Consider the following 115,343-nt stretch of genomic DNA (forward strand, 5'->3'; position numbering starts at 1 on the left):
TTCCTCTATTTCCGCATGCCCAGCCCACCACCTCAACCGGCATCAACTGCGTTGCTTCCTGAGATGGACTCGATCCAAGGTGACGAAATCCTGCGAATGAGTGAGTATATGTGAGATAAACCCTTAAAACCGAGGGACGGTGAACGTTAGTTCAACCATCATGGAGCAGTATGACGCAACGGCAGCTGCTCCTATTTTATTAAGCTAAAGGGCAGATTAATGCAAATTTTACTATGTAAATTCGTCTGATTTATACAAGCTTATTTTTGGGAGGGATTGGATGAAGAAACTGAAAATCGGTAGTGGTTTTCTTTTGTTTATTATTGGACTATATGTAGCCTTTCAAGGGTATTCAACTTACACATTTAGTGTACGGAGTTATGACGGCAGTATGGGAGTATATAAGTTTGGCTTTTTTATCCCTGCAACCGATTATCACCTACACACAACTGGAGTTATTTTTACCTGTGTTGGTCTAGTTTTAATTATCTCTACATCTTACTGGATGTATTTATTATTGAAGAAGCAAAAGGAATCATTGAACTAACTGAGAACGATAGTTGAAGACTAAAAGGGCTGCCACTTGGCAGCCCTTCGTCGTTACGCTAACGGGCAGTATACAACAATAGGAAATTAGTGGTATCCTTTGGGATTGAGGGCTCCATTTGTTATTTCAATTTATTGGTGATGGGTAGAATAGTTAAATTAAAATAATACAGCAGTTTAAATGAATTTATAATCGTGTTCACTATAAGCAAGTCGTTTTTCAGGTGTGGGATTGGTCGAATGATGACAGAACCTACATGGTAAATCATTTCATCTTGATTGAATGTGACGGGAAATGGAATACAAGTGTTCAACGAACAACTTACAGGGCTCTGCTCAGAGACGAATTCAGTCAGATATTAAGTGCCACTGGTTTTGACAACATTGAATGGCACATGCCAGCAGATTCGGGATATTATCAACCGATTGTTACCGCCAAAAAAAGGAAGCCGAAGCGGTTCGTTGAATGGGCACGATAGTGAAGGAGCTTACCTTGCGGCAGCTCCTAGATTTGTTAATCCAGCTTAAAAATTGCTGCTCGTCCTTTTCAACCATCGCTTCCGATTTGGGTTGGCGTGGGCGTAACACCTGAGAGTTCCGCAAGAGCAGGGAGACTTTGGCTTGACATGGCACTTGGATTTCTTGGGGGCGACCCACTCTGAGTTAAACCGTTGGTAGATCGTCAAGCTAATCAAGATGCCAGACAAGGTTGCAAGTGCTATTGAACTTTTAGCAACGCAAGTGGCACCGGTGGTTCGTCGAGAACTCAGGAAACATAATTATAGAAGCCATTTCAGGTTTTAAGAGATCAAGAGTCACTTGATATAGTGGCTCTTTTTTCTTGCATTGGCATTGCGCTAACGGGGAACGTTAACGGGCGGGTAGTTGAACAAGTCTAGAGAATAAATGCTGATAATGAGATTCCCGTCTGAGACCAAAGTACGTCAGTCTTTTCCTTGATCACATTTGCTCAAGTGTTTACTTGATGGTGCTTAAGATTCGTTATAGGATAATTAAAAGAAACATTCAGGAAAGGTAGATCCGTCTCAATGCAAACAAAGAGTAAATTATTCATTCTTGGTACGGTAGTTGCAACTGTAATAATTATGATGGGGCAATTGCGTGCCACCTCTACTTCAGCAGCCACTCCCACCTATTATGTAGACTCCAGAGGCAACGATGATAACGCGGGCACCAAAAAATCTCCTTGGAGAACTCTCCAGCATGCAGCAGACGTCGTAAAACCGGGCAGTACCGTGTATGTTAGAGGGGGCGTCTATAAGCAAAAGCTAAAAATTACCCGCTCTGGCTCAGCCCGGGGTGGTTCGATCACGTTCGTAAACTTTCCGAAGGAAAGGGCAGTCATTGATGGAAGCGGACTTTCTGTCACAGGACAACAAGGCATTATTGAGATTGAAGACGCCAGCCATATCACGATAAAGGGGTTTGAAATCCGTAATTTTATCACAACGAAAAAAGATCAATTGCCTATAGGTATATATGTCCACGGCTCAGGAAGCTATATTAAGATTCTGAATAACAAAGTGCATGATATCAAAAATACCGCTGCACCAACCGGCAGTGACCTGCTTGGCCGGGATGCTCACGGTATCGCTGTGTATGGTACTGATGCACCCGCCTCCATTCATCATGTAGCGATAGAAGGTAATGAGCTTTACAAGCTGGTACTGGGTTCAAGCGAGTCCCTTGTTTTAAACGGAAATGTCGATACTTTTTCCGTGACGAACAATCTCATTCATGATAATGACAATATCGGAATCGATCTCATCGGCTTCGAAGGAGTAGCGCCGCATCCGTCCTACGATCAAGTGAGAAATGGATTAGTCAGTGGCAATAGAGTATATAACATCTCATCCAACTTTAACCCTTCTTACGGTAAATCACTTCCTAACAATAGCAACGCGGCCGGTGGTATTTATATTGATGGGGGGAAAGACAGTGTTATTGAACGAAATTACAGTTACAAGAACGATATTGGCATTGAAATTGCCAGTGAACATGCAGGGAAATCCACAAGCGATATTACCGTGCGAAGCAACATTGTCTACAGTAATCGGTATACGGGAATAGCGATGGGCGGCTACGATAGTGAACGAGGCGCAACTGTGAATTGCAAGATCATCAACAATACCCTATATCAAAATAATTCGCTGAATGATGGCAGTGGTCAAATTCTGCTACAGTATGATACCAAGAATAATATCATCACAAATAATATCATCTTTGCGGAATCATCGAATGTCTTCATCTATAACGAACACACGAAAAACTCTGGAAATGTGGTAGACTACAATCTTTATTACGCCCCCGGAGACGTTTCGAAAGCAACTTGGATTTGGAAAAACGAGGAATATGTCGGTTTTTCGGCTTATAAGACCAGTACTAGAAATGATGTACACTCTATATTTGCCGATCCCCGGTTTGTGAATCAAGGCCAAAATAATTTCCACCTTAAAGCTGCTTCCGCAGCAATCGATGCGGGTAGATCTTACAGTTCGATCATCAAAACCTTGGACATTGACGGTCAAGCAAGACTACGGGGAGCATCAGTTAACATAGGGGCAGATGAGTAAAGGAAACGTTAGTTCAATAGTACACATCGATGAGCAGGCGCTGCGGTGTCCTGCTCATTTTATTAAGCTAACGGGCAGCTTTCCTATTATGAAGAAATAGTGGTTTTGAATGCTGTTGAAAGCGGCACGATTGGCATCAGGCACGGTAAGAAAGTACGTTACTCTAAAAGCTACAGGTTCAGGACAGGACTCTCCACTCCTATCCAAATCCTATAGTGCTCATCATGAGTACGGACCACCCTTCGGGGTGGTTTTTTTTTAGAAAAATAGAACCTCATTATTTTTTGTAAGATGATTTTGTGTAGTTAATCTCTTGTATTTCACCCCATCTAAAGTGAATTTGTGTGGTTCTGTTTGGAATTATTTTTTCTATAATAAGTTCTGTCATGATACGTTTATCACGTGAATCTAGTCCGAGTTCAAATGCGATTACAAGTTCACTAAGAAGGTCATCAATATTCCTATATTTATTATTGGTTTTTGGTATAGGCATTTTTTCAAGTTTTTTATTAATTTCTTTTTGCCTGTTTTCGTACCGCTTCATTAAATCATTATAATGTTGCTCACTGAGTTTTTTATGGATATAGAAATCATCAAAAACATCCTGAATTGCCTTTTCTAAACTGTTATATTCATATTGTAATTGTTGAAGAACATTTGTTGTCTCATCTATATCGTCAACTAATTTGCTCGATATTTGTTCTTTACTGTACCTACCATTACTGATATCAACAATTCTTTTTAGAACTGCATCATTGAGTGAAGGGAGGTCAATCACTGGACTATTACAATTTCCATGTTCATTTTTATTACTACATACATATCTTCGTGTTTTCTTGCTTCCTGTTTGTCTTAAATACATTTTGCCACTACACATTGGACACTGTAGGATTGAAGATAATAATTGTCGCTCTCTACCTCTCCAAAAGTTTTCTCGACCAAACAACGTACTCTGAACATATGTATAATCATCCAAGCTTACTAAAGCATCATAGCCTATTAGTGGATATAAAACTCCCTTCCAATTTTGCATAGCAGCATAGGTTGGATTAGTTAACATATAACGTACTCTTCGTGGTGTCCATTCGACATTTGTTTTTGTGGTTACTGAAGCACTTTTTAGCCATTTTGAGATAATGTAAGGTCCTTTTCCCTCTTTTTCCATTTTAAATGAGTGTATGACTGCTTCTGCACCTAATCCATCAGCTTTAAAAACACCTTCTTTCTTTATTAAACCAAATGGGCAGGTCCACCATTCCAACGTCCTTTTTCTGCATTTGTTTTTTTGTTATCACTAGTAACATCACTAAGATTATCACTATAATATTCATTGAAATTAACAAGTATATTAGCAACTAATCTTCCTGTTGGTGTATGATATTCACATTTTCGAATGTTTTATCCCAATCTTTAATGCCATGCCACATTTTCGGGTTGGATCGATGAAGAGCTTAACCAAATCCAAATATATCTACTTTAACTTGCTTTTGAAATTTGTGAAGCGAGTGGATCAGTAAATCCTTCGGTAAATTTAGGAAAGAAAATACAATAATAAATATTGACAAGGACAATAGGCAATTATTAATCAGTCTATTAATGAAAAACAGTACCGAATATATTGTTTGCTTTGAGAATGAAACATTATTTGATTCAAGATGTAATATTATAAATGTTAATTTTTTCAATCAGTGATGGTGTCTCATGATTATTAAAAAGTACGGAAATTGATGCTATGGAATAAATATTGCATTATGGTGTGCAGTTCACCAAATTGCTAAGTCATTAATGCGAATAGTTGTTAAAACCTTGCGTTTGTTGATTGTTCATATTTAATAAAGATATGCAAGCTTACTTATTTCTTGCAGTCTCGTACGAAAGGCTTAGCGGAGGCGTTTCATACACTTTTAATTTTGTGTATCGATCGTATTAATTTCATGTCTCGGTATCCAAAGCATTTATGCGTATAGTATATACTCCGGTTTAGTGGACAATCTAAAACTGTTACCTAAAAATTTTAAAACAAGGAGTTATTTGCATGGATCATCTCTTTATTTTGATCAGAAGTTTTTCTGCATTCGTTATCCTCATGTTAATTGCAAGAATATTGGGAAAGCAAACCCTTTCCAATATGAACTTTCACGAATTCGTGACGGCTGTCATATTGGGTGCTATGGCTGCCAACTTTGCATTTAACGAAAAAATACAAGTTGTCCACTTATTAATAGCCCTGTCCGTTTTTACAATTACTTCTTTTGCTTTATCTAAGCTTTTTTTGAAATTCAGAAACTTTAAGATGTGGACAGAAGGAACACCCACCGTTCTAATAGAAGGAGGGTTCATTCTCGAAGATAACTTAAAGAAAAATAATATGACACTGGATTCTTTAAACCAACAGCTTCGCCAGAAAGAGATTTTTAATATAGAAGAAGTGGAATATGCCCTCCTTGAGATTAACGGAAAACTATCTGTTCTAAAGAAAAAGGAACTACAAACCGTGACATTAAAGGATCTGCAGTTGAATGCCGGTAAGGCCGTTCAATTTCCAATAGAGCTTATAATTGACGGACAACTTTTGCGTGGTAACTTAAACTCCAACCATATCCCGGAAACATGGTTACTGTCCCAACTGAAGTCACGCGGCAAAAAGTTAGAGGACGTATTCTATGCTGTTAAAAGCAGCAACGGCCAACTTTATGTGGATGAATATAAGGATAAAATCCAGCATCCAATTGATGTAGAATAATATTGATACTTTGACTTTTGGTCAATAACTACCTGTGATTTAGCGTAATCAAATAATTGTATTTGGCAGCGTGCTTAAGCTCATCCAATATGATACCGTACACTGTATCCTTATAGATGCCTACGGGCATCCCAAACCAGATTTTGCGGTATCGTTCCACCGCACCCAGTTCTCCCTGCAAGGCGCGTTGAAGACCCTCTGTATAGGATTGCACTCTCTCATATTGCTCACTACTGATACCTGTAATCTCATGGCCTGTCAACGCCCGATACATCTCCCTGAACATTTTATTGTGGCCGCGCTCATCGTTACGGATGCTTTCTATTATAGCCACCTGCTCCTGTGAGGGAGCCAAATTGATCAATTCATCGTAGAACAGCTCGTCGTTCCGCTCCCCTTGTACAGCTTCCTTTATCATTTGTACAGCTTCCGGAAATCCTGTGCTCCAGATAGGTATAAAATCGAACCGGATGTAGTATGAGTTTTCCCAGTAAGAAGGTCTTTGATACAAGATTGTCTCCTCCAGACGTTAGTTTGCTAAAAAGTATATGCTAAAAAGTATATGTGCGTCTGCCTATTTCGGTTCCTAACAATAGGATAAATGACTGCCTACTGCACGCTTCCAGTCTCCTTTCAAAATTTATGTCACGTAACGGCTCACTCAACTCTCTGCTTTACCAGTGTGCGCAATACACAACTCCGTATTGGATATACAAATAATGTCGTTACGATAGGCGATGCTTATGGACCAGTTCTATGTGAGTATTGCGAGTAAGGCATTCAGTATGAATGTATTTGTTAAAAAATGATGTTGACATTATACCCGTATGGGTATATTGTGAGTGTGTAAGAAGGATAGCGATAAAAAAAAAGAAGGGAGTGTGTGTGTATGACATACGATAGCAAAGTCATAAATCGTGTCAAACGTATGGAAGGTCAATTAAGAGGCATTTTACGTATGATGGATGAAGGGAAAAATTGCAAAGAAGTCATTACACAACTTTCAGCTGTAAGATCTGGATTAGATCATACAATTGGTGTCATTGTAAGTGAAAATCTAGTAGAATGCGTGCAAAATGCGAAAGGCGTTCAATCCAAATTGAATGAGTCTATCCAAGAAGCAGTCAATTTACTCGTAAAAAGCCGATAATTCTCGGCTTTATATTTTTAATATATTAATACCTATACTGGTATAGGTAAAGGAGAGCGAAATGGAAAAGAAAAGAACGACAATTGTGTTATTCAGTGGGGACTATGATAAAGCGATGGCTGCCTATATTATTGCAAATGGTGCTGCGGCTTATGATCATGAGGTAACAATTTTCCATACTTTTTGGGGAATTAATGCATTGCGTAAACAAGCACCCATTGAAGTGAAAAAAGGATTCTTAGAAAAAATGTTTGGTAAGATGATGCCACGTGGTGCTGAAAAGCTAGGTCTTTCCAAAATGCAAATGCTTGGTATGGGTCCGAAGATGATCAAGCATGTTATGAAAAAGCATAATGCGTTGTCATTAACACAACTTATTGAAATGGCTCAGGAGCAAGATATCAAGCTAATAACCTGTACGATGACGATGGATTTATTAGGCTTACAAAAAGAAGAACTATTAGATAGTGTGCATTATGCGGGGGTAGCAGCTTATCTTGCTGATGCAGAAAATGGTAATGTCAATCTATTTATCGGCTAAGGAGGAGAACTATGGAGGCAGCCATTGTTATTGGTTTACTCATCTTGTTTATTATTTGGCGTAAGTTACCAACCAAAGGTGTAATTGGGATTAAAACAGAGCAGTTGAAGACGATGTTAACGGACAAAGATAAAGTATTCATCGATGTTCGAACTCCAGGTGAATACAGTGGTCGTCATATTGTTCAGTTCAAAAACTTTCCACTAGGTTCTGACTTGTCAAAGTTACCTACAGGGAAGGAAATCGTCGTCATTTGCCAAAGTGGAATGCGTAGCAATCGAGCTTGCAAACAATTAAAAAAATTAGGGTATGATAAGGTTACTAACGTCCGTGGTGGTATGAATGCATGGAGAGGGTGAGAGGTATGAAAGAGATTACCGTTCAAGAAGTGCAACAAAGCATAGAAAACGGGAACAAGCTGAATCTAATTGATGTTCGTGAGGTGGCTGAAATACAAGAAGGTCACATTCCTGGAATTATCAATATTCCTTTAGGTTTACTTGAGTTTCGTTTACATGAGCTTAACAAAAATACACCCTATATTATGATATGTCGTTCGGGTGGACGTAGTGGGCAAGCTACAGAATTTCTGTCTTATCACGGCTATGACGCTACAAATATGGTCGGTGGAATGTTGGCTTGGGAAGATAAATCAAAATAAAATTTTTTTTGGATTAAAAAATACGCCACAGGGTATTAGGAGGGTTAAGAATGGCAGTTAAAGCAGATTTTATGTTAGATGCAAAAGGGCTAGCTTGTCCAATGCCTATTGTCAAAACGAAAAAGGCAATGAACGATCTAGAAGAAGGTCAGATCTTAGAGGTGCAAGCAACAGATAAAGGATCTAAAGCTGATCTTGCAGCCTGGTCAGAAACAGTTGGTCACCAATATATTGGCACAACAGAAGATGGGGATGTGTTATATCATTACATTCGTAAATGTTCAAATGATGCCATGGTAGAAAACACACATGAACATACCATTGCTAATGAAGAGATCGTTTCCCGTGTAGCAACTGGTGGATCTATTCTAGATGTACGTGAAGAGGCGGAATATGCATTTGGTCATATTGAAGGGGCAAAATCAATTCCTATGGGTGAACTTGATTCACGTATGAATGAGCTAGATAAGAATCAAGAAATTTATGTGATTTGTCGTACTGGCAAACGCAGTGATCTCGCAGCACAAAAGCTTGCAAACCATGGATTTGAAAAAGTGTATAACGTCTTACCAGGTATGACAGGTTGGACTGGCAACTTAACAACATCAATATAACTTATGGAGGGTTCACTATGTCAAACAAAGTAGCAATTATCGCGAGTAATGGTGGTCTATTCGACGCTTATAAAGTATTTAACATCGCAACAGCAGCAGCAGCTTCTGAAAAAGAAGTCGCTATTTTTTTCACATTTGAAGGGTTGAATTTAATTCATAAGCAAGGTATGCATGGGCTTTCCTTGCCAGCTGGTAAAGAATTTATGGCGGAAGGATTTACTAAAGCAAATGTTCCAGCGATTCCTCAATTGGTTGAAATGGCACAAGAGTTAGGTGTGACATTCATCGCTTGCCAGATGACGATGGATGTTATGAATCTAACTAAGGAAAACTTTGTAGATGGTATTGAAGTAGGTGGAGCCGTTACATTCCTTGAATTTGCCAAAGATGCCGCTCCATCATTAACTTTTTAGAGTAATAGGATAAATTAGTGAGGGGATTCTTCTCTCACTAAAAAAATAACAAAAATATACCTATGGGGGTAATTTGAAATGTCAGTAATAAAATGGACAGCATCAGATGTTGCTCGTAAAGTCATTGAAAATCAATCATTATTTATTTTGGATGTACGTAATGCAGATGCATATGAAGATTGGAAAATTGAAGGACATCAATTCGACTATCTAAATATTCCGTATTTCGAATTATTAGATGGTGTTGAGAGCATAATTCCTCAAATTCCAACGGACAAAGATATATTAGTTGTCTGTGCTAAAGAAGGATCCTCGATCATGGTGGCTGACATGTTGAGTGAAGCCGATGCTACTCTATCTGTTAGTTATTTAGAAGGTGGCATGAAATCTTGGAGTAGTTATTTAGAGCCAATAAAAGTTGCTGATCTTTCTGGCAACGGTGAATTATATCAATTCGTTCGTTTAGGGAAAGGTTGTCTTTCTTATATGGTAATCTCAGAGGGGGAGGCAGCACTTATCGATGCTGTAAGATTTACAGAAGTATTCACCAGCTTCGCTGAAGAGAAAAATGTGAAAATAAAACACGTATTTGATACGCATCTACATGCTGATCATATTTCAGGAGGACGTTCTATTGCAGAGGCTACTGGTGCAACGTACTACTTGCCTTCGAAGGATGCAGAAGAAGTTGTGTTTGATTATAAACCTCTTGAGGACGGATTGATGGTTCAAATCGGTACTTCTAACATTGAAGTAGGTGCACTTTACTCACCGGGTCATACGATTGGATCAACTTCATTTGTAGTAGACGATAAGTATCTATTAACAGGTGATATTCTATTCATCGATTCAATTGGTCGTCCTGACTTAGCAGGTCTTGCGGATAATTGGGTAGGAGATCTTCGTGAGACATTATATCGTCGTTATAGAGAACTTGCAGAGGACTTAATTGTACTACCCGCACATTTTATGATCATCGATGAATTGAATGAAAACGGTACTGTTGCGAAACGATTAGGTGATTTACTCGTTGAAAATCACGGTTTGAATATTGAGGATGAAGGTGAATTCCGCAGTATTGTAACCGATCATTTACCACCACAACCGAATGCATATCAGCAAATTCGCCAGGTTAATATGGGGAAAATCAATCCTAATTATGAGGAACAAACCGAAATGGAAATTGGTCCAAACCGTTGTTCAGTACGTTAATTGGTCCAAATAGATTAAAAAACGAAATGGGGTTATTTAATTATGAAAGTAGTCAAAATAATAGACGCAAAAGGACTAGCATGTCCTATGCCAATCGTTCGAACAAAAAAAGCAATGGATTCCGTTGCTTCAGGTGAAGTAGTAGAGATTCATGTGACGGACAAAGGTGCGCTTGCAGATTTTCCAGCTTGGGCAAATGCAGGCGGACATACCATTTTAGAACAATCAGAAGACGCTGACGTATTTAAATTTTATATAAAAAAAGCGTAATGTAGTTCTTTTAGGCGGGTTTCGATCATCGAAGCCCGCCATGTTATTAGAAAGAAGGGAAAAGTATGGATATCACATTTATTGTTGTCATATTTTTAATAGGTTTTATCGGTTCTTTTGTATCAGGAATGCTTGGTGTTGGTGGCTCTATTATTAAGTACCCAATGCTTTTATATATACCACCAATATTTGGGATAGTATCTTTTACAGCACATCAGGTTTCAGGTATTAGCGCGGTACAAGTATTTTTTGCATCGATCGCGGGAGTTTGGGCTTATCGTAAAGGTGGTTTTCTCAATAAATCACTGATTATCTACATGGGTGGCTCTATATTACTCGGAAGTTTTATCGGTAGCTTTGGCTCGTCGCATCTATCTGAGCAGTCTGTAAATGTTGTGTATGGGATACTAGCTACATTAGCGGCAATCATGATGTTTGTACCGAAAAAACATATCGATGATATTCCATTAGATAAAGTAACATTTAATAAAACAATAGCAGTAGTTCTAGCGTTAATTGTTGGTGTAGGGTCTGGCATTGTTGGAGCCGCCGGTGGATTTTTACTTGTCCCCATTATGTTAGTCGTGCTTAAAATTCCAACGCGAATGACGATTGCTACGAGTTTAGCCATTACATTTATCTCCTCTATAGGAGGAAGTATTGGTAAATTAATGACAGGGCAAGTCGATTACTTGCCAGCAATTATCATGATTGTTGCTAGTCTTATTGCGGCACCACTTGGAGCAAAAGTGGGCAAAACATTGAATACGAAGGCATTACAAGCCATTTTAGCTGTATTAATTTTAGCAACTGCTGTTAAAATATGGATTGATTTATTGTAAAGTGAGTCTAATATTTAGTACTTGTCAGGGGTTCTATCCCCCTATTTTTCACAAACACATTAAACACAAACGGCAGAGATGCCGTTTTTTGCTGTTATAGCGCACAAGACTTGTGGTGTGCTTAATATTGATGGTACTGAAAAATTCATTAGATATGACAGTATTGCTCAAATAAATTGGTTTATGAAAGTCTATGCTACGGATATTAAATTCAACGATATGATAATCATAAATCTGATAAATTTCAAAATTCCCCCTCTCGTGGTAAGTTGACCACGAGAGGGGGGATATTCTAATTATAAAACTAAATTGAATTGTTGTAGCGAAAGCATGGAAACTATTGAATCCTACCTTAGAGGGAGGTGAAAGTAGTCAAGAAATATAAAATCAGCTTATCGAACTCAATCGTTTCATCGCTAGTCTGATCAAGCTCGCGTATGATCCGCTGATGCCAGTAGGAGGCCCAGCCTTCGTTCATAATCTTGGTCTCGATTTGAGGCCAGAAGTAGAGCATCTCATCGCGAAGCATAGATAGAATGTCGCGCTGCCAATCCTCAAGAGTAGGGGAGTACTCCTCAATGAACCAGATGAGATCTTTTTCTGGCCGTGGCGAAAATCGCTTGGCGTCAGCAGCCTGCGATTGAGCGGCTGATGCGGCGGCAGCCGTCCGATCCGGGTCCAGATTCCACAAGTCATCGTAAGAGGAGGAAGGGATATTCCACTCCGAGCGCTCACTGTCCTTTTGCACCATTTCGATATAACGTTTCTTATCTAATTGATAAGGCTTAATAAGCGTCGGATCGACATGCTCTTGAATAGCAAGGATCGCATTGATAAACTTTTCGACCGCCTCCGTGCCATGATCCATTTCATATTGATGAATGCGATCAGTTGTAGCAGACATGCTCTTGATCATATTGCGATTGGTTACACCAAAGCGAGCGTTTTTTTTGAAAAAATCACAGTGAGCGAGCACATGAGCGACGATGAGTTTATTCTGAATTAAAGAATTTCCTTCAAGAAGAAATGCGTAGCAGGGGTTGGAGTTAATTACAAGCACGTAAATCTTACTCAAGCCGAAGTCGTGTTGGAGCTCCATTTTGTGGAAAGTTTTTACAAATCTTCAATGATTAAATCTTGTAGGCATACCATAAGCACCGAATGTATAAATGATCTATGCAGGACAAATCTCATAGCGCATTTGATAGAAATCTAATCCAAATCCTTTTGCAATTTCTGTTATCTCATCAATTGAACGCTCTAATGATCGAATTTCTTCGGGGATCATCTGGATACCTCCAAGTTTTCATATTTATTGGTGTTTGTCAAGAACGAGCTGTCTATCTTGAAATTGTAGACGAAGAAAAACATTGTTTATATCTAGTTAAAGCGATGCTAGTAAAATTACTACACTTTGGTCACCTTTATTTTTATAGTACTCTTAGTAATATATGCATAAGTTAACTGTCACGCGAGATGCTTATGGTGAGTCAGGAATATATAATATATCCTGTGATATAGTCAATTATGTTATTTGGGAGGCTTTGAAGTTAAGGGAAAAGTTGAAATTAATAGTAGAAATTATTATGTCAAAGATGCTGAGCTATGGTTTTCAACGGGTCAGGTTTATGAGTTTTTCGTTCAGTTACATAAATGTTATTTTGATTTAAAAGGGGGGGTAACCTTTTTAGAATCAGAAAATAACTTTAAATTTGACCTTAGTTTTAATGGGTTAGGTCAGATTAATATTCGAGGGTATTTTCAAGAATCAGCGAGTGAAGAGAATATATTGCAATTTGAGTTTGACAGTGAACAAAGTTATTTGGCAACAACATTACATCAGTTAAAGGGTATTGTTTACTATTATGGTGACCTAAAAGGCATGGAGAGAAAGTGATTTCTTCTTATGCTACCTATGAACGTGGAATGCTCCAGATTCGAATGCAGCTTTAAAATTTCCAGATAGTAATTAGGGAAACGGTTGGACTGCACAAATCAAAGTTGGAAATAAACTTCTTGGACAAGATAGTAAATTCTATAAAAATCCAAGTAATATTACTCATATTTCTGTTGATTTTGGGAGGTAATAAAATTTGTTGGAATATTATAAATCTTTACCCGATTATATCTCTACATCTCGGTTGAAGGAGCTATTTGAAGAATTAGTCACCAAAATAAAATTACAAGCTTTTAGCGTAGAAGAGGCTCTAGAGGCTTTGTTAGAATTATCAGACAGACAGTGGCATGCATATGAGTTACTGGACAATAACTTGAAAAATGAAATTGAAAATTGGATCTTAAGTAATTGGAATAAGGAGTCAATAAATGATGTTGAATTTATATCATCAATTATCGGTCGATTAGGGTTAACAAAAGCATATAAGTACATGAAAAGTTTATTAAATGAAAATCTGAGAAACGAAATAAGAAGTGTTATAGAAGAAGCAATTGCTGATCTAGATGGGCATGTTGAAGATCCATACTTTGGGATGAAGTAAGTAATATAGTAAAAAACCTTGATTGATTTTATGTCTATCAAGGTTTTTTGGAGGTGTATCACAAGTTGCGAGGTGGTAATAAGGCAGCAATTATTTAAATAGGAGATCAGAATTAAATAGATTATCAAGATATTTTTGTTTAACGGAAACGTATTTAGACATTAGTAAGCGTGTTGTCAGTTCAGGGGTTAACAATGGTAATGGTCAGATAATTTAATTGTTTGAATGGAGAGTTGTCATGCGGTATATGCACATTGAATTAACAACAGCTGAGGAAAGAGTACCTCAGATTATTTACTCGGAGATAGATGACGTAGGATATGAAGTTAGGAAAGTTGAAATATATTTTGATGGTAGTGTGGGCTATGCTTCTAGCGAAAATGAAGTTGGTAAAACATTGTTGGCAGATCAGGTGATACCTACCTTAGAAGAGATTGATAGTGACAATGAGATAATAGCCACTCAGTTAAGCAGAGAAGATTTTGAGATCATATGGGCTTCATATACTAAACAATAAGACAGTAACATTACTAACCACATGCAAGTGAAAAATACTTGCATGTGGTTTTTTTTCTCCAAAACCCTAATTGTTATTATAAGTATGTTCCTGTCCCGAATAGGTGGACAAAATGAAATCCTTTATGAGAGTATCAGTCCAAAGCTACAGATTCAGGACAGGACTCTCCACTCCAATCCAAATCCTATTGTGCTCATCATGAGTACGGAACACTCTTCGGGGTGTTTTTTTTGTTAATAATTTGTGTTAACTCCAAAAGAATAAATTTTATATACTGGGAGTCTATTCAAATGGGCAAACGTCTATTAGCCCCCATCTTTTTAAAAGTTGGAGGCTATATTAATACTAGAACGTTGAAGAAACATATATGGGAAGGCTTTTTGAAATAGTTTTTCTTCACGAAATGGCACTTGCCTCAGTTGTGATGCCCACCTTTACCGAATTAGGATCCCCGTTTAGGCGTTATGATTTGAAAACAAAGAGCTGACAATTAAAGACAACGTTTGCCTGTATACTGAATGGGCCGATTGTACATCTCCCAAGTGTCCTCCAATGTAAAGATGAATAACGCCGTGGAGTGAAGCCCAGAATATAAGTATAAAGGTTTCCGTGTCATACTGACTGTGAATCAGACCTTGCTCTTGTGCATTGCTGATCACTGTCAATAATTGCCTCATGGCTGTTATGGTGCCATGCATGCTTTCCTCGTCCGGTTTGAAATCTGCGAAGGCTCCTCCAAACATCAGCTTATAATAGCTGGAGTAGCACTGCCCAAATTGCCAATAGGTTTCGCCTAAATTCAGCAACTGCTGCGCCGGATTAGTAGACTGTGGCGTCCCCTCGAATTCGTTAGCAAGAAGCTTACAGCCGTCCAGATACAATTGCTGAACTAAACCCTCTTTATTAACAAACAAGTTATAGATGATTTTTGTCGAGCAATCCATTTTCTGTGCTATCTTACGCACCGTAACGGCTTCCGGCCCTTCTTCTTGCAAGAGCGTAGCCGCAGCATCAACCACGAGTTTACGGAGATTATCAATATTTTGCAAGCGAGCTTCTTGGTAGGTTTTTAACTTTTGTGTATTCGTAATGGAAGATATCTCTTGGTCGCTCATAATCATCACCTTCAGTTATCGTGTTTTCATCAGGAAACAAAGTGTCTGACTCTCTTACCAGTAACTTTATTTAGTTGTTGGACGATTGTCAATGCGACGTTGGATATCTAAATCTCATATTGACTTTCTAAAAAAGGGCAGTTACAATGAAACCAATAAGAAACACTGTTACCAAACATAACACAACGATTCCTTACTCCCTCGGGAAGTGGGGATAACTTTTGGGGTTTTGGTAACATTGTTTCTATAATAAAACATTGTATTTAAAAGGAGAGTTGACACTTGACAATTCAAGGAAAATGGTCACTTATTACGGGAGCTTCTTCCGGTATTGGAGAGCAATTCGCGAGACAACTGGCAAAACAAGGCAGTAATTTGGTTCTCGTGGCAAGGTCTAAGAGCAAGCTTGAGAGCCTGGCATCAGAGCTCAGAAAGAAGTATGGCATCAAAGCAGAGGTTATCACAATGGATCTTGCGAAGGAGGGTGCACCTAGCGAAATATTTCAGCAATGTCGAATTTTGAAAGTGGATATTGAACTGCTGATCAACAATGCTGGCTTTGCTACACATGGTTTGTTTGAAGAAGTGTCAGGTGAGCGTCAACATGAAGAAGTTATGCTCAATGTCGCCGCTGTTGTAGATATGACCCACTTGTTCTTGCCGGACATGTTGCGCAGAAGCTCAGGTACAGTTATCAATGTTGCTTCAACCGCCGGATTTCAGCCGCTTCCCTATATGGCCGTATATGGGGCGACGAAAGCTTTTGTCTTGTCGTTTACTCAAGCGTTATATTGGGAAAACCGCGATCGCGGCATAAAATTCTTCGCACTTTGTCCCGGTTCGACGGATACCAGTTTCTTTAATGTCGTAGGAGCGGAAGAAGCCTCCGTCGGAAAGAAAGACACTCCGGAAAGAGTCGTAGAGGTTGCACTTCGTGCATTGAAGGAAGGGAAAATGTATGTCGTTCCTGGTATGCAGAACTATATCGGGGCGCAGTTAGGGCGTTTCATTACACGAAAGCAAGGTCTTCGGCTTGTTGGAAGCATGCTTCGTCCGCGCAATGGATCCAGTAATAATAGGAATTCGGGTAAACAATCTGATCTTTCAGGGAGGACAATACGATGAAAGCTATACAACTGAAAAACGGATTTGGATTTGAGGAATTAACCCTGGTGGAACTTGAAATACCAACGCCGGGTCCCCAGGAGGTGCTGATCCGCATGAGGGCAGCTTCTCTCAATTACCGGGATCTAGTGATTCTGAGCGGATTAATGCCGATCGACATCAAATTTCCTTTCATTCCAATATCAGACGGAGCGGGAGAAGTTGTAGCCGTTGGCCAAGGAGTAACAAAGTTTCAGGTTGGAGACCGAGTAGCTGGTAATTTACAACAGCAATTCATTGCCGGCAGCCCAAGAGCAAAGGTGTTAAGAGACAGTCTGGGAGGTCCGTTGAACGGAGTGGCGGCCGAGTATGTCGTTCTGAATGAAAACGGAGTCGTTCCTATTCCCGATCACCTCACGTGGGAGGAGGCTTCCACCTTGCCGATCGCAGCTTTAACCGCATGGAGCATGCTAATGGAATACGGTGGTTTGAAAGCGGGTGATACCGTGCTGCTGCAAGGAACAGGGGGTGTTTCCATCTTCGGGCTTCAGTTCTCTCTTATGGCTGGAGCGCGGGCCATCATCACATCGAGCAGCAATGCCAAGCTGGAACGAGCAAAAGCTCTTGGCGCATGGGAAACGATCAATTATTCGGAAGTTCCCGATTGGGATAAGGCGGTGTTAGAGGTGACTGGCTGCGGCGTCGATCATGTTCTGGATGTTGGCGGAGCGGCAACAATGGTAAAATCCATCAATGCGCTACGTGTTGGAGGGACCTTGAGTATGGTCGGGTTCTTAACGGGCTTGACCATTCCGGAATACGATGTCACTGGCATCTTGCAGAAAGCCGTAACTATTCGCGGCAGTCAAGTCGGCAACCGTGATCACTTTGAAAAGATGAATCGAGCGATTGCCCATCATCATTTACATCCTGTCATCGACCACGTATTCCCTCTGGATCGAATTGGAGAAGCATTCGCGCTCTTGGCTGAAGGAAAGCAATATTTCGGTAAAATCGTAGTCCAAATTTAAATCTCACTGACATGACATAGGAGGCGCTATAATGCCCAATAATCCAGTTCGTTCCGTTAAATCTAATGAAGGCTTGAATAGTCCTAAACGCCCGAGTCGTAAAGCTCGAAGAGTGGTATTATCATTGCTTGCGGTGATGCTTCTTGGAATAATCATTTTTTCACTTGTACCTTCACCTATCACACCAGCAAAATGGATCGCGCCGACGGGTCCCTCTTTTAAGGAACCTGGTCCGTGGCAACAGAACAATAAACTCAGCTCAGCTGAGCTTGTTACGGATGCCCCTAAATCTCCGGAATTCATTACGTTTGATAAAGAGGGTACGCTATATACAGGAGATTCTGACGGGAAAATTTACAAGGTTGGTTTCGATGCAGATGGCAATCCGCAAGAAGCCCAAGTATTTGCAGACACTAAAGGAACGCCTAATGGGCTTAAATTCGATGCCAATGGCGATTTGATCGTTACTGATATCCAGAAGGGACTGCTGTCTATAAACCCTTCCGGGAGCATAGAGGTATTGGCTGATCAAGTGGACGGCAAGCCGATCTATTTAGCTAACGAGCTTGATATTGCCCAGGACGGCTCAATTTATTTTTCCGATACCTCGAACTATGGCAAGGTGACATTTAAAGAAATTGCCGAGAATAAGCCGCATGGACGTTTGCTGAAGTACGATCCAATGACCAAACAGACGACCGTCCTGTTGGAAGGCCTCTATTTTGCAAACGGGGTTGCCTTGTCTGCGGATGAAGATTTTGTGCTTGTTGCGGAATCATATCATTACCAGTTGACTAGATACTGGCTCAAGGGCACAAAGAAGGGGACATCTGATATTTTTGTGGAAAATCTCGCAGGCTTCCCAGACAATATTACACGTGATGAGCATGGTCAATTCTGGGTGGGCATCTTCACGAATCGCATCTCTTTTGTAGATCAGATGCATCGCAGCCCTTGGTTGGCCGGTACCATGGCCAAATTGCCAGAATCGCTGCTTAGCGGTGCAAGCGCACCGGCGAAGCATGGGCTTGCTGCTGTGTTCAGTCCGCAGGGAGAGCTTATCGAAAGCTGGCATGATCCAGAAGGCTCACTATATGGTGTAACTACGGCTGTAAGTCATAACGGATATTTATATATAGGAACGGCACCTGGAGGCAGCCAGGGTTTACATCGCGTGCTTTTAACAAAATAATGTTGGATCCGGGAGGATGCGAAATGAAACTGGATGATTTGGAGCTATCTTGGAATGCTAAGGAGAGTCTAGCAGGAAAAGTAGCCTTGGTGACTGGCGCCAGCAGTGGCATCGGGGTATCGATTTCCAGGAAACTGGCAAAGCGTGGCGCATATGTAGCCTTAGTGGCACGCCGTCGGGAACGATTGGATGAGCTGGTTCAAGACTTGCATAAAGAAAAATTGTACGAGGTTTTGGCGGTACCTGCCGATATACAACTGGCTGAAGTTCGTGCGTTTACTTCGAAAGTTTTGCCGTTACACCCCGATGATGTTGCAGAAGCAGCACTCTATGCACTGGAGCAGCCTGAGCATGTCAACATTCCGGAACTGACTATTATGCCTTCAAGGCAATCCCAGCGGTTCAAATAAAGCGGCGTCCACTGAGATTGGTATGTACCGTGTCAAGGTACATGCCTTAAGTTTGACAATTCTGGTCATGGCAACGAACCACCACGGGAGCATGGAGGGATTTGTTACGCTAACCCAAAGAATTGAAGTTCAGTATCAGGATTTATCATAGCTCTGATGGAGAGCTCTTCGCTGGACCAAAATTGGTCAGGGGTTCAGTGAAGCGTAGACGTAGCCGAAGGTGGAGGAGCACAGCGTTTGAATCTACCGCTGAAAGCTTCATCCGGATACGCGTCGTCAGCTACAAAAATCAAGATTCATGCATCCCCCCCCCCTAAATTCCACGATAATAAAACATCGCAACCGTAAAGGAAAGCCGCTGCAAGCTGTTCGGTTGGCATCAGGCACGGTACGAAGTTAGCCAAAAAAGAGCATCTGCTTACACAATACGATTTGCTTCAACGAAAATCAGAGGTGCTCGGCGTAAAGGCATAGGGGGTCGTGGAGATCCAAAGTTGCGACCAACAAACCTTGATTGGACTCATCGTCTTTACAGGTTTCGTTTTTTTTGGAGGGTAACCTAGTGTCGAATACATCCTTCATTAATCGGTTATTGAAGTTGAAAGACATGAATGTGTTTAACACTAAAAAGCTAAAGGTTCAGGACAGGACTCTCCACTCCAATCCAAATCCGATAGTGCTCATCATGAGTACGGACCACCCTTCGGGGTGGTTTTTTTTGCTTATTAAGTGACCTATCTGACAATGGCTGCGGCATAAGGATCTATCTAGTTGAATCATAATATGAACGGGCAGAATAGCACAACAAGATAAGATTATGTTCTAATTCAATTTTACGCCTTATTATATTAAAATTACAGACTATTCCATTAGCCGTATAGTTGCTACAATCTATATTGTAACTTCCAAAGATGAAAAAAACATTCACAGTATGAACGAAATCTTTGTATGGAGGGAAACGCATGTCACAAGAAGATAAACTCGGACAAATAGTCATTCTGAACGGCAATCCGCGGGCTGGGAAGTCAAGCATTGCCACCGCGATCCAGAATATGTTTGAGGGTGTATGGATGAACGTTGGGGGCAGTCAGTTCAAGAAAATGACCCCCGAACGCTACCAGCCTGGGATCTCGCTTCGGCCAGGTGGGGAACGTCCTGAACTTGAGCCTCTAATTGTGATCCTGTATCAAGCCATGTATGAAGCCATTGCTGCACACAGCCGTCTGGGACTGAATGTCGTGGTGGATGTCTGGCATCATGATGCTTATTCGATTCCGCGGGGGATTCTTCCGAGCTGTGCCCGGATCCTGAGTGGATTGCCTGTTTTGTTTGTGGGTGTACGATGCCCATTAGAGGTTGTCATGCAGCGGCGGATCGCTACCTGGAATTCCGGTTACGAAGAGGACGGATCTGTGCCAAAGCCAGTGAGATTATGGCAGCAGGCTGTCCATATGCCTGGTAACTATGACCTGGAGGTTGACACCTCGGTGCTCAGTTCTGAAGAGTGTGCCGCTCTGATCCGCCAGCGCCTCCAAGAGTGGCCGGAGTTCCAACGTCTTGAGGTTGAGAGCAGGAACTTTTATTCATTACAATCAAGGGGGAAGCAAATGTTACAGGTAGATGTGCCCGGACAGATTATTATTTTAAACGGGACTCCGCGGTCAGGGAAGTCCAGTATTGCCACTGTGATTCAGAATACGTTCGAGGGTGTGTGGATGAACATGGGAGTCGACCGGTTCATGCAGATGACCCCAGAACGCTACCGGCCAGGGATTGGGCTTAGGCCAGGTGGGGAACGCCCCGACCTTGAGCCACTCATAGTGACCCTTTATCAAGCCATGTATGAGTCTATTGCTGCGCACAGCCGCTTGGGACTGAATGTTGTAGTTGATGTCGGTCACCACGATGCTTATTCGATCCCGCGGGGGATTCTTCCCAGCTGTGCCCGGACTCTAAGTGGACTGCCGGTTTTGTTTGTTGGTGTGCGATGCCCATTAGAGGTTGTTATGCAGCGGAGGATCGTTACTTGGAATTCCGGCTACGAAGAGGACGGATCTGTGCCAAAGCCGGTGAGATTGTGGCAGCAGGCTGTCCATATGCTTGGAATCTATGATCTGGAGGTTGACACCTCGGTGCTTAGTTCCGAAGAGTGTGCCGCCTTGATCCGCCAGCGCCTCGAAGAAGAGTCGCTGCCTTCAGCTTTCCAGCATCTTGAGGCCATGACGTAGGTGGTGGAGTACACACTCTGAAACGACTCTGAAAGAGCAACATTCGCATTATCTACCTGGTATGGCTGGGGTCAGATTACGTATGATATTAAGCCTGAACCCACGTTTCTATTCAATTATCGGGTAACGATAGTTGAAAAACACACATGTATGAGCAGTCACTACATTGGCATGCTCATTTTATTAAGCTAACGGGTACGATAGTGGAGGAACATGCTTCGCCCTTCGGGGCGTTTTTTTTGAAAAAAACCTCATTATTCCTATACAAGGACGTAATAAAATAAATCACCGCTATTTCCCCCCATTCGAGATCTATTTCTGTAACTTTTTTGAGAATTAGTTTTTTCGATTATGAGTTCTGTCATTATTCTTTTGTCCAGAGGTTATAATCCAATTTCAAATGCGATTGCCAGTTCGTTAAGAAAATCGTCAAAACTGCCATATTTATTATTGGTTTTCGGTATCGGTATCTTTTATCAGAGCCGGGGGCCATATCGCCGTCATTAACATGATCCGGTGTAATCGATAGCGTCATAGGTAGCGCTCTTGTGGTATCAACGGCAAGATGAAGCTTGTAGCCGAACCACTCGGCTTTGTTGCGGAAGGAGTCGAACTTCGCACCCCAGTTGGCATTTCCAGTCAGTTCTAATTTGCGTTTCGGTTGCTTCTTCTCATAGCTATGAATCGCTGCACTATCGACAGCCATGTGACTCCCATCGATGACTGCTTCTTGCATACAGCGTGTGACAAGATCATTAAATAGGCGCTTAGCAAGTTCTTGATTTGTCTTCTCGGCGAAGATGCGGATTAACGTCGCTACCGAAGGAGCTTCCCGATCAAGCCGAAGCCTGCAATGGTAACGGGAGCCAAGATCCACGTCCAAACGGCGATGCAGACAGGTAAATGTATCGATGTTCTCAAGCGGTGCTTGCAGTTTGTTAAAGAATACTAGGATTTCTTGGAGAATATACAAGTGACTTCACTTGCTTGGCTCGTTTTCGGGTTGGTTACTTGAAAACTTCTCCAAGTCAGGGTGAAGTCTCTTTATTATGCTCAGAAAACCTTTATAGTTCGGGGGCTTTGATTATTGCAAAATGCACCTTCATAAAAAAAGAGAAAGAGTAGAAGATAATCTATTTTTTTAATATGAACTATTGTAAGCGCTGTTATAGTTTGAGTAATATAGAGTTCAGCAAACTAATGTTGAATATAAAGGAGGAACGACCATGCGTTTCCGTCATTTTCATTCCATTGTAGCCCAACTCTTTTGGTTCTGCTTTATTGGCATGACGCTTCCCGTTCTGGTCATGGGTTTTTTGTCTTACCATAAATCGTCCTCTATCGTAGAGGAACAAGTCAGTAAGGTAGCCTCGCTTACTATTACACAGGTGAGTGACAAGCTGAACCTTTATTTCAAAAAGCTTGATGATTCGTCTATGATGCTGTTAAACAGTAAGGTCATCCACAATATTTTGAAGGAACAATCGAAAGAGAAGTTGTATGAAACCACGCTCAAGATTCAAGATGGACAAGACATTCTAACATCCATCATGATCAATTCGTCAGAAATCCTCGATATCTATATATTTGATGTGAACCGCAACAATTCGGTATTAAGTTCGGACTCCTTGGTGTCTCTGGATCAATGGGATTCCGACTGGTATAAAGCGATATTGGAAGCAAATGGTAATAGCGTTTGGTTCGGACTCTCTCAAAACTCTTATTTAAAGAAAACGGAAATGGGGTTTCCTGTATTCGGCCTTGGCCGCGCCATACGAAGCTGGGAAACCGGCGATATTATCGGCGTGATGTTCTTTGAAATTATGGGCGAGGTTCTGATCGATGAGCTTGACCGCGTTCAATTTGGGGATACGGGTTACATCTATGTCACCAATAGCGAGAACCGTTATTTCTATCATCCGGATTCCAAGCAGTATGGAAAAGAGTCCAAGCTCATCCTTCCTTCGCAAGCGACAGAATATAACAAAGACAACAAAAGCACGCTGGTGATTCCTGAACGCCTATATAACGGCTGGGATGTGGTTGGGGTTGTACCTCTCGAGGAACTAACAGCCGATTCGGCCAGTATTCGGAAATTCACGATGTGGATTGCACTTTGCTGCATCCTTTCTGCAATGGGCATGGGGTATTTCGTAACTCGTAAAATCGGTAATCCGTTAGTTAATCTGAGCCGATTGATGCGTAAAGGGGAGAACGGCGACCTGAGCGTCCGGAGCAAGAGCGTCGGCCGGAACGAAATTGGGCAGCTGGGCCGCAGTTTTAATAAAATGATCAAACAGATCGATTTGTTAATCGCCCGAATCGCCAAGGAGGAATCGGAGAAAAAAAAGGCGGAGGTACGAGCGCTCCGCTATCAAATTAACCCTCACTTTCTTTATAATACGCTGAACTCAATTAGGTGGATGGCTAAATTGAACCGAACAAATGATGTAGATAACGCCGTCACTACGCTGGTTCAAATATTAGAAGGCAGTCTTGAACGGAATGGCGTTTTTATTCCGCTCGGGGAGGAGCTTGAACTGCTCCAGAAATATATGATCATTCAGGAATACCGCTATGATAACAAAATCAGCTTAAATATCCATTGCCGAGAGGAGCTCAAAAAAATACAAATTCCCCGAATGCTGCTTCAGCCCATCGTCGAGAACGCCATTTTCCATGGGATCGCTCCAAAGGATGCAGATGGATCAATTGATATCGAAGTCGAACAAAACGGAAAAAATATCGTGGTCAAAATAACCGACGACGGTATCGGAATAGATGAGGGAAGGCTTCATCAACTGCAGATGAACGATAAAGAGCGCAGCAATAAAGGGATGACCAATATCGGGCTGAATCATGTTCATCAGACCATCCAGTTATATTACGGAAGTACATACGGTCTCAGCATCTCAAGCATCAAAAACGAAGGGACCCGGGTGCTTATTACGATTGCTGATTCAAAGGAGGAAACTTATGTACAGAGTGCTATTGGTTGATGACGAGAAGATAGCGCGAATCGGGCTTCGTACCACTTTTGATTGGGAGAGACACGGATTTACATTGGTTGGTGAAGCGTCAAACGGGCAAAACGCAATGAAATGGATTCAGAATCAAGAGATTGATATATTGATCACCGACATTGCTATGCCTGTGATGGATGGACTCGAGCTCACGCGCAAGACTAAAGAATTATGTCCTTGGGTCAAGGTGTTGCTGCTCAGCTGTCATAATGATTTCGAATATGTACGGGAAGGAATCCGGTTAGGGGCCAGCGATTACATCTTGAAGCCGACACTTAATTCGGATTCACTCATAACGGTTCTGAATCAAATGAAAAAAAAGCTTCAGGAAGAAAGCGAGAACAGACAAATCGTTCAGCAGTTTGAAGACCAACAGCTCGCTAATAAACTGAAAAAACTGGAGAAGACATTCTGCAAGGCGCTATGCGGTGACCTGGCTGCTATCGAACGAATAAAGACAGAATGCCCGGAAGAAAGCTACCGTATTGCCGCTTTGGAGATCAACGTATTTGGCAAAACGGATGCTGAAAGGAATGATCTCCTAACGGAGCTGGGAGAAGTGCTCAAACAGGTACTCTATCAAACATTTGGTTCCTTTGTGTCGGTCATGCTTCGTCCGGACTTGCTTGTGGCTGCTCTTCCTGTACACCCAAACCTGCATGTCAGGTGTTATGAGCTTATCGAGCAGTTTTCGCAGCATACCGAGTCGCACCTATTGCAAGTATCCATAGGACTCAGCGTCGTTTATGAGAATTATCTTGACCTTCAGAATGCCTCCATGGAGGCGAAGAAAATGCTCGCGGTCGGTTTCTTCCTCGGACCGTGTCGCTTGCTTGCTGCTGAGGAGCAAACGGATTCCATTTCGGCATGGCCCTATCCTTTTGCGGAAGCCTTACACGATCTCAAAGAGTCGTTAACGATGGGATTTCATTCCAGATCAGAACAAATGATAAATGAAATCATGAAGCATTGGTTACCGCAATATCGATCGAAAGAGGAAGTGCTGCAGGAGGCAGAGGAATTGCTTAGCCTGTTTGCCGTATTCAAAGACGCAGATTCTTCCATCATACGGAAAATCCGGGAGCTCGGCAGGCTGTGTTATGTCACTGAGGTCATTCAACATGTAAAAGATGGCTACCAAACAATCATGGGCGGTGAAGACTCTCCGCGGCCGGATAAAACATTGCACCAAAGGATCGTAATGGAGGCCGCTGACTATATCAAGTGCCATTATAGGGAATCGATCTCCTTGCAGGAAGTGGCTGATGCGGTAAATGTAAGCAGGAATTATTTCAGCGAAATGTTCAAACGTGTGACAGGAGAGAACTTCATCGACCACCTGATCGCCTTGCGTGTAAAGAAAGCGAAGGAGTTGCTGCAGGGATCATCGCTCAAGGTGTATGAGGTAGCCGAGCAGTCTGGTTTTAACGACGTAAAATATTTTAGCAAGCAGTTTAAAAAGATCGTAGGTGTATCTCCAGCCGAATTTCAAGGTTTGTTGCGAAAATAAAATAATGCTATTTGCGGAAAACAAGACACTCTTTCGGAATATAAACCGTTCAAACCTACTTTGACAATAAACTATAATTAAAGCGCTTACAAAATATTGTTGAATAAAAATTAGATATCTTGAGGGAAGCTCAAATGGTCTCTACTCATCATGATTATTGCTGTATCTGCTTTGATTCAAGCCTGTGGAACGGGCGGTGGTGGCAACAACGGGGTGTCTAATGGAGAAGAAGCCGGAACAAACAGTCCAAAAGAGGGGAAAGTAAAAATCAAATGGGCTACATGGGGAAATCCGGGAGAATTAACAAGGTTTCAAGATTTCACAAATGATTTTAATAAGAAGCATCCTGAAATTGAAGCGGAGTTAATCCCGATCCCGGGGGAGTACGATCAAAAAATCTTAACGCAATTGAGTGGCGGAACGGCCCCTGACATTTTTTATGCCGGTGACGCATTTATTGTTAAACTGATTGAAAACGGCAGCATTGAGGAACTCACACCGTTAATGGATGATGCAAGAAGCGCGGTTAAGAAAGAGGATTTCTTCCCGGGCCTATGGGGAGCCGCTGAGCGCGACGGCAAAATATACGGGGCCACGGTAGACAATAACCCGATGGTGCTTTGGTATAACAAGAAGGTTTTAAAGGACGCAGGCATTACTGAAATGCCCGCCGATTTGCAGATAAATGGTCAGTGGAACTGGGACGCTTTTAAGGAAATGACCGACAAAATCCGCGAAAGCGGCAAATATGGTTACGTACTTGATAATGCATGGAACAGCACACACAGTTGGGTAACCTCTAACGGCGGAAAGGTTTATGACGACAATGGCAAATATATCGGCTACACGGATCCGAAAGCGGTCGAAGCTTTCCGATTCTTATATGATAACGTCAAGAGTAAAAACATTACATTTGCCGGTACGCTTCCAAAAGGACAAGGCGGCGATGCGATGTTTATGTCCAATCAGGTTGGCTTTGTCGGCGCAGGACGCTGGTACCTTCCACTGTTCAAGAAAAACGATAGCCTCGAGTACGATATCGTCACCTGGCCGACAAATACCGGCAATAAAATCGAGCCCGCAGGTATTCCTACAGCCTATATGGTACTGAACAAGACTACCAAGCATAAAGAGGCGGCGTACACCTTCTTGTCGGAATTCGTCAATAAGGAAGGTCAAACCTATCGTCTTCAAGGAGGCGGCAATGCCGTTCCTTCGGTATCGGGAGCAGACGAAGTGGTGCTTGAAGGGAACCTTCCCGAGCATGCGCAGTTTTTCCTGGATGCTCGGGAAATCGGTTATGCATTAACTCCGTTTGAAGCGGGTATTCCCGGTCTAAGTAATGATATTAATTCCCGTTTTGAGGCGCTATGGCTGAAAAATGAGGATTTGGATACAGCAATGAAGGAAATCGAGGAATTGGCGAACAAGAAGATTGAGGAATACAAAGGAAAAAAATAAGCAGCCAGCAGTCCTTTCACAAGGAAATGGAAGGGGCCTTTCGAACATTCGGAAATCCCTTCCTTCTTACTATAATAGAAGAAAGGTGGCTTACATCGATATGAAAACGGCCGTTAATAATGGGCCCTCTCCGTCAATAGACCAAACAGATTCGAAACGTCACTTCATGAGGACGAAGACGGTGGACAGTCTTTGGGGATATTTTTTCATCTTTCCGCAAATGGTCGGTTTGGTTATCTTTTCGTTGATTCCGCTTATATTAGCTTTCGCCATCAGTCTAATGAGCTGGGACGGCTTCGGTGAACGGACCTTTGTCGGACTAGACAATTTCGTGGGGCAGTTTAAAGATCCCGATTTCAGAATCGCGCTTGTTAACACGCTATATTATACCGTTCTCACCGTACCGACCGGCATCATTCTGGCTATGCTTGTTGCTATTGGCTTAAATAAAGTAAAAGGAAAGATCCTTTACCGGCTTATTTATTTCATGCCTAACATTACGATGTCCGTAGCGGTAGCAGTCGTTTTCATGTGGCTCTTTAACGCGGATTTCGGGCTGATTAATTTATACTTAAAAGATTGGTTCGGCATTGAAGGTCCCCGTTGGCTGACAGACACGCGGTTCGTAATGCCTTCCATTGCGCTGCTTAGCATATGGATGGGACTTGGAGGCAGTATGGTGCTTTTCCTTGCCGGATTACAAGGAATATCCGCGACATATTACGAGGCTGCACAAATTGACGGCGCCAGCAAATGGCAGCAGCTGCGGCATATTACGGTTCCTTTGTTATCATCGACTACATTTTTTGTCACCATCATGTCCGTGATCGGATCTTTTCAGGTGTTTGATCAATCCTTTGTCATGACCTCGGGTGGACCGGCAAAAGCCAGTTATACACTTGTATACCATATATATGACTCGGCATTTGTTGATTTTACCTTCGGTACAAGCACATCGGCCGCTGTCACGCTGTTTGCGATGATTTTGACGCTGACCTTGCTGCAGATGAAAATATCCAAACGTTGGGTTCATTACGAAGAATAAGGATGACCGGGAAGGAGAAAACTCATGAATTCGAAAAAGCTTCAACCCTCTACGATGGTGCTTCATGTCGTGCTGATCATTGGGGCCTGCGTCATGGGGCTGCCTTTCCTATGGATGATACTCAGTGCGCTAAAAGATTTGTCCCAAGTATTCGTCGTTCCGCCTAAATGGATTCCTGAACCGTTCGTATGGTCCAATTTCAAAACTTCGTTGACGGCCTTGCCTTTCGGGCGAGCTTACTTTAACAGCTTCTATATTAATGTCATCGTCGTATTCGCGCAGCTGATAACATGCTCAATGGCTGCATACGCTTTCGCCAAAATCCGGTTCCCATTCCGGGAACCGCTGTTCATATTGTTTCTGGCAACGATGATGGTGCCCGGACAAGTGACAATCATCCCGCTGTACTTGATGATGAAAAATTTCGGCTGGCTCGATACGCATCAGTCGATCATCGTGCCTGCTGCTTTATTAAATGCCTTTGGCGTTTTTCTGCTCCGCCAATTTTTTAGAGGCATCCCGAAGGAAATGGAAGAGGCAGCCATTGTGGATGGTGCCAATCGCTTTACGATCTATACGCGCATCATGCTTCCGCTAGTCAAGCCTGCGCTTTCAGCACTCGGCATATTCACTTTTCTGGGCATGTGGAACAATTTCTTTTATCCGCTTATCTTTCTCAACAGCCCGGAGCAATTTACGGTACCTATGATGCTGAATCTATACCGCGGCATGTATGCGACGGACTGGACGCTGATGATGGCTGGTGCTTCAATCGCTCTGCTCCCGGTATTGGTCGTTTACATGATCGGACAACGTTATATTATTGAAGGGGTAACACTGTCCGGCATAAAAGGATAAAACGATCATAAAAAACGGGTTGAGACCTAAGAGACCTCCATCCGTTTCCTTATCATACAGCGATGTCCGTGAACCCTGTATTATAGAATTATTTGTTATTAGCAGCTTTTACTTTTTTCAGCTCTTCGTCATAACGCATCGTAATGTACTTTCGGCTGATATCTTCAACTTCTTTTACAAATTGCCAAACCTCTTGTCCGCTTTTTATGCTTCACATAAGCATTATAAGTTGCTTCAGCTTCATCGTGGCCATACAGGTTGTGGTATTCCGTATGCAGTTTCTTCTCTCCGTTATCTATTACGTTGACGAACCTATAATTCTTAGTATTTTTATATATTGTTACACAACATATGTGGGCATCCGTTTCTTAGGAACGAAGATGTCCATTTTTTTTGTGAAGATAAAGTTGAGTGGAGGGAAAGATATGGCTTCGTTTTTCCATACATACTGTCCGGAGGGGATCAGCAGCGAGTATCGACTGAATGTATACTAGTAGGTATTTTTCTTTTTTAGCATTAGACTATTTATATGATATCTTCAAGCGAAGGGACTAATAAAATAATTCCTTTGACTGTACATATTAGATAGAGAGGGAGTTGATGAATATGAGTGAACAAGAGCAAGAGGCCTTTCAATTGCCGTTAGTCCATAACGCAGGAGACTTTGTCATCCAAGCTGGGTTTGTGCTCGGGCCCAGGCAAATTGACGATTTTGAATTAGTCTACTTTCCCGATGGTACCCAAACGGAATATGAGATAGGCGGAAGCCTATTTGTTCTTAATGAGCCATGCTTCATATTCACACGCCCAGGTGACTGGCATACCTACCGGTTCGCGCCGGAAAAAAACGTACGGCATTTGTTTGTGCATTTTGATTATGCCTCACTGCGGAATGCGGACGAACGATTCGTGGCCTTGCTCCGAGAAGGGCATATGTTCCTGGCAGGGCGCCATATGCTCGTAACTGGCTTAATGGAGAAAATACTTTGGATTGCGAATCACCAGCCTGCGTATTGGCGGAGAAGGCTTGCCGTTTTGATTTCCGCCTCTCTAGAAGAACTATCGTCCTTTTCCTCACAAGTTGCGGAAGGGGAAGCCATTCCCTTGCCTATTCCTGTTCAACACGCGATTACCTATATGGAAGAGCATTTGACCGATCCTGTAAAGATTGAAGAAATCGCAGCGATATCGGGCTGGTCACATGAATACTTCACACGAATGTTTGTCGCTACCACGGGCATGTCCCCCAAACGGATGCTGCTCGAATTACGGTTTCGCCGTGCTGAGATATTGATGATGAGGGGCACCGGCACAGTAAAACAGATTGCCTATTCGGTAGGCTTCGGTGATGAACACCATTTCTCAAAAATGTATAAAAAAGTTCGTGGAATAACGGCATCGGATTACATAAAAAGGTGCCAGGATCCCTTATTTCGCCACACGGTATCCGTATTGGACCCATACACGCCTTATCCTTTAAATCGAAATATTTTGGTGAATTCCTTGGTCAAATAAACACATCATTTGCCTGTTTTAGACTATGGAGAGTGCTGCCTTATCACGCTAAAATTAGGGGGTAGGCATATAAATCGAGGGAGTGAACTGGTTATGGGGAAGTTTTATATACCTAAATCACGTGCGAGGGATAACCGCTATTTAGTAAGCGTGAAGGATTATTCCCACTATCACAGAGAAGGCTACTTAATTGTCAGAAACTTATTGTCAAAAGAAGACATCGACGAGTTATATGAATTAGCAGAGCAATCAAGGCTTAATAGCCTTCAGCTGGATAATCAGGCAGATCGTGATAGTAAGGACCCTCTCAAGGAGGAATTTGCAAAGGCGACACGAATTCACATGATGTCTCGTTTCAGCGGAGCAGCGGAGAGGGGCATGCTTAACCCTCGAATAGTCGATGTTACAGAGGCATTGGTCGGGCCGGATGTATACGCCCTTCAGTCCATGCTTTTCTTAAATCCTCCTGGAAAAGGCGGTCAAGGCTGGCATCAGGATGCATGCTATATTAAGACGCATCCGGATACGTTAATCGGAGCGTGGATCGCCTTAGAGGAAGCAGATGAAGAAAATGGCTGCTTATGGGTTGTCCCCGGTTCGAACCACGAGCCCATATATCCTCCTGATGGTGTTGGAGGAGGAAATGTGCACGCGGTGGATGCATTCGAGGATTTGAATGGTGTGCAGAATGTGAGCCATCTAGACGATAATGTGAATACGCTATCTAAGGTTGTCGCAAACTATCCTCCTGCCATACCCGTTCGGCTAAGTCCTGGAGATGTTTTATTTTTCCATTCGCATCTACTTCATCGCTCTTATCCGAATCGTACCCAGGATCGCTACCGTCGCTCATTCGTTTGCCATTATTGCAATGCACGTTCTTGGGTTCCATGGGACCATGATGGATTCGAAGGTCATTCAGGGAATTACCGTCAAATTCTCGTCCGCGGAAACACAAACCTCCCTTATGCTGAGCCAGCATTTGGAACTGAGGTTTATTTGGCAGACGGAGAAGAAGAATCGAGCAGCATTACAATGATGGGGATGGATAATGGTATGATGATGCCAATTGGAACGGAAAAAGACGAATAAGCAGTTTTGATATATGAATTGTATACTGCTATAGAGTTCGCTGCTTCCTTTGATTCAAAGATTCTACACAATTATTCTACACAGTGAAAGTGTTTGTTCTGGATCAGATTGACCGTGAATTGACCGATTTTGTTAGCTTGGCGGTTCCAACCCTAATCAAATAAATAAAATCCAGTCGCCTCAAGCGGGTTCATAGCTTGGGCGACTGCTTTGTGTAAACATCTATACATATCAATCTTTTCTGCCTATTGGGCATGAAAGAAGCATATCGCTATCATTTTATAAATTCCAACAGCCCAATTCGACTGTTCGTAACAGCAGCTTACGCAATAATGGAGATGATGGCATCGCTGTGTAGACGAGTAAAGTCAATGGCGCGTCAGCGGTTGTCATACCACATCATTGAGAACAACTGGGGTGCAGCAGCCGTTTTATTCTTTGGAGGAGGAGGACGCAAGTCAACAAATAATGTAATCAGCGACACTTTAGAAGGTACCGGAATCAGAATGAATACCGTGTTCCCTGATTACCCACTTTCAGAACAATGCCGGCATTCTCTTACCGGATACGATTAATAGTAGTGACATAAGTAACATCAATGGTACTGGGCTTGACGGAATTTTAACCTTACGATTCACATTGCCGCATAAAGGAGCAGCTATTTACACATATACCGGCAATGGGTATGCAACGTTTAAATCTGACAACGAGAATATCGCTAATCCTAACGTGAATTACATTCAACAAGGCTTTGGATTGATCATTCAATAAAATAGCATTTGAAGGGACAACAAGAAACAGGTATATTACCAATTGCACTCTTTTTGAGTCCACCTTTCGAGGTGGCTTTTTTATGCTGCACTAGACTTCTAGCATGACTAGATACTGAAATTTTACTGCGGGGTGTGTAGAGACTACAACTACTAGCAGTAGAACCCTAAGGTATATCAACCCTACGGGTTAACCCAGATACTTCTTTGGAGACAAAATATAGATCGATATAGTCATCGTAAGACTATAAAAGTAAGGGTGATCCATTATCCACTGCAAATGATTATGATAACATTTTTAATGTAAGCGGTATCATTTTGGAATTTAAAATCCATGATACCCTATAACATAATTTGAAGGGGCGAGAACAGGATGAGAAGTAAGCTTACAGCATCATTTTTTTATTATGTAATGGGTTTTAGTTTCATCGTAATGCTAGTTGTGGTGTTCAGCACACCTACGTCTGCGTATGCGGCTAATTATTACGTAAGTAATAATGCCTGCAGCAATGAGAACACGGGGAACTCCGGAACGCTCACGGCTGGGAATGAAGGTCCTTGGTGTGATTTTACGAATGTGAATGCCAAGACTTTTGCAGCAGGTGACGCAATTTTTCTTGAGCGGGGAGGCAGTTGGACGCAAGAGTTCAAGCCTGCGGGAGGTACAGGAACGCCAAGCAGTTGGATAGTTGTCGATGCCTACGGCACAGGTGATCGTCCTGTCATTCGTGGCAACAACAACGCGACGGATAAGACGCTTACGTTATTGAATGCTGATTACTGGGAAGTTCGCAATTTGGAGTTCAGTCATGCAGGCATAGGACCGCAGTTTCTGTACTCGACAACCGGCCATCAAGGCATTGTTTTCCGAAACAATTATATCCATAGCATGGTAGGAGGTCCTAATGCGATCGCGGTGCAAGTCCGAAGTGCTGATATCGCGGCTACTCCGGCTTCAGGGCAGTGGCTAGTGAAGGATGTAGAGATTTCGCATAACGAGATCGGCCCAACGACCTCTTATGGAATTGTTGTCATGCACAATAACTCTGCAGCACCGACGAGCACATTCCAAAACGTACTAGTTAAAAACAACGATCTGCATGATATTTCTGCCAAAGCTCTCGTATTTATGAGTACAAAAAATTCGTATTGGATTGACAATCGGATAGACAAAGCTGCCAATGCCAATCAGAGTGGTGGAACGACGGCAAGCTTTCTATTCGGGACTCAGAATATGACAATTGCCAATAATCTTTTCTTAAATACACCAAATACGGGATCGACAGATCAGTCGGCTATCGACAATGAAGGGAAAAATGACTCCAATAAATTCCGAGGCAATTATTTTGCCAATAACTTCGGTGGAGCTTTGGAGTGGCTTCTATGTAATTGTGTCGTTCCGGACAGGTTCGGTACGGATTTTAATAGCAACAACGAGGTGTTAGGCAACACGTTTGTTCGTAACGGTGCAGGGGCCATTTGGGCAACGAGCGATACGGGGCAATCCACAGGAACAATAAAAGACAGCCTATTCTTCGAGAATGAATTTATTATGGATGAAAGTAAATTTATCGAATGGTCGGAAATATCGAATAATGTTTTCATTCCGGCCGCTAGCAAGATCAATAATGCTGCGAACGAGTTTGGAGCGACAGGAGCCACAGGAAACTGGTCATACCAATTATTTGACGGAAATAGCTACGCGAGCTTGATGTATGACCTGTCGGAGAACTGGTACGGGACTGCTGGCGGTCATATTTCACAGTTTAATCTAAGCGCTTCCGATTCAGCGGACCATTGGATCTCTAACGTGTGGACAGCTCCATATAATGGCGTGATTAGTATCCGAGGGCAAGTATTTAAGAATGAAATCGGTGGTGACGGTGCACTAGCCCGCGTGACCAAAAACGGTCAAGTCATTTGGCCAACCGGTAATGCTGCGCAGTTAATCGCATCCGACGATTTGGCAGGATACGCGACGAATTTGGATGCGATCTCTGTTACTCAGAACGATGTTATACGGTTTGAAGTTAATAATGGCGGGACAAGCGCAATCCATGATGTGATCAGTTGGGCACCTACAGTAGCTTTTACGAATGGCGGACATGATTCTGCAAGTGATTCCGTGGTGCCTGGTGCCATTACAGATCTTGTGATAAGTTCCATCGATCATAATAAAGCGGTATTAGCTTGGACGGCATCAGGAAGGGATGGGGTAACAGGTACGGCGAATCGTTATGATATCCGCTACTCGACCTCGCCGATTACCGATGTGAATTGGTCAAGTGCTACGAGACTGGGGAATAGACCATTCCCTGAATCGTCGGGAACTTCACAGTCCGTTACCGTGCCTTTTTTAACGGCTGACAGCCTTTATTATTTTGCGATGAAAACAGTGAACGATATTCCTAATGAATCTCTCCTATCCAACGTGGCAAGCGCTTCAACACTAGCCGATATTACTGAACTCGTTAATCCCGGGTTTGAATATGGGATAGCGCCATGGGCGGCGCAAGGGGCGTCCATTGATGTGAGCAATGTTTATGCACATTCGGGAAATTATTCACTTTGGGCCTTTAATCGTACGGATACATGGGCTGGAGCCAATCAAGACATTACAAGCTTACTTAATGTGAATGGACAAGGATCGTATTCCTTTGGGACATGGGCGAAGTTCGCTGACAGCTCTGCTGGGGGATTCGTAACGCTTAATATTACAGATAGCGCAGGGTCACGATGGTATACGGCACCTATCACGATGATAAGCAATGATCATTTTACTGAAATTTTAGGCGTGGAAAATATTACATGGACAGGCACGGTTAGCAGCGCAATCATGTACTTTCAGTCAGATGGTTCGCTGGATGATGTCTATTTAGATGATTTCTTTATTAACAAGGTTACGCAAACCAGCAATGAATCAACACTTGTAGGTGACGATCAGGTATACAGCGGGGCAGAATTTGGGCTGACGTATGGGCTGAAAGATTTTAACGTGAATGGGTTTGAAAACATCTACGCGCAGGATCTGATTATTACATTCGATCCTGCCAAGCTGGATTTTATCGATGCCATTTCTTTGAAGTCAGGATTTGCTGTGCTTAGCCGTCAGGTAGTTGAACCTGGGAAAGTAAGATTGATTGCAGCAGCACAAGGGACTGGTTTTGCACCTAACGGAGATTGGTTGAAATTCACGTTCAAAGCTAAGCCCTCGACTCAGATCACTGAGTCAGTCACTGCCTTGAGCGGTATTGTGGTTGCAAACAGCCAAGGAGACGAGTTTGAAGTGGATGGCGTTTCTCATAAGGTCCATATTCAAAAACGAGGCGATTTAAATGCCGATAGCAGGATTAGTATAGGTGACCTTGCTATAGTTGGCTCCTATTATGGGAAAACGTCTGCAGATGCGAACTGGAAAAGTACCTACATGAAGGCGGATTACAATCAAGATCATGTGATTGATATAGCGGATATGTCTGCTATATCACAGCTAATATTAAACTGAAATGATGAGAGAGACAGCCATGATGCTGTCTCTCTCGATTTCCATAAAAGGATGGGGTCCATTCATGAAAAATAGGTGGCTGTTATTAAGCTTAGTGATTTCTCTAGCCATAGCGGTTTTTGTACCAAATCAAGCAGGAGCATCGCCGTTGCCTTCTTATTCTTTAATCCCTTCGACACTATCGATTCAAGCTGGCAGTGAGTTCACGGTTAGAGTCGAAGGCAGTAAAATCGTGGATCTTTACGGCTATGAAGTAAACCTAACATACGATTCAACCCGCCTGCAGCTACAGGGAACCATAGATCGGGTTGGCGGTTTTGCTATCGATCCTATCGTTCATCCGGATCGAATCCAATTTGCGGGCACGAAGATTGGTCCTGTACAGGGTGAAAATGGAACATTCACGTTGTGTGAATTTAAATTTAAGGCGATTGCAACCGGTACAGCTGCCATTTCCTTAGCGTCTGTCAAAGAGATTAATAGTCAATTGTTATCTGCCGTACAATCCCCCACAACTGGATTAAGCATTCAGATAAGCTCTAATTCTGATGCTAGCGGCAGTGAAGGCGTTCAGGGGAATACGAACATCAATGGTTCAACTCCAGTGAAAATAATCGATCATATTGCTGTAGTGAACGTCGATTCCAATCAAAATTCCGTTTCTGTTCTAAATAGTAAAATTGGGAGCCTGCCGCTTAAGGTACAATCGCCACTTCTGACGATCAATATTAAGCCGGAAGTTATTCAAGCTTTGAGGGACCAATTGGGGAATGTGAAGGATTCCTTGTTGAAGGTTAAATTCATTCCAATTGTAGATGAGACAAGAATTGCGGAATCGATGCTGCAGCGTCACCATGCTAACGTGAAAATCGTCGGACAGATTTATGATATTAGCATTGTACTTGTTTCCCCTGATGGGCGCAAAGTAGTAGCGGATCAAGTGGGGTCTGGCGTAGAGCTTGTTTTCTCTTACTTGGACAAAGAAATTGATAGAGAGCTTCTAGGTGTGTATTATTTCAACGAGGCAGCTAGTAGTTGGGATTATGTGGGCGGTACCCTCGACGCTCTAACAGGCAGGGTAGCTGTATCGCTTGATCATTTGAGCAAATATGTTTTGCTGGAGTATAACAAAACCTTCAAGGACATTCCTGCTGCTCACTGGGCATCCCGAACGATACAGATCATGGCGGCAAGGCATATCGTTAACGGTGTAACGAATGCTGAATTCAAGCCAAACGCATTCACGACAAGAGCCGAATTCACTTCATTATTAGTTCGAGCACTTGGAATGAAATCACAAGGCGCAGCTGTTGCTTCTTCAGCATTTACCGACGTTGCAGCTGGGGCCTGGTATGCGGGCGACGTGGAAATGGCTTACGAAGCGGGATTAATTAACGGAATTTCTAAAGAGAAATTCGTCCCCAATGCAAAGATTACACGCGAACAGATGGCCGCCCTTATCCTAAGAGCATTCGAATGGAAAACCAAGCAAGCTATTCAATCAGTGAATGAGCTGGAAGGCTATCATGATGCTGAGGAAGTTTCTGAATGGGCAGCCAAAGAAGTCGAAATGGCAATAGCCGCGGGTTTGATGAGAGGTAAACCAGGAGATGTGTTTGATCCAAAGGCGAATTCGCTTCGAGTGGAAACGGCCCAGGCAATGATGAATCTCTTGAACCAAATATCCATACTTGAAGGACTATAAATGTAATGTCAGACCATTAAGATCGAAAATCGGATTCGATATAATAAACTTGTTCATCTTTACGATCAGGAGGAGATACGGTGAAGCTAAGTTTTCAGGAATATAAAAGTAAGTTGGAAGGCTGTTGGTTAGGGAAAAATATTGGGGGGACGCTGGGAGCTCCTTTTGAATGTAAACGCGGTGTTTTCGATGTTTCGTTTTATACTCAGGAGCTGTATGGGGAGCCTTTGCCAAATGATGATTTGGATTTGCAGCTAATCTGGTTGAATGCCGCAGAAAAATATGGAAGCGCTTTGAATGCCCAAATATTAGGTGAGTATTGGATTTCTTATATCTCTCCTAATATGGGGGAGTATGGAGCAGGCAAAAACAACTTGCGTGCAGGAATCGTGCCTCCATTATCGGGTTACAATCATAATCTATACCGCGACAGCAACGGTGCGTTCATACGTTCCGAGATTTGGGCCTGCCTGGCACCCGGGCATCCGGAAATTGCCGTTAAATACGCCTATGAGGATGCCATCGTAGATCACAGCCATGAAGGGGTCTATGCGGAGGTATTCTGCGCAGCAATTGAAAGTGCAGCTTTTGTAGAAAGGGATACTTACCGATTAATAGACATCGGGCTATCCTATATCCCAGAGGATTCCGGAATTGCGAAGGCCGTTCATACAGCTATTCATTCTTATCAAACGGGAGCTACGTGGCAAGAAGCAAGGATAAATGTCTTAACGGCGGTACCTGGAAGCTTTGGACTGCTGAGTACTTCCGCGATACAGCCTCAAGTTGAAGGTGATATTCCAGTAGGGCCCATCGGTTATGATGCTCCTAGCAATGTTGGGATTATGATCATCGGTTGGTTATACGGGGAAGGTGATTTTGAGAAGAGTATTTGCATCGCCACGAATTGTGGAGAAGACGCAGACTGTACAGCTGCCACGATCGGGTCCATTATGGGCATTATTCTTGGCAAAGAAGGGCTTCCTGCGAAATGGCTCGATCCGATTGGCGACTCTATCAAGACCATAACGCTCAATGTATGTGATCAAGGGACACGAATTCCTTCCACGGTAGGAGAGCTGACTGAACGAGTGATGCGCCTTGCTCCTGAATTTCTAGGCACCGAGTTTTGCGATCTGCTTCATGCAGGGGAAGGTTATCTAATCGAAATGAATGAAGGCGATAAGCTGTTAGACCATCCTGTTCATATTAATGCATGGAAAGACAAAAGCTTCAAGGACACGTTAACGCTTAGTCCATTTACGGTGAAATATGATTTTTCTATTTTCAACGCATTCCTGTATTATGGGCAGGAACCAGTGGTGAGTGAAGGGAAGCCTCGTACCTTTAAACTAATGATTGAAAATAATTTGTACATGCAGCAGTTTATTCAGGTGAAATGGCATGTTCCAGCTGATTGGGAAGTAACACCGGGGTCGCATCTGGGCTTTCCTCTAGAGCACTATCATTGCAACATCGGCACAACTGAAATCGAGTTCACCGTAACCGGGCATCACCTCACACAACCGAGATATGACCTCTTAATAGAAGTGACATCTGTCGGCCGCCCTACCAAAGGGATAATCCCTATCGTACTAATGAATAACGGCTATTGATACATGATAGATCATATTGAAAAAAGTAAGCGTTCTCGCTTGCTTTTTTCATGTTTTCGGACACAATATATGTTTTAATGAGCTTAGCAGTTAACCGATAGAAACGAGGTGCAGGATGCACAATATCAGATTCAAATTTTTGAGTATCGGCATGTCCAGGAAGCTTGTCATTATCTTTGTTTTCATGCTGATAATTCCGATTACCATCTCCGCGATCGTTTCTTATAACTATTACAGGAAATCAATTGAACAAAATACGGCTGATTACGTTTCACAAACGTCCTTGGAGGTTCTAAATCGAATAGAGGATTATATTGAAGATATGCGTATGATTACGAAGATTCCGATGTACTCCAGCGAGCTTCAGAGCTATATCGCCTCTCCTGAGAATGGATTAGAGAAGGACAGCCGCATCGATTTTTTTATTCGCTTGATGTCCGATATGAAGAAGGGGACGAATGCGGTCTACATTTTTGATAACTATGGCAATACCTTTTACCGCAATAGTCTGGATGGAAACAATAAGGAGATTGCTACGCACTATGACCGCTTAAAGCAAATTGCAAGGGACCATAGCGGCTCTGCCGTATTAATTAACACGCAAGCAGCCACAACAGCTTCTGGAAAAACGAAATATGTGCTGACGATGGTTCGTGACATTATTGATTTAACGACGTATAAGCCTGTTGGTTTCGTCGCGGTTGAGACGGATTTAAGCGCGGTAGAAGCTTATTTCAAACACCTGGATCAGATTACGGGCGGTAAAACAACGATTGTCGATAATGAAAATAACGTTATTTTTGATAGCGCTTACGAGAATATATCGAGTTCATGGACAGATCTGGAAAGTATAGAAAAATCACAACAGGATTCGGGTAATTTCCATATTAATCAGAAAGGCGAGCAATATTATGCTATTTATCTAACCTCTCAGAAGCTGGGTTGGAAAGTATATGTGTACGTGAAAACAAAGGAATTGTTCAGCAAAGCGACGAAGGTTCGTAATTCCACGCTAATTATTACCTCCGCGATTTTACTCGTTACCTTGATCAGCTCCGTATTCATTTCCTTGGCGGTTACCAAACCGCTGCGGGCATTAACTCGGTTGATGAAAAAGGTGCAGGAAGGGGATTTTACTGTCAGCTTCCCTGTCCGATTCTCGGACGAGGTTGGTATATTGGGACTTCATTTTAATCGGATGATCAAACGGATCGATGAATTAATTAAAGATGTACAAGCAGCCTCTTATCGCAAGCAGGAGGCGGAGATGGAAGCGCTGCAAGCGCAGATCAACCCTCATTTTATCTATAATACCTTAGAGACTTTAAGGATGAAGGCACTGCTTAATGAGGATAGAGAGGTGTCTCAAATGTCCTTATTCCTCGGGAAGCTGCTGAGGTACAGCATTATTCAAGGACGAGAAATTGTCACTGTAAAACAGGAAATCGAGCATCTGACGAACTATATCAAGCTTCAAAACTACCGTTTTGAAAATCGTTTTCACTTGCAGAATCATATTGATAGCAAGCTTGAAAACTATTCGATGATCAAGCTTGTCTTTCAGCCTATCGTTGAGAATGCTATATTCCATGGCCTGGAGAGTAGATCGGGACAAGGAACCATTATCATTTCATCCAAGGTGGAAGGTGATGTTTGTTACTTCACCTTTGAAGACGATGGTATTGGCATGTCGCCCGAGTTGGTAAGCCAATTGAACAACCGTATTCAGTTAGGCAATGCGAATGAGAGCGGAAATAGGGTTACGGGTAGTGGAATCGGACTAAAAAATGTGAATGAACGTATAAAGCTTCACTTCGGGGCCAAGTACGGCTTGTTTGTTTACAGTGAGCTAGGGAAAGGTGCAATGGTACAATTGAAGCTTCCTTTTATCGAGAGTTGAATCTATTGGAGTAATGTTTTCATCTAGAAAGGGGAGAGCAGTATGCTGAATATTGCAATTGTGGATGATGAGGCAGCCATTTTAAAAGGAATGACCAAGCTTATAGGTGAAATGAATGCAAACTATCATGTAGAAGCTGCCTACAACAACGGCCAAGAAGCAATAAATGCGATAAATGCTATGCATCCGGGAAAGATCGATCTGCTTATTACTGATATCAAAATGCCATTTATGGATGGTTTGGAGCTCATTCAGGAAATTAAGATCCATCATCCGGATTTGTCATGTCTTATTATTAGCGGCTTCTCGGATTTCGATTATGCAAGGACAGCCATGCGCTACGGTGTAATTGATTATCTCCTAAAGCCGGTTGATCCTGATGAGCTCGATGAGAAGCTGTCTGCTGTTCTTCAGGCCAAGCAGCCGCCAATTAAAGCGGCAGCAGTAAATGGTGATGAGAAGAAGGCGATTAGGGTCGTTAAAAGCTGGATAACGGATCATTATCATTTGGATTTGGACATGGTCGCTATCGCAGAACTCGTACATTTGAACCCGAATTATTTATCTCGCTTATTTAAGCTGGAGACGGGGGAAAGCCTTACTGGATATTTAATTGATGTCCGGATGCTGAAAGCGAAACAGCTTCTTATGGAGCAGACTGAACTAAAGGTATATGAAGTAGCTGAACAAATTGGATATCAGGATTCAACGTATTTTACTAAGCTATTCAAAAAAATGAACGGCTATACGCCGTTGGAATATCGGAATAAGTGCTGAGCTGTAAAAGCGTAATCGTAACTATGGAAATGTAATTACAGACCATTAAGGTCGTGGAAGTGCTATGATACAATTTCATTTGTAAGCGATATCATCCGGCCGAATGGTTCAGCTGCAATAAGACAAATAGGGGGATTTTTATGAAAAAAAAATCTATGAGCAGTTTATTAGCAGTCGTTCTTTCTATGTCGTTGTTATCCGCTTGTGGTGGAAATAATACAAGCAATAACAAAGGGCAATCAGAGGAGAGCACACCTCCAGCCGAGTCTGCAGCAGCATCGGAAACGCCGTCAACTAGTGAGATTAAAGGAAAGATTACTTTTGCAATCAACCGCACGGATGTAGATGAGAAGCTCAAAGAATATGCGGACAAATTCCATGAGAAATATCCAGAAGCAGAAGTAGTGATCGAACCTATCAAGGATTATGAAGGTACTCTCAAAATCAGGCTAGCTTCCAATGAGGCACCGGATGTCATGTACATGAATGCGATTATTACGCCAACGACTGACTTATGGCCGGAGTTTTATGCCCCTATTGACGACCTTGGTTACGAAGGGAAAACATACCTGCCGTTATCTGAATATGAAGGAAAAGCGTATGCAGTAAGTGAGGGGGTATACGTGACAGGGGTTTTATACAATAAGAAAACATTTGCTGCAGCCGGTATTGACGCCGCTCCTAAAACCTATGACGAGCTGCTAGCTGCATTGGAAAAACTAAAAGCCAAAGGGATTCTTCCGATGGGAAGCATGCTGAAAAGCAATTGGCCGCTTGGCACATGGGAGACAGTAGCCTTTGCAAATACAGCGGATTCCAATGCGATGTTTGAGCAAATGGTTAACGAGGATGCCCCGTATAATCAAGAAAGTCCATTAGTAAAAGGATTTAATTTTGTAAGGGATTTAGTCGATAAAGGGTACTTTGAGAAAGATCTACTTTCCAGCGATTGGGATATTCTGAGAAAGCAGATGGCTTCTGGTAAAGTGGGAATGCTTTATTTGGCTAACTACGGATTGGCAGCTCTAGAGGGTACTCCAGCAGAAGATATTGGGTTTTTCCCGTTGCCTATTGATAATTCTGGAGCGCCCGTCACTATGATGACTCCAGGCTGGAATGTAGTCATTAATAAGAAAAGCAAAAATATGGAGACAGCCAAAGCTTTCTACAAATTTTGGATAGAGGAGTCGGGTTATCAGGACTATACAGGCATGATTCCTGCGCTTAAAGATATGAAATCGAATAATGGCCCGCTTGCCGAATTCCTTGCTAACGGGCCGCGCATCGTTACTGTATTGCCTCCGCCGGATCGTTACAACCAAATTTTGAACAAATCACAAATTACGAATCCAACGATTCTACAAGAAGTGATGTTGAACAAGGACAGCAATATTCAGCCTATATTGGATAAATACAATAAAAAATGGGCAGATGCAAGAAAATAATAATGGGATTATTGGAGAGCAGGGGCTTTGCAATACGCAATCAACTGTTCTCCAAATAAGCCAGAAAGGCTGCTGAATATGGCTATTCTATCGTTACGAATGCAGAAGATTATTATTCTGTGGTCGTTTCTGATTATTCCATTGCTGCTGCTAGGTGTATTCACATATTACCCTGCATTCAGTTTAATTACGATAAGTTTTACGAATTGGAATGGTATTTCATCAATAAAAACAGGAGTAGGTTTAGATAACTATATTCGAGTGTTTAGTGATCCCAAGTATTTCGAAATCTTTAGCCATAACCTAATCTACTTTTTTGTAGGCTTTGTGCAAATCGGGTTATCTCTTTACTTCGCTGTCATTCTAAACAGTAAGCTTCGTGGAAGAAATATCTTTCGTGCGATCCTGTTCTCGCCATATATCATTAATAGCGTGGCCATCGCTTTCATGTTTACCTTTCTGTTGAACAATGAAGTCGGTGCCCTAAACGTCGTGTTGAAGGAGATCGGTCTTGGGTCTTTATCGATGAACTGGCTGAGTGATCCGAAGATTATCAACTATTCGCTGGCTTTTATGTCAACGTGGAAGTACATGGGTTTTATGATGGTTATCATTATAGGAGCGCTTCAATCGATTCCGAATGATATTTATGAAGCCGCGAGCATAGACGGAGCAAACGGATTTCAGGCGTTCCGGTTCATTACATTGCCTAGCTTAAGAAGAATTTTGGAATTATGCTTTTTTCTTAACCTGAATGGAGCTTTAGCTGCCTTTGAATTTCCGTTTGTCATTTTCCCATCTGGTTCGCCGCTTGGTATGAGTGATACTTTTGTAACGAATACGCTTCTGACCTCTTTCCGTTACAGTGATTTCGGTCTAGCTTCGGCAATGGGCGTTCTGTTAATGATTATTACCATCATTTTAGTTCTTGCTCAAAGATGGTTGCTCTTCGGGAGGGATGAGAAATGATTCGTACGCTTAAATATATCAGTCTTTTTATTGCTGCATTGTGCATCCTGTTTCCGCCCTATATCGTGCTTGTTGCGGCGTTCAAGACTCCGACAGAGTTCGCCTTATCAGCCGGGTATGCACTTCCAGGCAGCTTCTTTAATTTTGATAATTTTGCAAATGTTTTGCAAAAGGGTAACTTCCTGCGCTCGTACTTTAATATTTCGTATATTATCATTCTTTCTTTAGCTGGAAATATCTTATTAGGCACGATGGTAGCTTATGCACTGGGTAGATTTCAGTTCAAATTAAGGTCATTAATTCTTGGGGCATATGCTGGTGCGCTTGTCATACCCGGAATCACAACTCAGGTAGCGACCTTCGGAATTATTAAAAATTTGGGTTTGTTTAATACTCACTATTCCATGGTGCTTCTATCACTCGGCGCAGATGTTGTGCAAATCTATATTTATTTGCAATTTATTAAAAATATCCCTTATGAACTGGATGAGAGCGCTTATTTAGAAGGAGCATCCTTGTTCCGAATTTATCGTTCAATTATATTTCCACTCCTGACGCCAGCAACAGCGACCATTATGATTTTGCGCACGATCAGTATTTATAATGATCTATATTCACCGTATTTGTATATGCCTTCGCAGAGTCTAGGTGTTGTTACCACGGAACTGATGAGGTTCTCGAATAGCTATGGCTCGTCTTGGACGATGCAGTCGGCGGCTATTATTCTCGTAGCGATTCCGATGGTTGTGTTTTATTTAGTTCTTCAGAAATATATTTTTTCAGGTGTAGTAAACGGAGCCGTGAAATAAGAAAGGGAAATGATTATGAAAACTAGAATGCTAACCAAATATGCGAATAATCCAATTATGTCACCCGCACAAATGCCGCAAGAAGTGTTGTACACGTTTAATCCGGGGGCAATTAAATTTAAAGATGAATACATCATGATGATGGACGTGACGACTTTGGATGACATTCATCGCATTTGGATTGCCAGAAGCCATGATGGGTATAAGTTTACTCCAGACCCTGAGCCAGTCAATTGGCCTGTTCCCGATCCGGACCATCCAGAAACCTGTACGTATGATCCGAGGATTACACAAATAAGCGAGAACGAATTTATTATTTTATATGCCAGTGATTTATCGCAAAATGATGTGAGAATCGGTATATTGCGAACTTCCGACTTTGCCCGTTTTGAACGTGTTTGTACGGGAAGCGAGCTTGGTAATCGGAACGGCGTGTTATTTCCCGAGAAGCGGGATAATCTTTACGTACGTTTCGATCGTCCTTTCGGAAATGAATTGAACCCCTCTTATATGTGGGTCAGCTATTCTCCCGATCTTGTATTTTGGGGAAAAAGCAAACCACTTGTCTATGAAGGCAAGCCATTCCGGGACGGATACAAGATGGGAGCAGGCGCTGTTCCAATCAAGACTGACAAGGGCTGGCTTGAGATTTACCATACCGTATCGCAAACTTGTAATGGATTTATTTACCGGCTAAAAGCTTGTTTGCTCGATCTTGAAGATCCTTCCTGCGTCATTGGCTATACGAGGGACTATATATTATGGCCTGAGCATGACTATGAAATGAAAGGTAGGGTGGCGAACGTCGTATTTACTTGCAATGCGATCGTTGAGGAAGATGGTATGGTCAAGATTTACTACGGCGCAGCGGATACGAATATTGGACTCGCAGAGGGGCGACTCGATGAAATTATCTCAGCCTGCGTTTAATTTGGAGGCTCAATTGCATCCCTATATAGCAGCCGCCAATCATCCAATAGGAGCCATCATCATTTGCCCTGGCGGTGCTTATGAGGGATTAGCAGAATACGAGGGTGAGCCAATAGCCCATTGGCTCAATACACTAGGTATTTCCGCTTTTGTTCTGGAATACCGCGTGTCACCACATAAGCATCCGGCTTCATTATATGATGTGCAGCAAGCCATCCGACATGTTCGCGAACAAGCCGGGAGTTGGAATATAGATCCTAATCGTGTAGGTGTGCTCGGTTTCTCGGCAGGTGGACATCTAGCATCAATGGCAGCCACTCAGTTTGATTTGCGATTACCTTGCGATGACGAAGCTGTTGCACAGACAAGTTGTCGTCCGGATTTGATTATTGCTTGCTATCCCGTAATCAGCTTTGGCGAATATCGTAATGATCCTTCAATGATTAATCTTCTCGGAGCTAGTCCCGATGAAGCGTTGAAGAGGCATTTATCCTCTGAATTGCAGGTCACAAGCCAGACTCCGCCAGCATTTCTATGGCATACAGCTGACGACCAGGCTGTTCCCGTAGAGAATAGCTTGTTGTTTGCGCTCGCGCTCAGTAAACATAAGATTCCATTTGATTTGCATATTTACGAGAGTGGCCCGCACGGAATGGGATTAGCGACTAAGAATGACCATGTTGGAGCATGGAAATCTTCATGCGTTGAGTGGTTGAAGATTAGGAAGTTCATTCCATCAGCTTAAATGAAAACATAATAATAATAATAATAATAGCTGCCAAAGTCAGGAGACGAATTCGTATGTTTAAGAGAGTGAACAAAATTCCTTACGATCAGGTGTCTATCAATGATGCTTTCTGGTCTGAGAGAATGACCAGTATGCGTGAGCATACACTGCCGCATTTATGGGACAAATTTAGGGAAGACGGTTTTTTTCGAAACTTTGACAGAGCTTCTGGCAGCTTGAAGAGTGCTTATGAAGGGGCGATCTTCAACGATGGCATATTTTATACGATGCTGGAAGGTGCGTGCTGGATCTATAAGGAGTGTCAGTCTCCTGATGTTCTAGCTCTGATAGACGAAGTTGTTGACAAAATTATCGCCATGCAGCAACCGGACGGTTATTTGAATTCTTATATCATAACGGTTGCTCCGGAACAGCGATGGAGCGATCTGCTATTCGGACATGAGCTTTACACGGCGGGCACTTTTTTCGAAGCGTCCGTTGCACACTTTGAAGCAACCGGCAGTAAAAAATTGTTAACAGCGGCTTGTCGGTTTGCGGATTTAATTGATGCGATCTTTGGCGTAGATAAACGTCTTGTTTATGAAGGGCACGAAGAGATAGAGCTTGGCCTAATCAAATTATTCGAGCTTACAGGCGAACGAAGATATAAGCAGCTGGCGGAGTTCTTTATTGAGATGAGAGGCAATCCTGAAGCTGAAGAGCAAATGTATAACGGTTGGTCGGCACTTGAAGGCGTTCCTCGTGAAAGAGGAGCCCTTCCCTTCAGAGAGTACGGAATAGCCAAGTATATGCAGGCACATTTGCCTGTTAAAGAACAAGATACGATTGAAGGTCATGCGGTGAGAGCAGCCTATTTGTATGCTGCGGTAACGGATATTGCCGGAATGAACAATGACGCGGAGTATGCGGAAGCTTTGCATCGCTTGTGGTCGAATATGGTGAATAAGAGAATGTACATTACAGGCGGTATTGGGGATAACGTATGGCGGTGGGAAGGGTTCTCGACAGATTATAACTTGCCGAATGACGAAGCTTACTGTGAAACTTGCGCTTCTATCGGCTTGGTGTTCTGGAGCAGCCGAATGAATTTCCTGTTTGCGGATGCGCAGTATGCGGATGTATTGGAGAGGGTTCTTTATAATGCGCTTTTGGCAGGAATATCTTTGGATGGAAAAGCATTTTTTTATACGAATCCACTCGAGAACGAAGGAAGTCATCGACGCCAGCCTACATTTAGCTGTGCATGCTGTCCGCCTAATTTGACAAGGTTTATTCCTAAGATCGGTGAGTACATTTACGGAATTAAAGATAACGATTGTTATGTGAATTTGTATATCGGCAGTGAGATGAAACTAAACATCGAAGGAAATACTGTAAAACTGAAGCAGGAGACACAATATCCTTGGAATGGAATGACAAAGCTTACTATAAATCCTGAGGCCCCAACGTCATTTACTTTAAAGCTACGGATACCGAGCTGGTGTGATCAAGCGGCAATTCGGGTGAATGGCTATTCGATTCCTCTATGTACTAATAAAGGCTACGCAAAAATTGATCGGCAATGGCAAGAAGGGGACATCATCGAACTTATGCTTGAGATGAAGGTCAAACAGGTGGAATCACACCCCAATGTGGAGAGCAACCGTGAGAAAACGGCATTGGTGCGAGGGCCGCTTGTGTATTGCTTAGAGGGGGCTGACCATGGTCATGATGTAAGAGATCTGGCTTTGACTCGAAATTCTGAGTTTAGCGTGGAACATGTTTCCGATTTTCTCGGCGGGGTGACTGTCATAAAAGGATCTGGAAGTGTTATAAGAAAAGCAGAATCCACGCATAGGGAGCAATTCTGGCAGACGCGGTTGTATGCAGACATTCAGAGCTGCGAATGGCAGGAGGAAGCGGTGGACATTAAAGCCATACCTTACTATGCATGGGCTAATCGTGAGCCGGGAAGCATGGCAGTTTGGATTAATGATACGCTGAAATGGACGAAAGTCGGTAGAACGGAGTCAAAACAATGACTTCATTAGAGTCAATTAACCTGCTGTTGTCTATAACCACTAGCTTAAATTAAAGTGCTTTATGAATGATCCACATTAAACCTTGGAATCAGCCGAGATTTAATGTGGATTTTTACTATGAAATGGTGTAGTAGGAACGGAGATAGATATTTCTTTAGTTATGGATAGTGAACAAGGTTTTTCCATATGCGAAATAAAATGCAGCTAACCTCATAGGGAGGAAAGCTGCATTTTTCTGTTTAACTATGAGTGGTGTTTGTATCTTGTGGAGTTGCGATACGTAACTGATCATAAAAGCGTAGTGCTGTAGGCTAGTGATCGTGACGAGCCTCTCCATGACGGTAGGTTTTCCAGCCCATATACTTGCCAAACGCTTCCTCCATAGAATCAGCAACGCTTGACATACTGGATGATACATGGTGTTCAAAGCCATTTTCGCAAATATAACGAAGCAGCTTCTGGAATTTCGGTACTTGGACAACGCCGTATCCTCCGAACGTCAGCAGTGGATCACGCGTAAATTTCCCTTCGCCCGTATAGGCTGCAATACCGCCGTTTAAGTCATCGGTTGCAATGCCGCAGTACGTGAAGGTACTTGCTTTAATTCGCCCTTGGATCGTACCAAGCGTATTTTCCCTGCCGACCGTGCCTGATAGAATCTCGTGGTAATCCATATGAATTTCCTCGAAGACTTCCTTAGGCAAATTACTGCAGTGGAATACAACGCCTTTGTTTGGATCTTCCCCATAATTGTTGTTCCAGTCCAGCAGTGCGCTAGGTCTGCCTGATGCTTGCTGAAGCGCATACATACCGACAAGACCTGTAATGTCTACTTCGCAAGCACTTGGAATCAGGCTGCTGCTCAGCATGCTCATGATGGTACAAGGCACGACACCGAAATATTCTTCCATGGAAGTCCAGCATTGCAGAGCTGCTCCCGATAGGTCGTTATCGTCAATCCATTCCTCAACGACAACACCGAGAGTCGCCATACGAACCAAATTAGACTGTGGAAATCCCTTCACATCGACATAAGCTGCGATTTCTTCTAGTTTACGTTTCACTGCGGGATCATTTTCTTTGCGTTTGCCTGCTCGTCCGAATACTTCAGATAGATCCAATGTCTCAATTGTAATACCAGAACGTTCTAGCAGCTTCTCGCTATAACGGACGGTATTGAAAGAGGCTGGCCGGGCACCAATAGAACCAAGGCGAGCATTGCGAAGCGATTGGACTACACGGCAGGTAGCTGCGAAGCGGCGCAAATCGATTCGAAAGCTATCGCTACCCGGAGCTACGGTATGTAGAGTTGTCAATGTGAACGGAATGCCGTACTGCTTCAGGTTATTGCAGACCGACATTTTACCACAGAAACTGTCGCGTCGATCTTGGATGCCCATTAAAGTAATATTGTCACTGAAGGCATGGACGAGGATGGGTACGTTCAGACCCGAGTAACGGATCGTGTTCGCAACAGCCTTCTCATCACCAAAGTTAGGTAATGTGATGAGAATACCATCGATTTGGTCGCGGTTAGCTTTAAATAAATTCCCGCAAACTTTGGCATCCTCCAAGGTCATAACCGCACCGTTCTTGGTTTCATTAATGTCCAAAATGACGACATCGATGCCTTCTTCTTCCAGCACGCGCAGTATCTCCACACGTCCTGTGTCACAGAGGTGACCAGGGAAAAATCCGCGATTGCCTACAATAACCCCAAGCTTCGTTCGTTTTATTTCTTTCCGTGCCATCGCTTGTATCCTCCTATAGGGGTAGCCCCAATATTATTGGTTATTCGTTGTTTGTTTGTTTGTTTGTTTGTCTGCCGGCCCTTCCCATATGCCTTCTTGTTCTCTCCAATACCAACCTTTTAAAGGTCTACCGATAGGAAGCCGCTCCCAGCCCGAACTGATTCTGTTTTGAATTGTTTCCCATGGCTGGATGCCGCCTGTCGCACCAAGGTGTTCTACGCTGTAGGCTCCGACTGCAACGGATCCGATCATCGTAGCTATGGGTCCAAGCTGAAGGAGAAGACCTTGTATAAAACCGGCAATTGTACAGTCTCCGGCACCTGTCGTGCCTATGACATTTGTACGAAAGCAAGGTGCCCATAGCTCACGATTTCTCCATTGCTCGCGGATGTCCTGGCCCAATTGGCTTGTAAAATGCAACAGGAGCTTTTGGGAACTGCGCAAATATAATCCCGATGCGCCGAGCTTGAGTATGACCATTCCGCAGCCCATTTGGAGAAGTCCCTCTGCAAGTTCCTGAATTGTCTCCTCAGGCACTACCTCGCATAAATCTCCACCTAGCTGAAGGTATTTTTCATACTGGTCACGATTAATCATCATTAACATTTCTTCCAGACTAGGCATGAAAACATCGACATAAGGAAGGCATTTATTCAATATACCAATCCAATCTGCTGATAAAGCATCCGCCCCTTTACCTGGCATCGCCATATCTAGAGAAACAATCATTCCTTTCGCCTTGGCCGTTCGTAGAATGCTGGACAATTGATCGCCACCATCGGCGTACATGCTTTTCATTAATGGGGGATAACCGAAATGAAAATGGCGAGCACCGCTTACTTGGTCCCAATCGATATCATGCTCGGAGAACGTATCGTTTGTTCCAGGGCAGTGCAGGAAGATACGGTCTATTCCTGGTGGGTTGATGACTATCGTATAAGAGCTAGTTTCTCCTGCTACCTGAGTAATGTTGTCAGCAAGTGAGGCATCAATGTCTTTGAGCAGATTAAGGGTCAAGCTTCCGAAAAAATCGTCACTGACTTTTCCGATGAGACGCGCGTTTGTCCCAAGCTGATGTAAGGCAATACCTGTATTCGACACAGCCCCGCCTGTGCAATATTCTGCTTCTCCGACCTCTACGAGAGTGCCTGGTGTCAGATGGCTGTTGCTGGGCATTGCAGAGAGGAACCTAGGTATAATATCTACCGAAATATGTCCGCACACGATGACGTCTACCTTCTCGGTAAACTCCTTATTGCGTGACATATTTCCGCCAGTAAGCAACTGATTCTTGATGGTCAGGAATAATGTCGAATTCAGATGACCATGCTTCGCGATGATAAATTTCAAAAATCAGTTCCGCTTCAGTGGCACCGGATGCTTCCAGGGCTTCAATGACTTTATTCGCGTGAATAATACCTATTTCGTTGTATGCTTTCGTGAATGGCCAATGACGACTGTGTCCAGCCTCTGTTTGCTGGAGGTGAATAATGGGGGATTCGCTTCCCAGTTCTCGGATCCAACGATACGGATCGCGATCGTTCGGATGCGGGGCATGACCGGGATCAAGACAAAGTTTAAAAGGAAGACCAGCTCCATTGTTCAACCTTGCGAGCAGCTCCCTTGTTTCCTCAACGGTATTTGCAAACTCACGTGGAATGGACATCGGCTCGAAGATCATGCAATTCATGCCGAGGTCTCGGCAGAACCAGCTGAGCTCTTGCCAATATTTGATGCCTTCAGCTGTTCTCTCTTCTCTGCGTGCAGGATCATCGTAGTCATTGAAGGTGAGTATACCTGGATGCCCTCCAGTCATTTTGGCTCCCATTCTTGAGGAAATAACAGCAAATTTCTTGAACCAATCCAGCCATGCCTTGCGCTGCTTGGCATCGGGATGCATAAAATGATTGACTCTAGTGAAAGAACTGAGGAAGCTGCTCGTTATCGAAAGCCCATATTTATCTGCGTTCTCAATAATTTGCTCCGTCTGATCTTTAATAATGTCATCAGGGAGGTAGACGTTAAGGAGGTCGGCGACAAATTGGACATATTTAAGTCCCATTTCTTCGGCGACAATTCGTGTCCATACTTTGGGTTCAGGGTACTTGTTATTCGCAAACCCCATATTAATGCCTAGTTTTAAATTAAGAGTCATAAAGAGGTCTCCTTCATTATTAATCTACATTAACGTTAATGTAGATTAATATATGTTATATTGAAAGCGATGTCAACGATTTTTTACATGTAGTAACTAATAAAAAATTGATCAATACCTTACTGATAATCAATGGGAAACAAGGATAGATAGAAAGAGGTTCGCAGTATGATGCCCGCTCTATTTAGAAATAAAAAAAGAGGCGACCCAAATCAGTAGATGATTTTTGGGTAGCCTCGAATGATGCAGTTTATTGCAATTACATCAGAATTGATCTAGTACTTTCGCGGATAACAAGCTTTGTATCAATTACTTCATGGTAGTGTAGCTCGGAATTCTGCTTATGTATTCGTTTTATTAATATTTCAAAAGCTTTACGAGAAGTTTTCCCCTTGGAGTTGCTTACACTCGTTAATGGGAAGGGAATGAAAAACCGTGATTGAATATTATCGAAACCGACAACACTAATATTCTCTGGAACCTTGATGTTATTTTTGCTCAGGGTAAAGATGGATTCCCAAGCCATCATATCATTAAAAGCGAATATTGCGGTAAAGTGCAGCTTCGATTTGATGACTGCACGGAGTTCATTACGAGAACCGCCAGAGATATTAGATACTTCACGGATAAGCTTATCATTACTAGGAATTCTCCATTCTTCCAGTGCGCGCTTGTAACCAATGAGCCGTTCACGAGCACTAGAAATCGTATGATGTGCATTCAGAAACAGGATGTCCTTGTGACCTTGTTCCAATAGGTGCGAGGTAGCTAAATATCCACCTTTCTCATCATCACTAACTACATAATCCATCGTTTCATTCTCCAAATGGCGTCCGAGCAGCACGAAGGGAGTTCCCATGCGTTGAAGAATCTCCATATTATTGTCATTTCCTTGCGAGGGGCAAATAATAATACCATCTACATTCTTGGACAAAGCGGACAAAATGGCTTTTTTCTCCGCTTCTTGGTCCTCATATGAATTTAAAATGATCGTCGTATAGTCTTGCATTCTTGCAGCTTTCTCAATTTCTTTTAAAGCGATTGAGAAGTGGGGATTTGAAACATCAGCCACGATAACAGCAATTGTTTTTGTCATACCCGAACGAAGTGAGCTAGCTAATGTATTGCCAATATAGCCGAGTTCTTGAGCTTTTTCTTGAATAAGCTTGATTGTGGAAGCAGAGATATCCTCTTTATTTTTAAGCGCACGAGAAACGGTGTTGACCGTAAATCCTGTCTGCTCAGCGATGTCCTTTAGTGTAGTTGATTTGACGATTTTTCGTTCATTTACTTCTTCCATTTCATCATTCCTTATTCAGCGATTCGGCAGTCCGTTATTATATGCTTTAAATACTAGTGATACGTAGCTAAGTTGTCAACATGACGGTTTGATCAAGAAAGGGTTGATATTTCGCGTACATTCGCATCATCTTAATGATTTTGTCACGATGAAGAGTATCCTCTACAAGTCCATTTACAATGACTTACAGAGCTATAAATAGCACGAGTTGATTAAGATATAATGGAATGAGAAGATATTTTATTCACTGAAAGGCCTCATTAAAGAGGAACTGGCTAAAACTCAACTCTGCAGGTTATGCACAATACTCTCCACTCCAATTCCTATAGTGCTTATCATGAGTACGGACCACCCTTCGGGGTGGTTTTTTAGAAAAATACTGGAGCTGTAACAATTTCTGTGCTCAATCCAGCAATTTTGTTAGAAAAAGCTGGAGCAATGAGAAATGGTAATTATTGTTGTATTGTTTGTGACAAATCCTTTATCGAGCTGTTCGACAAGAACTTTAAGTGCACTTCAAGTGGATGTGGGTCTTTTTTATTTCAAAGAAAACTTTATTTTCTGCTGATAGCCGCCATTTTCCTGTTGTCACGTCTGGGTTGAGAGTATGACGATTCCCAAGTATTTATGGATAAAACATGCGTAATATCTATGATAATGATAGAAATAATAATATTGATCAATGATTATTGAAAACATACAATTAACTTCGTAAACAACCTTAATTAAACTAACTTATAAGGAGGATCTGATCATGTCAAACTATTTTCATTATTACAATCTCTTACAATCAACACAGAAATCAGTTGGGACTTCCTACCTCGATGAATCGTTTGCTTCCATCTCCAAAATGTTCAAATGTAATCATTAACTCTTACTAGTGAATTATTGGGTTAATTAAAAACTGTTTAATTTAACTGTCAAACATGTCGATTTTCTAATTTGAATGAGATTGATTAGGTTAATATATCGTTGTCTCAGCTTAAAATGGTACTATGTATTTAAGCAATCAGCTACTTTAAACTAGTACTTTGCATCATATTTTATCTAAACAAAGGAGAATCTCAAATGGGAAATTCAATATTTGACAATTTTAAGTGGATTAATGAAAGCAAGGCAACCTTTGAAAATGACAAATTGATTATTGAAGCCCCTGCAGAAAGTGATTTCTTCTGTAATAATGGCCCCGTTTCCGAAACAGGAATTACACCGGAAAATCTTTGCAATGCACCATTTTATTACAAAGAAGTTACTGGAGATTTTGTGATGCGTGTTCAGGTTTCTCATGATTTCAGGGATACTTACGATGCGGCGACCATTATGGTTATGCAAGATCTTCAGGTGTGGGCTAAAGCATGCTTCGAACAGACAGATTTTGGTACACATGCTGTAGTAAGTGTTGTCACGAATCATCATTCGGATGACGCTAACGGGTGTAACATTAAGGGAAATCATGTATGGTTACAGGTTGCAAGAGTTGATAACTCATTTTCATTCCATTATTCGTTGGATGGGGTTAAGTTTGATATGATGCGATTCTTTAGCTTACCAGTCGATAAGACAATCAAGGTGGGACTTGTAGCGCAAGCGCCAATAGGAAAAGGTGGAGAACGAGTCTTTCAAAACTTTTCATTGACAAATACAAAGGTTAACAATATTCGATATGGGGTATAACTGGATTCGAATATGTTCGTTAACAAATATAAAGAGGTTTTTCCAAGGTATAAGAAACTGATTAAGCTGCGATAACCCCAAATAAGTGTGGGATTATCGCAGTTTTTTTTATTTATAATACATCCGTATTCCTGTAGCGAACTGCCCGAACCCGAATACTTCTTAATATCTTCATTGGCATTATTTGTATTAAGAGAGAGGTGCAATATAAACTCACTTGATAACGAAGAACGCATAAAATCAATTTATTGCGAATCTACCGATTTCTCGACAGGCTGAAGCCGATCAGCAATAAAGAAACAAAGCAGTACGGGAACCAGCGTAATGGCATTCACGAGTATAAATCCCCATGTTCCAGCAGCTATCCTTTGGTACCAATAGTAGTCAGATAAAAATACATACACCATAACAAGCCAGACGGCTGAAAAAGTAGACACGATGATATAAGCTTTCACAATGATATCTCACCTCTGAGCTATTATTCCTTTAGCGCAACCCAATTATGCTACGAATAAATTACCAATTACAGCGCATAATGAAGCAATCGGTAAGGGAGGTTCAATATGGAACGTCGTGTCACTACAATAAGCAACTTTCAAATGATGACCCTAATCGTCATTTCAACGATCGGAACCTCGAGTCTTTACGCCCCTGCAACATTTGCCGATTATGCGGAACGAAACTCTTGGTACTTGGCAGTGGCGGGAGGAATAATGGGGCTCATAAATTTGTTCGTTTTTTTGAAGCTCAATCAACTTTACCCGAATAAAAATATCATTTCCATTTGTACGCATCTGCTTGGTTCTTGGATCGGAAGCGTTATGGCCTTTTTATTTATCTGCTATTTTATTGACGTAACGTCTTGGGTTTTACGCGAGTTTTCCCAGTTTTTTATTATCGTTTTAAATCCGCTCATTCCGCAGATCTGGTATTTGTCTGCCGGTGCTATCATGTGTGCGTACGCGGCTTATCATGGCCTTGAAGTGTTTGCGCGTGTTTCGGAAATAATATTCTTTGTTACGGTAACCACCTTTTTGTTGATCTACATGCTGCTGATCAACCAATATCACCCCGAATATTTGCTTCCAATACTGGAAAACGGTCTGGCTCAGCCGCTCAGGGGGCTTTTACTTTCCATGTCATGGTTTGGTGATTTGATGTTTATATCAATGGTCCTGCAGCATGTTCGTAAGACGAAGCACACGACTGCTTATGCCATGAGTGCCGTGGGCATTACTTTGCTTCTGCTTTTGATGTCGATCTTATCGTGCACGATGCTGTTTGGGGGCAAGACGACGGCAACCTTTACTTACCCGAGCATTAGTCTCATTCAAAATATAAAGCTGTTCAGCAACATAGAACGGTTTGATGCCGCGCTCGTTGTTGTTTGGGTGATGAGCTCGTTTATCAAAATAACGGCATACTTCTGGTCCGCGCACCAAGGTCTTTCACAATTGCTGCGGCTCCGCAAGCCTCACATGTTCATTATTCCGATGGCCATTGGTTTTGTTATCGTCTCCAAGTTCAAAGTATGGGGATTAATCGAGCTATCTGCCTTTTATGACAGCCAGGCTTGGTATTTTGTTATGTTTCAGCTATTCATTCCAGCCTTGCTGCTGTTTATTGCTTTGATCAAAGAGAATATGAAAAAAAAAGCAGGTGAATGCTGTGGGCAACAACAGTAACAACAAAACAAAGCTCACGAGCAACGTTTGCGATAACAAACGATTGCTAAAGGAATACATGCAAGCGACGGATGATCTGGTTATGGTTCATTCCACCCTTAGTCAGGGCCAGTCTGCTACGGTATGTTATCTAAATGAAATGACTGATACGAGGAAGCTTGATCTTATGCTGATTCGATATAAAGAAGACGAAAACCTGCTGACTGCTTTCCAAATGGACGAGAAGGTCTACACCATCGAGGATGCCGCGGACTCTCTTGCGGCTGGCCTATCGGTACTACTTTTTGATGAAAAAGAATATGCGATATCCATCAATACGCTCGGAATTCAACTGCGAAGCGTGGATGAACCGGTAACTGAAGCGGTAGTGAAAGGTCCAAGAAGCGGATTTACGGAGTCCTTGACCAATAATCTAGCTTTGATCCGTTATCATTTTCCGTCTCCCATCTTAAAGGTTGAATACCGCAAGGTAGGTCACTTGAGTAAAACAAACCTCATCATTCTGTCACTTGGTGGAATAACGAATCCGGAAATTTTAAAGGAAGTCCACTTAAGAATCAGCGAAATTCCAGCGGATACGATACTGGAAGGCAACTACGTGGAGGAGTGGATTACCGATAACCGCGGGACCTTATTTCCGTTAATTGAATCGACAGAGAGGCCTGATCGAGTTATCGGCGCATTGCTTGACGGCAGAATTGCGGTCATTGTGCAAGGAACGCCTTTTGTAATGCTTCTGCCGTTCGTTTTTTTGCAAGCATTCCAAGTGAGCGAGGACTACGCCTGGAATTACTATATAGGCTCTGTGATGCGCCTAATTCGATTTCTCAGCGCAATGATCGGCATGCTGCTTCCTGCCTTTTACGTAGCTACGGTTACGTTTCACCATGAGCTGGTACCGACGACGTTACTGCAGAGCATAGCATCGGCGAAAGAGCCTGTTCCTTTTCCGGCGGTGGTGGAAAGCTTCATGATGATGATCGCTTTCGAAATTATGCGCGAAGCGGGCATCCGCATGCCGAAGCAGGTCGGACAAGCTGTCAGCATCGTAGGCGCCCTCATATTGGGGCAAGCAGCCGTAGCAGCTGGAATCGTATCCCCCATTATGGTTATCGTCGCTGCTCTAACCGGAATTTGCACGTTTACGCTGCCTCCTACGGCTGTTAACTATGTCATTCGTATGCTTCAGTTCGGAATGACGCTGCTTGCTTCCTTGCTAGGATATGTCGGAGTGATGATTGGAATCATTATGCTCTTGACGTACCTCGCTTCGCTTCGCTCTTTCGGCATACCTTATTTGGGACCTGCTTCACCATTTAAGTTCGAAGAATTAACGGACATTATCGTTCGTAGGCCGCATTCCATGAGCAATAAACGACCCGGATTGTTTCGTTCGATTCAAAACAGGCGATTCTCGGGTAAGCAAAGATGAAAGCAAGAAAATGGTTTGCTGTCGCGGTAATTGTTGTTTGTTTTATTAATACGGGCTGCAAGGGCAGTATGGAGCTTAACGAGCTCCATATTGTACATTCCATTGCCATTGACAAAGGGGAGAACGGTGCGGTTAGATTAACGGCTGAAATTGCGAGGCTGACAACTGGTGGACAACAGCCGAAGGGGATGCAGGAGCGAACGTTTTTTTTATCCACGGAGGGTAGAAGCTTATTCGAGGCCGCCCGTCTCATGAGATCGAAATCGGACCGAACGCTGCTTTGGGGCCACACGTCGGCCATTATATTTAGTGCGGACCTAGCCAGGAGCGGAATTGATAAGATGTTAGAGGATATCCGACGGTTAAGACAATTTAGGAATTCAACTTTAGTATACGTAAAGGAAGGTACTGCCTTTGAAGCGTTAAAAGTATCTATGCCAAACGTATCCATATCTTCTCAAGCACTAAGGGGTTTATCCGAGGGAGGGAACACGACTGCCTTAACCCATAAAACTACTTTCATTGATGTCTATCAAGAATTAATTAACCAGTACAAAGACATAAGCATTCCGTCGGTAGAGATTGTTAGTGACCAGGTAGATAAAAAACTTCAATTGTTGCAGACGAAGGGACTTTTTGCTTTTAAAGGTGATCATCTCGTCGGTTTCTTGCATGTACAGGAGACAAAAGGCTTCCTTCGTGCTTCAGGCCAGATGAATGGTTCTTCCGAATCGATCGGGTGTGGGCGAAAGAAGGAGATGCTGACATTTGAAAACATTAATAACCGCAGCGTCATACATCCTAATGTGGATCAGCAGCTCAAAGCAATTGTCAAAATAGAAATTTATGCGGATCTGAATTTAACTAGTTTACAATGCGCAGATACGAAGATCGATTCGAAAGAGGTAGCCGCTTGGGAGAGAGCGCTAAATGAAAGCATTACCCAAGAGATCGATCGGTTTATCCAATTTTCCAAGAAAAATAAGGTTGATATGCTTGGGATAGGAGAAATGATTCATCGAAAGCAGCCAAAATATTGGCGTAAAATGAAGGATAATTGGGAGGAGTACTATCCGGAAGTGAAATTTGACATACAGGTGCATACGAGAATAGATCATACGAATTTTACTTCTTGAGTCATAAGGCTGGTAGTCATTAAACTGATTACGGCCTTTTATGCGTTAAAAGCAAGCAACGGTATAGGAAACAAAGACCGAACGATGAGACTGAAACGGTACAAGAAAGTGCTATTGGCGAAGGTCCAATAGCCCTATCCTCTCCAGAACCCTCAACAACGCCACGATTAAAGGGTTAGGATTTCCCTCCACACAAAAGCCTGAACACGCTACTCTTTTCCGCCCTATTATCGTCACTAGACATAACAATACGCAACTTCACAAATCCAGCATTGACAGTGGTGGTGTCCTTTATTATACTTTCATTACACACGGTGTGCAGTAAATGATCTTGGTGTAATGCGAAATGAAAATGAGAGGATGGCAAGCACGGATGATAACATCAGAGAAGCCAGCTTCCCGCTCCTGGGTAAAGTGGATTTTAATTCCGGTCTATCTGCTAATGATGTATCCGCTTAAATTACGAAGGTGGCTTTACCGCTATCAGCCAGAACCTGTGGAGCAGTGTTATGGCGAACTAGGGCCGCATCGTAGTAGAAGTGTGGTAATTAAGGAAGAGGATGGGAATCCGCAATACAAAATCTATTGCCCGGAGGAGATGGACGAAGCTTGTCCTGTTATTGTTTGGGGCAATGGGTCGGATGCTCAGCCTGAGAATTATGATGCGCTGCTGCTTCATTTGGCGACTTGGGGCTTTGTTGTAATCGACAGCTATTGCCGTCATACGGGCACAGGCCGAGAAGTTGCAGATACGGTCCGTTATGCCCTGCAGGAGAATGTTAATCCTGCAAGCCCTTTTTATCGCAAGCTGCTGATAGACCGCATTGGTGCAGTGGGTCATTCCCAAGGCGCGACAGGGGTCCTGAATGCAGAGAATTATCTGGATGAGCCGCTTCAGACGGTGGTTACGATTGCGCTGCCTGCTCAGATGTGGTGTGAATCCAAGGATATTTATAAGATCGAAACGCAAACTGCTGCATTATTTTTCATGGCGGGAACACATGACTTTATGATCTCGCCAAAGTCCTCCAATCGGAGTGCCTACGCAGCGGTTCGATCAGGCCAAGCAGCTGTTATGGCGATGACGAGAGCGGCTCATCATCTAGAGAGCATGGGGCAGGGCGGCATGCATAGAGGTTATTTGACCGCATGGCTGCGTTATCGGTTGGCTGATGATTCAGATGCAGCGGCAGCTTTTACTGGAGAGCATCCGGAGCTGTACCGCAATAAAGGCTGGAGCGGTGTCCATTCACAAGGACTGAAGGCTGTTAATTATGAGAGAAGAGGGGAATTAGCATGCAAAGGCTGAAGCGAACATTCTTTTTTATTGTTGCAGTGGCAGTCCTTTCCATTGTCTTTGTCAGCCGTAAGGTTTTCAAAAGACCAAGCCAAAAGAATAGCTTCCGTGATACGAAACCGGGCAAGTGGAACAAGGTAAAGCTTAGCAAGCAGACAATGGCCACAGATGGTTCAACGTTTTGCTTGTATTCTCGCAAAGGCAGCAGCCGAAATTTGATGGTCTATTTCTGCGGGGGCGGGGCCTGCTGGGATGCAGAGACAGCGAAGATCCCGTTGTCCCTGCGTTCTTATCTCAAGTACGGGCAATTTGGCTATTATTTCGCCCGAATTCCGTTCTACATCTTTAATATGCATCGTGGGATCTTCGATCAACGTCCAGACAACCCGTTCTCCGAGTGGAATGTCGTCTTCATTCCTTATGTCTCAGCTGACTTCCATACCGGCACTGCTGCAGTTACTTACAGCGATGAGAAGGGAAAGAAGGTGCGGCATATCCGTCATAATGGCAGGAATAATGTGGAGGAAGCACTGCAATGGGTGTATGCTAATTTCGACACACCGGATAAGCTTCTGATTACAGGCTCCAGTGCTGGTGGGTTTGGTTCAGCCTTCTATGCCAGTGACATTGCGAGCCATTATGCAGATGCAGAAATCTATCATCTCTCTGACAGCTCCTTCCTTGCTTCCGAGCAATGGCCGAGTATTGTAAACAAGCAGTGGAATACTGATTTCACACGCCAGTTCGCATTTCCGATGGAGACCGATATGATTGGGGCGGCGTTCCGCCACAATGCGAAGGCCATGCCTGCTCATGCTGTGCTCATGCATGCTTGTACGATTAATGACAAGGTTCTCACCTCATTCCAGAACCGTCTTAATGGCAAAGGAGACGATATTGACCCGCAAAGTTTGGAGGCATGGAGCCAGCAGTTTCGAGCGGCTACCCGCCAGCTTGACGAACAACTGCCTAATTTTTATTATTTTCTTACAGAATACGGCTATGATAAGGAGAATCACACGACTCCGCATACGCTGCTGCCGATGCAAGCCTTCTATGAGGCTGAGGAGGAAGGGCAGAAATTAGTGGCATGGCTGGATAGCATTATTCACAAGCAAGAACGCAGCTCTCGAGGCACACGCTTCCTGCATAACGATGCAGAAGCGGGCCCGAGTGCTGCCGAAGAGCTCAGCACTACAGGATAGGGGAGCACATGATGAAGCTTAGAGAGAAACAACTGCAGCTTACCAGAGAAATGATTAAAGAGGCGGCGCTGGCCGCCTTTTGCGAGAAGGGGATTGAGGGTGCGGATTTGGTACTCGTTGCTACCCGCTCAGGCGCATCCAGACGTACCTTGTACCATCATTTTAAGGATAAGGAGGAGCTGGCCACTGAAGTGTATGTAGATAATCTGAAGCGCATGTTCGGACGCTTGCTGGTGGAGTTCGATTTTAAATCCCCGCGTGCTTCTATTGAAGCCATTCTCGACAAGTATTTGTGGTTAAGAGAGCACCAGCCAGATCTTCTCTATTATGATTCGCTCTTTAGTGTGTATTACGCCAGTATGGGCAAGAATCCGGCGAAACTGGAGGCATTCAAGGAGCTGATCAGCGAGGAGACACGCTTGTCGATGAGTGCTTTTGCCACTGAGCGCGCAGCCGAAATTCCTAATGATGAGAAGCTGGCTTGGATCGAACGGACGCGAATGATTACACATTTGTACTTCATTTATTTACAAAAGTCTGTCTTGATTTGCCGGCAGAACGGTGACGCAACCAAGGCAGAAGAGCTGGAGCAGAATGCGCGTTATAAGGATTTTTTGCTTAGCCTATGGGAAAAGCAATGAATACACAGCGCAGAATCAAGCTTCGAAATACGATGCGATTCAAACTCATTGTGGGCGTAGCCGCCATTTTGGTTCCGCTCATTGTGCTGCTCAATTTCAACCAATATTATGCCGCTCAAGTAGTACGTAAGCAAGTCGCTGAGAGCAATCAGAGCTTTATCACCCTCTATATGAATCAAATTGATGGACTGCTCGATGAAATCGACAGCTTCTTAATTAACATGGTGGCTTCTGACTCGAACCTGCTGCTGCTGGACCGAAGGCAGCCAGAAGCCGAGACGGCACTGCTAAAGGTACAACTGTCCAAGCAGCTATGGAACGAAAACTCCCGTAATGGAGCAGTGGACGGCTTTTTTATTTATAGCACACTAGATGCAAGCTTCATAGAAGCATTCAGTCCACGCCCATCCTATATGGAAAGAGTAGCGGTATCCGATGAGGTTACCCGTAAGCTGAATGCGTCCCCCACACAGTCTGAGCTTGGGGGGCGTGACTGGCTTGTACGACAGATCGATGGCAGCTATTATATTCTCCGCTTGCTTCAGGCAGCTCCCAACACTTATGTTGGCGCCTGGGTCAAGGCGGACACACTTCTCATTCCGTTTAACCTGATTAATTTAGGCGAGAGCGGTTTTTCGCTATTTTCTACAGAAGCTGGAGAGCCTATGCTGCATGCTGAAGTGGTTCGCGAAAAACAAATTGATTTAAGCTTTGCCTCTGGTGGATATAGCTTATCAGGTGGTCCCGAACGTTATCTGACGGTAGGTGAACGATCCCGGCATGGTGGTTTCCGACTGGTTGCGCTTATACCAGAGCAAGATATTTTGAAAGGTTTTTTCAATCTCTGGAGCTGGAATAGGTTTGTCTCTGTGGGTTCAATATTGCTGATTCCCTTGAGTTTGGTGCTGCTTCGCAAGATGATTTTGCTTCCGATCAGAAGACTGCTATCTGCCATGAATCGAATCGGTGAAGGGCATATGCAAGGGATTCCAGAATCTAAAGCCTCAACCGAAGAATTTCGCGTCGTTAACGATCATTTTAACCAAATGCTTTCCCACATTAGAGAGCTAAAAATCCATGTTTATGAGGAACAATTAAGCAAACAGCAGGCGGAGCTTAGGCAGCTGCAGACAACGATTAATCCTCATTTTTATTTAAATTCCCTTAATATGCTGCACAGTTTGGCTGCTGTACGCAATTATGAATTAATCCAGGAGATGTCGCGCTGTCTCTCGGACTATTTCCGTTACATTTTCCGTAGTCATGTCTCACTCGTCTCTCTCGGGGATGAACTGATGCATATGCGCAATTATATACGTATTCAGGAGCTGCGGTTTCCAGATCAGCTGAGCAGTGAAATTGAGGTGCCATCTTATCTGCTGAACCTCGCTATACCCCCGCTTGTGATTCAAACCTTTGTGGAGAATGCCATCAAGCACGCCTTTACGCTGGAAGCGCCATTCCGGCTATCGATTCATGGAAAGCTGGAATCAGATGGTCAGCTGCCTCGCATTCTACTCGTTATTGAAGATACCGGAGAAGGATTTACCCCAGAGCTGCTGCAGCTCTTAAATGAGAAGAGGAACTTGGAGCGGGAGGACGGGAGCAGGCATGGCATCTGGAATGCTTGGCGCAGACTGGAGCTATTGTATGGCGGAAAAGCCGACCTTACCTTTCGTAATCTTCATTCAGGCGGGGCTCGAGTAGAAGTTCGTTTACCCATGAAGTCATTCCCGGAAGGTGAGGAGGGCACGCCTTGCTGAACGTGCTGATCGTAGATGATGAGATTCATTTTGTGAAAGCGGTTAAAAAAATGGTGGACTGGTTGCAGCTTGGTATTTCCAACGTTTATGTCGCTTACAATCCGACTGCGGCGGAGCGGATTTTTGAGGTACAGGAGATTCATATTCTGCTATGCGATATTGAAATGCCGCAGCGGAGCGGACTAGAGCTGCTGAAGTGGATGCGGGAGAAGGGAATTCGCACCGTTCCTGTGCTGATGACCTGCCATGCGGATTTTCATTACGCCCAAGAAGCTGTACGTCTGGGCTGCTCCAATTATTTGTTGAAGCCGCTGACCAAGGAAGAGCTGGAAGCCGCACTGTGCAAGGCGGCAGACGCTGTGAAGCGCGAGCAAGAACTGGCGGATGCGCAGCGGGTTAAGAACTGGTGGTCGCGGCAGCAGGATATAAATCGTGAGCGCTTCTGGCTGGATGTTCTGAATGAAACCATTCCGGCAGTGAGTGAGATTTTTGCAGAGGAAGCGGCGGCAAGGCAAGTATCTCTCCCTGCGGACTCCTTGGTTCTGCCAGTGTTAATGATCATACGTGGTTGGCAGCAGGAATTCCTGGTCAGAGATCGGAAGCTGCTGGAATATGGGCTCAAGAACGCAGGCAAAGAGATGCTGGGAAGGCTTACGTTAGGCAGTGTCGTTGTACCTGCCGGGAATGACGCTTGGTTGCTGATTATGCCTGTGGAACAGGAACAGCTAGAGAACGAACTTGCCATTATGTGTAGCCGCTTGGTTGAGTTTTGTCGTGTACATTTATACTGTGAATTATATTGCTATGGGGGACGACCAGTACAAGGATATGAACTCCCTGCTCTGCTGGCTCAATTACACAATTTAGACAGAGATAATGTGACCGGAATCCATTATGTTGCTCTGAATGAGGCAAAGCGTCTTGCAGCAGCGCCTCCAGCTCTGCCAGATATGAGTGGCTGGGCAGCGATGATGAGGCAAGGCGTGAAGGAGCGGCTGCTGGAAGAAGCGAGAGCTTGCATCCATGGACTGCGGGATCATAGGGGAATAGATGGCGATTATTTGCGTGCGCTGAAGGAGAATTTTTTGCAAATGGCCCATGCAGTCCTGCAGCAGCAAGGGGTACAGGCACATCTCATGTTCTGTGATGAGGAGAGCCTGCATCTGGCAGAAGCAGCATCCCGCTCGCTTACCGATCTGGAGCGCTGGCTTGCCCATGTCATTATGAAGGCTGTGAATACCACACATCCGTCCTCGATTAGCGATGTGATTGAAAGGGCGACACGCTATATTGTATCCAATCTGGATCAGAATCTGTCCAGAGAAACGACAGCGAACCACGTATACTTGCACCCGGACTATTTGACCCGCTTATTTAAAAAAGAGCTGTGCTGTACGATTCCAGAGTATATTTTGCAGGAGAGAATCAAGCTGGCTAGGCAGCTGCTTATTCATTCTGAGCTTCCTGTAAGCGCCGTGGCGATGGCTACGGGCTATTCGAACTTTTCTCATTTTGCAAAGTTGTTCAAGGCTCAGTCAGGCTTAAGCCCAATCGAGTTTCGCCAGCACCAACGAGGTGCCCCCCTTGCAAAGTCGAAATGACGTCAGTCAAAGGTCGAACCTGAAGCAGAGGATGTGGTCCTCTTCCCGCTATAATGGCAAGAGAAAGCCAAATGATCAAGCCAGGGGGAAAACAAAATGCGCAAGAAGACATGGTTATTCGCAAGTCTAGTGAGTCTATCGCTACTCATATCAGCATGTGGTTCGAATGGAAATTCAGGCGGATTGGCGAAAGATCCGGTTAACAGCCCCGGAACAACAGGTGAGGAAGCATCGCAAAAGATCGATGAATTGAATGTCGCATTTCTCAGTGTTACCGGCACGCCACCGGATATGAAGGCTGTAGAGGATGAGATTAACAAGATAACAAAGGAAAAAATCAATGTAACGGTTAATCTGATGCCAATCAATTACGGCGCTTATGCCCAGCAGGTTAACTTAATGCTGACGAGCAATGAGAAGCTGGATCTGATTGTCGTTGGATCACCGTTTGGATTTAGCTCCCAAGTGTCCAGAGGACAGCTGTTGCCGCTTGATGAGCTGCTGGAGAAGAATGGGGAAAATATTCGCAAGGCGCTTGACCCGGACTACTTGAACGCTAGTAAGGTAGATGGAAAGGTTTACGGCGTCACGCCTGTGAGAGACTTGGCAACAGCCAACGGATTTACAATGCGCAAGGATCTTGCAGATAAGCATGGAATCGACGCGAGTGCGATTAAAACACTGGATGATGTAGAAGCAGCGCTCAAAATCATTAAATATAATGAACCAGACATTACGCCACTAATTCCTAGCGGAGCAGGCTTCTCCTTTCTGACCAGCTACAGCTGGCATGATGGTCTTAGCAACGGGATGGGCGTGCTACCAGGCTACGATAATGGTCTGAAGCTTGTTAATAGCATCGAGTCTCCGGAATATGCAGCGCTCCTGAAACGGATGAGGAACTGGTATGAAGCGGGTTATACGTTGAAAGATGCAGCAACCAACAAGTCGAGTCAAATCGAATTAATGAAGGCTGATAGAGCTTTTGGTTATCTCTCTAAGCTGAAACCGGGATTTGATGCGCAGGAGTCCAGATCCATTGGCAAGGAAATGATTAGTGCAACCTTGTCTAATCCTGTATCCATGACAGATCATGTGCTGAACATTATGTGGGGGATTCCGCGTCAAGCTAAGAATCCGGTGGCATCTATGAAGTTTCTGGATCTGATGTATGGGGATGCTGAGCTTGTTAATCTACTGGATTGGGGTATTGAAGGCAAGCATTATGTCAAAGTGTCCGATCATGTCATCAAATACCCAGAAGGCGTCACGATGCTGACGAACGGCTACAATTTAAATATGAGCTGGCTGTTTGGCAACCAGTTCCTCTCTTATGTATTTGAGGGTGAAGACCCAGATATTTGGCAGAAGATGAAGGAATTCAATGAGCAGGCGGTTAAATCCAAGGCGATGGGCTTTACGATGAATCCGGAGTCGGTCAAAACAGAAATAGCGGCAGTATCCAACGTCATCGCGCAATATTATCTCGTTCTGGAAACAGGCTCTGTGGACCCAGATAAGGTTTTGCCGCAATTTATTGAGAAGCTGAAGGGCGCAGGAATCGATAAGGTTATTGCGGATAAGCAGCGCCAGCTGGATGAATGGGCGAAAGCAGAGGGTGTGCAATGAGTCGTAAACTTCATGAATTGCTAAAAGGTGAGGAACGGAATTATATTCTTCCGTTTTTCTGGCAGCGCGGAGAAGAAGAGGCGGTCATTCGTGAGGAGCTGTCTCGTATACGGGAAGCGGGCATCCATGCCGTATGTGTGGAATCCCGTCCCCACCCTGATATGCTTGGTCCACAGTGGTGGAAGGATATGGATATCATTATGGATGAAGCCCGGAAGCATGGCATGCAAATTTGGGTCTTCGACGATGATCACTTTCCGACAGGACACGCAGCAGGTAAGGTGAAGGACGCGCCGCTGGAACACCAGCGGCAGTTCCTCTCAGAGCGTCGAATTGATGCACGCGGTCCCGATTCTGAAGCTTCATTCCTGCTGCGCCCCTGGTCGGTGCTAGATGGAGCAAGACCTGTCGGTGCTGCTGCAGCTAGGCGTGATCCAGTTACGGGCGAGCTGGATGGGGAGTTTATTGCAATAGATCTCGATGCTTCAGTGCAAGACGGGGTTCTTTATTGGCCTGTGCCGGAAGGCTACTGGACGATCTGCTTGTTCGTCGTCACCAGGGAAGGCGGGGATGATCGCCGCAAAGATTATTTGAACCCGATCGTGCCGGAATCGACGCAGATTCTGATCGATACAATCTACGAAGCCTATTACGCACGATACAAGGATGATTTTGGCGTCGCATTCGCAGGTTTCTTCTCGGATGAGCCTGGCTTCTATAACAGCAAAGCATCGTACGATTATGCTTCGGGACTTGGCGATGCCAAGATGGCTCTGCCGTGGCGTTCCGATTTGCTGGAGCTGCTGGAAGCAGAATACGGTCAGAACCTGCGGCAGCATCTGCCTCTGCTCTGGCATGAGGGAGGAACTCAGACGTTTGCTGTGCGCTACGCCTACATGAACGTAGTGAGCAAGCTGTATGCGGAGCACTTCAGCAGGCGGATTGGAGACTGGTGCCGAGAACGCGGCGTAGCCTATATCGGCCATCTAATGGAGGACAATAATGTACACGCCAGACTGGGCTGCGGAGCAGGGCATTTCTTCCGTGCGCTGGAGGGGCAGGACATGTCTGGTCTGGATGTCGTGTTATGGCAAATTGTACCCGGGTTTGATGAAATGTCTTTCTCATGGATGGGTGGGAAGACAGACAGCGTCTTTTTCCATTACGGGATGACCAAACTAGCTACTTCACTGGGACATATCGACCCTAGGAAGCAAGGAAGAACCTTTTGCGAAATCTTCGGCGCTTATGGCTGGGCGGAAGGGCTGAAGCTGATGAAGTGGCTGACCGACCATATGCTGGTTAGAGGCGTCAATCATTTTGTGCCGCATGCTTTTTCTCAGAAAGAGTTTCCTGACTGGGATTGCCCGCCGCACTTCTATGCCAGAGGGTATAATCCGCAGTTCAGGTATTACCGACTGCTTAATGACTATACGAACCGGGTATGCCACTTGTTGAATGACGGGGAGCATATTGCGAGTGCTGCTGTACTATATCACGCTGAGGCTGAATGGTCCGGGGAATACATGCTGTTCCAGGAGCCGGTGAAGCAGTTAATGCAGAGCCAAATCGACTGCGATGTGCTGCCGATCGATATCTTGGTTTCTTCGGAAGTTATCGATGGGGAGCTAGCGGTGCACAAAGAACGCTATAGCTGCCTAATCGTACCTTATGCCGAGGCGCTGCCAATAGAATGGCTGGATAAGCTTACTGAGCTCGCATCAGCTGGTTTGTCTATTATCTTCATTGATGCATTGCCAGTAAGAGCGAGCCAATCTGTACCATGCGAGGAAGTGCTGAAGAAGCTGGCGGCTTACCCTCAGGTTACTATAACTCCATTGAAGCTTCTGGCAGAGACGCTTATCGACCGAGGGATGAATGAGCTGGTGCTCAGGGACAAACAGCCTTATCTACGAGCCTACCAGTACCGTCATGATCAATTGGAAGTTCTTATGCTGTTCAATGAGAATCCAGATCAGCCGATTGAGACTAGCATTACGCTCCCAGGCTCTGGTGTATGGCTTCGTTATGACGCCTTCACTAACAAGGTGGATCACGTAGGGGCAGGAGAAAAGTATCAGCTTGATTTGCGACTGAGCGCTTATGAATCACTAATTTTGCTTCGTGTACCGGATGGAGAAGAGGGGAATCTACCGGCACCAATAGGCCAGTGGCAGCGTGCTCCACTTGGGACAGATTTGAGCTTGCATGCCAGTGCGGATCGTGCTTTATCCAGACGTTTGATTGAGAATGTCCAATGGAGCATTTCCCTCTCTACAGCCAAAGAATATCCAGCGTTCACACCTTGGGGGACCATGAAGGAGCTGCGTAATATGAGCTCACGCGACCTGTTGCCGAGATTTTCTGGCACGATGAAGTATGAGTGTGTTGTAACTGGTGAATTAACTGGTGAAATAACTGACCCGATATGGCTGGATCTGGGGCAGGTTTATGAGATTGCACAGGTGTGGGTCAATGGTCAGGATGTGGGTGTGAAGCTGTGTGCGCCTTATGTATGGAATATCGCTTGCTATTGGAAGCAAGGAGAGAATGAAGTGACTATTGAGGTGACCAATACACTAGCGAAGAATCAGCAGGACTGGTTCTCCAAGTTCGTCCAGCAGGAGCCCTCTGGCTTGCTGGGTCCAGTTAACATTATTGGTTCATCTGCGATCAGCCAGGGAAGCGGGGAGTAATATGGAACAAACCTATCGGCCCCGCCGGAAGAGCAGTGTGCGAAAGTACTACGTACTGCTGCTTATGATGATACCGGGGCTTGTCTACTTGCTCATCAACAATTATTTGCCGATGTTCGGGCTAATTATCGCTTTCAAGGATTACAATTTTGCGAAGGGACTACTCGGCAGTGACTGGGTTGGCCTGAAAAATTTTGAGTATTTATTCAAAACGCAGGATGCGTATATCATTACACGCAATACGATATTGTACAATTTTTGTTTCATCATCTTAAATACTGCTTTTGCACTGGGAATTGCAATTGCACTGAATGAAATTCGCAGCCGCTTTATGTCGCGGTTTTACCAGAGTGTATTACTGTTGCCCCATTTGATATCGATGGTTATCGTAAGTTATTTGGCCTATTCCCTGCTCAGCATGGAGACTGGATTTATTAACAAAACCATTCTTTCCAGTCTGGGGATAGAGGGTATTTCATGGTATAGCGAATCGCAATATTGGCCATTCATTCTGACGATTATCAGCTTATGGAAAGGCGCCGGGTTCTTATGCGTCATCTATCTGGCTGCGATCATCGGGATTGATCCGGAATATTATGAGGCAGCAAAACTAGACGGGGCTTCCAAATGGCAGCAAATTCGCTATATTACTCTACCATTATTGTATCCGATTATCATCATGATGACCTTGCTTGCCATCGGCAAAATTTTCTATTCTGATTTCGGTCTATTTTATCAAGTTCCACTCGGGTCTGGGGCACTGAATGATACGACACAGGTTATCGATACCTATGTGTACAGGGCTCTTATGAATTTAGGCGATATTGGAATGTCTTCGGCAGCGGGGCTATATCAGTCCGTAGTCGGCTTTATACTGGTACTGTTATCGAATTACGCGGTGCGCAAATTCAACAAGGACAGCGCATTGTTCTAAGGCGTGGGACTGGAGTGTAGAAGCATGAAAACGATCAACAAGGGAATATGGCTTCATCTTCCGATGATGGCCCTGGCGGTGGCCTGCGTGCTGCCGTTCCTGCTACTTGTAATCTCATCGATCTCCGATGAGAGCTCAATTCTGCGGCAGGGATATACCTTCTTTCCGGATCAATTGGGATTGGGCGCTTATAGCTATCTGTGGAATCACTCGGAGCAGCTCGCCCGTGCTTATGGAATCACGGTGTTTATTACGGTCTTCGGCACGGCAGCAAGTCTGCTGATGACCTCGATGCTTGCTTACCCGATGTCCAGACAGGGAGTACCTTTACGTAACGGAATTGCATTTTTTGTATTTTTCACGCTGCTATTCAACGGTGGACTTACACCAACCTACTTGGTTTATGTCCAATACTTCGATATTAAAAACACCATAATGGCCTTGATCGTACCAGGCTTGCTCATGAATGGCTTTAATGTGCTCCTAATGCGGACATTCTTCATGACGACGATCCCGCCGGCACTTATCGAGGCGGCGCAAATCGACGGATCAGGAGAATTCAAAATATTCTGGAAAATAATTGTGCCGCTATCGATGCCGATTGTAGCTACAGTAGGATTGATTCAGACGATTATTTATTGGAACGATTGGTTTAATGGGATGATCTACGTGACTGATTCCAGGCTGTTCAGCGTACAGAACATATTGAATCGAATGCTAACCGACATCCAGTTTCTGACGGAGAGCAAGTTTAGTGCTCAGCTAGGTGAGGCTGGAGCTAACTTGCCGAGTACGACGGTGAAGATGGCGATTGCTGTGATCGGTGTTCTGCCGATTATGGTGATGTATCCCTTTTTCCAAAAGTATCTTATCAAGGGGATTACGATTGGTGCAGTGAAGGGGTAAGGGTGTAGGGTTAAGGTGGATGAATAAATGAAACAAGTGAAAATAAAGGATTCCACCAATTGAATCAGGTACTTTCCCACAGGTGTATTAGAACGGTCCACCTTTTTATTCGGATATTTCAAAAGGCCCTTCGATTGTCTCCTTTGTGGAGGTCAAACATCCACGATATTTCGGGCTATTAGATGAATTTGAATATGGCGTGGGAAGCAGTCACGAAATTGTGAAATCAATGGCTTGATCAAAGAACGTATGCTATGGGCAATAACGGGTGAAGCTGACCATGAGGAGGTATCAATAATTGGTAGAGCGAGGTGAGGACATAGCAATCAGAAGAAGATGAGTCTAGGTATTTATCGCTGGAGACAAATTTAAAACGAATATAGATCTGTTCCATCGGATTAGGATCTTGATTGTTAATTTATAAGGTGGATGGATAATAGAATGATTGAAAACCAAAAGAATCGATGCGGAGCTCGAATGCGTGCTGGACAAAAATAAGGAATTAAGAAATGCAAGCGACAAATTTCATTGTTCTTGACTGATCAACAGCGGGAAGCACTAGAGATGGAAGCCAAGGCAGAAAACAGCAAACTTGGACCTTCATGAATAAGAGGGAAGAAGCTTATGTTAATGAACTTAAGAGTTAGCAAATCATAATGAACTAGAAAAAAATAGCGAGTAGACCTTATTGGTTTACTCGCTATTTTCGTTTTTAAGCTATCTCATTGTTTATTTTTTTAATTAAAGTGCTAAAATTCAAAAATGGTAAAATCAATCGTTTTTGATTCTCCAGCAGGCTAGTGTAATTTTAATGCCAGAGATGCCTTGCTGTTATTGAGGGTGAGACTGAAGTGGAAGAAACTTATTAGTAATGTGGTTGTTTTAATGGCCAACTTGATGATGACGAAGTATCTAAGTGAATCCGATATTTCTACAGTTCAATCCCTGAATGGGAAAGAAGCAATCACGTTTGTTGAGTCTACTCTATTATTACTACCTGCGAAGGAAGAACAGCTTCTTTTAGAAAGTCGAGACCGGAGTAAATGAAATATTCAAACCAGTGATTTTACCGCAAATTTATTGGCTATGCTTCGCGGCATAATTGTCGAGTTTTTGCAGGAACGAGCCGATTTTCCTTTCTGATGCAAGCGCCCATTGCAACCAGCTTGTAGTTAAAGGAAACCTCTCAAAAGGAGATAGCACCAAGTACGTAGTGTACGGAAACCGTAACCAGACTTGAATAAGTTCATAATCGGTTTTACTCAGTTTCGCTACCTTGCGGTAACCTGTCAGAATAGCTTTAGCAATCGCGAAATTCCAATTGTAATCTTTGCACGAATTATAGATGACTCGAAACAGGTCGTAGGCGCGCAAATCGACGTGCAGCGTTTCGAAGTCGATAAGATATGTTCCTTTTTTATTTAGAATAAAATTGCTGGGCCCTCCATCGCCGTGTGATAGTACTCCGTTTTGGCGTGGACTACGGCAATAAGCTCGATATCCGCTGCTTCGCAGCAGCGCTCCCGCTTGGCTCGAATAATGCAAAATTTCCGAGCGGTGCTGTTGTACAAAGCGGTTAATCGGAGGACTGAAACCATTTCTAATCGCCTTGGTAATCTTTTTTTGTAGATTCCGTTGCCGATAACGAAGAGTAGAGTGCCATGATCCGATCCTGCTATGAGCGATTTTACCTTTAAGTCCGGTACGTCCAGCCAAATGAAATTGTGCTAAGGCGACGCCGCATGCTCGCATATCGCTTAAAGAACGGGGAGAAGGCTCTCTCCCTGAGATCCATGGTGTAAGTACGTAAGGCTCTCCTTTTTGCGAGATTACATAAAGCCTTCGTCCTTCTGGCATTTGTGGATTGCGCCAAGCAAGAAGTGGTCCGCTATTTTGGACACGTCGCAGTACTCGATCGGTCCACTGCAAACGCGCAAGCTGCTTTGGCATTCGTTTCAAGCTGAATATTTTCCCGCTAGGTGTTACAACCCGATAAACTCCTTTCCGAATTTTCTTTATTCTGCTTGCCTTTATTCCAAATCGTTCTGCGATACTAGAAATCGGTTGCTCACTCAAGGCGAATTCACCTTCCTCAGTTTCATATATAGTGATTTGTAGCGGCGAGCGATTGAAGGCCATCTATAACGAGCGGCAGTCAAATGGGCGTTGGTCAGACGCTGCTTTTTCTTCTCCGGATTTTTCCACAGCGCTGCAATTGCATCGGCGATAGTGGAGCTATCAACGGAATGAATAACTTGGGCATTCCGAGTGTTCACAAATTCCTTTAGCCCGCCAGACAATGTGGATACAAGTGGTACACCGTTTGCCATCGCTTCGAGCGCGACAAGGCAGAACGACTCTTTTTTGCTCGGAACAACAACGGCCCCATAAGTAGCGTACATCCGCTGTACCGCATCGTTCGGTTTCTTTTTAATCCAATGAATTCGTTCAGCAATGCCATATCGCTTTGCGAGGGCATGTAGACTATTTTGATAAGCCACTGAGCCGCTTCCGACGATTGTTAAACTAACATTCTTGTGATTGTGGTTTAACAAAGCAACAGCTTTGATTAAAGGGTTAATGCCTTTCGAAGGAAGAAGTCTTCCGACATAGAGCAATTTGGTAGGAGAACCTTTAGTTTGCTTCGACTTGGCTTTCACACCGTTAGGAATGACGGTTATACTGCCTTGTTTACGTGGATTCAGCCGCTTGATTTCATTTGCTTGCCACCTGCTCGGAACGACGATCCGTTTCGCGGTGAGAAACAGTTTGGCTTGGTTTTTTCCTGATGATGAAGTGATTCCTTTTGAAGCCATTGAATGGCATGTATAAATAATAGGAATACGGTACAAGCTTCCTGCTGCCAAAGCAACTGCGGCGAAATCCGTACTATGAACATGAATGAGGTCTGGTTTGCCGGAGCCCATGGCTACTGCAGCCCGCAGAACGGTACTAGCTTTGAACGCTCGAGTGTAATGACTATAGTAACGTAAGTTTTTGGGAATCCTAACGATTCGCAGTCTGCCGTTAGGGTTTGAAAACGAAAGTTGCTTAGAGTCACTGGAGCATAACACCATAACTTCTACATCGAGCTTGCTCAGCATTTTAGTCAAATTGGTTGCGACAATACCGAGTCCCCCAACAATATTTGGATGAAATTCATTTGTCATGACCCATACTTTAAGTTTCCTTCTACTTTTCATTAGAGTCCTCCTTTCACATTAATTTTTATAAAACGAGCCCAAAGAATGGACTTGCTCATTAATGATATTATATGAGTTAACGAATGTAGGTTACGCAATTAATAGACTTTGTTGTTGTTGAGGAAGCTGATTGTTTCTTCACGTTTTTCGTCGCGTTCTCTCATCGTGTCTCTCATTGCTACTGTGGACGTTGCAATCACAAGAGATGATGTCCAATAAATGAAAAGCACAAAAATCGTACCTAGGTTATTGCGTGTTTTTTAATTCGCCTCCTGTATTGATTTCCATGTAGAGTATGTACTGATAGAACTTAGTGATTGGATGTTTGTTCTGGTATGATACTAGCCGTTTATAAAAGGCTAGGACAATGTGTGTGAACGTACAGTTTTGCATTGCTTGAGAAATCAAACGTTTGTACCGGAAGGTTATGTTGCTAAACAATCACATCCCAATTTTTAAACGCTATGTAGATTACGTGCGGATGATGCTTTGGGATTGGACGTTTTCTCTGCAGTGATGAGTGACCAGATTGAATATTGAAGCTCTAGATATGAATTTTAGAACACAAAAGACTCAAACTATGGGCCTTCTGGATAGATATTTCTTCTCTTCTATCATTGCGGCCGAGGACACCTCAACTACAAGCAATAATCACTAATAGAATGAAAAACACCAGAATCGTACCAAGGTTATTGTGCATTATTCAATTCGTCTCGTAGCGTTTTTACCACCATATATAATATGTATTTATAGAATGTAGTGATTGGATGTTTGTTCCTGAATGATACTAAGGTTATCGGAGCTATCATAGGGTTAATAGTGAAAAGTATATTAATACGAATCTAATGAGGGTATTCCAAATCAAAGGCTATTTCATAAAGCATTATTAAGCGAAATGCTAATTTAAACAACCTTATCAGCTGTCTTTTTTGCATTCTCGGAATATATGGCGGTTAATGAGGTATTCACTGAAAATGCGAAATCTGCGATGATTTCTTCAATTAGACCAACAGCTCATACTCTTTATTATAACTTATATATTATGTACTAAATTTAATATATAACTTTTAAAATATCCTAAGTATAATGAACACAAATATCTAGGCATGGTATTAAAAAATAGGAAATGGAGGCATTACTCCATGCTTGCCTTCAAAAAAGTGTGAAGTTGGGAAATAAAAGCAACGGCGGGTCTATGGATCGACAGGCCAAGACTACTACTATAAGCATAGATCTTCACCTGTTGACTAAAAACGAACTTCAAATAATTTAGAAGAGTGGGGAATCGTATGAGCAAAACTTTTGTGAATCCATTACTAGTGCATGGCGCGGATCCTTGGATGTATAAACATGAAGATGGAAGCTATTATTTCATGGTTACAAGAAGGAATCGTCTAGACCTATGGAGATCAGACGATATTACGAATATCGCCAACGGTGACAAAAAAACAATCTGGATCCCGGAAGAGACCGGAATTAACAGTAATAATCTTTGGGCTCCAGAAATTCATTATATTAACAAAAAATGGTATGTATATTATACGGCGAATGATGGGGGCGGGGACAGTACTCGTAAAATATTCGTCCTTGAGAATGAGGAAGAAGACCCTTTTGAAGGAACCTGGACGGATAAAGGATTTATTAATACAGAATATGCAGGCTTGGACGGTACGGTATTTGAACATATGGGCAGTCTTTTTTTCCTATATGCAGGATATGGCCATTTTCCGGAGTATGGGTCTGCAATTTATATGGCAAAAATGATCAATCCTTGGACATTAGAAGGAGAAAACGTCCTGCTAAGTGCACCAACGGACCCTTGGGAAATGCAAGGTGGTATGGCGATTAATGAGGGCCCTGTCATTTTGAAAAATAACGGGAAGATTTTTCTTGTGTTCTCGGCTAGCACTTGTTGGTCTGATGACTATTCACTAGGTTTGCTGACGTGCTCTGAACAGGATAATTTGATGAATCCAAAATCTTGGATAAAAACCGAAAGTCCAGTATTCCAAAAGAGCTTGGAAAACGAAGTGTTTGGGCCAGGGCATAATAGTTTTGTTAAGTCACCTGATGGCAAGGAAGATTGGATAATCTACCACGCTATTTCAGTATCAGGAGCAGGAAGTGCGCATAGAAGTACTAGAGCACAAAAATTCGGATGGGATGAACAAGGTAATCCCGATTTCGGAATTCCGGTCCCAATCGATCAGCCAATTGATGTGCCTTCTGGCGAATAATGAAATCGACTCAAATTTAGATAGGAGAGAGATAAAATGATGCGTTTGGCGCTATTTGGAGATTTGCATTTTTTTGATAACAAATTTGTGCAAGGAAATGAAGAACTGTTAAGGGCTAAAGAATGTTTCTATGAAAAATATTTGCAAAAGCTATTCGAAATCGAGGCGGATTTACACATCTCCCTTGGCGACTTGACCCACATGGGAACGGAGGCAGAATTCGAAAACGTATATCAGTATATTCGTAGCTCCGGTGTATCGTTTCGACAAGTACTAGGGAATCACGATGCATATGAATTACCTAAAACAAAACTTCAATCTTTGATTGATCAACCATTAAACGATGTATTTGAAACAAGTGAAGCCCTGTTCGTGTTTGTTGATTCTACTAGAGAAATGGACCCGCAAGATTATAGCGGTCATCTTAATCCGGAACAATTGGAATGGTTGGAAGCACAAATGCTCGTTTCTCCATCTAAGCCAATCTTGGTTTTTGCCCATCATCCCCTATATAACACGACAACCGGGTCACTGGATGAGAAGATGCATATTGATCCTACGATTGATATGCGAGCCATATTACAAAAAAGACAAGGAAACTGTTTTTACTTCAACGGCCACAATCACGTACACTCCATTGTAAAGGAAGGGCAATGGAACTTTATTCAAACTGCTGCAGGCTTGTGTCATCCTTCCATACGCATCGTGGAAATCGATAAGTCTGAAGTTCGCACCCGAATTATAGCCATCGAGGATGAAGAATTAGTAAGAGCTGCGCAGGTTTTATATGAAAAATTACCTCTGTATCATCGGCCATTAAATGCATATGGGCAAAACGCGGATCGGGATCAAATCATGATGTTTTAGTGGTACAAACTAAAAAGATCGCTCTGGAGTGGAGGCAAGGCAATGAATGATGCTCTGGCAGGCGCCGTGTCAGATATCGTACGTCATTTCAAACTATACTACGAAGCGTATGTGCGAATCGTCCTAAGTGCGCTTGTCGGTTTAGCCGTTGGCTGGGACAAGGAGACCAAGAGCAAGCCTGCTGGCTTGAAAACATATATGTACGTCTGCGTAGCTTGCTCCTTAATTACGCTGATTTCCATTCACAGCGTCGGCATTCTAAGTGGTCAATATCCAAACACGATGATGGACCCTATGAGGCTGGCCGCTCAGATTGTGGCGGGGCTCGGTTTTCTCGGGGCGGGTGTTATTCTGAAAGATGGATTGAAGGTGAAGGGATTAACTTCGGCGGCGGATTTGAATCTGACAGTTAAGAAATACTAGAATTTGCTTGCAGATTCTGCTGTTTACTTTATCAGCCGAATGCCTATTCATAAATTCATAATAGTGGAGGAAAAGACTATGAAAATCAGAGGTGTAGCGCATAGGGGTTATCCGGTGAAATTGCCGGAAAACACATTATCTTCGTTTCAGGCGGCCATTAACTTGTCCTTTACCCACTTGGAGCTGGACGTCCATTTGACTAAGGACGGCGTGCCCGTGCTGATGCACGATTTTGCCATTGACCGTATGACGGACGGGCAAGGTTTGATCCGGGATTATACGTTGGAGGAATTGAAAAGGTTCCGTGTGAAGGAAATAGAAACGATCCCGACGCTGGAGGAAGCGATGAAATTGCTCAAGGGCAACATTTCTGTGCTTATCGAATTAAAGCAAACTGGAGACCGGTATCCAGGGCTGGAAGAAGCCGTGCTGGATGTTGTTCGCCGTACGAATACATCGGACCAATCGCGGATTATCAGCTTCGACCATTTTTCCATAGCACGTACTAGAGAACTTGATCCTAATATTGAATTGGGAATGATTTGCGGTGGCAGTATGCCTTACGTTTTCCCGTTTATGAAGGAGATCCGCTGTACGTATCTTGGGGTGCATAAACAATTTATGACGCCGAAATATGCGGAAATGATTGCGGAGCACGGCATTGAATCCGGCCCTTGGCCGATTGATACGATTGAGGATATGGAGTTAATCGCAAAAAAATATCCGACATCTCTGGTTACAACTGACAATCTGGAGCTTTGGGCGGATTTCTACCGCAAACATCCCGAATTACACATATCTTAAAAAGACGTTTACAAGCACATGAATAACATAGTTAACTGTTTAAAGGATAACCTTTTTGATGAAGGTTGTCTTTTTTTAGGCTTAATCACTTGCACACGCTCTATACACTTGGTTTACTTTCTTACCTCTGCAGTCCAATTTGCAAAGACCTCTCTCCATTGAACACTGTTAAAGAAATCGTCAACGGATTGGTTGTCGGAATCCCAATCAATAAATATGTTGAGAGGTGTGATTCCACCAGCCCAAACGCCATTATTGACGTCAGTTCCTTTCTCTCTAACTAATAATATTGGAATTCCGAATTGAAAAGCCATGGCAGGCTCGATTTGAGAGAAAGTCGATCCTTCCCAGAACGGAGTGCTCGATGGCGGCTGCCCCACATTGGATTGAAGAATTTCAACAAAAAATTTGCGGAAGTTGATCGCGAGCAACCCGTAGCTTGAAAAAACCAAGCGTCGTATATTCGTGAGGATGCTCTCTGGATATTGTTCGCTTACAGGCAATGTGCGGGGAAAAAGCAATGCATCTTCAATTTCCGTAATAAGACGATTCAGAAATTGTCCTTGCAGGTCATTTACTGAGTTTGTTGTACTCAAAAATATAGGAATTCGAAAAGCGCGATCTACGCATGCATCGATAGCCGATATTGTGCCCATTTGATTATCGGAGGGCTTAGAATTTGAGGAGGAGGTCCTTAAATTACCGCGGACGGGAGGATGCTCTCTTACAATGCTTACGGGTGAAAGTTTTTTCATGGAAAATTGCTGTGCTTTATCCTTAGTTGTTTTTGTATTGCTCAATTCTCACATCTCCAATGCCCAAAGAATCATGATATTCAGCGCTAGTCTATGCGCATTCGCCCATTTGTGTTACTAGACACTCACGAGGGGGAGAGGAGGTGGGATGACAGCGAAAAAAAATATTGACTTAAAAATGATTAGGTGCCATACTACATTTATGACGAACGATAAAAATGTAATGATGGATAGTCAAGCTGTTCCTTCACTTGTCCAAACGAAACGTCAGATTGAGCGCTACGGGTTGAACGTCGATGCGCAAGCCGTACTTGTCGCGTCTAGGCTGATGGCCGCTGGAGCCAAGCTTGAACATGCCGCGGAAATTCATTTTTCCAGATTCGGTTTGTCCACAGGCCGGTATCGTTTATTAGCGGATCTTGAAGATCATCAGGGCGAAGAGCTGCCCTCGCAATTAGCGGAGCATCTAGGCGTAACGCGTGCTACCGTGACGGGGCTTATCGACAATCTCGAACGGGACGGTTACGTATCCCGCCGGACCAGTTCGGCGGATGGCCGTCAGAAGTCAGTCATCTTAACTGAGAATGGAGCGAGCAAGCTTCGCGACATGGCTTCAGAGCACTTCGAGAGACTGGAAGCGATGGTCCGCTTGCTTACGGTCGAGGAGCGCAGTGTATTTCTCGATTTGTTAGGCCGGGTGACGCAAGGCATGTCAGCATTGAGCGACGAGCCGGGCGCATCCAAGGAAAATGGTAGCATACAGAAAGGGTAAAACGGGCTAGTCATGCTAGCCCATATTTACCGCCATATAGTTAGGTGCCTAATTATATGGCGATATAAACAGTTGCAGCAAATCTTGGAAGAAAGGGGTGACAACATGAACAATGTGAAGCATTCGCACAAAACAGATCCTGCTTATAGCCTTGCATCGGAGGGTCCCGAGTTGAAAGGTTTTGTGCTATGGCGCGAAGTACTGATGGCCTATGTTTCGCCCGCCGTCATGGCAGGCATCGGGGGACTGATCACAGGCGACAAGAGTCTTCAGATCGCTGCGTTAACCACAATTGGGGGAACGTCCGCGCTGATCGCATGGCTGTTGGGGCTTTGGCTGCGTAAACGGGGGAGAAGCAAACGATGGGTTGTTGGACCGCCTCGTTTGCTAGTCGTTGTCATGTTCGCGATAATCTGCGCTTCGCTCGGCTTTTACGCAGCATGGGTGACGAACAAAGTGCCGGATACAGTTCGTTTGAGCGACTATTCGATTTGGTTTGATCGCATATGGATCGATTTTCCATTATCCGGCACGATTGCAAGCACGATCATAACATGGCGTTGGCGCAAGGCGTTGGAAAAAAATGATACGTTAAACGGAGGAGATAGAAGATGATAGCGATTATTGGAGCAACAGGCACGATAGGGAGCGAGCTTTTGAAACGTTTGGCCGATCTTGGGGTGCCCGCTCGGGCGCTCAGCAGGGAACCGGAGATGCTGCGCAACCGGCTCGGAGATGCAGGTAAATCCACGATCGAGGTGGCAGGGGCAGATGCCGCCGATCCCGAATCGCTTCGCCGCGCGTTTGCGGGAGTAAAGCAGCTCTTCATGACCATATCCAACAGCCCGAGACAGGTCGAGATGGAAATGACGATCATTCGCCTCGCCGCCGAAGCCGGCATCGAGCATATCGTCAAAATATCCAGTCCAGCCTTCGAGGAGCTCTCGCCCGTGTCAGTCGCCGGCTGGCATCGCGATATCGAGTCGTTTTTGGACGATTCCGGTATGAATCGCACGGTATTGCGTCCCTATGCATTCATGCAAAACTTGCTGCGCCATGTTCCGACGATTACAGCTCAAGGTGCTTTCTTCGGCGTCATGGGCGATGCGCCTTGCAATTTCATCGATTGCCGGGATATAGCGGACGTTGCAGTTGAAGTTCTGACCAACCAGGAGGCGGCCGGACGTATTTATACGCTTACCGGATCGGAGATCTACAGCTATCCGCAGATCGCCGAGAAGCTATCCGCTTTGTTAGGCAAGACGATTCGCTACATAAACGTGGAGCCTCAAGCGATGCTTCGCAATCTGATCGAGCAAGGGCGCATGCCACCTTGGCTCGCAAACCACGTTGTGGAAATTCAGACGATGTCTACGTTGGTGCCAGAAAGGCCAACGGACGATGTCACGCGTTTGCTCGGCAGACAGCCCCGAACGCTGGACGGGTTTCTGCAAGAGAATGTGGAAATATTTCGATAGTCATCTGTAAATAGCGTGTTCTTCAAACCAAACCGTCTGAACCGGCTGTCACAGCCTTCAGGCGGTTTTTGTGATTAAAGTTATTCCAGCGAAAGGTTCTGCTTGAAATAGGAAAACCTCTTACGCCACATCATTTATTGTCGAAGAAAATTTGGTGTGTCTCCATCCGCATACACACATAAATTAGATAATCATATAAATTGATTTTCCGATTTAGATTAAGCTAGCAACTGATGGTGTTGTGCTCCATGATCATTGGATTTCTGGATCTCCGATGAGCGAAACATCGATGCCAGGCATCTATGCAGCAGGCGATATTTTACACCATGATGGAAAGCTTCATCTCATTGCGGGGGCGTTCCAGGACGCTGCGAACGCAGTTAATAAAGCGAAGCAATACGTGAATCCGGATGCAAATGCGAATGGAATGGTATCCTCGCACAATGACTTGTTTAGGAAAAAAAACCGTGAACTGATGAAAAGCTTATATACGAAATAAAAGTCATTTTGCGGAGTGCATTTGGTTCTTAGTAAGTATTTGAGTGAGTGACTAGTGAAAGAGATAAAAGGGGACGCGAACATTCGCGTCCCCTTACTTTGTTCCATCCACGTTCCTATATTCGTATACAACCTTAATCATATGAATATATTCTTAGTAAGAAATTGGATCGAGAATGAAGGAGGAAATGGGTAAATGGAGGTTTATTCATCTGGTTCTATTTTACTTACAAGCAACACAACAAGAATACAAATGGTTGACGGCTTTATCGCTTTTATCCGTGAAGTAAATGAACTTCTTCAAAAAGAAGTTGATCTGTCTCCTGCTAATCAATTAGTTACGAACATGATTAGGCGCCTTTCACTTCAATTACGTTCCCACTACTTACCGGAGGAGGTACAGGCCGTTCTTAGCAACGAATATATTCGAATGAACCAACGAAATTTGCAGGATAAGTTGTCAGAAGCCGAATTTTTAGTAGAGTTAGGCGATTCTCTTCACATTAGCAAATCAGAGGATTACGTCTTGGATAACATTCGAAGGCTGTCTTACTGGAACATTTATATGGCCTTAGTTAGTGAGGAGCTGTCCACTCTTCGCCGGATTACTCGAGCGGATGGTCAGAAAGAGAAGTCTCGAATTGTCTTTGTTGGAAGTGGGCCGATGCCGCTAAGTCCTATTATTTTGCATCTTATCGGGGATGTTGAGGTTCTCTGCTTGGAAATTGATCCTGTTGCCTATGATGCATCATGCTTTTTGCTCGAGCGTATGGGATTAGGGAATAAAGTGACTGTTGTATTGGAGAATGGATCAGATTTTGATTATAGCTCTTATAGTAGAGTCTTCGTGGCTAGTCTCGTTAGAGATAAGCTTGGGGTGCTGAATCAAGTTAAACGTACATCCCCAGATTCTCTAGTAGCTGTTCGAACAGCTGAAGGAATGAAGCGAATCATGTATGAAGCGGTTGATGAATCGCATTTGAAAAAGCAAGGATGGCGGATTCTGACGCGAACTTGGCCTGAAGAAACGCTAGTCATTAATTCGACCTTGTTTCTTGAAAGTATGACTACTCCTGCCATACCTGGTTGACATCGTATCGTGTACATAACGTTAAAGCAATCGACATTATTGGCGAAGATCTTGAGGAGCTGATTTGCATGAGGAGTTTGGGATAAATCGAGCAGTCTATACTTTTGCACTTTTTTAGTGCGAGCCACCTTTCGAGGTGGCTATTTTTATTGCTCATCTAGAGACCTATCTGCTAAAGGACACGCTTTAAATGAGGGATGGTGGACAAGCTGATAAGATCAGCTCACATCATTTTCTGCCGCAGTTAAAGTGTAAGTAATTTCTACGATGAATTTACACAAAGACCATATAGAATTAATTAAAGCATCGAAGTTCTTTTATATACTTTAATGGTTAGAATAAGCGAAATAAAAGGACTAGGTGGTAGATTTAATGTTAAAAAAACGTGATTTGCAGGAATGCCATTCACTGTATGACTTAATGATGGATCCTGCGGTTTTTCCTTACGTTCGTTATAATTGCCAATTATATGAACAATACTTATTCATAACCAAACAGTTGATCGTTGAAGAAGAACAGGAGACATGTATATCTAGAACAATTATAAATGAGAATGGACATCCCATTGGTACCATTGATCTATATGATATTGTTAATAAAACCGGCTTTTTAGCCACATGGATTGGAACTCCTTATTTTGGAAAAGGTTATAACCAACGAGCGAAGGAATCTTTTTTTAGTGAACTATTCCTTGAGCATAATATCGAAACGGTATTTTTGAAAGTCCGTAAACAAAATATTCGATCGAGGAAGGCGATAGAAAAATTACCGTATGCCAAATTAGCAAATGATATAAACCATCAAATATATAAATCGATAAATAATGCGCAACAGATCTATGATTTGTATAAAGTGGAGCGGTTAGACTTTTTAGATTGCAATAAAGTCATGCAACATGATATTGCTACGTAACAAACTGTGCAAAAAACTGTCTTCAAGAAAGCTTTTGGACCATTTTTTGTATGACGAAAAGCTTCACTAAAAGCAACAAAAAGGACCTTCTAAGCGATTGCTGGAAGGTTTTTCTTCTGTGTAATTGTTTTATTTGATTAAAACGGCTCTATACTTACTTTTACTGATATCAACAATATTTTATAGAACTGTATTCCCGTTTGGTAAAGGAGTTGTATTCCCAGCTCGCTCCGCTCATTGAATCGTTAGAGAATACGACGATGAACTTTAAATCAACTTCTTTGCCTACGCTGAGCGTAATCAAGATTGGAGCGGCACATGAGTTTTGGTAAAGGTGTAAACCGCTGGTCCAATGTACACATCAAGGATTTGGTTCAGCTGTATGTGTTGGCACTTGAAAAAGCACCTTCCGCATCATATTTCTTTGCCGAAAATGGAGAGGAATCGTACGGGGACATCGCCAAATCGGTCAGTGAGGCGCTAGGCTTTGGCGGCAAGACGATAAGCTGGTCCGCAAACGAGGCGATTGCAGAGCTTGGGGATTGGGCGCGTTTTGCCATCGCTTCGAACAGCCGTGTACGTGCGGCTCACGCAAGAAATTTACTTGGTTGGGCCCTAAGGAAGAGTCACTGCTTAGCTGGATAAAAAACAATTTACAATAGTAAGTCAGTAGAGAATTTTAAAAGCATGAACAATGGAGGAGCTCTCGTTAATCAGAGCATTTTCATCCAGTCGAGGACAGAAGAAAAAGGTTAATGGGAGGGAATTGTTCCTTTGTTATTGGATTTAAAGCTGGGAGTGGAGAATGGAAAATATTCTTTTGCACTCTTTTGGATTGTAAGCCGCCTTTGTAGGTGGCTTTTTCTTTTTGGAAAACATTAAATTTCGTGCAACCGCTATTTAGTAGCGTCGAATAGGATTGAAAATCCAAAAAAAACCAAAATCAATATTGACACGGTTCAACATCATGCTATAATCAAACCTGTGAGTGATAATCGTAATCATTACATTTAAAAAGATGATATATCGTAATGATTAAACTTTATGTCTTGGGAAGCTCTACATATTAAAAGATATACCAATAAAAAATCGGAGGGTTGAGGATAGTTGTGATAAGACAGGAAATAGATTTTATTAAGTTTAATCCAACACAAAATATGACGATTTTAGTTAAATCGAATCATCCTGTTGATGAGTATAAGCATATTGCAACAAAAATGATGTCCTATGACAACGTGAATGCCGAGCAAGTAGGTTTTATCAAAAAATCGAATATAAAAGAAGCGGATGCTCATTTGATCATGGCTGGAGGTGAGTTTTGCGGTAATGCTTGCATGTCATTGGCAGCTTTTATTGCGTCAGAAAAAGGGTTGGATCAGAATGCCTTGGCAGAAATGCGATTAGAGGTATCAGGAACAGATAAATTAATCATGTGCCAGGTAAGAAAAATGGCAAATGAATATTTATGTCAAGTTGCTATGCCTGTTCCTAACAAGATAGAAAAGAGAACGATTAAACATGACGGTTGCGATCTGGATGTTATTCTAGTGAGTTACCAGGAGTTTACTCATATTGTGATAGAAGTAGAGCAATTTGATAAATGGAATAGAGATAAAGCGCAAAGATTAGCTAAATTATTGGGATCAACTTTAAAAGCAAACTTGGTTGGCATTTTATTGTATAAATCACAATCTGCTGAATTAGCTCCGCTGATTTATGTTCCGCATCTAGACAGTATGATCTGGGAAAGGGGTTGCGGTTCAGGTACTGCTTCATTGGGTGCTTATCTAGCATGGAAAAATAAGAAGGGAGTTGTTGCACAAATAAAACAACCCGGTGGCACGATTAAAGTAATGGCGGATTGTTATAAAGAAGTACTTGCAAGTCTTAAAATTGAAGGATCTGTTGGAATTGTTGCGCAGGGCAAAGCTTTTATAGAAGTGTAGTGATTTTTTATAGCAGGGGGAAAACAATGAATAAGGTGGAGAGTTTTCAAAATAAATTGATTGAATTTTCAGATAAATTTGATCGTTTAGCAGGTCGATATGATCATACGGTTAACAATAGCTCGGAGATGGAAAATTTAATAGATGAATATTCGAAATTCGTAACAAACAGAAGTAACCATGAAGCTTGGGATCTACTTGGACATCATGATTCCAATGATATCCTTCAACTTGTGGTGGATTTGAGAAGAAAATCGGCATTTTGCGTTGCGATTATGGAGAAATATCGTGCATTAAAGCTTCAAGAAGGAAATGCTGAGATAAGCGATTATTTCAAAAACATAGAATCGTGCATCGAAGAAGAATTTGGGAGCTTCCAACTATCCTCGGATTCAAAAGTGTTATTAATAGGCTCAGGTGCATTTCCGATGACGCCCATTTTGATTGCGAAGCGCATTGGAGCGGAGGTCGTTGGCTTAGATATTGACGATGAAGCTATAGAGCTTGGAAGGAGCGTTGTGGAGAAATTTAGCAGCGGCTTGAATATTCGATTAGAGAATAGGCTGGTGGAAAATCTTGATTTTACGAAAGTGGCGTCCCATATCATTTTTAGCTCAACCGTTGAAAATAAATATGACATATTGGATCAGCTCTATTCATTGACCAATAAGCATGTCGTTGTGGCAATGAGATATGGAGAACAAATAAAATCATTATTCAATTTCCCAATGAAAGAGGTGAATGCTCAAAAATGGAGGTTGGTTGAACAGGTAAGACGTCCAGATCATTTGTTTGATATTGCATTGTACCAAAAAGCATAGTCTGCTTTTGGATAGGAAGGAAGGCCTTTATGAGTGATTTCAAACATGTTTTGCTGTTAGGCACGGGACCAGCTTCAATTCAACTAGCTTTGAAGCTAAAAAAATGTTGGGATTGCACTGTAGCGATTGTAGGGAGAGAATCTGTACGTTCTGGGTCATTTTATGATGCGCTTGAACAGAGCAATCAACGTATACGTGTAAGCATTCAGAATGAGAAACATCGTGCTTTGGAGGGTGAATGTTTTGTTGATTACATATTTAAAGGGTACGAAACGATTACAGGTGAATGGGATACCCTTATATTTGCTGTCACAACGGATGCCTATATCGAAGTGTTGAAACTAATCGATCCTAAGGTTCTAAGGAAAGTAAAGTGTATGCTATTAATTTCCCCGACCTTAGGCTCGCATAGCTTAATTCGCCATTATATGAATGATTTTAATCCGAGTGTGGAGATTATTAGTTTTTCCACCTACTTTGGCGATACAAGATGGATGCATGCTAGACCTACAAATCATGCCCTAACGACAGCGGTTAAGAAAAAAGTATTTATTGGCTCTACAAATTACCCATCACCTAATGTTGAAGAACTCTGTAAAGCATACAAACATTTAGGTATTGCGATAGACATAATGGAATCGCCGATTGAAGCAGAAACAAGAAATATTTCGTTATACGTTCATCCGCCGCTCTTTATGAATGAGGTTTCATTAAGCGCCATATTCGGTGATCAGGATACCAAAAAATATGTTTATAAAATTTATCCTGAAGGGCCAATTACACCATTACTTATTCGTGAGATGTTGGCCCATTGGAAAGAAATTATGAATATTATCAGTAAGCTGCATATAAAAGGTATAAATTTACTTAAATTTATGACGGATGACAATTATCCGGTAAGACTCGAAAGTTTATCACGTCATGATATAGATAACTTTCCAATTTTCGAAACGATTCATCAAGAGTATTTGTTGTATATCCGTTATACCTCGCTATTGATCGATCCTTTTTCTGAACCTGATAAGGATGGGAAATATTTTGACTTTTCTGCAGTCCCTATCAGAAAGATGTTCATTAATAGAGAAGGTGATTTGGATATTCCAAGAATGCCGAAGGAGGATTATTATCGTCTGAAAATCATTCAGGGAATTGCAAAATATACAGATTCGAGCTGCCCTACTATCGATAAATTCATACTTACCTATGAGAGTAAATTGGAAGAAGTTGCTCAATCCCATAAGGAAATTAGGTTATCTGCTGCATTTGCTGTTCAAAGCTTTGAAGAAGACTTGAACAGAATTTGTAATGAAATTGGAAAATATTTAAAAGCGTAATTGTTGAAATCATAATGAACTTATATTTTTTAGGAGGAAGTATTTTGAAAAAAGGAAATTTGCTTGTTGTTGTTTTATCCATGCTGATGCTTTTAATTGTACTGGCAGGCTGCAGCGACGTCAAAGATGCGAAATCGAATTCAGCAAATAAGGAAAAGAAAACAGAACTCGTGTATGCATCGGCCAAAGACATTAATGATATGAATCCACATCTGTATGCAGGTTCAATGCCAGCACAAGGAATGGTGTACGAATCTTTAGTCGAAAACACAAAGGAGGGAATCATGCCTTTACTGGCGGAATCATGGGAAATTTCTGAAGATGGCAAAATATATACCTTTCATTTGAGGAAAGATGTGAAGTTCCATGATGGTGTACCTTTTGACGCAGAGGCTGTAAAGCAAAATATTGAAGCGGTACAACATAATAAAGAAAAGCATACTTGGATCAAGCTGTCGACAAAAATAGTAAGCGTTAAAGCGGTAGATGAATATACAGTTGAACTCACACTGTCTGAATCCTATTATCCAACCTTAGTTGAATTATCCATGACTAGGCCTTACGTATTCATCTCCCCTAAAAACTTTATTGATGGAGAAACGAAAAATGGCGTAAATGGCTACAACGGAACAGGACCATATAAGCTTATGGACCATAAAACTGATGAGTATGCTTCGTTTGAAGCAAATGACGCATACTGGGGCGGCGCACCTAAAATTAAAAAAATTACTTCTAAAGTTCTCCCAGCAGGAGAGACGACATTCCTAGCTTTGCAAAAGGGTGAAGTGAACTTTGTATTCACTGACGATCGCGGTGCAGACAGTATCGATGTTGAAGCGATGGAACAATTAATTGAAACAGGCAATTATCAGCTTGTTAGAAGTGAAGCGATGAACACAAAAATGATCGTGGCCAACAGCAGTAAATCCGATCATCCCGTAAGTGAAAAAGCTGTTCGTGAAGCCATCTGGCACTCTATTGATAGAGATACGATTAGTAAGGATATTTTAAATGGGACTGAATCAGCAGCCCATTCCCTATTTTCAGCTAACGTCAATTATGCGAATGTCGATTTGAAGAAACGAGACTATGATATGGAAGCAGCGAAGCAGCTATTGGAAGGTGCAGGATGGAAACTGGAGAAAGGCGCTGCTGCTAGAGTAAAGGATGATAAAACATTAGCAATCCAATTATATTATGACAGCAATTCTTCTTCCCAAAAAACACAGGCTGAATTTATTCAAAGCTCTTTGAAGGAGATAGGTATTCAATTGGAAATTATCGGTGAGGAATCAACCTCAATCGCCAAAAGAAGATCAACCGGAGATTATGATTTATTATTCAATCAAACATGGGGACTCGCTTATGATCCGCAAAGCACCATCTCTGCTTTTACTTCTGAGAATGCTTATTTGCATACAACAAGCGGAATGGCGGAAGCAAGTGAGCTTTACAAGAAAATTGATGAGGTCATGGTATCCAAGGATGAGGCTGCACGGCAAACGTTATATGCTGATATTATGACAATCGTTCATGACGAAGCTGTCTTTATTCCAATCTCGAATGGCAGTGTCACTATCGTGGCGCCAAAAGAGATAAAAGATATCTCGTTTAAACAAACACAATTTGAGCTGCCATTCGAGCGAATGAGCTTTGAATAGAACGCGAAAAATTAAAGGGGAGGATTACTCCCTTTTTTATTTTGAGTAAAGAAGGATAGAGTCATTTGATATTTTCTGTAGAAAGGAGATTTTTATATGGCAAGGTACATCTATAGAAGGCTATTATTAGCAATCCCTCTTCTATTAATTATTTCGTTTATAACGTTTGTATTCATTAATCTCTCTCCCCAAGATCCGGCCCAATTGGTATTGCAAGCGCAAGGCATACCCAATATAACAAATGATTTAATTGCTCAGACGAAAGAAGAACTTGGCTTGAACCAGCCATTTATCATTCGTTATTTACATTGGGTCGTTGCCTGCATGCAACTAGACTTTGGAGATTCATATGTCACAGGAAAACCGATTTGGTCATTGGTAGGTCCAGCTTTACTGAATACGTTAAAGCTAACGCTAGTTTCATCTATCGTTGTTATTGTTTTGTCCATCCTATTGGGGGTGCTTAGTGCAATAAATGAAGGGAAAATGATAGACAAATCAGTAAGGGGCATCTCATTTTTATTAACATCCATGCCGTCATACTGGCTTGCAGCTATTTTAATTTGGTATATATCCGTTAAATTGGATTTGCTGCCTACGAGCGGAATGGATTCGTATAAAAGCTATATTTTGCCGGTAACTGTGATTGCGATAAGTTATGCAGGGATTTATTTTCGAAACGTCAGAAGCTCGATGATAAGCAATCTAAATGAAGACTATGTTCTATATGGCAGGGCATCTGGCTTGTCTGAGAAAAAAATTACGATGCATATATTAAGAAATTCCTTGCAGGTTGCCATTTCGATATTCGGTATGGCTATCCCGATTATATTAGGAGGCACCGTCGTTGTTGAAAATGTTTTTGCGTGGCCAGGGTTAGGTAGTTTAAGTATAAGATCGATTCTAAGCAGAGATTTCCCTGTGATTCAAGCCTATGTTCTGATAGTGGCAGTCGCATTTGTATTATTTAATACCGTTTCGGACATCGTAAATGCCGCTTTGAATCCTAAAATGAGGAAGGAGATCTAGATGAAACGATTAAAAAACATAAGCGAAGATAAAATAGGCAGCTTATCCTTAATCGTTATTGCTGCAACGCTTATTGTCGGATTATTCCCCTCTTTTTTTGCCCCGCATGATCCTAACGAAGTCAAGATGAGCGTAAGATATGCGTCCTCGTCCTGGGAATACCTGCTCGGGAACGATCACTTGGGGAGATGTATTCTATCCCGATTAATTTATGGCATTCGTCCCAGTGTCCTGTGGGTATTGGCTGCATTAGCGATATCGATAGGGATAGGCGCTCTATTAGGCTTTATCGCGGGTTACTTTAGAGGAAAAGTAGATGCCTTTATTATGCGAATTTGCGATATCATGCTTTCTTTCCCGCTATATGTTATGACACTGGCGATAGTCGGCATTTTAGGCGTAGGTCTTGAAAACATTATGATAGCGTTTGTTGTCATGAAATGGGCATGGTTTGCTCGGGTAATCAGAACGTCTGTGATGCAGTATTCCGAACTTAATTATGTCAAATTTTCCAAAGCATCTGGCATCAGCAATGCAAAAATTATTTATAAGCACATGATTCCGGTTACATTTGCGGACATAACAGTCATCTCGAGCAGCGCGATCGGTTCGATGATTTTGCAAATATCAGGGTTTTCGTTTCTAGGATTAGGCATTCAAGCGCCTGACGCGGAATGGGGAATGATGCTGAATGAAGCGCGAGAAGTTATGTTTACAAGACCTGAGCTCATGTTAGCCCCAGGCATAGCTATTATTATTATTGTTTCGGCATTTAATTTCTTGTCAGATGCCCTTCAGGTTGCATTGGATCCTCAGTTAATGACCTCTAATGCTAAGCATCAAGAGAAACGAATCGTGACTAAAAACAGACTTCGCGAAAAAGAGGTGGCAGATTAAAGCCATGAATGTATTAGCGGTGAAAAACTTAAAAGTATGGGATATGAAAACGGATCATGTGATCATTCATAACAGCTCATTCGAGTTAAAGCAAGGCAGCTGCCTCGCTATAGTAGGGGAAAGCGGGAGCGGCAAGTCTGTCACCAGCAGGTCGATTATGAGGTTGAATAAAGCCTGGCTGCGCCAATCTGGAGATATCGTATTTAAAGGTGAACATCTAAATCAGCTTTCTGAACATGAAATGAGGAATAAAAGGGGAAAGCAGCTATGTATGATTATGCAAAATGGGATGAGTGCATTCGACCCTTCGTGTGTGATCGGCATTCATTTGAAGGAAACCCTTTATGAACATTTCGGCTGGAGTACGAACGAAATCGTAGAAAAAATGAAAAAAGCTATGGCAAGCGTGATGTTGAACAATCCGATCGAAGTGATGAATAAGTATCCGCATCAGCTATCTGGGGGCATGCTGCAGCGAGTTATGATTGCGCTCGCATTAGTACTGGAGCCTGACATTATTATCGCAGATGAGCCAACAACAGGTCTGGATACCATTTCACAATTTGAAGTGATTGAACAATTTATGCAATTGCGTGAGCGAATGGACTGCTCGATGATCTTTATTTCTCATGACCTCGGCGTTGTAAAAAAAATGGCTGATGACGTTTTGGTCATGAAGGATGGAGAGATTGTCGAACAAGGGAGCATCCGAGCTGTTTTTTCAGAACCAGTGCATGAATATACAAAATATTTGTTGTCTACTAGATTGGCGCTGAGTAATCATTTTAAGCTGATCATGGGGGAGGGTTGAACAATGCTGAAAATTGATCATGTGGATAAATCGTATGAAAAAGGCGGATTATTTTCGAAAAAGAGACAAAAAGTGTTGAATGATATTAGTTTTGAATGTGGAGTGGGCGAATGTCTCGGAATTATTGGAGAGAGCGGCAGCGGAAAATCAACCTTAGGGCGATTGTTATTAGGCATTGAAAAGCCTGATCGAGGCAGCGTTTTATTTGATGGCAAGAGTGTAGGGGATAGAAAAGTGCGCTTAGGCAATATTAGCGCTGTATTTCAAGACTATAAGTCGTCCATTAACCCTTTTTTTACGGTTGAAGAAGCCATTATGGAGCCAATAAAAAGGTATAAAAAAAAACATAGTATGGTTGATACGCTGTTAAATCAAGTTGGATTACATCCATCATATAGAAAAAAATATCCACATGAACTATCGGGCGGAGAGGTACAGAGGGTATGTATTGCAAGAGCCATCTCCACAGAACCAAAATGCATTGTGTTAGATGAAGCTATCAGCTCATTAGACGTATCTGTTCAAACCCAAGTGCTTGATTTATTAAAAGATTTAAAAAAAATGTACAACATGAGTTATGTATTTATCACACATGATATACAGGCTGCGGCCTATATTTGCGATAGAGTCATTATTTTTAGAGATGGTCAAGTTGAAGAAATAGTGAGAATCGAACAATTAAAAGACGTCAAGTCGGAATATGCGAAAAAATTGTTGCAGATGCTTATCACTTTTTAGCTGAATGAGTTTTGGAGAATAGGATATTTGCATGCAGAAGTTAGGAGGAAGGGAAGTTGTGAGTGGAGCATTATCTTGGCCTTTTATACGATTGTATATGCTGGCTCTTCTTTATTTCAGCGGCAATTCCATATTAAATGTCATTATACCTTTGCGTGGAGAGTCACTCGGAGCCAGCAACACAACGATCGGTTTAATCATGGGGGCGTATTTGTTCACAACCATGTTCTTTCGGCCGTGGGCAGGCCGAATTATTCAAATGCACGGACCGATAAAAGTGCTGCGCATTATTCTTATCGTCAATGGTTTTGCTTTAATCCTCTATACGATTACGGGTTTAGAGGGTTATTTAATTGCCCGTATTTTACAAGGAGTTTCTACCGCTTTTTTCTCAATGGCATTGCAGATTGGCATCATTGATTCACTGCCAGAGAAGGATCGCTCCCAAGGCATTTCACTTTATTCTTTATTTACGTATATGCCGGGTATCCTTGGCCCTGTTCTGGCTTTGGGCATTTGGCAAACGGGGGATATGAGTTATTTTACGATGGTCATGATTGCGATTGCGATCTTTACGGGGGTGTTCGGTTATGGTACCAAAATGGATCAAGGAAGCGACCAGACTGCTGCAAATCAGACCGGGCAGTCAGAAAGTATGTTTAAATCCTTCGGTCAGTTAGTAGCTAACCCATCCTTGTTTAAGTGCAGCATGTTGATGTTGGTAGCTTCAATGGTATTTGGAGCAGTTACCACCTTTATTCCTTTATACGCTTCGGAATTAAAAAACGGCAATGCTGGAATCTATCTTATGCTTCAAGCGGGTACCGTTGTTTTGGCCCGTTTTGCTTTAAGAAAAAAGATTCCTTCGGACGGTAAATGGCATTCATCGTTTATGATGGGGAATATGCTCCTTTTGACATTGGCGGCGCAATGCGTGAGCTTTTCTGTAACGGGGGGAGCTGTTTTTTTCTATGCGGGTTCCATTTTAATGGGAACGGCTCAGGCTCTCATCTATCCTACGTTAACAACCTATTTAACATTTGTTTTGCCGCAGAAGAGCCGCAATATGTTAATCGGACTTTTTATTGCTATGGCTGATTTAGGAATTTCGCTGGGCGGCGTTATTATGGGGCCAATAGCTGATTTCACCTCATATTCTATGATGTATATGATCTGTGCTGGCTTAGGTGCGACGATGATCATCCTTGCTTATGATCGAGGGAAAATGTCTGTTCGACAACGATAGCAGGGCTTGAAAATATTTATTATTCACACACATGTGCAAGCAAAAAAATATTAAATCATATTTCATAATTTAAAAGATCGACCCTTTTGTGATCCAAGCAGGAGGGTTTTTGTTGTTTCTATTTTAGTATTTTTTCGAGTAGCTGAACAAAAGTATAATTCTATATTTTGTTATTTTTCATGAGGCTTTCGGTTGCTTCCTCGCGGTGTTAATCTTCATTCTTTCATTTTGTTTTCTCTTTACAGGGGAGTATAGGTCTGCTAGAATAGCAAAATCCGATTGTTAACCTAACTTTAATATTTTAGGTTAACATTTAAAAATAATGGATGGTGATCATTTGTGATAACAGATTTCGAACGGCTTGCTGCCATGAATAAGAACCACCTATGGCATCCTTTTACTCAAATGAAAGATTACAATAACGCTGATCCACTCATTATTGAACGCGGAGAAGGCATCATGCTATATGACGTCCAAGGACGCGCTTACTATGATGGTTTCTCATCCGTCTGGCTTAACGTACATGGACACAATGTGCCGGAGCTAAATCAGGCGATTACAGAACAGTTAGGGCGAGTGGCCCATTCCACCCTTCTCGGTATGGCTAATGTTCCGGCAATTGAGCTTGCAGAAAAATTGGTGGAAATTACTCCGGAAGGACTAAAGAAAGTGTTTTACTCCGATTCAGGAGCAACCGGTGTCGAGATCGCGATCAAAATGGCGTTTCAATACTGGCATAACAAGGGGATACGAGGTAAGACGAAGTTTGTAACGATGAACCAAGCATACCATGGCGATACAATTGGTGCGGTGAGCGTCGGTGCCATTCCTCTGTATCATGACACTTTTCGCCCCATGTTGTTTTCTTCTTACACTATCCCATATCCCTATGCATATCGTCATGCAGGCGGTGAGACGCAGGCAATGGAAGATACGTTAGTGGAACTGCGTCATTTGCTTGAGACAAAGTCGGATGAAATTGCGGCTCTTATTGTGGAGCCGATTGTGCAAGGGGCTGGGGGCATTATCGTTATGCCTTCAGGCTGTTTACGCCAGATGGCTGCGCTGTGCCGTGAGTATGGCGTACTGCTCATCGCTGACGAGGTGGCGACTGGTTTCGGTCGGACAGGCGCGATGTTCGCTTGTAATCTCGAAGATGTTTCACCTGATTTGATGGTGATTGGCAAAGGGTTGACCGGTGGGTATTTGCCTGTAGCAGCGACACTTGCAACTGACGAGGTGTATGAAGCGTTTTATGCTGATTACGAAGAGCAGAAAACATTTTTCCACGGTCATTCCTATACCGGTAACCCGCTTGGCTGTGCCGTTGCTTTGGCAAGCTTAAAGCTATTTGAAGAGCGCAATATGATCGAAGGAGTAAGAGCAAAGGCGTCATTTGTCCAGCAAAAGCTCGCAGCGCTAAAGGATTACCAGCATGTCGGTGAAATCCGGCAAAAGGGACTAATGATCGGAATAGAGCTCGTTCGCGATAAGGTTTCACGAGAGCCATATGACTGGGCAGATCGAATTGGAGTTCGCACAACCTTGCGGGCAAGAGAGCTTGGAATGCTAACAAGGCCGCTCGGCAATGTGATCGTCTTTATTCCTCCGCTCTCGAGTAATGTTGCTGAACTGGATGCCATGACAAATATTTTGATGGAATCGATACTTCACGTCACCGAAGGGGTGTGAGTATTTTGAACGTTTATAACTATGATTTGATACGCGGATTATTTGTGACAGGAACAGATACAGCCGTCGGGAAGACGGTTATAACGGCAGCCATAACCGCTATGCTCCGTGCTGAAGGAATGAATGTGGGTGTCTGGAAGCCGATTCAAACCGGTGCTCGTATTGGCTGCGGACTAACCGATGCTGAGCGGCTGATAAGAAGCACGGGAATTAACGAACGGCCTGAGGCAGTCGCGCCATTTACATTCGAAGCTCCGCTTACGCCAATGCTCGCAGCTAAGCAGGCTGGTGTGATTCTTACACTGAAAGAGCTAATTACAGCTGGTTTACCGCTCACAAAAGATTATGAAGCACTGCTGGTCGAAGGGGCTGGTGGCGTCGCTGTGCCATTGACCGATGACACCCTCATGGTGGACTTCATAGCGGAGCTTCGGATTCCTGCTCTAATTGTAGCTCGTTCCAGTATTGGGACAATTAACCATACACTTCTGACCGCTTCTTTCCTTCAACATCGAGGGATTCCTATTGTTGGCGTCATCCTGAACGATGGGGAATTAACGGAAACAGATGACGATCCAAGTGTTGCTACGAATGCTCAACTAATTGAACAGTACAGCGGCCTTAAGGTTCTCGGACGGTTTCCTCGTTTGCGTACCGAAGAGACTCCACAGATGCTTATACATACCTTACAAGAATTCATACATTTCGCGCCTATTAGAGAGGCATTTGCAGTTAAATCTATGGGAGGATGATAGAGATGAAAACAATTAAAGTAGAGACGGAGTGGCAATTGCTTGCCCGAAAAACATTGCAAGGAGAATGTTTAACGTTAGAAGAGGGGCTCGCAGTGCTTGAAGCCGACGATGATGAGCTGCTGCTGCTCATGCAAGCAGCGTTTACGATTAGAAAACATTTTTACGGTAAAAAAGTGAAGCTGAATATGATCATCAACGCCAAAAGCGGCCTTTGCCCCGAGGATTGCGGCTATTGCTCGCAATCGCTTGTTTCGACGGCCCCAGTTAAAAAATACTCTCTGCTTGATAAAGACACATTGCTTACAGGCGCACGTGAAGCGATGGCGCGTAAAGCCGGAACCTATTGTATTGTTGCGTCCGGGAAAGGCCCAACAAACAGGGAGCTAGACCAAGTGGTGGCTGCAGTAAAAGAAATTCGTCAATCGATGCCTCTAAAGATTTGCGCATGTTTGGGTATTCTTGGGGATGATCAAGCTAGGCGACTTGCTGAAGCAGGCGTACATCGATACAACCACAACTTGAACACCAGTAAAGCCAACTACCCTTCCATCACGACGACCCATACTTATGATCAACGCGTTGAAACGGTGGAAAAAGTAAAGACATACGGCATGTCCCCTTGCTCTGGCGTCATCATCGGCATGGGAGAGACAAACCAGGAAATTGTCGAAATGGCTTATGCGCTGCGCGAACTAGATGCGGATTCAATTCCGATCAATTTTCTGAATGCAATACCGGGAACACCACTAGAACACGCAGGTCGCACGCCATCGATGAAAGCGTTGAAGGTACTAGCACTGTTTCGTTTCATTTGTCCTTCTAAAGAAATCCGTGTGGCAGGTGGCCGAGAGGTCAACCTTCGTACGCTGCAGCCTTTATCTCTTTTCGCCGCGAATTCACTTTTTGTGGGGGATTATTTAACGACAGCAGGCCAAGACATATCAGCTGATCATCAAATTATTGAGGATTTGGGCTTTGAGATTGAATTAAATGCCCTTTAAGGCGGTACCGACTATGAAATGGATGGAAGAAGAACTAGAATTATTGGCTGATGCTTCGAGGGAGCGTTCTTTGCGTATAACTAGCTCTGTATTCGGATCACCTGGTTATACGATGCGCGGAGAACGAACATTGCTCAATTTGTCCTCTAATGACTATCTTGGACTCGCCCAGCATCCTGCCATACTTGAAGTGATGCGTGAGACCTTGCTCACTGAAGGAGCTGGTTCAAGTGCTTCACGCCATGTGACGGGCAACCGATTACCTTATGGTTGTCTAGAAGAAGAACTAGCGGATTGGCAAAACTGTGAAGCATCGTTAGTTTTTGCAAATGGTTATATGGCTAATTCTGGAGTTATTAGTGCACTTGTAGGGCGAGGAGATGTTGTTTTTAGCGATCAGTTGAACCACGCGAGTATAGTGGATGGCATTGTACTCAGCCATGCGGAGCACGCCCGGTATCGCCACAACGACATGGAACATCTACGTACGCTATTAAATAAGTATCGTGATAAACGGCGTAAGCTGATCGTTACAGACGCTATTTTCTCTATGGATGGTGACATGGCACCATTGCGTGAACTTGTTGCGCTCAAACAGGAGTACGGAGCGATGCTTATGGTGGATGAGGCACATAGTGGGGGGATCTACGGAGGGCGAGGCGAAGGATTGTGCCATGAACTCGGATTGCAGAATGACATTGATGTTCATATGGGAACATTTAGTAAATCGTTCGCTGTTTATGGTGCTTATATTTGTGGCAGCCGCTTGCTAATACGATGGCTGGTGAATAAGGCTAGACCACTCCTATATTCAACAGCGCTGCCTCCTTCAATCGTTGCTGGTATTTCAAAGGCGTTAGTTTTGGTAAAAGAGGAACACTGGCGTCGAGAAAGGCTTTATGCAGCAAGCACATTATTTCGTTCCTTCCTTAGTGATGCGGGATTTAACATCGGTTCCGGAAAATCCCAAATTGTACCCTTAATCGTAGGCTCTAACGATATGGCTTTACGCTTCAGCGAAGCTCTTGAAGAAGAGGGAATCACAGCGGTTGCCATCCGTCCACCTACTGTACCTGATGGAACAGCGCGTATTCGCTTTTCCTTGTCAGCAGTTCATACAGATAAGGAATTGTTAAATGCAGCCGCACGCATTCATTCAATCGGACTTCGACTAGGAGTGCTGAGTCCATGATTACATTGGATAGCGAATCAGTGAAACAGCGACAGACAAGCGGCACTATTTTATGGTTATGCGGATGGAGTATGCCAGATGCGGTTTTCGACCAGATACGTGAGTTTCTTCCGGATTTTCATCATGTTTCTGTTGATTACAGTGATGCCGATTCTCCAGAGAAAATGCTGCTCCTGACTGAAATGGCAGTAGACAAGGCGATGGCTTGCCATAGTCCGTTGTTAATCGGAGGTTGGTCTCTTGGCGGTTTACTCGCACTGAGACTCGCGGCCAAAGGATTTGTTGATGGTCTTGTGTTATTCGGAGCAACTGCTCGATTTACTCGAACAAAAGGTGAGTCTGATCTCGGCTTTGCAGATATATATGTTAGGAAGATGATTACAGGGCTCAAACAGGACCGACAAGGGGTTGAATCAAGATTCCGAGAGCTCATGTTTTCGGATGCAGAAAGGGAAGCCAATCTAGACGAAACCCTCCCCCCGATTGGCAGCTGGACAACCCCAGCGTTAATCGCAGGACTTCAAATTTTGCGAAGCGAGGATTGTTTGTCTCAACTGAAGAGCATCACTTGCCCGGTATTTATTGTGCACGGGACTGATGATCGTATTTGTCCTTACGGCGCTGCAGCGGAGCTTATGACCCAGTTGCCAAAAGCAAAGTTATTCGCGATGCCATCCTGCGGGCATGCCTCTTTCCTAGGAAGGGAAGACCAAATAGCTAATGAGCTGAGGAGATGGTGGCATGAGCAGTAGGATAAATGATATCCGACGCCAATTTAACCGTCGTGCAAATTCGTATGACGCTCATGCTCATGTTCAGCGCATGATGTCAGATCAGCTTGCGAAAGCATTCATAGAGTGGAAGAACAAGCGCAACATAGCCATTCCCAACATTCTTGAGATTGGCTGCGGCACGGGGACATTGACTGAGATTCTAGTTAATGAATGGCCGAGTGCAAGTATCACAGCACTCGATATAGCTCCCGCTATGATCAAGCTGGCTGAACAACGTGTCTTATCAAATGAAGCGAAACGTGATGGCATCATAAAAAATACTTCAGATCATATAAGCTTTATTCAAGCGGATGTTGAAGTATGGGCAGAAGACGCTCAGGAATCCTCTTATGATCTCATCGTCTCCAACGCCTGTTTTCAATGGCTGAGCAATCCAAGGCAAACACTTGGTCACCTTCGGCGTATGCTTCGGCCTGGAGGCTTGCTCCTATTCACAACATTCGGACCTGCTACATTTTGCGAGATGCATTATGCTTTTAACGAAGCTTATCGAGCCAGTGCAGTTGAGCCGCAGCGGCACGGACTTTGGTTTCTATCAACAAATGAATGGAGCATCTTGCTCAAGCAATCTGGTTTTTCTAGTATTCAATCTGAAAGCTTCATTCAGATAGAAAAGTATGCTTCAGCAAGAGACTTTCTTCACTCGGTAAAAGCGATGGGAGCTAGCACTTCAGAGGCTAATACAACGCGAGGTCTCAGTTCGAGGCGGTTGTTTGCCAACATGTATAAGGAATACGAGGAGAAGTTCAGCATACAAGGAGGCGTTGCTGCTAGTTATGAACTTCTAATGATTCAAGCATTGGCAAATGAGTAAATAAGTAAAATCACAAAGCTTAATAAAAGCAGCCCCGTCTAGAGCATGGTATTCCATGTTATAGACGGGGCTGCTTTTTTATGAGCTCTAGCTTTAAACCAAAATTCATTATTTATTTTTCAATAAATCCATCCGGGCCAAATACTGCTCATTGGATAGCTGAGCATAGCTGATAACCAATAAAAAAACAAAATCTAAAAATAATACCAACACAAAATGTAAGCATTTTCGGATAGGCAATGAAAAGGACAAAAATGTATAAAGTTTGTCATAAGGCGTGATTTTATAGGGTGATATGATGAAATTGTAAAAAATTCATGACGCATCTTGTTTAAATTGGAGGGGATTCGTTTGAATAATATGCTTCTTGTGGACGAAGAGTCAGACATAGCAAAAGAAATGAAGAAGAATGTAGGGCATTCTGAATACTTTCGAATTTTGCAAGATCATTATCGAACAAGTATGCCTGTGCTTCAGGAATCATTTCTAGCATCGCTGCTTACTAGAAAACTGACAAGCCAGCAAATTGAAGAAAAATCAATGAATTATGATATTCAGCTGCGCGGCTCTCAGTATGTTGTAGCGCTCATCGCTCTTTATCCTACGGAAGAAGCAAAAGAATACTCCTCTTCCTTGTTAAGACAGTCGCGTGGTGTGGATTATATGATTCAAGCTGTTTTGAATAGAACGCGAGAAGTATGGGACATCAATTCGCTTGGGAAAGTGTTTATTTATCAAGAAAGCATTGCTTTGCTGGCCATCGATAATGGACAGCACAAGGAGCATTGGTTTTCGATTATGCAAGCAGCACTGTCGGATGTTCTTGAGCAGATTGTACAAGATCTGAAGCTGAATGTCACGATTGGTGTTGGCTCGCGTGTTTTAGATATTGCCGATGTACATCATTCTTACCAAGAAACGCTTATTGCACTAGACTATCGTCTTGTTATGGGGTCCAAGAAGGTTATCTATTTTCACAATATTGAAGATGATGAGAGTGAGCAACTTCGATTCGACGAACTGAAGGGGCAAGCTTTAAGGAACAGTTTGAAGATGGGGACGGCCGAAGAGATTTCTGAAGCAGTTGATACGATATTCGATGAACTGTTTGAAAGTAAATTTGCTTTGCAGGACATTCAAATCTATTTATTTGAAGTATTGACGTTAATATTGCGTACAGCGAAAGAGGCTGATATTGATCTTGACGGACTGTTAGGTACAAGTATTCAACTGCATGCAGAAATGTATAGATTGCCGAGTTTAAGGGAGGCAAAACGTTGGGTTTTTGATATATGCATTGAAATGATGAGGAAGATTTCCAGCCAGCGGAAGCATGTATATAAAGATATTGTCGAAGAAGCCATTCAGTATACGAAAGATCATTTTATGAATCCAGCTTTGTCCATTCAAGAGGTATGCTCATTCCTTCACATTAGTACAGGTTATTTCAGTCGTGTATTTAAAAAAGAAGTAAAACTAACATATGGACAATATGTCATGCACATCCGGATAGAGGCTGTTAAGCAAATGCTGCGTCTTACAGAGCTTAAAGCTTCTGAGATTGCAGATCGCGTCGGGATAACCGATCCTAAATATTTGGGTTTTTGCTTTAAGAAGCATGTCGGGATTTCGCTAACGGAGTATCGGAGTAGAATTACAGAATCCCTAGTGAAATATGAGTGATTCATCGTTACACACCATATCAGTTTTATAACAATAGATTAGAATTTTCAGACAAGACGTGAGAATTGTGGGTTCGAATAACAATCATTCTTCTACATAATAGGTCGAGAAGTTAAAAAATGAATTTGGGGGAATTTTGGATGAAAAAGAAATGGGTTCTTGCGTTACTGACAGGTATGATGTTGACGGCCGCAGCATGCAGCAACGATGGAGGAAATACAGAGGGAGAAAAAAAGGATAGCATACAGATCGGAGCAGCTATTTACAAATTTGATGATACCTTTATGACGGGTGTGCGCAATGCAATGCTGGAGTCAGCGAAGAACGGAGCGAAATTAGATGTTGTGGACAGCCAAAACTCGCAACCAACGCAAAATGAGAAGGTGGATCTATTTATTTCGAAAAAATACGATGCGCTTATTATTAATCCAGTTGATCGTACAGCTGCAGGCGTCATTATCGATAAAGCGAAAGAAGCTAATATGCCAGTCGTATTCTTGAATCGCGAGCCGATTGCGGAGGATATGGAAAAATGGGATAAGGTGTACTACGTCGGTGCTAGAGCAGAGGATTCAGGAACGATTTCGGGGCAATTAATTAGTGATTATTGGAAAGCAAACCCAAGCGCGGATAAGAACGGTGACGGCAAGCTGCAATACGTGATGTTAACTGGTGAGCCAGGGCATCAAGACGCGGAGCTTCGTACAAAGTATTCTGTTGAGGCTATTGAGGACGCAGGCATAGAGGTTGAAGAGCTTGCTAAAGATACAGCGATGTGGGACCGAGTCAAAGGGCAAGAAAAAATGCAAGCATTTCTAGCATCAAATGGAGATAAAATCGAAGCAGTTCTTTCTAATAATGATGATATGGCGCTTGGCGCGATTGAAGCGTTGAAAGCATCGGGTTACTTCAAAGGTGATAAGTACATTCCGGTTGTTGGTGTAGATGCAACGGCTCCGGCTATTCAAGCCTTGAAGGACGGAACCATGCTGGGTACGGTGCTGAATGACGCGAAAAACCAAGGAGCAGCATCTGTTGCGATTGCTACAGCGCTTTCCAAAGGCGAGACGCCAACAAAAGAAAATATTGGTTTTGAAATCACAGATGATAAATATGTATGGATCGCTTACAAGAAAATCACAAATGCGAACATTGCAGACGCGGAATAATGAAATAAAGATGAGGGGCAGCGGTATCCCGCTGTTTCCTCCTAACTTATTTATTGGTTTTTGATGGGAGGATATGATATGGAGCAGCATTATGTTCTGGAAATGCGAGGAATTTCGAAGGGCTTTCCAGGGGTACAAGCGCTCAGCAACGCAACAATAAAGGTGAAACCAGGAACTGTACATGCCCTTATGGGTGAAAACGGGGCTGGGAAATCAACGCTAATGAAGTGCTTGTTCGGCATATATAGACCCGATGAAGGTGAGATTTTTATAAATGGACATAAAACAACGATTCATAACTCTAAAGAGGCACTGAAAAATGGAATTTCCATGATTCATCAAGAGCTTCATCCGGTACCGCATCGTAATGTAATGGAAAATATTTGGCTTGGTCGGTTTCCGGAATTAGGTTTTGGTCCGGTTAAGTTTATTCATGAAAAGAAAATGTACGAGGACACATTGCATTTATTCAAAGATCTTGAGGTGGATATAGATCCTCGAGTGCGCACGGGGACGCTGTCTGTTTCAAAAATTCAAACGCTGGAAATTGCGAAAGCGGTTTCTTTTCATTCAAAGCTTATTGTAATGGATGAGCCAACTTCCTCTTTGACTGGCAATGAAGTTGAACAGCTATTCAACATTATCAATAGTTTGCGAAAGCGCGGCGTATCTATTATTTATATTTCTCACAAAATGGAAGAAATCTTGCGCATCTCTGATGAAGTGACGATCATGCGAGATGGTTATTATGTTGGAACTTGGCCTTCAAGTGAACTAACGACAGACCTCATTATTACGAGAATGGTCGGTCGTGATTTGAAAGAACGCTTTCCTGCACGAAAGAATATGCCTGGCGGCACAATGATGAAGGTAGAAGGTCTATCGTCGCCTAATCCCAAGTCGTTTCAGGATATTAGTTTTGAGCTGAGGAAAGGGGAAATTCTCGGCCTAGGTGGCTTGGTTGGCGCTCAACGAACAGAGCTTATTGAAGCCTTGTTTGGACTTCGGAGCGTAGTTTCCGGAAAAATCTCCATAAACGGGAAGCCAGTGAATTTAAAAACACCATCTGAAGCGAAAAAGAATAAGATTGCACTTCTAACCGAAGAAAGGCGAGTAACAGGAATTTTTCCAGTGTTATCGGTTTATGAGAACACGATTATCGCGAATTTGTCTCGTTACCAGAATAAATTTGGGCTGTTGAATGAAAGAAAAGGACGAGTTGACGCAGCGGATAATGTTGAAAAGTTTGGAACAAAGACACCGTCTGTTCATCAACAAATTCGTTATTTATCAGGAGGAAATCAGCAGAAAGTACTCTTGGCAAGATGGCTGCTTACAGAACCAGATATATTGCTGCTTGATGAGCCTACTCGTGGTATTGATGTTGGCGCTAAATTTGAAATTTATACGATTATTACCGAGCTTGCGAAGCAAGGGAAAAGCATTATTATGATCTCCTCGGAAATGCCTGAGCTGCTTGGGATGTCTGACAGAATTATGGTTATGAGCGAAGGCAAATTGACAGGCATTGTGGAGGGCAAGTCAGTAACAGAGCAAGAAATTATGCGCCTAGCTGCGCAGCAACGTTCGGTCGTATCAGGGGGTAAACGTAATGAACACGCAATTACTGTTTAAAGTGAAAGACTATTTAATGCAAAGAGCGATTTTCGTGGTGTTGATTTTGATTGTAATTGGCATCGCGGTGGCAGATCCTAACTTTCTAGCCTTTTCTACGCTTAGAGATATATTGCAGCAGTCTTCGACTAAGCTAATTATTGCAATTGGTGCGGCATTTATTCTTATTACAGGCGGTACAGATTTGTCATCTGGACGAGTTGTTGGACTAACGGCAGTTATTTCGGCATCGATGCTGCAAATAGATACGTATGCCAACCGATTTTACCCGGACTTGCCGCAGCTTTGGGTAATAGCTCCGATTTTAATAGGCATTGCAGTTGGTTTGCTTGTTGGATTAATAAACGGTTTTATCGTAGCAAAGCTTCATGTTCCACCCTTTATTGCTACGCTAGGAACAATGGTAGGAATCTACGGTATCAATAGCCTTTACTTCGATATGAAGCCGAATCAATCGCAGCCGATTGGCGGTCTTCGAGATGATTTTAAAGTGTGGGGTTCGGGATATATCGATCTTGGAGGCGGCTATACGATCCCGTATATTGTGCTTATTGCGCTCGCTGTAGCACTTATCTGTTGGGTCGTATTTAATAAGACTCGTCTGGGAAAAAACATGTATGCAATTGGAGGAAACGTCCATGCGGCACATGTTTCCGGCATTAATGTCGCTCGAAATCTTATTTATATTTATGCCATTTCGGGAGCGTTGTATGGTCTTGCTGGTGTGCTTGAAGCAGCCCGAACGGGAGGAGCTACGAATAACTACGGAAACATGTATGAATTAGATGCCATTGCGGCATGCGTAGTTGGCGGGGTGTCAACTGCTGGCGGGGTGGGCAAAATCCAAGGCGTAGCAGCAGGCGTATTAATCTTTGGCGTTATTAACTACGGATTAACGTATATCGGTGTTAGTCCCTATTATCAATTAATTATTAAGGGACTCATTATAGTTGCAGCCGTAGCTTTTGATATTCGAAAATATATGGCAAAAAAATAGTTTATACATTCAACGTATTAAAAGGAGGTGATGAATGTATTGCTTATTGGCAAGTACACGATGATTCAAAGGGATGTTTATCAAATGCAGCCTTGGCGATTGCCATGGCTATTAAAGGCATACATTCCTTTAGGTAACAGAGGATTTATAAAAAAAGTGTTGCTTTAGGATGTTACTATTTTTGGGAGGGTTGAAATTGGGTATTAAAAAACGCGTAAAAAAAATGATGTTGTCATACTTGGCATTTTCGCTAGTAGGATCGATGTTCGTTGGCTTGCCGAATGCTGTCTCGGCAGCACCAAGTGCAACTGAAATTAAGTTAAGTCCACACAAGATGAAGAAAGTATGGGATGGTTGGGGAACTTCATTAATATGGTTTGCTAATGCTACTGGCGGCTGGGAAAACGAGCAGGCGAAAAATGATTTGGTGGATGCATTATATGGCAAAGAGGGACTTAATTATAATATTGCCCGCTACAACATTGGCGGTGGCGATGATCCGACTCACAATCATATGCGTGAAGGCGCTGATATTCAAGGCTTTTCAACAGAAGAGGGTCATTTTGATATTAACCGCGATGAAAAACAGCGTTGGTGGTTGCAGGAAGCATTGAAACGTAAACCAGAACTAATTATGGAAGCGTTTTCCAATTCTGCACCATACTATATGACCCACAGTGGTTGTACTGCTGGTAATCATAATGCTTGGGAGAATAACTTAAAAGAAGATTATTATGATGATTTCGCGGCATATTTAGCAGAGGTAGTCAAACATTATAAAGATGATTTTGGAATAGAGTTCGATACTCTTTCGCCAATTAACGAGCCCAATACAAATTATTGGGGTGCATTCAATCGTCAGGAAGGCTCGCATTGGGATCCTTGGGCGCAGTCATGGATTATTTGGGAAGCTCGGCAAAAGCTGAATGAAAAAGGATTGAATAATGTTGGCGTTTCAGCAATGGAAGAATCCGTAATTGATACTTTCCTGGAAAATTGGAGCCATTATAACGACGATGCAAAAAACAGCATATCTCAAATGAATGTTCATGCTTATGGAGGTTCAAAAAGATATGAGGTTCGACAGCTTGCCGAAAAGGAAAATAAAAAGCTATGGATGTCAGAAGTTGATTTAGGACCAAGCGGTATTGCTCATAATCATGATGATATCGAACCGGCATTAGCGCTGGCTGATCAAATTATGGTGGATATTAAATGGTTTGAACCGCAGGCATGGGTAATTTGGCAAGCTATTGAAAGCGAACAAAATATGCAACCAGACAAAGAGAATATGAACTGGGGTCTGATTCATGCTGATTTTGATACTGAACAATGGTGGTATACAAAAAAATATTATGCGATGGCGCAATTTAGTAAATTCATTCCGCAAGGCTCGAAATTTTTTGAGAATAGCGACGGTGATGGAAAGACACTAACGGCTTATAACGAAGGGACGGGGGAAACGGTTATCGTTTATCGCAACCCGGATCAAGTCAGCAGACAATTGTCATTTGATCTTTCCAAGTTTGCAAAGCCGGGAAGTGAAGTATCCACTTATGTGACAACTTCAGAAAAAGATTTACAGGAAGGTAAATTAGAGGTTTTAGGAACTAAGCTTTATGCAAATGTGGAAGGAAAATCAATTACAACTTTTGTAATCAAAAATACACAGTACGTTGAAGGCCAAGAAGCAGACGTTACACAGATATTAAATGATTTAAAGGTAAGTATTGAACAACATAAAGCAACCTTGAATGAAGATAACCCGGATATTGAAGAGTTGGAAGCGCTAATTACAAAAGCTGACGATGCGCTTCAATCTGGCAGCAATGAACAAATATCTGATGCAATTGTTGAAATCAGCCTCAAATTCAAGGCAATGTTGTCTGATGGTGTTATAGGTGTTATACCACAACAGTTGATGAGAGCTTCGGCGAGCAGCGCACAATCTGGAGAAGGTCCGGAGCTTACCATAGACGGTGATGTAAATACAAAATGGCATACGCCATGGGGCGATGGCTATCAAGAACCACCGCACTCTATTACTTATGAATTAGGCAAACTGTACAAAGGCATTAACAAACTGGAATATACACCAAGACAAGACACAGATACGAATGGTACAGTTACTAAGTTTGAAATTGAAGCAAGTATTGACGGTGTGAATTTTAACAAAATTGCAGAAGGAACATGGGATGCTAACAAAGCAATAAAAACAGCAACCTTTACTCCCGTCGATGCGACTCATGTTAAATTCAAAGCACTAGCATCGCAAAGTGATGTTGGCACACAGTTTGCATCTGCTGCTGAAATCAATTTGTACAGGGATTCAAATTTTAAACTAAATTCAGAGCAACTTGCTAAAGCAATAACGGATGCTGAACAATTTATTGCAACTTCGAATAAAGATGAAAATCTATTAGAGCTTTTGAAACAGTATGTTGATGCAGGCAATGCATTAATGAAATCGGATTCATCCACGCAAGAAGAAATGAATCGTACGACTAATCAAATTAATGATGAAATGGTTAATTTGCAGAGAGATAGTTTCTTAGTTGAAGGGATCACAGTAAAATACGCCCCAGAAGCACACTGGAGCACACCTGTAGAAAGCATGTTAGATGGTAATCGAGATACATTTTATGAAACGAATTGGGAAGATTGGGGCCGCAAATACCAAGCAGGCGACTATATCGTTCTTGACTTGAATAAAAGTAGAAAAGATATAAGTCAAATCCTCTACACACCGAGACAAGGTAAAGATAAAGAAAACGGTCGTATTAGACAATTCAAAATTTATACAAGCGATAAAGATTTGTCAAACGTTGAATTAACAGGAACACAAAGTGAATTGGATCAACATTTTGAGTTGGCAGCCGTCGGCGGTCTTGATACAGGAAAAGATTATGATCAATTCGCAACCTTCACCTCAAAAAATGCACGTTACGTAGCTATTCAAGTTATCAAAACTGGCGGCAACAGCTCTACTTTATCGATTGGTGATTTGGCTGTTTATCAAAAGTATGTTGCGGACATTGATACGAGTATAGTTCAAATTGCTAAGGAAAAGTTGGTCACTCTTTACGAAGATATGGTTCCATATGTAAGAAATATTATGGACAATTATTTAAATGAACTCGAAGATACAGAGCATCTAACGTTAGAATCACTAGAACATTATAATTACTGGCTTAATGAATATTATAATTTCTATTCTAATCTTGGTCATGTAAGCTCCATCAAAAATGGTGAAGTGTGGCTAGATACTGACGGTGTGCCAATTCAGGCGCATGGCGGAGGTATTATATATGACGAAAAGACTAAAAAATACTATTGGTACGGAGAAGATAAAACGGAATCGAACATGGGTGCTGGTTATGTTCCGATGACTGGTGTACATGCTTACTCATCTACTGACCTTTATAATTGGAAAAATGAAGGTGTTGTATTGCCGGTATTTAATAATCCGTCTCTTGGTGATAGAACTTACGATGGATTGACGGATGCTTCTAACATTCCAATGTATATTCATGAAGATGATGAATTGTATAAGGAATCGGGAGTAGGATTCGAATCTTGGCGACAAGAACAAAATTATGGGAAGCTTGATGATTGGAATTTCATTCCGGAAAATGGAGTGGAAAAACGTTTTTATAATTTCGCTGGTAACATGAAATCACCAGTTCAAACACTTAAAAAACATAATACACGGGAACAAATTGCCGATTTGAATGCACTTTATAAAGATACTTCTATCGAAGAGAAACAAAGATTATACGGGCTGTTCAATTGGGATAAAGTTGTGGAACGGCCAAAAGTTGTTTACAACGAGAAATATGATAATTATGTAATGTGGTGGCATCATGATGGTCCAATGTCGGGTAAATATTGGACAGCATCAGGTGGTGTAGCTGTAAGTAAATCTCCTATAGGTCCGTTTAAAGTGCTTGATATCGAGAGAATGCCAAATGATGGATGGGATCCTGACAAAAGGGGTGAAGGAGATGGTATGCTCCGCGATATGACCCTTTATGTAGATGATGATAAGGATAAAACAGCATATTTGGTCTATTCATCCGAAGGAAATGGGACAACCATCGTTCTAAAACTGGATGATACTTATACACAACCAGCTCGTGAGGAACATGGAAATGCGATTTGGGCGAAAGCTCATAGCAATGGTAGAGAAGCTCCAACATTATTTAAACAAGATGATACGTATTATTCTATAACATCTGGTTTAACAGGCTGGAACCCAAATCCTGCTAAATATCATATTACAGGACATCCATTAACTTGGTGGTGGGAAGATAAAGGCGATCCATTCTGGGATGACTACAAAGGTACGACTCATGAGAGTCAAAGTACTTTTGTACTTCCATACAGAGATAAAAATGGAAATATTGTAAGAGATAAATTTATCTTTATGGCGGATCGTTGGAATCATGGAAACTTGAGTGACTCCAGATATATTTGGTCCCCATTACACTTGGACACTGAGAATAAACGCATTTCAATGAATTGGCAATCGGAATGGGATTACTCACAATTTGGGGAAGCGCAAATAGAAAAGTACACAGTAACATTCAATAGTAATGGTGGTAGTAGTGTAGCTAGCATCGAAGTAAAACCAGATTCACCGATTGCAGAACCAGCAGCACCGAACAAGGAAGGTTATATTTTCATCGGTTGGTACAAGGATGAAGCATTGAAGGAACAATGGAATTTCGCAACAGATAGAGTAGCAGAACAAGATATCACCTTATATGCGAAGTGGGAGTCAGAATCTACGAATGTGTTGGTAGAATCGATCAGCCTGACTAGCGCAAGTGGCAAAGCGGCAATAGAAGTGAAGGGCGGCAGCCTGAAGTTGACGGCAGAGCTATTGCCAACGAACGCTTCCAATAAGAAGGTAGCTTGGACTGTCTATGAGTCAGATGGCGTAACGACAACGGACAAAGCATCGATCGATCAAAACGGATTGTTGACTGCCGTGAAGGACGGCGCTGTAAAAGTATTCGCAACTGCAACGGACGGATCAGAGGTTCGAGGTGAAAAAGCGATTAATATTACTAATCAAACTTCCGACGGAGGAAACAACGGAGGTAGCGGTGGTGGTATTACAGAACCAGCCCTTGAAAACCCAGCTTTATACGAGCCGAAGAAATCTGAGCTAACGATTGATTCCGCACTAAATAGCTTGACGGCTTCGCTTGATCGCAATCAAATTGCCAAAAAGGCAGCGGAGTTTTTAAAAGCAGAACAAGCCGGTACCATTCTAACGATTGATGTTCCTGGAAATCACACTCGATATGAAGTGAGAATTCCATTGGACGCTTTGAGCGGATTAGCCGCGAACAAGCCGGATTCGATCGTATCGATCCGCAGCAAGTTTGGAAGCTACGAATGGCCGGTGTCTATGTTAAACAGCAATGATATGAAAGGTAAAGTAGATGCCGATGCTGTGTTAATTGTAAGCATGGTGAAAGCGAACGAAGATAAGTTGCAGCAATTGGATGCAGCCCTATCCGGTAATGGAGTGAAGCGTATAAGCGATATTATCGACTATAAAGCAACGCTGAAAACGAAAGATGCGGAATACGATAATCATTCCATCGGTTCTATTGAGCGTACTTTAACCGTAGACAAAGTAATTCGTAATTTCAATGAAGCAACGGTCGTATCATATGATCCTGAAACGGGAGCCATTCGATTTGTACCAGCGGTGTTTACCGTTATGGATGGCAAGACTGTAGCGACGATCAAGCATTACTCGAATGGCATGTATGTCATCATTGAAGGCAGTAAAACATTCGAAGATATGCGCGGACACTGGGCACAGAAGGATGTAGAAACACTCGCTTCTAAGCTGATCGTGAATGGGAAAACGAATCAAGTTTATGATCCGGAAGGGAAAGTGACTCGTGCAGAATTCGCATCGCTGCTAGTAAGAAGCTTGGGCTTGAATAATAATGGTGCAGCGCAGGTATTTGACGATGTAGCAGCTGCTAAATGGTATGCCGCAGATGTAAGTACTGCGGTTCAGCACGGGTTAGTACAAGGAGTAGGCAACAACAAGTTCAATCCTGAAGCATTCATCACTAGAGAGCAAATGGCTGTTATGATTATGAAAGCTGTTCAGCTCATTCAAGGTAATACAAGCGCTGGATCGAATTCATCAAGCACTTCGTTGGCTGCATTTGCTGATCAAGACCAGCTATCGGGCTTTGCCCGTGAAGCGGTTCAAGCCGTAATTAATGCAGGTATTATGAATGGCAAATCGGAAACCACGATTGCGCCTAAAGATACAGCAAGCCGTGCTCAGACAGCAGTTATGCTGAAGCGGGTATTGAGCTTTGTTAAGCTAATTAATTCGTAATCAATAAAGAATGACACGTAGTCAGCTCATCATGTGAGCTGACTACGTGTTTTTAATCAAACGTATATGAAGATATAGCTCAAATTACGATCGCTTAACGCTGATTGCAATCGATATTAAAAATAGCATCGAAGAAAATATTGCTGTGTTTGGCAATAACCTCTTGAACGATTAAGATTGGCAAGTCTACAATTCATGACACTCCTAAAAATCGTCCTTATATACATTAAATTACCATTTTTTCATTAAATCTCACGAGTGAATTGTACAATTATACATGATCTGAATACATGCATACATGGATGCTAGTTTAAAATTCCTCTACACTAAGTACAATTACCAAGTTTAGAGGAGTGATACGAATATCAAGACGATTACCTATCATTTTCACATTAACAAAGGCTTTGAAAAGATAGTCAAATAGGTTCTGTATGCCCTGGTAATTTTCAGGGTTTTTTAGATTGAAATCATGTCGTAGTGTAATAATTATAGGTTGAAAAGCTGCAAGGGGGCAGAAATGAAACC

93 protein-coding genes and 3 pseudogenes (1 of these 96 running past the window's edge) are annotated in these 115,343 nt (G+C 42.9%); 83 read left to right on the forward strand and 13 right to left on the reverse strand.

Annotated elements, in window-relative coordinates; translation table 11 throughout:
- Positions 1 to 280 precede the first annotated feature (280 nt).
- Together ACIFSR_RS15665 and ACIFSR_RS15670 are read left to right on the forward strand one after the other, a co-directional pair.
- On the forward strand, positions 281 to 547 hold the full coding sequence (locus ACIFSR_RS15665; RefSeq protein WP_430058131.1) for a hypothetical protein: 267 nt from the start codon (positions 281 to 283) through the stop codon (positions 545 to 547).
- A 1,048-nt stretch (positions 548 to 1,595) separates the two neighbouring features.
- On the forward strand, positions 1,596 to 3,140 hold the full coding sequence (locus ACIFSR_RS15670; protein ID WP_430058134.1) for a right-handed parallel beta-helix repeat-containing protein: 1,545 nt from the start codon (positions 1,596 to 1,598) through the stop codon (positions 3,138 to 3,140).
- 277 nt (positions 3,141 to 3,417) lie between these two features.
- Here ACIFSR_RS15670 and ACIFSR_RS15675 read toward each other — a convergent pair whose 3' ends face one another.
- Complete coding sequence (locus ACIFSR_RS15675) at positions 3,418 to 4,401, reverse strand: recombinase zinc beta ribbon domain-containing protein (protein WP_430058135.1); 984 nt, start codon at positions 4,399 to 4,401, stop codon at positions 3,418 to 3,420.
- Between the two features lie 774 nt (positions 4,402 to 5,175).
- Between ACIFSR_RS15675 and ACIFSR_RS15680 the strand changes: the two genes are divergently transcribed.
- Positions 5,176 to 5,883, forward strand: coding sequence for a DUF421 domain-containing protein (locus tag ACIFSR_RS15680; RefSeq protein ID WP_339203219.1), 708 nt, complete (start codon positions 5,176 to 5,178; stop codon positions 5,881 to 5,883).
- Positions 5,884 to 5,911: 28 nt separating this feature from the next.
- On the opposite strand, the gene ACIFSR_RS15685 is transcribed toward ACIFSR_RS15680, so the two are convergent.
- Positions 5,912 to 6,394, reverse strand: a complete 483-nt coding sequence (locus ACIFSR_RS15685; RefSeq protein ID WP_339203218.1) for a ferritin-like domain-containing protein — start codon at positions 6,392 to 6,394, stop codon at positions 5,912 to 5,914.
- Positions 6,395 to 6,772: 378 nt separating this feature from the next.
- Here ACIFSR_RS15685 and ACIFSR_RS15690 point away from each other — a divergent pair, with 378 nt between their 5' ends.
- The 9 genes from ACIFSR_RS15690 to ACIFSR_RS15730 all read left to right on the forward strand — a co-directional run bounded on the left by ACIFSR_RS15690 (position 6,773) and on the right by ACIFSR_RS15730 (position 11,586).
- Positions 6,773 to 7,033, forward strand: a complete 261-nt coding sequence (locus ACIFSR_RS15690; RefSeq protein ID WP_430058138.1) for a metal-sensitive transcriptional regulator — start codon at positions 6,773 to 6,775, stop codon at positions 7,031 to 7,033.
- Between the two features lie 61 nt (positions 7,034 to 7,094).
- The gene (locus ACIFSR_RS15695) at positions 7,095 to 7,574 is read left to right on the forward strand and encodes a DsrE/DsrF/DrsH-like family protein (protein ID WP_430058140.1); all 480 of its coding nucleotides are present in this window, start codon (positions 7,095 to 7,097) and stop codon (positions 7,572 to 7,574) included.
- Positions 7,575 to 7,585: 11 nt separating this feature from the next.
- Positions 7,586 to 7,933 (forward strand): rhodanese-like domain-containing protein, encoded by a 348-nt coding sequence (locus ACIFSR_RS15700; protein ID WP_430058143.1) that lies wholly within the window; start codon positions 7,586 to 7,588, stop codon positions 7,931 to 7,933.
- 5 nt (positions 7,934 to 7,938) lie between these two features.
- Complete coding sequence (locus ACIFSR_RS15705) at positions 7,939 to 8,235, forward strand: rhodanese-like domain-containing protein (protein WP_430058146.1); 297 nt, start codon at positions 7,939 to 7,941, stop codon at positions 8,233 to 8,235.
- A 50-nt stretch (positions 8,236 to 8,285) separates the two neighbouring features.
- Positions 8,286 to 8,849: a sulfurtransferase TusA family protein gene (locus ACIFSR_RS15710; protein ID WP_430058148.1), complete on the forward strand. Its 564-nt coding sequence runs from the start codon at positions 8,286 to 8,288 to the stop codon at positions 8,847 to 8,849.
- Between the two features lie 17 nt (positions 8,850 to 8,866).
- On the forward strand, positions 8,867 to 9,262 hold the full coding sequence (locus tag ACIFSR_RS15715; protein ID WP_339203208.1) for a DsrE/DsrF/DrsH-like family protein: 396 nt from the start codon (positions 8,867 to 8,869) through the stop codon (positions 9,260 to 9,262).
- 78 nt (positions 9,263 to 9,340) lie between these two features.
- On the forward strand, positions 9,341 to 10,474 hold the full coding sequence (locus tag ACIFSR_RS15720) for an MBL fold metallo-hydrolase (protein ID WP_430058151.1): 1,134 nt from the start codon (positions 9,341 to 9,343) through the stop codon (positions 10,472 to 10,474).
- Between the two features lie 42 nt (positions 10,475 to 10,516).
- Positions 10,517 to 10,744, forward strand: coding sequence for a sulfurtransferase TusA family protein (locus tag ACIFSR_RS15725; RefSeq protein WP_339203205.1), 228 nt, complete (start codon positions 10,517 to 10,519; stop codon positions 10,742 to 10,744).
- A gap of 65 nt (positions 10,745 to 10,809) precedes the next feature.
- The gene (locus ACIFSR_RS15730) at positions 10,810 to 11,586 is read left to right on the forward strand and encodes a sulfite exporter TauE/SafE family protein (RefSeq protein WP_339203203.1); all 777 of its coding nucleotides are present in this window, start codon (positions 10,810 to 10,812) and stop codon (positions 11,584 to 11,586) included.
- A gap of 388 nt (positions 11,587 to 11,974) precedes the next feature.
- On the opposite strand, the pseudogene ACIFSR_RS15735 reads toward ACIFSR_RS15730, so the two are convergent.
- Positions 11,975 to 12,874 (reverse strand): annotated as a pseudogene (locus ACIFSR_RS15735) (SpoVR family protein); the annotation flags it as partial.
- Between the two features lie 246 nt (positions 12,875 to 13,120).
- Here ACIFSR_RS15735 and ACIFSR_RS15740 point away from each other — a divergent pair.
- The 3 genes from ACIFSR_RS15740 (at position 13,121) to ACIFSR_RS15750 (ending at position 14,601) form a co-directional block, all read left to right on the forward strand.
- Positions 13,121 to 13,483 (forward strand): WapI family immunity protein, encoded by a 363-nt coding sequence (locus ACIFSR_RS15740; protein ID WP_339203201.1) that lies wholly within the window; start codon positions 13,121 to 13,123, stop codon positions 13,481 to 13,483.
- Between the two features lie 196 nt (positions 13,484 to 13,679).
- Positions 13,680 to 14,084 (forward strand): hypothetical protein, encoded by a 405-nt coding sequence (locus ACIFSR_RS15745; protein WP_339203199.1) that lies wholly within the window; start codon positions 13,680 to 13,682, stop codon positions 14,082 to 14,084.
- Positions 14,085 to 14,322: 238 nt separating this feature from the next.
- Complete coding sequence (locus ACIFSR_RS15750; RefSeq protein ID WP_430058157.1) at positions 14,323 to 14,601, forward strand: DUF6881 domain-containing protein; 279 nt, start codon at positions 14,323 to 14,325, stop codon at positions 14,599 to 14,601.
- A gap of 455 nt (positions 14,602 to 15,056) precedes the next feature.
- On the opposite strand, the gene ACIFSR_RS15755 is transcribed toward ACIFSR_RS15750, so the two are convergent.
- Complete coding sequence (locus ACIFSR_RS15755; RefSeq protein ID WP_430058160.1) at positions 15,057 to 15,716, reverse strand: TetR family transcriptional regulator; 660 nt, start codon at positions 15,714 to 15,716, stop codon at positions 15,057 to 15,059.
- A gap of 282 nt (positions 15,717 to 15,998) precedes the next feature.
- Here ACIFSR_RS15755 and ACIFSR_RS15760 point away from each other — a divergent pair, with 282 nt between their 5' ends.
- The 5 genes from ACIFSR_RS15760 to ACIFSR_RS15780 all read left to right on the forward strand — a co-directional run bounded on the left by ACIFSR_RS15760 (position 15,999) and on the right by ACIFSR_RS15780 (position 21,681).
- Complete coding sequence (locus tag ACIFSR_RS15760; protein ID WP_430058162.1) at positions 15,999 to 16,841, forward strand: SDR family NAD(P)-dependent oxidoreductase; 843 nt, start codon at positions 15,999 to 16,001, stop codon at positions 16,839 to 16,841.
- On the forward strand, positions 16,838 to 17,851 hold the full coding sequence (locus ACIFSR_RS15765) for a zinc-dependent alcohol dehydrogenase family protein (protein WP_430058164.1): 1,014 nt from the start codon (positions 16,838 to 16,840) through the stop codon (positions 17,849 to 17,851). Before ACIFSR_RS15760 ends, ACIFSR_RS15765 begins: the two co-directional genes overlap by 4 nt.
- A gap of 31 nt (positions 17,852 to 17,882) precedes the next feature.
- Entirely contained in the window at positions 17,883 to 19,043 is a 1,161-nt protein-coding gene (locus ACIFSR_RS15770; RefSeq protein WP_430058167.1) for an SMP-30/gluconolactonase/LRE family protein, read from the forward strand.
- A 23-nt stretch (positions 19,044 to 19,066) separates the two neighbouring features.
- Positions 19,067 to 19,453: an SDR family NAD(P)-dependent oxidoreductase gene (locus ACIFSR_RS15775; RefSeq protein ID WP_430058169.1), complete on the forward strand. Its 387-nt coding sequence runs from the start codon at positions 19,067 to 19,069 to the stop codon at positions 19,451 to 19,453.
- Positions 19,454 to 20,415: 962 nt separating this feature from the next.
- A complete protein-coding gene (locus ACIFSR_RS15780; protein ID WP_430058171.1) occupies positions 20,416 to 21,681 on the forward strand; it encodes a chloramphenicol phosphotransferase CPT family protein in 1,266 nt (421 codons plus the stop codon).
- Positions 21,682 to 22,162: 481 nt separating this feature from the next.
- On the opposite strand, the pseudogene ACIFSR_RS15785 reads toward ACIFSR_RS15780, so the two are convergent.
- Positions 22,163 to 22,615: pseudogene (locus ACIFSR_RS15785) on the reverse strand (transposase); the annotation flags it as partial.
- Between the two features lie 292 nt (positions 22,616 to 22,907).
- Here ACIFSR_RS15785 and ACIFSR_RS15790 point away from each other — a divergent pair.
- The 18 genes from ACIFSR_RS15790 (at position 22,908) to ACIFSR_RS15875 (ending at position 49,380) form a co-directional block, all read left to right on the forward strand.
- Entirely contained in the window at positions 22,908 to 24,680 is a 1,773-nt protein-coding gene (locus ACIFSR_RS15790) for a cache domain-containing sensor histidine kinase (RefSeq protein ID WP_430058174.1), read from the forward strand.
- Positions 24,658 to 26,214, forward strand: coding sequence for a response regulator transcription factor (locus ACIFSR_RS15795; protein WP_430058176.1), 1,557 nt, complete (start codon positions 24,658 to 24,660; stop codon positions 26,212 to 26,214). Before ACIFSR_RS15790 ends, ACIFSR_RS15795 begins: the two co-directional genes overlap by 23 nt.
- A gap of 150 nt (positions 26,215 to 26,364) precedes the next feature.
- Positions 26,365 to 27,675, forward strand: coding sequence for an ABC transporter substrate-binding protein (locus tag ACIFSR_RS15800; RefSeq protein WP_430058179.1), 1,311 nt, complete (start codon positions 26,365 to 26,367; stop codon positions 27,673 to 27,675).
- A gap of 166 nt (positions 27,676 to 27,841) precedes the next feature.
- A complete protein-coding gene (locus ACIFSR_RS15805) occupies positions 27,842 to 28,720 on the forward strand; it encodes a carbohydrate ABC transporter permease (protein ID WP_076266068.1) in 879 nt (292 codons plus the stop codon).
- A 24-nt stretch (positions 28,721 to 28,744) separates the two neighbouring features.
- Positions 28,745 to 29,578 (forward strand): carbohydrate ABC transporter permease, encoded by an 834-nt coding sequence (locus ACIFSR_RS15810; RefSeq protein ID WP_076265461.1) that lies wholly within the window; start codon positions 28,745 to 28,747, stop codon positions 29,576 to 29,578.
- Positions 29,579 to 30,184: 606 nt separating this feature from the next.
- On the forward strand, positions 30,185 to 31,093 hold the full coding sequence (locus ACIFSR_RS15815; RefSeq protein ID WP_430058182.1) for a helix-turn-helix domain-containing protein: 909 nt from the start codon (positions 30,185 to 30,187) through the stop codon (positions 31,091 to 31,093).
- 93 nt (positions 31,094 to 31,186) lie between these two features.
- Entirely contained in the window at positions 31,187 to 32,185 is a 999-nt protein-coding gene (locus ACIFSR_RS15820) for a phytanoyl-CoA dioxygenase family protein (protein ID WP_430058184.1), read from the forward strand.
- Between the two features lie 1,143 nt (positions 32,186 to 33,328).
- Positions 33,329 to 36,460, forward strand: coding sequence for a carbohydrate binding domain-containing protein (locus tag ACIFSR_RS15825; RefSeq protein WP_430058187.1), 3,132 nt, complete (start codon positions 33,329 to 33,331; stop codon positions 36,458 to 36,460).
- 64 nt (positions 36,461 to 36,524) lie between these two features.
- A complete protein-coding gene (locus tag ACIFSR_RS15830) occupies positions 36,525 to 38,165 on the forward strand; it encodes an S-layer homology domain-containing protein (protein ID WP_430058190.1) in 1,641 nt (546 codons plus the stop codon).
- Positions 38,166 to 38,245: 80 nt separating this feature from the next.
- Positions 38,246 to 39,781 carry an ADP-ribosylglycohydrolase family protein gene (locus ACIFSR_RS15835; protein WP_430058193.1) on the forward strand — a complete coding sequence of 512 codons (1,536 nt, stop codon included), beginning with the start codon at positions 38,246 to 38,248 and terminating at the stop codon, positions 39,779 to 39,781.
- Positions 39,782 to 39,896: 115 nt separating this feature from the next.
- Positions 39,897 to 41,681 (forward strand): cache domain-containing sensor histidine kinase, encoded by a 1,785-nt coding sequence (locus tag ACIFSR_RS15840; RefSeq protein WP_430058196.1) that lies wholly within the window; start codon positions 39,897 to 39,899, stop codon positions 41,679 to 41,681.
- A gap of 42 nt (positions 41,682 to 41,723) precedes the next feature.
- Positions 41,724 to 42,458 (forward strand): response regulator transcription factor, encoded by a 735-nt coding sequence (locus ACIFSR_RS15845; protein ID WP_430058198.1) that lies wholly within the window; start codon positions 41,724 to 41,726, stop codon positions 42,456 to 42,458.
- A gap of 140 nt (positions 42,459 to 42,598) precedes the next feature.
- Complete coding sequence (locus tag ACIFSR_RS15850) at positions 42,599 to 43,903, forward strand: ABC transporter substrate-binding protein (RefSeq protein ID WP_430058200.1); 1,305 nt, start codon at positions 42,599 to 42,601, stop codon at positions 43,901 to 43,903.
- Positions 43,904 to 43,930: 27 nt separating this feature from the next.
- The gene (locus ACIFSR_RS15855; protein ID WP_430058203.1) at positions 43,931 to 44,872 is read left to right on the forward strand and encodes a carbohydrate ABC transporter permease; all 942 of its coding nucleotides are present in this window, start codon (positions 43,931 to 43,933) and stop codon (positions 44,870 to 44,872) included.
- A complete protein-coding gene (locus ACIFSR_RS15860) occupies positions 44,869 to 45,681 on the forward strand; it encodes a carbohydrate ABC transporter permease (protein ID WP_430058205.1) in 813 nt (270 codons plus the stop codon). Before ACIFSR_RS15855 ends, ACIFSR_RS15860 begins: the two co-directional genes overlap by 4 nt.
- Before the next feature lie 15 nt (positions 45,682 to 45,696).
- Positions 45,697 to 46,611, forward strand: a complete 915-nt coding sequence (locus ACIFSR_RS15865; protein WP_430058207.1) for a glycoside hydrolase family 130 protein — start codon at positions 45,697 to 45,699, stop codon at positions 46,609 to 46,611.
- Positions 46,586 to 47,356, forward strand: a complete 771-nt coding sequence (locus tag ACIFSR_RS15870) for an alpha/beta hydrolase (protein WP_430058210.1) — start codon at positions 46,586 to 46,588, stop codon at positions 47,354 to 47,356. Before ACIFSR_RS15865 ends, ACIFSR_RS15870 begins: the two co-directional genes overlap by 26 nt.
- 56 nt (positions 47,357 to 47,412) lie before the next feature.
- The gene (locus ACIFSR_RS15875; RefSeq protein ID WP_430058212.1) at positions 47,413 to 49,380 is read left to right on the forward strand and encodes a glycoside hydrolase family 127 protein; all 1,968 of its coding nucleotides are present in this window, start codon (positions 47,413 to 47,415) and stop codon (positions 49,378 to 49,380) included.
- Positions 49,381 to 49,691: 311 nt separating this feature from the next.
- Here ACIFSR_RS15875 and ACIFSR_RS15880 read toward each other — a convergent pair whose 3' ends face one another.
- The 4 genes from ACIFSR_RS15880 to ACIFSR_RS15895 form a co-directional block, all read right to left on the reverse strand.
- Entirely contained in the window at positions 49,692 to 51,131 is a 1,440-nt protein-coding gene (locus ACIFSR_RS15880; protein WP_430058214.1) for an L-fucose/L-arabinose isomerase family protein, read from the reverse strand.
- Between the two features lie 33 nt (positions 51,132 to 51,164).
- The gene (locus ACIFSR_RS15885; protein WP_430058217.1) at positions 51,165 to 52,481 is read right to left on the reverse strand and encodes a carbohydrate kinase family protein; all 1,317 of its coding nucleotides are present in this window, start codon (positions 52,479 to 52,481) and stop codon (positions 51,165 to 51,167) included.
- The gene (locus ACIFSR_RS15890; RefSeq protein ID WP_430058219.1) at positions 52,384 to 53,286 is read right to left on the reverse strand and encodes a sugar phosphate isomerase/epimerase family protein; all 903 of its coding nucleotides are present in this window, start codon (positions 53,284 to 53,286) and stop codon (positions 52,384 to 52,386) included. Before ACIFSR_RS15890 ends, ACIFSR_RS15885 begins: the two co-directional genes overlap by 98 nt.
- A 259-nt stretch (positions 53,287 to 53,545) precedes the next feature.
- Positions 53,546 to 54,586, reverse strand: coding sequence for a LacI family DNA-binding transcriptional regulator (locus tag ACIFSR_RS15895; RefSeq protein ID WP_430058222.1), 1,041 nt, complete (start codon positions 54,584 to 54,586; stop codon positions 53,546 to 53,548).
- A gap of 1,068 nt (positions 54,587 to 55,654) precedes the next feature.
- On the opposite strand from ACIFSR_RS15895, the gene ACIFSR_RS15900 reads away from it, so the two are divergent.
- Complete coding sequence (locus tag ACIFSR_RS15900) at positions 55,655 to 56,260, forward strand: DUF1349 domain-containing protein (protein WP_339203174.1); 606 nt, start codon at positions 55,655 to 55,657, stop codon at positions 56,258 to 56,260.
- Between the two features lie 245 nt (positions 56,261 to 56,505).
- On the opposite strand, the gene ACIFSR_RS15905 is transcribed toward ACIFSR_RS15900, so the two are convergent.
- A complete protein-coding gene (locus tag ACIFSR_RS15905; protein WP_339203172.1) occupies positions 56,506 to 56,715 on the reverse strand; it encodes a hypothetical protein in 210 nt (69 codons plus the stop codon).
- Between the two features lie 108 nt (positions 56,716 to 56,823).
- Here ACIFSR_RS15905 and ACIFSR_RS15910 point away from each other — a divergent pair, with 108 nt between their 5' ends.
- The 12 genes from ACIFSR_RS15910 (at position 56,824) to ACIFSR_RS15965 (ending at position 73,185) form a co-directional block, all read left to right on the forward strand.
- Positions 56,824 to 57,945, forward strand: coding sequence for a GerAB/ArcD/ProY family transporter (locus ACIFSR_RS15910; protein ID WP_339203170.1), 1,122 nt, complete (start codon positions 56,824 to 56,826; stop codon positions 57,943 to 57,945).
- Positions 57,929 to 59,377 (forward strand): spore germination protein, encoded by a 1,449-nt coding sequence (locus ACIFSR_RS15915; protein ID WP_339203168.1) that lies wholly within the window; start codon positions 57,929 to 57,931, stop codon positions 59,375 to 59,377. The genes ACIFSR_RS15910 and ACIFSR_RS15915 overlap by 17 nt, the downstream gene beginning before the upstream one ends.
- Positions 59,374 to 60,513 (forward strand): Ger(x)C family spore germination protein, encoded by a 1,140-nt coding sequence (locus ACIFSR_RS15920; protein ID WP_430058226.1) that lies wholly within the window; start codon positions 59,374 to 59,376, stop codon positions 60,511 to 60,513. The genes ACIFSR_RS15915 and ACIFSR_RS15920 overlap by 4 nt, the downstream gene beginning before the upstream one ends.
- 373 nt (positions 60,514 to 60,886) lie before the next feature.
- Positions 60,887 to 61,822 carry an alpha/beta hydrolase gene (locus ACIFSR_RS15925; RefSeq protein ID WP_430058229.1) on the forward strand — a complete coding sequence of 312 codons (936 nt, stop codon included), beginning with the start codon at positions 60,887 to 60,889 and terminating at the stop codon, positions 61,820 to 61,822.
- The gene (locus ACIFSR_RS15930) at positions 61,810 to 63,015 is read left to right on the forward strand and encodes a pectin acetylesterase-family hydrolase (protein ID WP_430058232.1); all 1,206 of its coding nucleotides are present in this window, start codon (positions 61,810 to 61,812) and stop codon (positions 63,013 to 63,015) included. Before ACIFSR_RS15925 ends, ACIFSR_RS15930 begins: the two co-directional genes overlap by 13 nt.
- Before the next feature lie 8 nt (positions 63,016 to 63,023).
- The gene (locus tag ACIFSR_RS15935; RefSeq protein ID WP_430058235.1) at positions 63,024 to 63,656 is read left to right on the forward strand and encodes a TetR/AcrR family transcriptional regulator; all 633 of its coding nucleotides are present in this window, start codon (positions 63,024 to 63,026) and stop codon (positions 63,654 to 63,656) included.
- A complete protein-coding gene (locus ACIFSR_RS15940; RefSeq protein WP_430058238.1) occupies positions 63,641 to 65,419 on the forward strand; it encodes a histidine kinase in 1,779 nt (592 codons plus the stop codon). The genes ACIFSR_RS15935 and ACIFSR_RS15940 overlap by 16 nt, the downstream gene beginning before the upstream one ends.
- A 2-nt stretch (positions 65,420 to 65,421) precedes the next feature.
- Positions 65,422 to 67,020: a response regulator gene (locus tag ACIFSR_RS15945; protein WP_430059295.1), complete on the forward strand. Its 1,599-nt coding sequence runs from the start codon at positions 65,422 to 65,424 to the stop codon at positions 67,018 to 67,020.
- 96 nt (positions 67,021 to 67,116) lie between these two features.
- Positions 67,117 to 68,649 carry an ABC transporter substrate-binding protein gene (locus tag ACIFSR_RS15950; RefSeq protein ID WP_430058241.1) on the forward strand — a complete coding sequence of 511 codons (1,533 nt, stop codon included), beginning with the start codon at positions 67,117 to 67,119 and terminating at the stop codon, positions 68,647 to 68,649.
- The gene (locus ACIFSR_RS15955; protein ID WP_430058244.1) at positions 68,646 to 71,345 is read left to right on the forward strand and encodes a glycosylhydrolase-like jelly roll fold domain-containing protein; all 2,700 of its coding nucleotides are present in this window, start codon (positions 68,646 to 68,648) and stop codon (positions 71,343 to 71,345) included. Before ACIFSR_RS15950 ends, ACIFSR_RS15955 begins: the two co-directional genes overlap by 4 nt.
- Before the next feature lies 1 nt (position 71,346).
- Complete coding sequence (locus tag ACIFSR_RS15960) at positions 71,347 to 72,279, forward strand: ABC transporter permease (RefSeq protein ID WP_339203157.1); 933 nt, start codon at positions 71,347 to 71,349, stop codon at positions 72,277 to 72,279.
- Between the two features lie 24 nt (positions 72,280 to 72,303).
- Positions 72,304 to 73,185, forward strand: coding sequence for a carbohydrate ABC transporter permease (locus ACIFSR_RS15965; RefSeq protein WP_430058248.1), 882 nt, complete (start codon positions 72,304 to 72,306; stop codon positions 73,183 to 73,185).
- Positions 73,186 to 74,262: 1,077 nt separating this feature from the next.
- Here the strand turns inward: ACIFSR_RS15965 and ACIFSR_RS15970 are convergent.
- Together ACIFSR_RS15970 and ACIFSR_RS15975 are read right to left on the reverse strand one after the other, a co-directional pair.
- Entirely contained in the window at positions 74,263 to 75,261 is a 999-nt protein-coding gene (locus ACIFSR_RS15970) for a phosphotransferase (RefSeq protein ID WP_339203154.1), read from the reverse strand.
- Positions 75,258 to 76,388, reverse strand: a complete 1,131-nt coding sequence (locus ACIFSR_RS15975; RefSeq protein ID WP_430058251.1) for a glycosyltransferase family 4 protein — start codon at positions 76,386 to 76,388, stop codon at positions 75,258 to 75,260. Before ACIFSR_RS15975 ends, ACIFSR_RS15970 begins: the two co-directional genes overlap by 4 nt.
- A 1,289-nt stretch (positions 76,389 to 77,677) precedes the next feature.
- Between ACIFSR_RS15975 and ACIFSR_RS15980 the strand changes: the two genes are divergently transcribed.
- The 4 genes from ACIFSR_RS15980 to ACIFSR_RS15995 all read left to right on the forward strand — a co-directional run bounded on the left by ACIFSR_RS15980 (position 77,678) and on the right by ACIFSR_RS15995 (position 80,719).
- Complete coding sequence (locus tag ACIFSR_RS15980; RefSeq protein WP_430058254.1) at positions 77,678 to 78,625, forward strand: glycoside hydrolase family 43 protein; 948 nt, start codon at positions 77,678 to 77,680, stop codon at positions 78,623 to 78,625.
- A 36-nt stretch (positions 78,626 to 78,661) separates the two neighbouring features.
- Positions 78,662 to 79,492 (forward strand): metallophosphoesterase family protein, encoded by an 831-nt coding sequence (locus ACIFSR_RS15985; protein ID WP_430058257.1) that lies wholly within the window; start codon positions 78,662 to 78,664, stop codon positions 79,490 to 79,492.
- A gap of 42 nt (positions 79,493 to 79,534) precedes the next feature.
- Positions 79,535 to 79,915, forward strand: a complete 381-nt coding sequence (locus ACIFSR_RS15990; RefSeq protein ID WP_430058260.1) for an MgtC/SapB family protein — start codon at positions 79,535 to 79,537, stop codon at positions 79,913 to 79,915.
- Between the two features lie 78 nt (positions 79,916 to 79,993).
- Complete coding sequence (locus ACIFSR_RS15995; RefSeq protein ID WP_430058262.1) at positions 79,994 to 80,719, forward strand: glycerophosphodiester phosphodiesterase; 726 nt, start codon at positions 79,994 to 79,996, stop codon at positions 80,717 to 80,719.
- A 113-nt stretch (positions 80,720 to 80,832) separates the two neighbouring features.
- On the opposite strand, the gene ACIFSR_RS16000 is transcribed toward ACIFSR_RS15995, so the two are convergent.
- Positions 80,833 to 81,375, reverse strand: a complete 543-nt coding sequence (locus ACIFSR_RS16000; RefSeq protein ID WP_339209666.1) for a hypothetical protein — start codon at positions 81,373 to 81,375, stop codon at positions 80,833 to 80,835.
- Between the two features lie 301 nt (positions 81,376 to 81,676).
- On the opposite strand from ACIFSR_RS16000, the gene ACIFSR_RS16005 reads away from it, so the two are divergent.
- The 28 genes and pseudogenes from ACIFSR_RS16005 to ACIFSR_RS16140 all read left to right on the forward strand — a co-directional run.
- Positions 81,677 to 82,246 (forward strand): MarR family winged helix-turn-helix transcriptional regulator, encoded by a 570-nt coding sequence (locus ACIFSR_RS16005; protein ID WP_430059297.1) that lies wholly within the window; start codon positions 81,677 to 81,679, stop codon positions 82,244 to 82,246.
- 105 nt (positions 82,247 to 82,351) lie between these two features.
- A complete protein-coding gene (locus tag ACIFSR_RS16010) occupies positions 82,352 to 82,861 on the forward strand; it encodes a hypothetical protein (RefSeq protein WP_430058265.1) in 510 nt (169 codons plus the stop codon).
- Positions 82,858 to 83,724, forward strand: coding sequence for an SDR family oxidoreductase (locus ACIFSR_RS16015; RefSeq protein ID WP_430058267.1), 867 nt, complete (start codon positions 82,858 to 82,860; stop codon positions 83,722 to 83,724). The genes ACIFSR_RS16010 and ACIFSR_RS16015 overlap by 4 nt, the downstream gene beginning before the upstream one ends.
- Before the next feature lie 265 nt (positions 83,725 to 83,989).
- Positions 83,990 to 84,223: pseudogene (locus ACIFSR_RS16020) on the forward strand (thioredoxin reductase); the annotation flags it as partial.
- Positions 84,224 to 84,418: 195 nt separating this feature from the next.
- Positions 84,419 to 85,312, forward strand: a complete 894-nt coding sequence (locus ACIFSR_RS16025) for a nicotianamine synthase family protein (RefSeq protein WP_430058270.1) — start codon at positions 84,419 to 84,421, stop codon at positions 85,310 to 85,312.
- Positions 85,313 to 85,684: 372 nt separating this feature from the next.
- Complete coding sequence (locus ACIFSR_RS16030) at positions 85,685 to 86,224, forward strand: GNAT family N-acetyltransferase (RefSeq protein ID WP_339203139.1); 540 nt, start codon at positions 85,685 to 85,687, stop codon at positions 86,222 to 86,224.
- 318 nt (positions 86,225 to 86,542) lie between these two features.
- Positions 86,543 to 86,869, forward strand: coding sequence for a hypothetical protein (locus ACIFSR_RS16035; protein WP_339203137.1), 327 nt, complete (start codon positions 86,543 to 86,545; stop codon positions 86,867 to 86,869).
- A gap of 467 nt (positions 86,870 to 87,336) precedes the next feature.
- On the forward strand, positions 87,337 to 88,170 hold the full coding sequence (locus tag ACIFSR_RS16040; protein WP_430059298.1) for a diaminopimelate epimerase: 834 nt from the start codon (positions 87,337 to 87,339) through the stop codon (positions 88,168 to 88,170).
- Between the two features lie 26 nt (positions 88,171 to 88,196).
- On the forward strand, positions 88,197 to 88,991 hold the full coding sequence (locus tag ACIFSR_RS16045) for a class I SAM-dependent methyltransferase (RefSeq protein ID WP_430058274.1): 795 nt from the start codon (positions 88,197 to 88,199) through the stop codon (positions 88,989 to 88,991).
- 29 nt (positions 88,992 to 89,020) lie between these two features.
- The gene (locus ACIFSR_RS16050) at positions 89,021 to 90,325 is read left to right on the forward strand and encodes an opine metallophore biosynthesis dehydrogenase (protein WP_430058277.1); all 1,305 of its coding nucleotides are present in this window, start codon (positions 89,021 to 89,023) and stop codon (positions 90,323 to 90,325) included.
- A gap of 44 nt (positions 90,326 to 90,369) precedes the next feature.
- On the forward strand, positions 90,370 to 91,986 hold the full coding sequence (cntA, locus tag ACIFSR_RS16055) for a staphylopine-dependent metal ABC transporter substrate-binding lipoprotein (protein ID WP_430058280.1): 1,617 nt from the start codon (positions 90,370 to 90,372) through the stop codon (positions 91,984 to 91,986).
- Between the two features lie 96 nt (positions 91,987 to 92,082).
- Positions 92,083 to 93,015: a nickel/cobalt ABC transporter permease gene (gene opp1B, locus ACIFSR_RS16060; protein WP_339203132.1), complete on the forward strand. Its 933-nt coding sequence runs from the start codon at positions 92,083 to 92,085 to the stop codon at positions 93,013 to 93,015.
- Positions 93,016 to 93,912, forward strand: coding sequence for a staphylopine uptake ABC transporter permease subunit CntC (gene cntC / locus ACIFSR_RS16065; RefSeq protein WP_430058282.1), 897 nt, complete (start codon positions 93,016 to 93,018; stop codon positions 93,910 to 93,912).
- 4 nt (positions 93,913 to 93,916) lie between these two features.
- Positions 93,917 to 94,723: a staphylopine uptake ABC transporter ATP-binding protein CntD gene (cntD, locus tag ACIFSR_RS16070; protein WP_430058285.1), complete on the forward strand. Its 807-nt coding sequence runs from the start codon at positions 93,917 to 93,919 to the stop codon at positions 94,721 to 94,723.
- A gap of 3 nt (positions 94,724 to 94,726) precedes the next feature.
- On the forward strand, positions 94,727 to 95,461 hold the full coding sequence (locus ACIFSR_RS16075; protein WP_430058287.1) for an ABC transporter ATP-binding protein: 735 nt from the start codon (positions 94,727 to 94,729) through the stop codon (positions 95,459 to 95,461).
- A 58-nt stretch (positions 95,462 to 95,519) separates the two neighbouring features.
- Complete coding sequence (gene cntE, locus ACIFSR_RS16080) at positions 95,520 to 96,707, forward strand: staphylopine family metallophore export MFS transporter CntE (protein WP_430058289.1); 1,188 nt, start codon at positions 95,520 to 95,522, stop codon at positions 96,705 to 96,707.
- 369 nt (positions 96,708 to 97,076) lie between these two features.
- On the forward strand, positions 97,077 to 98,399 hold the full coding sequence (bioA, locus tag ACIFSR_RS16085) for an adenosylmethionine--8-amino-7-oxononanoate transaminase (protein ID WP_430059300.1): 1,323 nt from the start codon (positions 97,077 to 97,079) through the stop codon (positions 98,397 to 98,399).
- A gap of 5 nt (positions 98,400 to 98,404) precedes the next feature.
- Positions 98,405 to 99,151, forward strand: coding sequence for a dethiobiotin synthase (gene bioD, locus ACIFSR_RS16090; protein ID WP_339203124.1), 747 nt, complete (start codon positions 98,405 to 98,407; stop codon positions 99,149 to 99,151).
- 5 nt (positions 99,152 to 99,156) lie between these two features.
- Positions 99,157 to 100,155: a biotin synthase BioB gene (gene bioB, locus ACIFSR_RS16095; RefSeq protein WP_339203123.1), complete on the forward strand. Its 999-nt coding sequence runs from the start codon at positions 99,157 to 99,159 to the stop codon at positions 100,153 to 100,155.
- A 13-nt stretch (positions 100,156 to 100,168) separates the two neighbouring features.
- A complete protein-coding gene (gene bioF / locus ACIFSR_RS16100) occupies positions 100,169 to 101,347 on the forward strand; it encodes an 8-amino-7-oxononanoate synthase (RefSeq protein ID WP_430058293.1) in 1,179 nt (392 codons plus the stop codon).
- The gene (locus tag ACIFSR_RS16105) at positions 101,344 to 102,099 is read left to right on the forward strand and encodes an alpha/beta fold hydrolase (RefSeq protein ID WP_430058296.1); all 756 of its coding nucleotides are present in this window, start codon (positions 101,344 to 101,346) and stop codon (positions 102,097 to 102,099) included. Before bioF ends, ACIFSR_RS16105 begins: the two co-directional genes overlap by 4 nt.
- The gene (gene bioC / locus ACIFSR_RS16110; RefSeq protein WP_430058298.1) at positions 102,089 to 102,955 is read left to right on the forward strand and encodes a malonyl-ACP O-methyltransferase BioC; all 867 of its coding nucleotides are present in this window, start codon (positions 102,089 to 102,091) and stop codon (positions 102,953 to 102,955) included. Before ACIFSR_RS16105 ends, bioC begins: the two co-directional genes overlap by 11 nt.
- Positions 102,956 to 103,315: 360 nt before the next feature.
- On the forward strand, positions 103,316 to 104,638 hold the full coding sequence (locus tag ACIFSR_RS16115) for a helix-turn-helix domain-containing protein (RefSeq protein WP_430059302.1): 1,323 nt from the start codon (positions 103,316 to 103,318) through the stop codon (positions 104,636 to 104,638).
- Positions 104,639 to 104,778: 140 nt separating this feature from the next.
- The gene (locus ACIFSR_RS16120) at positions 104,779 to 105,807 is read left to right on the forward strand and encodes a galactose ABC transporter substrate-binding protein (protein ID WP_430058299.1); all 1,029 of its coding nucleotides are present in this window, start codon (positions 104,779 to 104,781) and stop codon (positions 105,805 to 105,807) included.
- Between the two features lie 78 nt (positions 105,808 to 105,885).
- Positions 105,886 to 107,442, forward strand: coding sequence for a sugar ABC transporter ATP-binding protein (locus ACIFSR_RS16125; RefSeq protein ID WP_430058302.1), 1,557 nt, complete (start codon positions 105,886 to 105,888; stop codon positions 107,440 to 107,442).
- Positions 107,420 to 108,439: a galactose/methyl galactoside ABC transporter permease MglC gene (gene mglC / locus ACIFSR_RS16130; RefSeq protein ID WP_339203114.1), complete on the forward strand. Its 1,020-nt coding sequence runs from the start codon at positions 107,420 to 107,422 to the stop codon at positions 108,437 to 108,439. Before ACIFSR_RS16125 ends, mglC begins: the two co-directional genes overlap by 23 nt.
- A 196-nt stretch (positions 108,440 to 108,635) precedes the next feature.
- Entirely contained in the window at positions 108,636 to 114,818 is a 6,183-nt protein-coding gene (locus tag ACIFSR_RS16135) for an S-layer homology domain-containing protein (protein WP_430058305.1), read from the forward strand.
- A gap of 517 nt (positions 114,819 to 115,335) precedes the next feature.
- Positions 115,336 to 115,343: the start of a response regulator transcription factor gene (locus ACIFSR_RS16140; protein WP_430058308.1), read on the forward strand. Its footprint extends 1,561 nt past the window's final position; 8 of the gene's 1,569 nt are visible here — the first part of the coding sequence; the start codon lies at positions 115,336 to 115,338; the stop codon falls past the right edge of the window.

The organism is Paenibacillus sp. NRS-1760 (assembly GCF_050467785.1).
Lineage (GTDB): Bacteria > Bacillota > Bacilli > Paenibacillales > Paenibacillaceae > Pristimantibacillus.

Excerpts from the sequence above, each read along its gene's own strand:
- ACIFSR_RS15805 (WP_076266068.1), top strand. The coding sequence starts at position 27,842 with ATGAGGACGAAGACGGTGGACAGTCTTTGGGGATATTTTTTCATCTTT.
- ACIFSR_RS15925 (WP_430058229.1), top strand. The coding sequence starts at position 60,887 with ATGATAACATCAGAGAAGCCAGCTTCCCGCTCCTGGGTAAAGTGGATT.
- bioA (WP_430059300.1), top strand. The coding sequence starts at position 97,077 with ATGAATAAGAACCACCTATGGCATCCTTTTACTCAAATGAAAGATTAC.
- ACIFSR_RS16115 (WP_430059302.1), top strand. The coding sequence starts at position 103,316 with ATGCTTCTTGTGGACGAAGAGTCAGACATAGCAAAAGAAATGAAGAAG.
- ACIFSR_RS15670 (WP_430058134.1), top strand. The coding sequence starts at position 1,596 with ATGCAAACAAAGAGTAAATTATTCATTCTTGGTACGGTAGTTGCAACT.
- ACIFSR_RS15680 (WP_339203219.1), top strand. The coding sequence starts at position 5,176 with ATGGATCATCTCTTTATTTTGATCAGAAGTTTTTCTGCATTCGTTATC.
- ACIFSR_RS16015 (WP_430058267.1), top strand. The coding sequence starts at position 82,858 with ATGATAGCGATTATTGGAGCAACAGGCACGATAGGGAGCGAGCTTTTG.
- ACIFSR_RS15700 (WP_430058143.1), top strand. The coding sequence starts at position 7,586 with ATGGAGGCAGCCATTGTTATTGGTTTACTCATCTTGTTTATTATTTGG.
- ACIFSR_RS15750 (WP_430058157.1), top strand. The coding sequence starts at position 14,323 with ATGCGGTATATGCACATTGAATTAACAACAGCTGAGGAAAGAGTACCT.
- ACIFSR_RS15870 (WP_430058210.1), top strand. The coding sequence starts at position 46,586 with ATGAAATTATCTCAGCCTGCGTTTAATTTGGAGGCTCAATTGCATCCC.
- ACIFSR_RS15765 (WP_430058164.1), top strand. The coding sequence starts at position 16,838 with ATGAAAGCTATACAACTGAAAAACGGATTTGGATTTGAGGAATTAACC.
- ACIFSR_RS15695 (WP_430058140.1), top strand. The coding sequence starts at position 7,095 with ATGGAAAAGAAAAGAACGACAATTGTGTTATTCAGTGGGGACTATGAT.
- ACIFSR_RS16010 (WP_430058265.1), top strand. The coding sequence starts at position 82,352 with ATGAACAATGTGAAGCATTCGCACAAAACAGATCCTGCTTATAGCCTT.
- ACIFSR_RS15690 (WP_430058138.1), top strand. The coding sequence starts at position 6,773 with ATGACATACGATAGCAAAGTCATAAATCGTGTCAAACGTATGGAAGGT.
- ACIFSR_RS15895 (WP_430058222.1), bottom strand. The coding sequence starts at position 54,586 with ATGGAAGAAGTAAATGAACGAAAAATCGTCAAATCAACTACACTAAAG.
- ACIFSR_RS16120 (WP_430058299.1), top strand. The coding sequence starts at position 104,779 with ATGAAAAAGAAATGGGTTCTTGCGTTACTGACAGGTATGATGTTGACG.
- ACIFSR_RS15755 (WP_430058160.1), bottom strand. The coding sequence starts at position 15,716 with ATGAGCGACCAAGAGATATCTTCCATTACGAATACACAAAAGTTAAAA.
- ACIFSR_RS15985 (WP_430058257.1), top strand. The coding sequence starts at position 78,662 with ATGATGCGTTTGGCGCTATTTGGAGATTTGCATTTTTTTGATAACAAA.
- ACIFSR_RS16030 (WP_339203139.1), top strand. The coding sequence starts at position 85,685 with ATGTTAAAAAAACGTGATTTGCAGGAATGCCATTCACTGTATGACTTA.
- ACIFSR_RS15865 (WP_430058207.1), top strand. The coding sequence starts at position 45,697 with ATGAAAACTAGAATGCTAACCAAATATGCGAATAATCCAATTATGTCA.
- ACIFSR_RS15825 (WP_430058187.1), top strand. The coding sequence starts at position 33,329 with ATGAGAAGTAAGCTTACAGCATCATTTTTTTATTATGTAATGGGTTTT.
- ACIFSR_RS15790 (WP_430058174.1), top strand. The coding sequence starts at position 22,908 with ATGCGTTTCCGTCATTTTCATTCCATTGTAGCCCAACTCTTTTGGTTC.
- ACIFSR_RS15665 (WP_430058131.1), top strand. The coding sequence starts at position 281 with ATGAAGAAACTGAAAATCGGTAGTGGTTTTCTTTTGTTTATTATTGGA.
- ACIFSR_RS15780 (WP_430058171.1), top strand. The coding sequence starts at position 20,416 with ATGTCACAAGAAGATAAACTCGGACAAATAGTCATTCTGAACGGCAAT.
- ACIFSR_RS15900 (WP_339203174.1), top strand. The coding sequence starts at position 55,655 with ATGGGAAATTCAATATTTGACAATTTTAAGTGGATTAATGAAAGCAAG.
- ACIFSR_RS15725 (WP_339203205.1), top strand. The coding sequence starts at position 10,517 with ATGAAAGTAGTCAAAATAATAGACGCAAAAGGACTAGCATGTCCTATG.
- ACIFSR_RS15980 (WP_430058254.1), top strand. The coding sequence starts at position 77,678 with ATGAGCAAAACTTTTGTGAATCCATTACTAGTGCATGGCGCGGATCCT.
- ACIFSR_RS15830 (WP_430058190.1), top strand. The coding sequence starts at position 36,525 with ATGAAAAATAGGTGGCTGTTATTAAGCTTAGTGATTTCTCTAGCCATA.
- ACIFSR_RS15800 (WP_430058179.1), top strand. The coding sequence starts at position 26,365 with ATGATTATTGCTGTATCTGCTTTGATTCAAGCCTGTGGAACGGGCGGT.
- ACIFSR_RS15840 (WP_430058196.1), top strand. The coding sequence starts at position 39,897 with ATGCACAATATCAGATTCAAATTTTTGAGTATCGGCATGTCCAGGAAG.
- ACIFSR_RS15935 (WP_430058235.1), top strand. The coding sequence starts at position 63,024 with ATGATGAAGCTTAGAGAGAAACAACTGCAGCTTACCAGAGAAATGATT.
- ACIFSR_RS15815 (WP_430058182.1), top strand. The coding sequence starts at position 30,185 with ATGAGTGAACAAGAGCAAGAGGCCTTTCAATTGCCGTTAGTCCATAAC.
- ACIFSR_RS16000 (WP_339209666.1), bottom strand. The coding sequence starts at position 81,375 with ATGGGCACAATATCGGCTATCGATGCATGCGTAGATCGCGCTTTTCGA.
- ACIFSR_RS15890 (WP_430058219.1), bottom strand. The coding sequence starts at position 53,286 with ATGACTCTTAATTTAAAACTAGGCATTAATATGGGGTTTGCGAATAAC.
- ACIFSR_RS15710 (WP_430058148.1), top strand. The coding sequence starts at position 8,286 with ATGGCAGTTAAAGCAGATTTTATGTTAGATGCAAAAGGGCTAGCTTGT.
- ACIFSR_RS15990 (WP_430058260.1), top strand. The coding sequence starts at position 79,535 with ATGAATGATGCTCTGGCAGGCGCCGTGTCAGATATCGTACGTCATTTC.
- ACIFSR_RS16050 (WP_430058277.1), top strand. The coding sequence starts at position 89,021 with ATGAGTGATTTCAAACATGTTTTGCTGTTAGGCACGGGACCAGCTTCA.
- ACIFSR_RS15940 (WP_430058238.1), top strand. The coding sequence starts at position 63,641 with ATGGGAAAAGCAATGAATACACAGCGCAGAATCAAGCTTCGAAATACG.
- ACIFSR_RS15955 (WP_430058244.1), top strand. The coding sequence starts at position 68,646 with ATGAGTCGTAAACTTCATGAATTGCTAAAAGGTGAGGAACGGAATTAT.
- ACIFSR_RS15720 (WP_430058151.1), top strand. The coding sequence starts at position 9,341 with ATGTCAGTAATAAAATGGACAGCATCAGATGTTGCTCGTAAAGTCATT.
- ACIFSR_RS15705 (WP_430058146.1), top strand. The coding sequence starts at position 7,939 with ATGAAAGAGATTACCGTTCAAGAAGTGCAACAAAGCATAGAAAACGGG.
- ACIFSR_RS15880 (WP_430058214.1), bottom strand. The coding sequence starts at position 51,131 with ATGGCACGGAAAGAAATAAAACGAACGAAGCTTGGGGTTATTGTAGGC.
- ACIFSR_RS15845 (WP_430058198.1), top strand. The coding sequence starts at position 41,724 with ATGCTGAATATTGCAATTGTGGATGATGAGGCAGCCATTTTAAAAGGA.
- ACIFSR_RS16105 (WP_430058296.1), top strand. The coding sequence starts at position 101,344 with ATGATTACATTGGATAGCGAATCAGTGAAACAGCGACAGACAAGCGGC.
- ACIFSR_RS15965 (WP_430058248.1), top strand. The coding sequence starts at position 72,304 with ATGAAAACGATCAACAAGGGAATATGGCTTCATCTTCCGATGATGGCC.
- opp1B (WP_339203132.1), top strand. The coding sequence starts at position 92,083 with ATGGCAAGGTACATCTATAGAAGGCTATTATTAGCAATCCCTCTTCTA.
- ACIFSR_RS15775 (WP_430058169.1), top strand. The coding sequence starts at position 19,067 with ATGAAACTGGATGATTTGGAGCTATCTTGGAATGCTAAGGAGAGTCTA.
- cntD (WP_430058285.1), top strand. The coding sequence starts at position 93,917 with ATGAATGTATTAGCGGTGAAAAACTTAAAAGTATGGGATATGAAAACG.
- ACIFSR_RS15795 (WP_430058176.1), top strand. The coding sequence starts at position 24,658 with ATGTACAGAGTGCTATTGGTTGATGACGAGAAGATAGCGCGAATCGGG.
- ACIFSR_RS15960 (WP_339203157.1), top strand. The coding sequence starts at position 71,347 with ATGGAACAAACCTATCGGCCCCGCCGGAAGAGCAGTGTGCGAAAGTAC.
- ACIFSR_RS15920 (WP_430058226.1), top strand. The coding sequence starts at position 59,374 with ATGAAAGCAAGAAAATGGTTTGCTGTCGCGGTAATTGTTGTTTGTTTT.
- ACIFSR_RS15910 (WP_339203170.1), top strand. The coding sequence starts at position 56,824 with ATGGAACGTCGTGTCACTACAATAAGCAACTTTCAAATGATGACCCTA.
- ACIFSR_RS15715 (WP_339203208.1), top strand. The coding sequence starts at position 8,867 with ATGTCAAACAAAGTAGCAATTATCGCGAGTAATGGTGGTCTATTCGAC.
- bioC (WP_430058298.1), top strand. The coding sequence starts at position 102,089 with ATGAGCAGTAGGATAAATGATATCCGACGCCAATTTAACCGTCGTGCA.
- ACIFSR_RS15975 (WP_430058251.1), bottom strand. The coding sequence starts at position 76,388 with ATGAAAAGTAGAAGGAAACTTAAAGTATGGGTCATGACAAATGAATTT.
- ACIFSR_RS15860 (WP_430058205.1), top strand. The coding sequence starts at position 44,869 with ATGATTCGTACGCTTAAATATATCAGTCTTTTTATTGCTGCATTGTGC.
- ACIFSR_RS15770 (WP_430058167.1), top strand. The coding sequence starts at position 17,883 with ATGCCCAATAATCCAGTTCGTTCCGTTAAATCTAATGAAGGCTTGAAT.
- ACIFSR_RS15820 (WP_430058184.1), top strand. The coding sequence starts at position 31,187 with ATGGGGAAGTTTTATATACCTAAATCACGTGCGAGGGATAACCGCTAT.
- ACIFSR_RS16035 (WP_339203137.1), top strand. The coding sequence starts at position 86,543 with ATGAGTTTTGGTAAAGGTGTAAACCGCTGGTCCAATGTACACATCAAG.
- ACIFSR_RS16025 (WP_430058270.1), top strand. The coding sequence starts at position 84,419 with ATGGAGGTTTATTCATCTGGTTCTATTTTACTTACAAGCAACACAACA.
- ACIFSR_RS15950 (WP_430058241.1), top strand. The coding sequence starts at position 67,117 with ATGCGCAAGAAGACATGGTTATTCGCAAGTCTAGTGAGTCTATCGCTA.
- ACIFSR_RS16045 (WP_430058274.1), top strand. The coding sequence starts at position 88,197 with ATGAATAAGGTGGAGAGTTTTCAAAATAAATTGATTGAATTTTCAGAT.
- ACIFSR_RS15875 (WP_430058212.1), top strand. The coding sequence starts at position 47,413 with ATGTTTAAGAGAGTGAACAAAATTCCTTACGATCAGGTGTCTATCAAT.
- bioF (WP_430058293.1), top strand. The coding sequence starts at position 100,169 with ATGAAATGGATGGAAGAAGAACTAGAATTATTGGCTGATGCTTCGAGG.
- ACIFSR_RS15930 (WP_430058232.1), top strand. The coding sequence starts at position 61,810 with ATGCAAAGGCTGAAGCGAACATTCTTTTTTATTGTTGCAGTGGCAGTC.
- ACIFSR_RS16005 (WP_430059297.1), top strand. The coding sequence starts at position 81,677 with ATGACGAACGATAAAAATGTAATGATGGATAGTCAAGCTGTTCCTTCA.
- ACIFSR_RS15810 (WP_076265461.1), top strand. The coding sequence starts at position 28,745 with ATGAATTCGAAAAAGCTTCAACCCTCTACGATGGTGCTTCATGTCGTG.
- ACIFSR_RS15730 (WP_339203203.1), top strand. The coding sequence starts at position 10,810 with ATGGATATCACATTTATTGTTGTCATATTTTTAATAGGTTTTATCGGT.
- ACIFSR_RS15850 (WP_430058200.1), top strand. The coding sequence starts at position 42,599 with ATGAAAAAAAAATCTATGAGCAGTTTATTAGCAGTCGTTCTTTCTATG.
- cntC (WP_430058282.1), top strand. The coding sequence starts at position 93,016 with ATGAAACGATTAAAAAACATAAGCGAAGATAAAATAGGCAGCTTATCC.
- mglC (WP_339203114.1), top strand. The coding sequence starts at position 107,420 with ATGAACACGCAATTACTGTTTAAAGTGAAAGACTATTTAATGCAAAGA.
- bioB (WP_339203123.1), top strand. The coding sequence starts at position 99,157 with ATGAAAACAATTAAAGTAGAGACGGAGTGGCAATTGCTTGCCCGAAAA.
- ACIFSR_RS16075 (WP_430058287.1), top strand. The coding sequence starts at position 94,727 with ATGCTGAAAATTGATCATGTGGATAAATCGTATGAAAAAGGCGGATTA.
- ACIFSR_RS16125 (WP_430058302.1), top strand. The coding sequence starts at position 105,886 with ATGGAGCAGCATTATGTTCTGGAAATGCGAGGAATTTCGAAGGGCTTT.
- ACIFSR_RS15995 (WP_430058262.1), top strand. The coding sequence starts at position 79,994 with ATGAAAATCAGAGGTGTAGCGCATAGGGGTTATCCGGTGAAATTGCCG.